This window comes from Paracoccus sp. (in: a-proteobacteria) (genome assembly GCF_046289755.1).
Classification (GTDB): Bacteria; Pseudomonadota; Alphaproteobacteria; order Rhodobacterales; family Rhodobacteraceae; genus Paracoccus.
Genome location: NZ_JBKBVD010000004.1, coordinates 1 through 99,048, shown reverse-complemented (window position 1 = coordinate 99,048; position 99,048 = coordinate 1). Strand labels below are relative to the sequence as shown.

General features: G+C 66.0%; 93 protein-coding genes, 1 tRNA gene and 1 other RNA gene. 60 read left to right on the top strand and 35 right to left on the bottom strand.

Annotation, left to right across the window (positions count from 1 at the left end; translation table 11 throughout):
- Positions 1-241 (bottom strand): hypothetical protein (locus ACK41U_RS02535; RefSeq protein ID WP_409675472.1); only part of this gene is annotated, 241 nt, incomplete at its 3' end.
- A gap of 210 nt (positions 242-451) precedes the next feature.
- Here ACK41U_RS02535 and infC point away from each other — a divergent pair.
- The 4 genes from infC (at position 452) to ACK41U_RS02515 (ending at position 4,653) form a co-directional block, all read left to right on the top strand.
- Complete coding sequence (gene infC, locus ACK41U_RS02530) at positions 452-991, top strand: translation initiation factor IF-3 (RefSeq protein ID WP_409675540.1); 540 nt, start codon at positions 452-454, stop codon at positions 989-991.
- 78 nt (positions 992-1,069) lie between these two features.
- Positions 1,070-1,558, top strand: coding sequence for a dUTP diphosphatase (dut, locus tag ACK41U_RS02525; RefSeq protein ID WP_409675469.1), 489 nt, complete (start codon positions 1,070-1,072; stop codon positions 1,556-1,558).
- Entirely contained in the window at positions 1,558-2,601 is a 1,044-nt protein-coding gene (locus ACK41U_RS02520; RefSeq protein ID WP_409675467.1) for a HesA/MoeB/ThiF family protein, read from the top strand. The genes dut and ACK41U_RS02520 overlap by 1 nt, the downstream gene beginning before the upstream one ends.
- 27 nt (positions 2,602-2,628) lie before the next feature.
- Entirely contained in the window at positions 2,629-4,653 is a 2,025-nt protein-coding gene (locus ACK41U_RS02515; protein ID WP_409675464.1) for a M3 family metallopeptidase, read from the top strand.
- Positions 4,654-4,782: 129 nt separating this feature from the next.
- On the opposite strand, the gene ACK41U_RS02510 is transcribed toward ACK41U_RS02515, so the two are convergent.
- Positions 4,783-5,406 (bottom strand): SH3 domain-containing protein, encoded by a 624-nt coding sequence (locus ACK41U_RS02510; RefSeq protein WP_409675461.1) that lies wholly within the window; start codon positions 5,404-5,406, stop codon positions 4,783-4,785.
- A 146-nt stretch (positions 5,407-5,552) separates the two neighbouring features.
- On the opposite strand from ACK41U_RS02510, the gene ACK41U_RS02505 reads away from it, so the two are divergent.
- The 3 genes from ACK41U_RS02505 to ACK41U_RS02495 all read left to right on the top strand — a co-directional run bounded on the left by ACK41U_RS02505 (position 5,553) and on the right by ACK41U_RS02495 (position 8,284).
- Positions 5,553-6,557, top strand: coding sequence for a 2-hydroxyacid dehydrogenase (locus ACK41U_RS02505; protein WP_409675458.1), 1,005 nt, complete (start codon positions 5,553-5,555; stop codon positions 6,555-6,557).
- 7 nt (positions 6,558-6,564) lie between these two features.
- On the top strand, positions 6,565-7,704 hold the full coding sequence (locus ACK41U_RS02500; protein WP_409675455.1) for an MFS transporter: 1,140 nt from the start codon (positions 6,565-6,567) through the stop codon (positions 7,702-7,704).
- 244 nt (positions 7,705-7,948) lie between these two features.
- Positions 7,949-8,284, top strand: coding sequence for an SH3 domain-containing protein (locus tag ACK41U_RS02495; RefSeq protein ID WP_409675452.1), 336 nt, complete (start codon positions 7,949-7,951; stop codon positions 8,282-8,284).
- A 12-nt stretch (positions 8,285-8,296) separates the two neighbouring features.
- Here the strand turns inward: ACK41U_RS02495 and panB are convergent, their stop codons facing one another.
- Both panB and panC read right to left on the bottom strand, forming a co-directional pair.
- Positions 8,297-9,106 (bottom strand): 3-methyl-2-oxobutanoate hydroxymethyltransferase, encoded by an 810-nt coding sequence (gene panB, locus ACK41U_RS02490; RefSeq protein ID WP_409675449.1) that lies wholly within the window; start codon positions 9,104-9,106, stop codon positions 8,297-8,299.
- A gap of 44 nt (positions 9,107-9,150) precedes the next feature.
- Entirely contained in the window at positions 9,151-9,996 is an 846-nt protein-coding gene (gene panC / locus ACK41U_RS02485; protein WP_409675446.1) for a pantoate--beta-alanine ligase, read from the bottom strand.
- Positions 9,997-10,170: 174 nt separating this feature from the next.
- Here panC and ACK41U_RS02480 point away from each other — a divergent pair, with 174 nt between their 5' ends.
- On the top strand, positions 10,171-12,672 hold the full coding sequence (locus tag ACK41U_RS02480) for an FAD-dependent oxidoreductase (protein ID WP_409675442.1): 2,502 nt from the start codon (positions 10,171-10,173) through the stop codon (positions 12,670-12,672).
- A 141-nt stretch (positions 12,673-12,813) separates the two neighbouring features.
- On the opposite strand, the gene ACK41U_RS02475 is transcribed toward ACK41U_RS02480, so the two are convergent.
- Positions 12,814-12,888: transfer RNA gene (locus ACK41U_RS02475), tRNA-Gly, on the bottom strand.
- Between the two features lie 168 nt (positions 12,889-13,056).
- Here ACK41U_RS02475 and ACK41U_RS02470 point away from each other — a divergent pair.
- Positions 13,057-14,094 carry a DUF5671 domain-containing protein gene (locus ACK41U_RS02470; RefSeq protein ID WP_409675439.1) on the top strand — a complete coding sequence of 346 codons (1,038 nt, stop codon included), beginning with the start codon at positions 13,057-13,059 and terminating at the stop codon, positions 14,092-14,094.
- Here the strand turns inward: ACK41U_RS02470 and ACK41U_RS02465 are convergent.
- Positions 14,091-14,459, bottom strand: coding sequence for a DUF4260 family protein (locus tag ACK41U_RS02465; RefSeq protein WP_409675436.1), 369 nt, complete (start codon positions 14,457-14,459; stop codon positions 14,091-14,093). The genes ACK41U_RS02470 and ACK41U_RS02465 overlap by 4 nt on opposite strands.
- Complete coding sequence (gene uvrA / locus ACK41U_RS02460; protein ID WP_409675433.1) at positions 14,456-17,317, bottom strand: excinuclease ABC subunit UvrA; 2,862 nt, start codon at positions 17,315-17,317, stop codon at positions 14,456-14,458. The genes ACK41U_RS02465 and uvrA overlap by 4 nt, the downstream gene beginning before the upstream one ends.
- A 199-nt stretch (positions 17,318-17,516) precedes the next feature.
- On the opposite strand from uvrA, the gene ACK41U_RS02455 reads away from it, so the two are divergent.
- The 24 genes from ACK41U_RS02455 (at position 17,517) to ACK41U_RS02340 (ending at position 42,642) form a co-directional block, all read left to right on the top strand.
- A complete protein-coding gene (locus ACK41U_RS02455; RefSeq protein ID WP_409675430.1) occupies positions 17,517-20,951 on the top strand; it encodes a pyruvate carboxylase in 3,435 nt (1,144 codons plus the stop codon).
- Between the two features lie 280 nt (positions 20,952-21,231).
- Complete coding sequence (locus ACK41U_RS02450; RefSeq protein WP_409675537.1) at positions 21,232-21,549, top strand: NADH-quinone oxidoreductase subunit A; 318 nt, start codon at positions 21,232-21,234, stop codon at positions 21,547-21,549.
- Positions 21,540-22,073: a NuoB/complex I 20 kDa subunit family protein gene (locus tag ACK41U_RS02445; protein WP_409675427.1), complete on the top strand. Its 534-nt coding sequence runs from the start codon at positions 21,540-21,542 to the stop codon at positions 22,071-22,073. Before ACK41U_RS02450 ends, ACK41U_RS02445 begins: the two co-directional genes overlap by 10 nt.
- Positions 22,074-22,075: 2 nt before the next feature.
- Positions 22,076-22,696: an NADH-quinone oxidoreductase subunit C gene (locus tag ACK41U_RS02440; RefSeq protein WP_409675425.1), complete on the top strand. Its 621-nt coding sequence runs from the start codon at positions 22,076-22,078 to the stop codon at positions 22,694-22,696.
- Positions 22,693-23,934, top strand: coding sequence for an NADH-quinone oxidoreductase subunit D (locus tag ACK41U_RS02435; protein WP_409675422.1), 1,242 nt, complete (start codon positions 22,693-22,695; stop codon positions 23,932-23,934). Before ACK41U_RS02440 ends, ACK41U_RS02435 begins: the two co-directional genes overlap by 4 nt.
- The gene (nuoE, locus tag ACK41U_RS02430; RefSeq protein WP_409675419.1) at positions 23,934-24,851 is read left to right on the top strand and encodes an NADH-quinone oxidoreductase subunit NuoE; all 918 of its coding nucleotides are present in this window, start codon (positions 23,934-23,936) and stop codon (positions 24,849-24,851) included. The genes ACK41U_RS02435 and nuoE overlap by 1 nt, the downstream gene beginning before the upstream one ends.
- Positions 24,852-24,879: 28 nt before the next feature.
- Positions 24,880-25,521, top strand: coding sequence for a hypothetical protein (locus ACK41U_RS02425; RefSeq protein WP_409675416.1), 642 nt, complete (start codon positions 24,880-24,882; stop codon positions 25,519-25,521).
- On the top strand, positions 25,508-25,717 hold the full coding sequence (locus ACK41U_RS02420) for a DUF5337 domain-containing protein (RefSeq protein ID WP_409675413.1): 210 nt from the start codon (positions 25,508-25,510) through the stop codon (positions 25,715-25,717). Before ACK41U_RS02425 ends, ACK41U_RS02420 begins: the two co-directional genes overlap by 14 nt.
- Positions 25,718-25,741: 24 nt before the next feature.
- Positions 25,742-27,037 (top strand): NADH-quinone oxidoreductase subunit NuoF, encoded by a 1,296-nt coding sequence (gene nuoF / locus ACK41U_RS02415; RefSeq protein WP_409675410.1) that lies wholly within the window; start codon positions 25,742-25,744, stop codon positions 27,035-27,037.
- A 101-nt stretch (positions 27,038-27,138) separates the two neighbouring features.
- The gene (locus ACK41U_RS02410) at positions 27,139-27,534 is read left to right on the top strand and encodes a DUF5333 domain-containing protein (RefSeq protein WP_409675407.1); all 396 of its coding nucleotides are present in this window, start codon (positions 27,139-27,141) and stop codon (positions 27,532-27,534) included.
- Positions 27,535-27,544: 10 nt separating this feature from the next.
- Positions 27,545-29,566, top strand: coding sequence for an NADH-quinone oxidoreductase subunit NuoG (gene nuoG, locus ACK41U_RS02405; RefSeq protein WP_409675404.1), 2,022 nt, complete (start codon positions 27,545-27,547; stop codon positions 29,564-29,566).
- 5 nt (positions 29,567-29,571) lie between these two features.
- Complete coding sequence (locus tag ACK41U_RS02400) at positions 29,572-30,360, top strand: hypothetical protein (protein WP_409675401.1); 789 nt, start codon at positions 29,572-29,574, stop codon at positions 30,358-30,360.
- An 18-nt stretch (positions 30,361-30,378) separates the two neighbouring features.
- Positions 30,379-31,410, top strand: a complete 1,032-nt coding sequence (nuoH, locus tag ACK41U_RS02395; protein ID WP_409675398.1) for an NADH-quinone oxidoreductase subunit NuoH — start codon at positions 30,379-30,381, stop codon at positions 31,408-31,410.
- A gap of 73 nt (positions 31,411-31,483) precedes the next feature.
- Positions 31,484-31,975, top strand: a complete 492-nt coding sequence (gene nuoI / locus ACK41U_RS02390) for an NADH-quinone oxidoreductase subunit NuoI (RefSeq protein WP_409675395.1) — start codon at positions 31,484-31,486, stop codon at positions 31,973-31,975.
- Positions 31,972-32,385: a carboxymuconolactone decarboxylase family protein gene (locus ACK41U_RS02385; RefSeq protein ID WP_409675392.1), complete on the top strand. Its 414-nt coding sequence runs from the start codon at positions 31,972-31,974 to the stop codon at positions 32,383-32,385. Before nuoI ends, ACK41U_RS02385 begins: the two co-directional genes overlap by 4 nt.
- The gene (locus ACK41U_RS02380) at positions 32,382-32,984 is read left to right on the top strand and encodes an NADH-quinone oxidoreductase subunit J (RefSeq protein WP_409675389.1); all 603 of its coding nucleotides are present in this window, start codon (positions 32,382-32,384) and stop codon (positions 32,982-32,984) included. The genes ACK41U_RS02385 and ACK41U_RS02380 overlap by 4 nt, the downstream gene beginning before the upstream one ends.
- 58 nt (positions 32,985-33,042) lie before the next feature.
- Positions 33,043-33,348, top strand: a complete 306-nt coding sequence (nuoK, locus tag ACK41U_RS02375; RefSeq protein ID WP_304616267.1) for an NADH-quinone oxidoreductase subunit NuoK — start codon at positions 33,043-33,045, stop codon at positions 33,346-33,348.
- Positions 33,349-33,354: 6 nt separating this feature from the next.
- On the top strand, positions 33,355-35,463 hold the full coding sequence (nuoL, locus tag ACK41U_RS02370) for an NADH-quinone oxidoreductase subunit L (RefSeq protein WP_409675386.1): 2,109 nt from the start codon (positions 33,355-33,357) through the stop codon (positions 35,461-35,463).
- Between the two features lies 1 nt (position 35,464).
- Positions 35,465-37,021: an NADH-quinone oxidoreductase subunit M gene (locus ACK41U_RS02365; RefSeq protein ID WP_409675383.1), complete on the top strand. Its 1,557-nt coding sequence runs from the start codon at positions 35,465-35,467 to the stop codon at positions 37,019-37,021.
- Between the two features lie 10 nt (positions 37,022-37,031).
- On the top strand, positions 37,032-38,492 hold the full coding sequence (gene nuoN, locus ACK41U_RS02360; protein ID WP_409675380.1) for an NADH-quinone oxidoreductase subunit NuoN: 1,461 nt from the start codon (positions 37,032-37,034) through the stop codon (positions 38,490-38,492).
- Positions 38,485-39,255 carry a biotin--[acetyl-CoA-carboxylase] ligase gene (locus tag ACK41U_RS02355; RefSeq protein ID WP_409675377.1) on the top strand — a complete coding sequence of 257 codons (771 nt, stop codon included), beginning with the start codon at positions 38,485-38,487 and terminating at the stop codon, positions 39,253-39,255. The genes nuoN and ACK41U_RS02355 overlap by 8 nt, the downstream gene beginning before the upstream one ends.
- A gap of 4 nt (positions 39,256-39,259) precedes the next feature.
- Positions 39,260-40,039 carry a type III pantothenate kinase gene (locus ACK41U_RS02350; RefSeq protein WP_409675374.1) on the top strand — a complete coding sequence of 260 codons (780 nt, stop codon included), beginning with the start codon at positions 39,260-39,262 and terminating at the stop codon, positions 40,037-40,039.
- Positions 40,032-41,708, top strand: coding sequence for a ribonuclease J (locus tag ACK41U_RS02345; RefSeq protein ID WP_409675371.1), 1,677 nt, complete (start codon positions 40,032-40,034; stop codon positions 41,706-41,708). The genes ACK41U_RS02350 and ACK41U_RS02345 overlap by 8 nt, the downstream gene beginning before the upstream one ends.
- Positions 41,709-41,928: 220 nt before the next feature.
- Complete coding sequence (locus tag ACK41U_RS02340) at positions 41,929-42,642, top strand: tRNA (guanine(46)-N(7))-methyltransferase TrmB (protein WP_409675368.1); 714 nt, start codon at positions 41,929-41,931, stop codon at positions 42,640-42,642.
- Between the two features lie 33 nt (positions 42,643-42,675).
- Here ACK41U_RS02340 and glmS read toward each other — a convergent pair whose 3' ends face one another.
- Both glmS and glmU read right to left on the bottom strand, forming a co-directional pair.
- Entirely contained in the window at positions 42,676-44,493 is a 1,818-nt protein-coding gene (gene glmS / locus ACK41U_RS02335; RefSeq protein WP_409675365.1) for a glutamine--fructose-6-phosphate transaminase (isomerizing), read from the bottom strand.
- Entirely contained in the window at positions 44,493-45,836 is a 1,344-nt protein-coding gene (glmU, locus tag ACK41U_RS02330) for a bifunctional UDP-N-acetylglucosamine diphosphorylase/glucosamine-1-phosphate N-acetyltransferase GlmU (protein ID WP_409675362.1), read from the bottom strand. Before glmU ends, glmS begins: the two co-directional genes overlap by 1 nt.
- 124 nt (positions 45,837-45,960) lie before the next feature.
- On the opposite strand from glmU, the gene ACK41U_RS02325 reads away from it, so the two are divergent.
- Positions 45,961-46,635 (top strand): HAD-IA family hydrolase, encoded by a 675-nt coding sequence (locus ACK41U_RS02325; RefSeq protein WP_409675359.1) that lies wholly within the window; start codon positions 45,961-45,963, stop codon positions 46,633-46,635.
- A 94-nt stretch (positions 46,636-46,729) separates the two neighbouring features.
- Here ACK41U_RS02325 and bfr read toward each other — a convergent pair whose 3' ends face one another.
- Both bfr and ACK41U_RS02315 read right to left on the bottom strand, forming a co-directional pair.
- Positions 46,730-47,215 carry a bacterioferritin gene (gene bfr, locus ACK41U_RS02320; RefSeq protein ID WP_409675356.1) on the bottom strand — a complete coding sequence of 162 codons (486 nt, stop codon included), beginning with the start codon at positions 47,213-47,215 and terminating at the stop codon, positions 46,730-46,732.
- On the bottom strand, positions 47,163-47,456 hold the full coding sequence (locus ACK41U_RS02315; protein ID WP_409675353.1) for a bacterioferritin-associated ferredoxin: 294 nt from the start codon (positions 47,454-47,456) through the stop codon (positions 47,163-47,165). The genes bfr and ACK41U_RS02315 overlap by 53 nt, the downstream gene beginning before the upstream one ends.
- 117 nt (positions 47,457-47,573) lie before the next feature.
- Here ACK41U_RS02315 and queA point away from each other — a divergent pair, with 117 nt between their 5' ends.
- The 3 genes from queA (at position 47,574) to lpdA (ending at position 51,450) form a co-directional block, all read left to right on the top strand.
- Positions 47,574-48,620 carry a tRNA preQ1(34) S-adenosylmethionine ribosyltransferase-isomerase QueA gene (gene queA, locus ACK41U_RS02310; RefSeq protein ID WP_409675350.1) on the top strand — a complete coding sequence of 349 codons (1,047 nt, stop codon included), beginning with the start codon at positions 47,574-47,576 and terminating at the stop codon, positions 48,618-48,620.
- 89 nt (positions 48,621-48,709) lie between these two features.
- Positions 48,710-49,966 (top strand): MFS transporter, encoded by a 1,257-nt coding sequence (locus ACK41U_RS02305; protein ID WP_409675347.1) that lies wholly within the window; start codon positions 48,710-48,712, stop codon positions 49,964-49,966.
- 92 nt (positions 49,967-50,058) lie between these two features.
- On the top strand, positions 50,059-51,450 hold the full coding sequence (lpdA, locus tag ACK41U_RS02300; RefSeq protein ID WP_409675344.1) for a dihydrolipoyl dehydrogenase: 1,392 nt from the start codon (positions 50,059-50,061) through the stop codon (positions 51,448-51,450).
- 102 nt (positions 51,451-51,552) lie between these two features.
- On the opposite strand, the gene ACK41U_RS02295 is transcribed toward lpdA, so the two are convergent.
- Entirely contained in the window at positions 51,553-53,970 is a 2,418-nt protein-coding gene (locus ACK41U_RS02295) for a penicillin acylase family protein (RefSeq protein ID WP_409675342.1), read from the bottom strand.
- 156 nt (positions 53,971-54,126) lie between these two features.
- On the opposite strand from ACK41U_RS02295, the gene ACK41U_RS02290 reads away from it, so the two are divergent.
- Entirely contained in the window at positions 54,127-54,993 is an 867-nt protein-coding gene (locus ACK41U_RS02290; RefSeq protein WP_409675339.1) for an NAD(P)-dependent oxidoreductase, read from the top strand.
- Here the strand turns inward: ACK41U_RS02290 and ACK41U_RS02285 are convergent.
- The 6 genes from ACK41U_RS02285 to ssrA all read right to left on the bottom strand — a co-directional run bounded on the left by ACK41U_RS02285 (position 54,990) and on the right by ssrA (position 58,792).
- A complete protein-coding gene (locus ACK41U_RS02285; protein ID WP_409675336.1) occupies positions 54,990-55,223 on the bottom strand; it encodes a ribbon-helix-helix domain-containing protein in 234 nt (77 codons plus the stop codon). The genes ACK41U_RS02290 and ACK41U_RS02285 overlap by 4 nt on opposite strands.
- The gene (locus ACK41U_RS02280; RefSeq protein WP_409675333.1) at positions 55,216-55,392 is read right to left on the bottom strand and encodes a DUF4169 family protein; all 177 of its coding nucleotides are present in this window, start codon (positions 55,390-55,392) and stop codon (positions 55,216-55,218) included. The genes ACK41U_RS02285 and ACK41U_RS02280 overlap by 8 nt, the downstream gene beginning before the upstream one ends.
- A gap of 76 nt (positions 55,393-55,468) precedes the next feature.
- The gene (fumC, locus tag ACK41U_RS02275) at positions 55,469-56,863 is read right to left on the bottom strand and encodes a class II fumarate hydratase (RefSeq protein ID WP_409675330.1); all 1,395 of its coding nucleotides are present in this window, start codon (positions 56,861-56,863) and stop codon (positions 55,469-55,471) included.
- Positions 56,864-56,955: 92 nt separating this feature from the next.
- Positions 56,956-57,837, bottom strand: a complete 882-nt coding sequence (locus tag ACK41U_RS02270; RefSeq protein WP_409675327.1) for a dihydrodipicolinate synthase family protein — start codon at positions 57,835-57,837, stop codon at positions 56,956-56,958.
- Positions 57,838-57,854: 17 nt separating this feature from the next.
- On the bottom strand, positions 57,855-58,337 hold the full coding sequence (locus tag ACK41U_RS02265; protein WP_409675324.1) for an SspB family protein: 483 nt from the start codon (positions 58,335-58,337) through the stop codon (positions 57,855-57,857).
- 98 nt (positions 58,338-58,435) lie between these two features.
- Positions 58,436-58,792, bottom strand: a transfer-messenger RNA (tmRNA) gene (gene ssrA, locus ACK41U_RS02260).
- Between the two features lie 73 nt (positions 58,793-58,865).
- Here ssrA and ACK41U_RS02255 point away from each other — a divergent pair.
- The 3 genes from ACK41U_RS02255 to ACK41U_RS02245 all read left to right on the top strand — a co-directional run bounded on the left by ACK41U_RS02255 (position 58,866) and on the right by ACK41U_RS02245 (position 60,285).
- A complete protein-coding gene (locus ACK41U_RS02255; RefSeq protein ID WP_409675321.1) occupies positions 58,866-59,117 on the top strand; it encodes a PepSY domain-containing protein in 252 nt (83 codons plus the stop codon).
- 77 nt (positions 59,118-59,194) lie between these two features.
- A complete protein-coding gene (locus tag ACK41U_RS02250; RefSeq protein WP_409675318.1) occupies positions 59,195-59,608 on the top strand; it encodes a VOC family protein in 414 nt (137 codons plus the stop codon).
- Positions 59,605-60,285 (top strand): fumarylacetoacetate hydrolase family protein, encoded by a 681-nt coding sequence (locus tag ACK41U_RS02245; protein ID WP_409675315.1) that lies wholly within the window; start codon positions 59,605-59,607, stop codon positions 60,283-60,285. The genes ACK41U_RS02250 and ACK41U_RS02245 overlap by 4 nt, the downstream gene beginning before the upstream one ends.
- Before the next feature lie 39 nt (positions 60,286-60,324).
- Here the strand turns inward: ACK41U_RS02245 and ACK41U_RS02240 are convergent, their stop codons facing one another.
- The 4 genes from ACK41U_RS02240 to ectA are packed head-to-tail and all read right to left on the bottom strand — an operon-like array spanning position 60,325 to position 64,056.
- Entirely contained in the window at positions 60,325-61,764 is a 1,440-nt protein-coding gene (locus tag ACK41U_RS02240) for an aspartate kinase (protein WP_409675312.1), read from the bottom strand.
- 3 nt (positions 61,765-61,767) lie between these two features.
- Positions 61,768-62,160 (bottom strand): ectoine synthase, encoded by a 393-nt coding sequence (locus tag ACK41U_RS02235; RefSeq protein WP_409675309.1) that lies wholly within the window; start codon positions 62,158-62,160, stop codon positions 61,768-61,770.
- A 4-nt stretch (positions 62,161-62,164) separates the two neighbouring features.
- Positions 62,165-63,460, bottom strand: a complete 1,296-nt coding sequence (gene ectB, locus ACK41U_RS02230; protein WP_409675306.1) for a diaminobutyrate--2-oxoglutarate transaminase — start codon at positions 63,458-63,460, stop codon at positions 62,165-62,167.
- Between the two features lie 56 nt (positions 63,461-63,516).
- On the bottom strand, positions 63,517-64,056 hold the full coding sequence (gene ectA, locus ACK41U_RS02225; protein WP_409675303.1) for a diaminobutyrate acetyltransferase: 540 nt from the start codon (positions 64,054-64,056) through the stop codon (positions 63,517-63,519).
- Between the two features lie 221 nt (positions 64,057-64,277).
- Between ectA and ACK41U_RS02220 the strand changes: the two genes are divergently transcribed.
- Entirely contained in the window at positions 64,278-64,781 is a 504-nt protein-coding gene (locus ACK41U_RS02220) for a MarR family winged helix-turn-helix transcriptional regulator (protein WP_409675300.1), read from the top strand.
- A gap of 46 nt (positions 64,782-64,827) precedes the next feature.
- Here the strand turns inward: ACK41U_RS02220 and gndA are convergent, their stop codons facing one another.
- From gndA to ACK41U_RS02205, 3 genes are all read right to left on the bottom strand, one after another.
- On the bottom strand, positions 64,828-66,228 hold the full coding sequence (gene gndA / locus ACK41U_RS02215; protein WP_409675297.1) for an NADP-dependent phosphogluconate dehydrogenase: 1,401 nt from the start codon (positions 66,226-66,228) through the stop codon (positions 64,828-64,830).
- A gap of 123 nt (positions 66,229-66,351) precedes the next feature.
- Positions 66,352-66,798 (bottom strand): PaaI family thioesterase, encoded by a 447-nt coding sequence (locus tag ACK41U_RS02210; RefSeq protein WP_409675294.1) that lies wholly within the window; start codon positions 66,796-66,798, stop codon positions 66,352-66,354.
- A gap of 245 nt (positions 66,799-67,043) precedes the next feature.
- Entirely contained in the window at positions 67,044-67,808 is a 765-nt protein-coding gene (locus ACK41U_RS02205; protein ID WP_409675291.1) for a helix-turn-helix transcriptional regulator, read from the bottom strand.
- Between the two features lie 186 nt (positions 67,809-67,994).
- On the opposite strand from ACK41U_RS02205, the gene ACK41U_RS02200 reads away from it, so the two are divergent.
- Positions 67,995-68,594 carry a (d)CMP kinase gene (locus ACK41U_RS02200; protein WP_409675288.1) on the top strand — a complete coding sequence of 200 codons (600 nt, stop codon included), beginning with the start codon at positions 67,995-67,997 and terminating at the stop codon, positions 68,592-68,594.
- 107 nt (positions 68,595-68,701) lie between these two features.
- Here the strand turns inward: ACK41U_RS02200 and ade are convergent, their stop codons facing one another.
- Positions 68,702-70,399 (bottom strand): adenine deaminase, encoded by a 1,698-nt coding sequence (gene ade / locus ACK41U_RS02195; RefSeq protein WP_409675285.1) that lies wholly within the window; start codon positions 70,397-70,399, stop codon positions 68,702-68,704.
- Positions 70,400-70,628: 229 nt separating this feature from the next.
- On the opposite strand from ade, the gene ACK41U_RS02190 reads away from it, so the two are divergent.
- The 5 genes from ACK41U_RS02190 to ACK41U_RS02170 all read left to right on the top strand — a co-directional run bounded on the left by ACK41U_RS02190 (position 70,629) and on the right by ACK41U_RS02170 (position 75,300).
- Positions 70,629-71,462: a MurR/RpiR family transcriptional regulator gene (locus tag ACK41U_RS02190; protein WP_409675282.1), complete on the top strand. Its 834-nt coding sequence runs from the start codon at positions 70,629-70,631 to the stop codon at positions 71,460-71,462.
- Positions 71,463-71,658: 196 nt separating this feature from the next.
- Positions 71,659-72,693, top strand: a complete 1,035-nt coding sequence (locus ACK41U_RS02185; RefSeq protein WP_409675279.1) for a TRAP transporter substrate-binding protein — start codon at positions 71,659-71,661, stop codon at positions 72,691-72,693.
- 24 nt (positions 72,694-72,717) lie between these two features.
- Entirely contained in the window at positions 72,718-73,272 is a 555-nt protein-coding gene (locus tag ACK41U_RS02180; protein ID WP_409675276.1) for a TRAP transporter small permease subunit, read from the top strand.
- A gap of 4 nt (positions 73,273-73,276) precedes the next feature.
- Entirely contained in the window at positions 73,277-74,578 is a 1,302-nt protein-coding gene (locus ACK41U_RS02175) for a TRAP transporter large permease (protein WP_409675274.1), read from the top strand.
- Between the two features lie 38 nt (positions 74,579-74,616).
- Positions 74,617-75,300, top strand: coding sequence for an aspartate/glutamate racemase family protein (locus tag ACK41U_RS02170; protein ID WP_409675271.1), 684 nt, complete (start codon positions 74,617-74,619; stop codon positions 75,298-75,300).
- Between the two features lie 34 nt (positions 75,301-75,334).
- On the opposite strand, the gene ACK41U_RS02165 is transcribed toward ACK41U_RS02170, so the two are convergent.
- Positions 75,335-77,464 carry a hypothetical protein gene (locus ACK41U_RS02165; RefSeq protein WP_409675268.1) on the bottom strand — a complete coding sequence of 710 codons (2,130 nt, stop codon included), beginning with the start codon at positions 77,462-77,464 and terminating at the stop codon, positions 75,335-75,337.
- A 485-nt stretch (positions 77,465-77,949) separates the two neighbouring features.
- Between ACK41U_RS02165 and ACK41U_RS02160 the strand changes: the two genes are divergently transcribed.
- Positions 77,950-78,906 (top strand): CAP domain-containing protein, encoded by a 957-nt coding sequence (locus tag ACK41U_RS02160; RefSeq protein ID WP_409675265.1) that lies wholly within the window; start codon positions 77,950-77,952, stop codon positions 78,904-78,906.
- A 782-nt stretch (positions 78,907-79,688) separates the two neighbouring features.
- Here ACK41U_RS02160 and ACK41U_RS02155 read toward each other — a convergent pair.
- Positions 79,689-81,026, bottom strand: a complete 1,338-nt coding sequence (locus ACK41U_RS02155; RefSeq protein WP_409675262.1) for an IS5 family transposase — start codon at positions 81,024-81,026, stop codon at positions 79,689-79,691.
- 481 nt (positions 81,027-81,507) lie between these two features.
- Here ACK41U_RS02155 and ACK41U_RS02150 point away from each other — a divergent pair, with 481 nt between their 5' ends.
- The 11 genes from ACK41U_RS02150 (at position 81,508) to ACK41U_RS02100 (ending at position 90,606) form a co-directional block, all read left to right on the top strand.
- Positions 81,508-81,885 carry an ArsR/SmtB family transcription factor gene (locus ACK41U_RS02150; RefSeq protein ID WP_409675259.1) on the top strand — a complete coding sequence of 126 codons (378 nt, stop codon included), beginning with the start codon at positions 81,508-81,510 and terminating at the stop codon, positions 81,883-81,885.
- Entirely contained in the window at positions 81,882-82,535 is a 654-nt protein-coding gene (gene arsD / locus ACK41U_RS02145) for an arsenite efflux transporter metallochaperone ArsD (RefSeq protein WP_409675256.1), read from the top strand. Before ACK41U_RS02150 ends, arsD begins: the two co-directional genes overlap by 4 nt.
- Before the next feature lie 93 nt (positions 82,536-82,628).
- The gene (arsA, locus tag ACK41U_RS02140; protein ID WP_409675252.1) at positions 82,629-84,380 is read left to right on the top strand and encodes an arsenical pump-driving ATPase; all 1,752 of its coding nucleotides are present in this window, start codon (positions 82,629-82,631) and stop codon (positions 84,378-84,380) included.
- A 22-nt stretch (positions 84,381-84,402) separates the two neighbouring features.
- Positions 84,403-85,479, top strand: coding sequence for an ACR3 family arsenite efflux transporter (arsB, locus tag ACK41U_RS02135; protein ID WP_409675249.1), 1,077 nt, complete (start codon positions 84,403-84,405; stop codon positions 85,477-85,479).
- Complete coding sequence (locus ACK41U_RS02130) at positions 85,479-86,342, top strand: universal stress protein (RefSeq protein ID WP_409675247.1); 864 nt, start codon at positions 85,479-85,481, stop codon at positions 86,340-86,342. The genes arsB and ACK41U_RS02130 overlap by 1 nt, the downstream gene beginning before the upstream one ends.
- Before the next feature lie 4 nt (positions 86,343-86,346).
- Entirely contained in the window at positions 86,347-87,192 is an 846-nt protein-coding gene (locus ACK41U_RS02125) for a VOC family protein (RefSeq protein WP_409675245.1), read from the top strand.
- An 11-nt stretch (positions 87,193-87,203) separates the two neighbouring features.
- Entirely contained in the window at positions 87,204-87,608 is a 405-nt protein-coding gene (locus tag ACK41U_RS02120; RefSeq protein WP_409675242.1) for an OsmC family protein, read from the top strand.
- A gap of 2 nt (positions 87,609-87,610) precedes the next feature.
- On the top strand, positions 87,611-88,504 hold the full coding sequence (locus ACK41U_RS02115) for a cation diffusion facilitator family transporter (protein ID WP_409675239.1): 894 nt from the start codon (positions 87,611-87,613) through the stop codon (positions 88,502-88,504).
- Between the two features lie 93 nt (positions 88,505-88,597).
- Positions 88,598-89,299, top strand: coding sequence for a VIT family protein (locus tag ACK41U_RS02110; protein WP_409675236.1), 702 nt, complete (start codon positions 88,598-88,600; stop codon positions 89,297-89,299).
- A gap of 65 nt (positions 89,300-89,364) precedes the next feature.
- Positions 89,365-89,700 (top strand): hypothetical protein, encoded by a 336-nt coding sequence (locus ACK41U_RS02105; protein WP_409675233.1) that lies wholly within the window; start codon positions 89,365-89,367, stop codon positions 89,698-89,700.
- Between the two features lie 75 nt (positions 89,701-89,775).
- A complete protein-coding gene (locus ACK41U_RS02100; protein ID WP_409675230.1) occupies positions 89,776-90,606 on the top strand; it encodes a class II glutamine amidotransferase in 831 nt (276 codons plus the stop codon).
- A 450-nt stretch (positions 90,607-91,056) separates the two neighbouring features.
- Here the strand turns inward: ACK41U_RS02100 and ACK41U_RS02095 are convergent, their stop codons facing one another.
- From ACK41U_RS02095 to ACK41U_RS02065, 7 genes are all read right to left on the bottom strand, one after another.
- Positions 91,057-91,731, bottom strand: a complete 675-nt coding sequence (locus ACK41U_RS02095) for a YcbK family protein (RefSeq protein ID WP_409675227.1) — start codon at positions 91,729-91,731, stop codon at positions 91,057-91,059.
- Positions 91,732-91,803: 72 nt separating this feature from the next.
- On the bottom strand, positions 91,804-92,091 hold the full coding sequence (locus tag ACK41U_RS02090) for a DUF6127 family protein (protein WP_409675224.1): 288 nt from the start codon (positions 92,089-92,091) through the stop codon (positions 91,804-91,806).
- 19 nt (positions 92,092-92,110) lie between these two features.
- Positions 92,111-93,187: a DUF2793 domain-containing protein gene (locus tag ACK41U_RS02085; RefSeq protein ID WP_409675221.1), complete on the bottom strand. Its 1,077-nt coding sequence runs from the start codon at positions 93,185-93,187 to the stop codon at positions 92,111-92,113.
- A gap of 9 nt (positions 93,188-93,196) precedes the next feature.
- On the bottom strand, positions 93,197-97,162 hold the full coding sequence (locus ACK41U_RS02080; RefSeq protein WP_409675217.1) for a glycoside hydrolase/phage tail family protein: 3,966 nt from the start codon (positions 97,160-97,162) through the stop codon (positions 93,197-93,199).
- A 9-nt stretch (positions 97,163-97,171) separates the two neighbouring features.
- Positions 97,172-97,606, bottom strand: a complete 435-nt coding sequence (locus ACK41U_RS02075) for a peptidase (protein ID WP_409675214.1) — start codon at positions 97,604-97,606, stop codon at positions 97,172-97,174.
- An 8-nt stretch (positions 97,607-97,614) separates the two neighbouring features.
- Entirely contained in the window at positions 97,615-98,499 is an 885-nt protein-coding gene (locus tag ACK41U_RS02070; RefSeq protein ID WP_409675211.1) for a DUF2163 domain-containing protein, read from the bottom strand.
- A partial coding sequence (locus tag ACK41U_RS02065) for a TIGR02217 family protein (RefSeq protein WP_409675208.1) occupies positions 98,496-99,048 on the bottom strand: 553 nt, incomplete at its 5' end. The genes ACK41U_RS02065 and ACK41U_RS02070, both read right to left, overlap by 4 nt.

Genomic DNA, 99,048 nt, shown 5'->3' with positions numbered 1-99,048 from the left:
CTGCGGCTGCCGTGTCACCGGTGGCCGCGTCCCCGGCTGCGTCTGCCGCGTCGGCGGTGGTTCCGGCGGTCTCGCCGGCCACGCGCGCCGCCTCACCCGTGGGCGTGTCGGGCAGATCGGCGTTTTCCGCGGCGATCTCCATTTCAGGCTGAGGCGGCGTCACGGCGCGCTGCTGTTGCCAGTACCACCCCCCAGCCCCAGCCAGCACGAGAATCACCAGAATTGGCACTAGCCTTTGCATTGGTCGCCCTTTTTGTCGTTCAGACAGCTATGCGGCCATCTATGGCACAGGGCCTGAGGCCAGAAAAGCGCCACGCAGAGTGAGCAGGGGCAGGGTGCGGGCCTCTGCCACGCGTTTTAGGCGCCGCAAGGCATCAAATTCGGTTGAATTGGACCCGTCCGGGCCTTATTTTCGTTCCACTCAGGATTTGGCAATATAAGGAGCGCCGCCATAGCCCGCCGACCGCATAATGCACCGCCCCAACGTGACACCGGACCCCGCACCAACGAACGCATCCGAGTGTCCGAAATCCGCCTGATCGGCGCCGACGGAGAGAATGTCGGTGTCGTGCCGCCCTCGGTCGGGCTGCAGCTGGCGCAAGAGGCCGGGCTGGACCTGGTGGAAATCTCGCCGAACGCGACCCCTCCGGTCTGCAAGGTCATGGACCTCGGCAAGTACAAATACGAAATGCAGAAGCGCGAGGCCGAAGCGCGCAAGAAGCAGAAGGTGATCGAGGTCAAGGAAATCAAGTTCCGCCCCGGCACCGACACGCATGACTATGACGTCAAGATGCGCAGCGTGATCAAGTTTCTGGAAGGCGGCGACAAGGTCAAGGTGACCCTTCGTTTCCGTGGCCGCGAGATGGCACACCAGGATCTGGGGCTTGAGCTGCTGAACCGCGTCCGCGACGATGTGGGTGAGCTGGGCAAGGTCGAATCCATGCCCAAGCTGGAAGGCCGCCAGATGGTGATGATGATTGCCCCGCGTTAAGGGCAGTCTGACCGTTTGAGGACGACAGGGCCGCGCAGGCATCGCCGCGCGGCCTTTGCATGTGAAAAGGGAAGACCGATGCAAGATGCGCCTTTTGCCGCGCCGCTGATCCGGGTGCTGCGGCTGCCCGGCTTTGATACCGCGCTGCCCTTGCCCTCTTATGCCACAGTGGGGGCGGCGGGGGCTGACCTTTGCGCCAACCTGCCGCCTGAAAGCCGGGCCGAGGGTCTGGTGCTGGCACCCGGCGCGCGCGCGCTGGTGCCCACGGGGCTGGCGCTGGAGATCCCGGTGGGCTGGGAGGTGCAGATCCGCGCCCGGTCCGGTCTGGCGCTGAAGCACGGGATTGCGCTGCCGAATGCGCCGGGCACGATCGACAGCGACTATCGCGGCCCTCTGGGGGTGATCCTGATCAATCTGGGGCAGGCGCCCTTTGCCATCGGCCATGGCGACCGGATTGCGCAGATGGTGGTGGCGCCCGCCCCGCAGGCCCGCTTTGCGCTGGCTGACGCCCTGACTGACAGCGCGCGCGGGCAGGGGGGCTTTGGCTCGACCGGCGTGGCGGTCTGATGCTGGCGCTGTGGCTGATCGCGCTGTGGCTGGTGTTCTGCCGCCTTACGCGGCTGCCACGGCACATCGCAGGCGGCGTGCTGGGCGGGTTCTGGCTGGCGCTGGTGGCGCTGTTGGCTGTGGCGCCGGGCAGCAGGCTGGCGCAGGTCATGGGCGGCTCGGCCCTTGGCTGGCTGGTGCTGGGCGGGGCGGTCGGGCTGGTCGTTGCCTATCGCCGCCTGCTGCGCGTGCTGCGCCAGCGGGCGGTGCCCGACGAGGTGGCGCCGGTCGTCCCGGATGACCTGTCCGACGCCGAGCTGGACCGCTATGCCCGCCATATCGTGCTGCCCGAAATCGGCGGCGCGGGCCAGATGCGCCTGCGCGGCGCCCGCGTGCTGGTCGTGGGGGCCGGGGGGCTGGGCGCGCCGGTCTGTCTGTATCTCGCCGCCGCCGGGGTCGGCCATATCACGCTGGCCGATGACGACACGGTCAGCCTGTCGAACCTGCAGCGCCAGGTGATCTTTCGCGACGATCTGCGGGGCGAGCCCAAGGCCTATGCCGCAGCGCAGGCGATGCTGGCGCTGAACCCGCATCTGGACGTGACACCTCTGACCCGCCGCATCACCGGGGCGGATGGCGCCCTGATCGCCCAGCATGATCTGGTCATCGACGGCACCGACAGTTTCGCCACCCGCGCCGGGGTCAACCGCGCCTGCGTGGCGGCCGGCGTGCCGCTGCTGTCCGGCGCGATGGGCCGGTGGGAGGGGCAGGTGACGCTCTATGATCCGGCGCGGGGCGGTCCCTGCATGGCCTGCCTGTTCCCGCAGGCGCCCGCACGCGACGCCCCCTGCGCCGAGGCGGGCGTGGTCGGCGCGCTGCCCGGCGTGATCGGCAGCCTGATGGCGCTGGAGGCGATCAAGCATCTGACCGGCGCCGGGCAGGGGTTGCGCGGGCGGCTGGTGCTGTTCGACGGGCTGTCGCTGGACAGCCGCGTGATCACGACCGCGCGCGCGCCGGATTGCCCCGTCTGTGGGGGGCTGGCGGCGGGCGCATCCCCGGCCTAACCTGCGCCAACCGCGAAGGAGACGCAGATGACCGCCGAACTGACCCGCTGGACCGGCCCCGAGGGGTTGCCGCGCTTCGACCTGATCCGCGACGAGGATTTCGCCCCCGCCTTTGAACGTGAACTGGCCCGCGCCTCTGCCGCGATCGAGGCGATTGCCGCCAACCCCGCCGCGCCCGACTTCGCCAACACCGTCGCCGCGATGGAACTGGCGGATGAGGGGCTGAACCGGCTGCTGTCGGTCTTCTACACGCTGGCCGGGGTCGATTCGAACCCGGCGCGGCAGGCGCTGCAACGCGATTTCGCGCCGAAGCTGGCCGATTACGGCAGCCGCGTCAGCATGGACCCGCGCCTGCATGCCCGCGTCACCGTGGTGGCCGGGGGCGCCGATGCCCTGCCGCCCGAGGATGCCCGCCTGACCCATCTGATGCTGCGCGACCTGAACCGCGCCGGTGCCGGGCTGTCAGGCGAGGCCCGCGACCGCATGACGGCGATCCGTTCGCGCATGGCGGTGCTGACCACGCAATTCTCGCAGAACGTGCTGGCGGATGAGCGGGACTATGTGCTGGCGATCCCGGATGAGGGGCTGGCCGGACTGCCGGGCTGGCTGCGCGGCGCGATGCGCGCGGCAGCGGCGGAACGCGATATGCCGGGGCAGGTGGTGACGCTGAACCGTTCGCTGATCGTGCCGTTCCTGGAATATGCGACCGACCGGGCGCTGCGCGAGACGGCATTCCGGGCTTGGGCGGCACGCGGCTCGGGCAGGGGTGCGGGGGGCGAGGACACCGACAACCTGCCGCTGGTGACCGAGATCCTGTCGCTGCGCCATGAACGTGCGCAGCTGCTGGGCTATGCCGATTTCGCTGCGTGGAAGCTGGAAACCCAGATGGCGGGCAATGCGGACCGGGTCGAGGCGCTGCTGCGCGAGGTCTGGACCCATGCCCGCGCCCGCGCCGGGGCGGATGAGGCGCGGCTGACCGCGATGCTGCGCGACGACGGCGGCAATGGCGCGCTGGAGGCCTGGGACTGGCGCCACTATGCCGAGCGCCTGCGCCGGGCCGAGCATGATTTCGATGCCGATGCGGTCAAGCCCTATCTGACGCTGGAGGCGATGCTGGGCGCGGTCTTTGACGTGGCGGGTCGCCTGTTCGGGCTGGAATTTCAGCCGGTCGCGGCCCCCCTGTGGGCGCCCGATGTGCGCGCGTGGCGGGTCACGCGCGACGGGCGGCTGATGGCGGTGTTTCTGGGCGATTTCTTTGCCCGTCCCGCCAAACGCTCGGGGGCGTGGTGTTCGGCCCTGCAGATGCAGCACAGGATCGGCGCGGGGCAGCGGGCGATCGTGGTGAATGTGTGCAACTTTACCCCGCCCGAGGTGCCGGGCGCGCCGGCCTTTCTGTCATGGGACGATGCGCGGACGCTGTTTCACGAATTCGGCCATGCGACGCATCACATCCTGTCGGATGTGACATGGCCCTCGATCTCGGGAACTTCGGTGGCGCAGGATTTCGTGGAACTGCCCAGCCAGCTTTACGAGCATTGGCTGGAACAGCCCGCCGTGCTGGACGCGCATGCCCGCCACCATGAGACGGGCGAGGCCCTGCCCGCCGGTCTGCGCGACCGGATGCTGGCCGCAGGCGCTGCGGGCGCGGGGTTCTCGACGGTTGAATATCTGGAAAGCGCGCTGGTCGATCTGGCCTTTCACCGTGGCGCGCCGACCGCAGATCCGATGGCGCGGCAGGCCGAGGTTCTGGCCGGGCTGGACGCTCCCACAACCATCCCGATGCGCCACGCGACGCCGCATTTCGCCCATGTCTTTGCGGGCGACAGCTATGCGGCGGGCTATTACAGCTACATGTGGTCCGAGGTGATGGACGCCGATGCCTTCGCGGCCTTCGAGGAGACGGGTGACGCCTTTGATCCCGCCACGGCGCGGCGGCTGGAAGAGACGATCCTGTCGCGCGGCGGCGCGGCCCCGGCCGATGAGCTTTGGCTGGCGTTCCGGGGGCGGATGCCGGGTGTGGAGCCGTTGCTGAAGGGGCGCGGGCTGGTGTGACCGGCTGAGGGCGTGACGGGCTGAGGGCGTGACGGGCTGAGGGCGGGGAGGGGGCGCTGCCCCCGTCGCGCGCTGCGCGACTCCCCCGGGATATTTTGGTGAAGAAGAGGCTGTGGGGCAGGGTGGGGGTCAGTCGCGGGTTTCGCCCGGATCGACGCCCCAGATGCTGGGTTTGGGCACCCAGCCGCGCTGGCCGCCGCCCGAGACGCGGCACCAGTCGGGGTTGCATTCGCCCAGTCTGAGGATCGCACCCGCCTCGGCGCGGGCCACGACATCGGCATTCCCGGTCGGGCGGGTGCGCAGTTCCAGCATGTCCTGGGTGACCAGCGCGGTGCGGACGCCGGACAGCAGCGCGTAATGGACCCAGCCGCCGGCGCCGTCGCGGTCTTCGACCCGGCGCCAGTGGCCGAATTCGGCGGTGACGCGCAGGGGCATGCCCGCATGGCGGAACACCCAGTCGATGCGATGCGACAGGCTGGGGCCGCGGCGGGCGTTGCCCTCATTGCCCTTGAGGCTGACATAGCGGGGCAGGGGCAGGTTGGTGACCGGGCCGCGCAGGGCCTCGGGGGCGGGGGACTGCACGCGCAGGGGGGCCGTGATGGCGGCGGGGCCCGGGGAAGGGCTGAGCGGGGCGGCGATGGGGCTGGCCGCCCCGTCCCGTGGCAGGGCTGTCAGCAGCGCCAGCACCAGGCAAGCCCCGATGGTGTGCCACGGGCGCGTCCCGCCGCCCGTTCTGTCGTCATGTCGCGTCATCTGTCTTCCGATCCTGCCCGCCCCGCCGGTCATGGCGGCGAAGTCTTCTGGGGTCTTGTGTCCGCCCCGCGTCGCGGGCAGTTTGCCAAATGCGGGCGCGCATGGAAAGTGCGGCGCCGACACGGTTGCGAGAAAATGAGGTGATCATGCCGATCCGCGCGCCATTGCACTCTGGTCCGTTGCGCGTTGCCGTGACGCGCCGCCTGCCCGCGGCGATCGAGCGGCGGATGGGGGATCTGTTCGACGCTGTTCTGCGCGAGGATGACCACAAGCTGACCCGCGACGAGCTGGTGGCGCTGATGCGCGATTGCGATGTGCTGGTGCCGACCGTGACCGACCGCATCGACGCCGGGATGCTGGCCGAGGCGGGCGGGCGGCTGCGGATGATCGCCAATTACGGCGCCGGCATGGATCATCTGGATGTCGAGGCGGCGCGCAGGCTGGGTATCGTCGCCACCAACACGCCCGGCGTGGCGACCGAGGATACCGCCGATATGGCGCTGGCGCTGATTCTGGCGGTGACGCGGCGCATCCCCGAGGGGCTGGCCGAAATGCAGGCGGGCAACTGGAACGGCTGGGCGCCGACCGCGCTGTTGGGGGGGCGGCTGCGCGGGCGGCAGCTGGGGATTCTGGGCATGGGCCGGATCGGGCGGGCGGTGGCGCGGCGGGCCAATGTCTTTGGCATGCAGGTGCATTATCACAACCGCCGCCGTCTGCGCCCCGAGACCGAGGCGGCGCTGCAGGCGACCTGGTGGGACAGTCTGGACCGGATGCTGGGGCATGCCGATATTGTCAGTGTGAACGTGCCGCATACGCCCTCGACCTATCATCTGCTGAACGCGCGGCGGCTGCGGCTGATGAAGCCCTCGGCGGTGGTGGTGAACACCTCGCGCGGGGAGGTGATCGACGAGAATGCGCTGACGCGGATGCTGCGGGCCGGAGAGATTGCGGGCGCCGGGCTGGACGTGTTCGAGCGCGGCCACGAGATCAACCCGCGCCTGCGCGCGCTGCCCAATGTCGTGCTGCTGCCGCATATGGGCAGCGCCACGGTCGAGGGGCGGATCGAGATGGGCGAGAAGGTTCTGGTCAATATCCGCAGCCTTGCGGACGGCCAGACGCCGCCCGATCTTGTCCTGCCCTCGATGATATAGGTGCGCGATGTGGCCTGACCGGATCGCCGTCTCGGCGCTGTTCTTTATCAATGGGTTGCTGGTCGGAAGCTGGGCGCCCAAGATCCCCGCGCTGATGGCGCGGCTGGAGATTTCCGAGGGCGTCGCGGGGCTGCTGGTGCTGATGCTGGGGGCGGGCTCGCTGTGTGTGATGCCGGTGTTCGGGGCGATGGTGGCGCGGCGCGGATCGGCGCGTGCGACGCGGGTTGCGGCCTGGGCGCTGGCCACGACGCTGATCTGGATCTCGGTGGCGCCTGAGGTGCTGACGGTGGCGGTCGCCGTCTTTGTCTTTGGCGGGCTGCTTGGCGGCATGGATGTGGCGATGAACGCCAATGCGGTCGCGGTCGAGCGGGGGCGGGGCCGTGCGATCATGTCCAGTTGCCACGGGTTCTGGAGCCTTGGCGCCTTTGCGGGCGCGGGTGCGGGCGGTCTGATGATCCAGAATTTTGGCGAGGTTTTTCATGCGCTTGTCGTGTCCGGCACCTTCGGTCTGGTGCTGCTTTGGGCGCGGGGGCGGTTGCTGGAGGACGGGCCTGCGCCGGGGGCGGAGCCGCCGCCTGTGCGGTTGCCGCGCACGGCCTTGCCCTATCTGATCGGGCTGATGGCACTGACCGCGATGATCCCCGAGGGCGCGATCCTCGATTGGGCGGCGGTCTATCTGCAGCGCGAGCTGGGCGCCTCATTGGCGGTGGCGGGCTGGGGGTTCGCGGCCTGTGCCGGGACGATGGCGGTGATGCGGTTTCTGGGCGACGCCTTGCGCAAGCGGCTGGGGGCGGTGCGGACGCTGCGCCTCAGCACGGTTCTGGCCATGGCGGGGCTGGCGCTGGCGGGGCTGGCAGAGGCGCCGGGGCCAGCAATTGCTGGCTTTGCGCTGGCGGGCGTGGGGATCGCGAACATGGTGCCGATCGCCTTTTCGGCGGCCGGGAACGTGCCGGGGCTGGCGGCGGGGATGGGGCTGTCGGTGGTCACGATGATGGGCTATTCGGGCATTCTGGTGGCGCCCGGCGCCATCGGCTGGGTGGCCGAGCAGGTGAGTTTCACCACCATCTATCTGGCGCTGGCGCTGCTGCTGGTCGTGCCGCTGGCGCTGTCGCCTCTGGCGCGGAGTGCCGATTTCAAATCTGTCTGAGGGGCGCGCAACGGGGCCGTGCGTTGCGCGGGCGGTGTCGCGCAACGGCTGCGCCGCGCGGGGCGGTTAAACGCCAGCAAACGCTGGGCGGAGGGCCTCACCCTGCGTGCACCGGGGCGGCACAGGGCGGGCACAGGCTGTACACAGGTTGCGGGCCCCGGCTTTACGCCTCGTTAAGAGTTCGGGAATCGGGCAGGTCCGTGGTAACGTCTTCGTGTTCACGAGTCGGATCATGGAGCCTTCGATGCGGATGATATGTGTGGCTGCGGGGGTCGTGGCGGCGATGGTGCCTGCGGCCAGTCTGGGCCAGTTGGCGGTGCCTTTTGACACCCATTGCCCTGCGGATGCGCAGGCCGCCTGTTTCGGCGCGGCCGAGGTCATGGGCCTGAACCCGCAAGGCGACGGGTTTCTGGCCGTCAGGACCGGGCCGGGGTCGGATTATCCCAAGATCGGAGAGGTCCGGAACGGTGACCGCGTGGGCACCTATGGCCGCCGGGGTGACTGGTATGCAATCAGCTTTGGGCCGGGCAACCAGCTGGGCTGGGCGCATGGCAACTGGCTGGGCAATCACATCCCCTGAGCCTGTGGCGCATCAGCGATAAACCTGCCCCTCGCCGGGAAAGCTGCGGTCGCGGACGGCGGTGGCGTAGTCCGCGATGGCCTGTTCGGCGCGGGGGCCAAGATCGCCGAATTTGCGCACGAAGCGGGGCACGCGGCCCGACAGGCCCAGCATGTCGTCCAGCACGAGGATCTGGCCGTCGCAGAGCGCGCTGGCGCCGATGCCGATGGTGGGGATCGACACCGCCTCGGTGAGGCGGGCGGCGAGGGGCTCCATCACGCCCTCGATCACGACGGAAAAGGCGCCTGCCCCGGCCACGGCCTGCGCGTCGGCGATATGGGCGGGCCATGTGTCCTCGTCGCGGCCCTGGGTCTTGAAGCCGCCCATGGTATTGGTGGACTGGGGCGTCAGGCCGATATGGGCCATGACCGGAATGCCGCGGTCGGCCAGAAAGCGGATCGTGGGGGCGATGCGGGCGCCGCCCTCCAGCTTGACGGCACCGGCGCCGGTTTCACCCATGACGCGGGCGGCGTTGCGGAACGCCTGTTCGGGGGATTCCTCGTAGCTGCCAAAGGGCATGTCGATCACGACCATGGCGCGGGTCGATCCGCGCATGACGGCCTGACCGTGCAGGATCATCATCTCCAGCGTGACGCCGATGGTCGAGGGCAGGCCGTGGACCACCATGCCGAGGCTGTCGCCGACAAGGATCACATCGGCATGGGCATCGACCAGCGACGCCATCGGCGCGGTATAGGCGGTCAGTGCCACGATGGGCACGGCGCCTTTGCGACCGGCGATCTGCGGGGCGGTGATGCGGCGGACGGGGGCTTGCGCGGACATGGGGCCGACCTTTCAGGGAGGGGCGCTTTCAGGGGTGGGCGCGTTCAGGGATGGGCGGTGCGCTGGTCGATCAGCAGCACGTCGCCAAAGCGGACCGCCAGCAGGATCACCACCGGCCGGTCAAGGGTGTGGACGCGCGACAGATCGTCCGCGTCGCGGATGTCGATGCTGCGGATCTGGGCGCGCGGCTGGGTGCGCAGGGTGGCGCGGATCTGGCGGCGCAGGGCGGGCAGGGTCGCGCCCTGCGCCACCAGCGCCTGCGCCTGATCCAGCGCGCGGGCCAGCACCGGCGCGGCGGCGCGGTCGGCGGGCGTCAGGCGCTGGTTGCGCGAGGACATGGCCAGCCCGTCAGCCTCGCGCATGGTCGGCACCGGCAGGATCTGCACGGGGATGTCGAGATCGCTGACCATGCGGCGGATCAGGGTCAGCTGCTGATAGTCTTTCTCGCCGAAGGCTGCGGCCTGTGGCTGGGTGATGTTGAACAGCTTGGTGACCACGGTGGCGACGCCGCGGAAATGGCCGGGGCGTATCCGGCCCATGAGCATGCGGCCCAGCCCGGCCACCTCGACATGGGTCTGGGCGCCGGGGCGGTAGATGTCGCTGACCTGCGGCAGAAACACGGCGTCGCAGCCTGCCGAGGACAGCTTGGCCAGATCGCCCGTCTCGTCGCGGGGATAGCGGTCCAGATCCTCGGACGGGCCGAACTGGGTCGGGTTGACGAAGATCGAGGTGACGACATGCCCGCCGCCCTGCGCGTCCAGCCAGTCGCGGGCGCGGGCCACAAGCGACAGGTGGCCCGGATGCAGCGCGCCCATGGTCGGCACCAGCGCGACCCGGCCCACGGTCTTGCGCCAGTCGCGCATCTGATGCGTGCTGCGGCAGATCTGCATGCGATGTCCCTTATGCCCCCCTCGGCGTGGCGCGCAACCTAGCCTCAGGGTCGGGCCGGGGCAAGGGCGGGGCGCGATGTCGTTTTTCGCCCGCAGAGGTCGGCGGCCTTGGGCGCGGTGTCGCGGGGATGGGGCATCACGGGGGGAACGGACAGGCGCCAGAGGAGACACGGGATGAAGTCGCATGTGAAGGTTCTGGTGGTCGGTGGCGGCGCGGTGGGCTGCGGCATCGCGCTGCATCTGGCCCGCGCGGGCTGGGACACCCTGCTGGTCGAGCGGGACGAGCTGACCGCCGGGTCCACATGGCATGCGGCGGGGCTGCTGCCCCTGTTCAACATGGGCTATGCGACCAGCCATATCCACGACTATTCGGTGAAGCTGTATGCCGGGCTGGAGGCCGAGACCGGGCTGAATGCCGGGTTCACCCGTTGCGGCAATCTGCGGATGGCGCAAACCGACGCGCGGATGGATGAATACCGGCTGTACTCGGCCACCGCCGAGACGGTGGGGATCGAGCATTGCTTTCTGACCCCGCGCGAGATCGCCGAGCGCTGGCCGCTGGTGCGGAGCGAGGATCTGAAGGGCGCGCTGTTTCACCCGACCGACGGCTATATCAACCCCGCCGATGTGACGCAGGCCATGGCCAAGGGCGCGCGGATGGCGGGCTGTGCCATCGAGCGCAGGATACAGGTGAACGCCTATCGCTGGACCGGCGCCGAATGGGTGGTGACGGTCGAGCGGATGGTCGAGAAGGGCGGCAATCTGGTGCCCTCGGGCGAGGTGTTCGACATTCATGCCGAGCATGTGGTGACCGCCACCGGCAACCATGCGCAGCGCACCGCGCGGCTGCTGGGGATCAGGATCCCCGCGATCCCGGTCGAGCATCAGTTCATCGTGACCGAGCCGGACCCGGCGCTGATGGCATGGCGGGCCGGGGGCAACCCGGAACATCCGGTGCTGCGCGATGCGGATGCCAAATGGTATGTGCGCGAAGAGCGCGGCGGCTGGATTCTGGGGCCGTATGAAAAGGGTGCGCCTGCGCGGTTTGAATATGGGGTGCCCGACAGTTTCCGCGCCGATCTGTTCCCGCTGGATCTGGAGCGGATCGAAGAGGAATACATGGCGATGATCCACCGGATTCCGACATCCGAGACGGTGGGGCTGAAGGACGATTTCAACGGGCCGATCTGTTACACGCCGGATGGCAACCCTCTGGTCGGCCCGGCGCCGGGGCTGCGGAATATGTGGCTGGCCGAGGGGTTCAGCTTTGGCATCACCGCCGCAGGTGGCGTCGGGCATTATCTGGCGCAGATGATGGTGGGCGGCGAGGCCGAGATCGACATGGCGTCGCTGGACCCGCGCCGGTTTGGCGGCTGGATGACGACCGAATATGCCTGCCGCAAGAATGAAGAGGCCTATGACCACGTTTTCATCCTGCATCACCCGGATGAAGAGCGCCCGGCCTGTCGTCCGCTGCGCACTGCCCCGGCCTATGACCGGCAAAAGGCGCGGGGGGCGCAGTTCGGGCAGGTGAATGGCTGGGAGCGGCCCAATTATTTCGGCCCGCTGGATGCGCCGGACAGCTTTGACCATGACGCCCGCAGCTTCCGGCGCGGGGCGTGGTGGGACTATGCGAAGGCCGAGGCCGAGGCGGTGCGCAGCACGGCCGGGCTGGTCGATGCCTCGGCCTTTGCCAAGCATGTCGTGAAAGGGCCGGGCGCGACGGCGTTTCTGGACTGGCTGACGACCAACAAGCTGCCGAAGGTGGGGCGGATCAACCTGACCTATGCGCTGACCGAGGCGGGCACGGTGCGGACCGAATACACCATCGTGCGGCTGGCCGAGGCGGAATATTACCTCGTCTCGGCCGGGGCATGGACCGATTACGACCGCGACAATCTGCTGAAGGCGGCCGAGGATTTCATGGCGGGCGGCGGCGGGTTCGTGGCGGTGCAGGATGTCACCACGCAATGGGGCGTTTTCGCGCTGGCCGGGCCGAATGCGCGGGCGATCCTGGCCGAGGTGGTGCGCGATGCCGATCCGGAGACGGTGCTGGGCAACAAGCGGTTTCCGTGGCTGTCGATGCGGCAGATCGAGCTGGGCATGTGCCCGGTCATGGCGATCCGGGTCGCCTATACCGGCGAGCTGGGCTGGGAGCTGCATCACCCGGTCGAGATGCAGAACTATCTGTTCGATCTGCTGGAGAAGGCCGGGGCCGGGCATGGCATGCGGCTGGTCGGCGCGCGGGCGCAGAACTGGCTGCGGCAGGAGAAATCCTATCGTGCCTTTGGCACGGAACTGGGCCGCGATGCCTCGCCGCTGGAGGCCGGGCTGGACCGGTTTGTCGATCCGGGCAAGGCGTTTCGCGGCAAGGCGGCGATGGCGGCTTTGGGCATTCGCAGCCAATGCGTGACGCTGCTGATCGACGGGCCTGCGGATGCCGATCCCTGGGGGCGTGAGGCGCTGTTCCATGAGGGGGAAAAGGTCGGGCGGCTGACCTCGGGCGGGTATTCGGTGGCCTTCGGGCGGCAGATCGGCATGGGCTATGTGCGGCCCGGTCTGGCGGTGCCGGGGATGCGGTTGAAGCTGCGGATGCTGGGCGCGCTGTATGATGCCGAGGTGAGCGAAGACAGCCCGCATGATCCGCAGAATGCGCGGATCCGGGTGGATGGCTGAGGGGGCTGGCGTCGCAGGGGGGGCTTTGCGCCCCCCGTCGCGTGCCGCGACTCCCCCCGCAGGATATTTTTGTGAAGAAGATGGGGCAGGGGCTGGTCGGAAATGGCAAAGGCCGGACCTTGCGGTCCGGCCTTTTGATTTTGGAGCGGGCGAAGAGATTCGAACTCTCGACCCTAACCTTGGCAAGGTTATGCTCTACCCCTGAGCTACGCCCGCGCTCCGTCCCGGAGGTGGTCTGGTCCGTGGACCGTGCCGCCTTCGGTGAGCGGTGATTTACGGAAGCGGGCCGGGGGGTGCAAGGGCAAAAATGCGGAGGATGCGAAATTTTTTGCGGCTTGATCCGGGCGCGGGGCGTGGCACTGTGGGGGCCGCGAAGGGGGCATGATGCAGGCACGCGACGAGTTGGGCGCATTTCTGCGCGATGGGCTGGCGGCGGGGCATACGCCCGAGGCGCTGGGCGCTGCGCTGCGCGCGGCGGGCTGGCCGGAGGCGCGGATCGCCGTGGGGCTGGCGCTGTGGCAGCAGGCGCCGGGGCTGCCGCCGGTGCCGGTGCCGCCTGCGGCGCTGTCGCCGCGCGATGCGCTGGTCCACGGGCTGGGATTTGCGGCGCTGGCGATGCTGTCCTGGCATGTGGTGCAGATCGGGTTTCTGCTGGCCGATCAGGTGACCGAGGATGTCGGGCAGGGTGCGGGCTGGGCCGGGTCGGCGCGCTGGCCGGTGGCGATGCTGGTCGTGATGCTGCCGGTTTTTGTATTGCTGCATCTGCGCGGCGCGCCGCCCTCGTTGTTGCGGCGCTGGCTGGCGGCGCTGTCGGGGTTTCTGGCTGGGCTGGCGCTGCTGGGCAGTCTGGCGGCGACGGTGCATGCGCTGCTGTCGGGTGATCTGACGCTGCGATTCGCGCTGAAGGCGGGGGTGGTGGCGGTGACGGCGGCGCTGGTCTTTGCGACCTATCGGGCGGAATTGTCGGCGGCGCGGTCGGCAGCGCGGTCGGGGCGCGCGGGGGCTGTGGGGCTGGCCGGGCTGGGGGTGCTGGCGCTGCTGGGCGGGCTGTGGCTGACGGGCGGGCCGGGGCAGGGCCGCGCCGAGCAGCGCGATGCCGCGCGGATGGCGGATCTGGAGGCGCTGGCGGCGCAGGCGCGCTGTCTGGCGCTGGAGGGGCGGGCGGTGCCGCCCATCGGGGTGTCGGAGCGCTGCCCCGAGGTGGTGCGGGCGGCGGATCCCTGGACCGGGGCGGAGTATCTGGTCGAGGGGATCGGGGGTGACCGGCTGCGGCTCTGTGCGGTGATGGAGAGTGATTCTGTCTGGCGCGATGAGGTGGCCGGGCCGGGCTGTGTGCTGGTCGATCTGTCGGATCTGCGTGCCGGGGCTGGCGGCAATGGGCCGGGGCTGGTGCCGCCGGATGGGGGGATTCTGGCGGATTAGCGGTTGCGTCCGATGCGGCCCAGATGGGTGTCGTGAAAGCCGCTGGGGTGTTTGAGACCGTAGCCGAGCGCGCGGTCGGCGCCGACATGGGTCAGCCAAACGGCGCCTGCCGCGATCAGGCCGGGGGTGCCGGTCAGAAGCCCGAGCAGCGCCAGCAGCAGGCCGCCCGCATAGAGATGGGCGGCGTTGTAGAGCGCGGCGCCCATGCGGGGACCGGCCAGATAGCCAAGCGCCGACAGGTCGGGGGCCAGCAGCGCCAGCGGCCAGAGCCAGAGCGGCCAGCCCGATTGCGTCAGCCCCGCCAGCGGCAGGGCGGCCAGGGCGATCAGCGCACCCTCGGCCCGTTGCCAGGCGATCACGGTCATTCGGCGGCGCGGATGGCGTGTTGCTTCAGAAGCGGGCCGAGATAGTGGCCGGTATGGCTGGCCTGCACCTCCGCGACGGTTTCGGGGGTGCCGGTGGCGACGATCACGCCGCCGCCATCGCCACCCTCGGGGCCGATGTCGATGATCCAGTCGGCGGTCTTGATGACGTCGAGATTATGTTCGATCACCACCACGGTATTGCCCTGATCGACCAGCGAATGCAGGACTTCCAGCAGTTTGCGCACGTCTTCGAAATGCAGGCCGGTCGTGGGCTCGTCGAGGATATAGAGGGTGCGGCCGGTGGCGCGGCGCGACAGTTCCTTGGACAGCTTGACCCGCTGTGCCTCGCCGCCTGACAGGGTCGTGGCCTGCTGGCCGACCTTGATATAGCCCAGACCCACCTGCATCAGCGCGTCCATCTTCTCGCGGATCGAGGGGACGGCGGTGAAGAAGGTTTGCGCGTCTTCTACTGTCATATCAAGAACATCGGCGATGGATTTGCCCTTGAACTGCACCTCCAGCGTTTCGCGGTTATAGCGCTTGCCCTTGCAGGTTTCGCATTCGACATAGACGTCGGGCAGGAAGTGCATCTCGATCTTGATGACGCCGTCGCCCTGGCACGCCTCGCAGCGGCCGCCCTTGACGTTGAAGCTGAAGCGGCCCGGCTTGTAGCCGCGCGCCTTGGATTCGGGCAGGCCCGCGAACCAGTCGCGGATGGGGGTGAAGGCGCCGGTATAGGTGGCGGGGTTCGAGCGCGGCGTGCGTCCGATGGGGCGCTGGTCGATGTCGATGACCTTGTCGAGATGTTCGAGGCCCTTGATCCCCTCGCACGGCGCCGGGGTCTGGCGGGCGCCGTTGAGGCGCAGCGATGCGGTCTTGAACAGGGTCTCGATGGTCAGGGTGGATTTGCCGCCGCCCGAGACGCCGGTGACGCAGACGAATTTGCCAAGCGGAAAGTCGGCCGAGACGTTTTTCAGGTTGTTGCCGGTGGCGCCCTTGACGGTGATCTTCTTGCCGTTGCCCTTGCGGCGGGTGCCGGGCACCGGGATCGCGCGGGCGCCCGACAGGTATTGGCCGGTCAGGCTGGCGGGGTCGGCGGCGATCTGGTCGGGGGTGCCGTGGCTGACCACGGTGCCGCCATGCACGCCCGCGCCGGGGCCCATGTCAAAGACGTAATCGGCATGGCGGATCGCGTCTTCGTCATGTTCGACGACCAGCACGGAATTGCCCTGATCGCGCAGATTGACCAGCGTGGTCAGCAGGCGGTCATTGTCGCGCTGGTGCAGCCCGATGGACGGTTCGTCCAGCACGTAAAGCACGCCGGTCAGGCCGGACCCGATCTGGGAGGCGAGACGGATGCGCTGGCTTTCGCCGCCCGACAGGGTGCCTGCGGCGCGCGACAGGGTGAGGTAATCGAGGCCGACATTGACAAGGAAACCAAGGCGTTCGCGGATTTCCTTGAGAATCGCGGCGGCGATTTCGTTTTTCTGTTTCGACAGGTGGTTCGGCGCATCCTCGACCCAGGCCAGCGCCTGACGGATCGACAGTTCGACCACCTGACCGACATGGGTGCCCGCGATTTTCACCGCCAGCGCCTCGGGTTTCAGGCGATAGCCGGCGCAGGCGCCGCAGGGGCGGTTGTTCTGATAGCGCTCGAATTCCTCGCGGACCCAGTTGCTGTCGGTCTCGCGCAGGCGGCGCTCCATATTCGGGATGACGCCCTCGAAGCTGCGGGTGACCTCGTAGACGCGGCCCGCATCGTCAAAGCGGAACTTGATTTCCTCGCCCTGCGAGCCGCGGATGAACAGGTCGCGCACGGATTGGGGCAGGTCTTTCCACGGGGTTTTCTTGTCGAAACCGTAATGCTTGGCCAGCGCGTTGATGGTCTGGGTCAGATAGGCGGATTTCGAGCGTGCCCAAGGCGCGATGGCGCCCTTGTCCACCGACAAAGACGGGTCGGGCACGACGAGGCGATCGTCAAAGAACAGTTCCACCCCAAGGCCGTCGCAGACCGGGCAGGCGCCGAAGGGGGCGTTGAACGAGAACAGGCGTGGTTCGATTTCGGGGATGGTGAAGCCACTGACCGGGCAGGCAAATTTCTCGGAAAAGGTCAGGCGTTCGGGTTCCGCGTCGCCTTCTGTCGCCAGTTCCAGATGGGCGATGCCATCGGCCAGATCCAGCGCGGTGCGCAAGCTGTCGGCCAGACGGGTTTCCAGCCCCTCGCGCACGACGATGCGGTCCACGACCACGTCGATATTGTGGCGGAATTTCTTGTCCAGCACCGGCGGCTCGTCCAGATCGTGGAAGGTGCCGTTGACCTTGACGCGCTGAAAGCCCTGCTTGCGCAGCTCCATGAATTCCTTGCGGTATTCGCCTTTGCGGTCGCGCACGATGGGGGCCAGAAGATAGGCGCGCGTGCCCTCGGGCAGGGCCATGGTGCGGTCGACCATGTCCTGGACCTGCTGCGCCTCGATCGGCTGGCCGGTGGCGGGGGAATAGGGCGTGCCGGCGCGCGCAAACAGCAGGCGCAGATAGTCGTAGATCTCGGTCACGGTGCCGACGGTTGAACGCGGGTTCTTCGATGTCGTCTTTTGCTCGATGCTGATGGCGGGCGACAGGCCCGAGATGTGATCGACATCGGGCTTGCCCATCATGTCGAGGAACTGGCGCGCATAGGCCGACAGGCTTTCGACATAGCGCCGCTGCCCCTCGGCATAGATCGTGTCGAAGGCCAGCGAGGATTTGCCGCTGCCCGACAGGCCGGTGATGACCACCAGCTTGTCGCGCGGGATGTCCATGTCCACGCCCTTGAGATTATGTTCGCGCGCGCCGCGCACTTCGATGAACTTCTGTTCCATGGCGTGTCCCCGTGTCCAGTGGCATCAGATAGGCACGCGGGGCGGAAAAGCAAGTTCCAAATGCGAACGAAGGGGGAACGGGCGGCGGCCCTGCGACTTTCGCAGCGATTGCCTGCTTAGGGGCAGTGGTTAACGCTATCACTTGCGCCGCATTGCAGCATTGCTAAGGTATGCCCGGTTGATGACAAGGGGGACGGGGATGTTCAAAAAGATTCTGATTGCCAACCGGGGCGAGATTGCGATTCGCGTGATGCGGGCGGCGAACGAGCTGGGCAAGAAGACCGTCGCGGTCTATGCCGAGGAAGACAAGCTGGGTCTGCACCGCTTCAAGGCCGACGAGGCTTACCGGATCGGCGAGGGTCTGGGGCCGGTCGCGGCCTATCTGTCCATCCCCGAGATCATCCGTGTGGCGAAACTGTCGGGCGCCGATGCGATCCATCCGGGCTATGGTCTGCTGTCCGAGAACCCCGATTTCGTCGATGCGTGCTTTGAGGCCGGGATCACCTTTATCGGCCCACGCGCCGACACGATGCGTGCGCTTGGCGACAAGGCCAGTGCCCGGCGTGTGGCGATCGAGGCCGGTGTGCCGGTCATCCCCGCGACCGAAGTGCTGGGCGAGGATTTCGACGCGATCAAGCGTGAGGCCGCCGAGGTCGGCTATCCGCTGATGCTGAAGGCCAGCTGGGGCGGCGGCGGGCGCGGCATGCGCCCGATCAACAACCCCGAAGAGCTGATCGAGAAGGTCCGCGAGGGGCGCCGCGAGGCCGAGGCGGCATTCGGCAATGGCGAAGGTTATCTGGAAAAGATGATCCTGCGCGCGCGCCATGTCGAGGTGCAGCTGCTGGGCGACACGCATGGCGGCCTCTATCATCTGTACGAGCGTGACTGCACCGTGCAGCGCCGCAACCAGAAGGTCGTGGAACGCGCCCCTGCGCCCTATCTGACCGAGGAACAGCGCGCCGAGGTCTGCGGGCTGGCCTTGGAGATCGGGCGGGCGGTCGGCTATCAGAACGCGGGCACCGTCGAGTTCCTGATGGATATGGACGATGACAAGTTCTATTTCATCGAGGTGAACCCCCGCGTTCAGGTTGAGCATACCGTGACCGAAGAGGTCACCGGCATCGACATCGTGCAGGCGCAGATCCGCATTGCCGAGGGTGAGACTCTGGCCGATGCCACCGGGCACGCGGCGCAGGAGCAGATCACCCTGTCGGGCCATGCGCTGCAATGCCGGGTCACGACGGAAGATCCGCAGAACAACTTTATTCCCGATTACGGGCGCATCACGGCCTATCGCAGCGCGACGGGCATGGGCATCCGGCTGGATGGCGGCACCGCCTATTCGGGCGGGGTGATCACGCGCTATTACGATTCGCTGTTGGTCAAGGTGACGGCCTGGGCACAGACGCCCGATCAGGCGATCCGCCGGATGGACCGGGCCTTGCGCGAATTCCGGGTGCGGGGCGTCAGCACGAATATTGATTTCGTCATCAACCTGCTGAAACATCCGGTGTTTCTGGATGACACCTATACGACCAAGTTCATCGACACGACCGATGATCTGTTCGACTTCAAGAAGCGCAAGGACCGGGCGACCAAGATCCTGACCTATCTGGCCGATATTTCGGTGAACGGGCACCCAGAGACCGCGGGACGTGTGCTGCCGCCCGCGCAGGCGCGCCCGCCGCTGGCGCCCGAGGCCAAGGCCGCGCCTGCGCCGGGCACAAGGCAGATGCTGGAAAGCCAGGGCGCGCAGGCGGTGGCCGACTGGATGGCGGCGCAAAAGCAGTTGCTGATTACCGACACCACCATGCGCGACGGGCACCAGAGCCTGCTGGCGACGCGGATGCGGTCGATCGACATGATCCATGTGGCGCCCAGCTATGCCGCCAACCTGCCGCAGCTGTTCAGCGTCGAATGCTGGGGCGGTGCGACCTTTGATGTGGCGTATCGCTTCCTGCAGGAATGCCCGTGGCAGCGGCTGCGCGACATTCGCGCGCGGATGCCGAACCTGATGACGCAGATGCTGCTGCGCGCCAGCAACGGGGTCGGTTACACCAACTATCCCGACAATGTGGTGCAGTTCTTTGTGAAACAGGCGGCCGAGACGGGCGTGGATGTGTTCCGCGTCTTTGACAGCCTCAACTGGGTCGAGAATATGCGCGTCGCCATGGATGCGGTGATCGAGTCGGGCAAGATCTGCGAAGGCACGGTCTGTTATACCGGCAATATGCTGGACCCGGACCGGGCCAAGTATGACCTGAAATACTATGTGCAGACCGCGCAGGAGCTGAAGGCGGCGGGGGCGCATGTGCTGGGCCTCAAGGATATGGCCGGGCTGCTGAAACCGGCGGCGGCGCGCATCCTGATCAAGGCGCTGAAGGAAGAGGTGGGCCTGCCCATTCATTTCCACACCCATGACACCAGCGGCATGGGCGGGGCGACGATTCTGGCCGCCGCCGAGGCGGGCGTCGATGCGGTCGATTGTGCCATGGACGCGCTGTCGGGCAACACCAGCCAGCCCACGATGGGCAGCGTGGTCGAGGCGCTGGCCCAGACCGACCGCGACACCGGGCTGGACATCGCCGCCATCCGCCAGATCAGCAATTACTGGGAACGCGTGCGCGAGAATTACGCGGCGTTTGAATCGGGCCTGCAATCGCCCGCCTCCGAGGTCTATCTGCACGAGATGCCGGGCGGGCAGTTCACCAACCTCAAATCGCAGGCGCGGTCGATGGGGCTGGAGGATCGCTGGCACGAGGTGGCGCAGGCCTATGCCGATGTGAACCGCATGTTCGGGGATATCGTCAAGGTCACGCCGTCCTCCAAGGTGGTGGGGGACATGGCGCTGATGATGGTGGCGCAGAACCTGACGCCCGAACAGGTCATGGACCCCTCGGTCGAGGTCAGCTTTCCCGACAGCGTGCTGGACATGATGCGCGGCAATCTGGGGCAACCTCCGGGGGGCTGGCCGCAGGCGATCCAGAAAAAGGTGCTGAAAGGCGAGGCGCCGATCACCGACCGCCCCGGCGCCCATCTGGAGCCGGTCGATCTGGAACAGGTCCGCGCGAAGCTGTCGGCGGAGCTGGACGACAAGGTGATCGACGACGAGGATCTGAACGGCTACCTGATGTATCCCAAGGTCTTCACCGACTATATGGCGCGGCACGAGACCTATGGCCCGGTGCGCACCCTGCCGACCCGCAGCTTTTTCTACGGGATGGAGCCGGGGCAGGAGATCAGCGTCGAGATCGACCCCGGCAAGACGCTGGAAATCCGGCTGCTGACCATGGGCGAGACCGACGAAAAGGGCGAGATGAAGGTCTTTTTCGAGCTGAACGGCCAGCCGCGCAGCATCCGGGTGCCCAACCGCAAGGCAGGCGGCGGGGCTGCGGCCCGGCCCAAGGCCGATCCGGCGAATGCGGGCCATGTCGGGGCGCCGATGCCGGGGGTCGTGGCCTCGGTCGCGGTGACGGCGGGGCAGGCGGTCAAGCAGGGTGACATGCTGCTGACCATCGAGGCGATGAAGATGGAGACCGGGCTGCATGCCGACCGCGACGGCACCGTCAAGGCGGTCCATGTCACGCCGGGCACCCAGATCGACGCCAAGGATCTGCTGGTCGAGATCGAATAAGCGGCCCCTTGCAGAGTCAGCCGGGGGCCTGCCTTTGCGCGGGCCCCTTTGCATGAGCACGGTGGGCGCGGCGTTGCGGCGGGCTGCGTCGCCTGCGGGCAACTGGTACATTTCGACGCGGAATCCGCTGCCCGCGCCCGTTGACCCCGCCGCCTGCCGGGTCTAAACGGCAGACAGCCAACCCGTCGCGGGGCAGCCATGATCCTCGCGACCGACAAGGGGATCAAAGCCCGTGGACACTCTTTTGCAGGACTATCTGCCGGTTCTCGTTTTTGCGGGGATGGCTGCTGCACTCGCGCTGATACTGCTGTTGTCGGCCATCGTGATCGCGGTGCGCAACCCGGACCCGGAAAAGGTCAGCGCCTATGAATGCGGGTTCAACGCCTTTGACGACTCGCGCATGAAATTCGACGTGCGGTTCTATCTGGTCGCCATCCTGTTCATCATCTTCGATCTGGAAGTGGCGTTCCTGTTCCCCTGGGGCGTCAGCCTGCAGCATATCAGCGACACGGCGTTCTGGTCGATGATGGTGTTTCTGGGCGTGCTGACCGTGGGCTTTGCCTATGAGTGGAAGAAGGGGGCCTTGGAATGGGCGTGATGGCTGGGGCGAATACCGCCGGACCCGACCGCGAGGTCGCCACACAGGCGCTGAACCGCGAATTGCAGGACAAGGGCTTCCTGCTGACCACGACCGAGGACATCATCAACTGGGCGCGCAACGGGTCGCTGCACTGGATGACCTTCGGTCTGGCCTGCTGCGCGGTCGAGATGATGCACACCTCGATGCCGCGCTATGATCTGGAACGTTTCGGCACCGCGCCGCGCGCATCCCCGCGCCAGTCGGATCTGATGATCGTCGCGGGCACGCTGACCAACAAGATGGCGCCCGCCTTGCGCAAGGTCTATGACCAGATGCCCGAGCCGCGTTATGTCATCAGCATGGGCAGCTGTGCCAATGGCGGCGGCTATTACCATTACAGCTATTCGGTGGTGCGCGGCTGCGACCGCATCGTGCCGGTGGACATCTATGTTCCCGGCTGCCCGCCGACCGCCGAGGCGCTGCTCTATGGTATCCTGCAACTTCAGCGCCGCATCCGGCGCACCGGCACGTTGGTGAGGTGAGCATGGCCGTCTATCCCGATCTCGACGCGCTGGAGCAACTGGGCGACCATATCCGCCATCGCCGTCCCAATGAGGTGGTCGATGCAGGCGTCGCCCATGGCGAGCTGACCGTGACCGCCACGGCGGCGGGCATTCTGGACCTGATCGACTTTCTGCGCGGCGACAGCACCTGCCGGTTCTCGACGCTGGTGGACATTACGGCGGTCGATTACCCGGCCCGCCCGCAGCGCTTTGATGTCGTCTGGCATTTCCTGTCGATGTATCAGAACCAGCGCATCCGGGTGAAGGTCGCCATCCGCGAGGATGAGATGCTGCCGACGCTGACCAATATCTATCCCAGCGCCAACTGGTTCGAGCGCGAGGTGTTCGACATGTTCGGCATCCTGTTCACCGGCCATCCCGACATGCGCCGCATCCTGACCGATTACGGCTTTACCGGCCATCCGCTGCGCAAGGATTTCCCGACCACCGGCTATGTCGAGGTCCGCTATGACGAGGCCGAAAAGCGCGTCGTCTACGAGCCGGTGAAGCTGGTGCAGGAATACCGGCAGTTCGATTTCCTCTCGCCCTGGGAGGGCGCGCAATACGTGCTGCCGGGCGATGAGAAGGGGGCCAAGACATGATGGACGGCGACATCCGCAAGAACCAGTATGATGACGGCACCTCGGACGTTCTGACCGACGAGCAGCGCATCCGCAATTTCAACGTCAACTTCGGCCCCCAGCACCCTGCCGCGCATGGCGTGCTGCGTCTGGTGCTGGAGCTGGACGGCGAGATCGTGGAACGCGCCGATCCGCATATCGGGCTGCTGCATCGCGGCACCGAAAAGCTGATGGAAAGCCGCACCTATCTGCAGAACCTGCCCTATTTCGACCGGCTGGATTACGTCAGCCCGATGAATCAGGAACATGCCTGGTGTCTGGCGATCGAGCGGCTGACCGGCACCGCCGTGCCGCGCCGCGCCAGTCTGATCCGGGTGCTGTATTGCGAGATCGGGCGCATTCTGAACCACCTGCTGGGCCTGACCACCGGGGCGCTGGATGTGGGCGCGCTGACGCCGCCGCTGTGGGGGTTCGAGGCGCGCGAGGATCTGATGATCTTTTACGAACGCGCCTGCGGGGCGCGGCTGCATGCGGCCTATTTCCGGCCCGGCGGCGTGCATCAGGATCTGCCGCCCGACCTGCTGGACGACATCGAGGCATGGTGCGACAGGTTCCCCAATGTGCTGAACGATCTGGACACGCTGCTGACCGAGAACCGCATCTTCAAGCAGCGGCTGGTCGGCATCGGCGTGGTCAGCGAACAGGATGCGCTGGACTGGGGTTTCTCGGGCGTGATGGTGCGCGGATCGGGCATGGCCTGGGATCTGCGGCGCAGCCAGCCCTATGAATGCTATGACGAATTCGACTTCAAGATCCCGGTCGGCACCAATGGCGACTGCTATGACCGCTTCCTGTGCCGGATGCAGGAGATGCGCGAGTCGATCTCGATCATGCAGCAGGCGATCACCAAGCTGCGGGCCGAGGGGCCGGGCGATGTGATGTCGCGCGGCAAGATCACGCCGCCCAAGCGCGCCGACATGAAGCGCGACATGGAAAGCCTGATCCATCACTTCAAGCTGTATACCGAGGGCTTCAAGGTCCCCGCGGGCGAGGTTTACGCCGCCGTCGAGGCGCCCAAGGGCGAATTCGGCGTCTATCTGGTCAGCGACGGCACCAACAAACCCTATCGCGCCAAGCTGCGCGCGCCGGGCTTTCTGCATCTGCAGGCGATGGACTGGATGGCGCGGGGTCACATGCTGGCCGATGTGCCCGCCCTCATCGCCACCCAGGACATTGTTTTCGGAGAGGTTGACCGCTGATGCTGCGCCGCCTGCACCCCGTCCAGCCGGACAGCTTTGAATTCACCCCCGCGAACCTTGACTGGGCGCGGGCCCAGATGACCAAATACCCGGAAGGCCGCCAGCAATCGGCGATCATCCCGATCCTGTGGCGCGCGCAGGAACAAGAGGGCTGGCTGTCGCGGCCTGCCATCGAATATTGCGCCACCCTGCTGGGCATGGCCTATATCCGGGCGCTGGAAGTTGCGACATTCTACTTTATGTTCCAGCTGCAACCCGTTGGCAGAGTGGCCAATATCCAGATCTGTGGCACCACCACCTGCATGATCTGCGGCGCCGAGGCGCTGATCGAAGTCTGCAAGCGCAAGATCGCCGCGACCCCGCATACCGTTTCCGCTGACGGCAAGTTCAGTTGGGAAGAGGTCGAATGTCTGGGCGCCTGCGCCAATGCGCCGATGGCCCAGATCGGCAAGGATTATTACGAGGATCTGACGCCGGAACGCCTTGAGGCGCTGATTGACCGCATGTCGGCGGGCGAGGTGCCTCTGCCCGGCTCGCAGGCCGGGCGGTTCGCCTCCGAGCCTGCGGCGGGGCTGAGCAGCCTGACCGGGATTGACCGGGCGGAAAGCGCCAATGCCAGCGTCACGCTGGCCCGCGATCTGGGTGAGACGCTGAAGCGGATCGACGGGACCGAGGTGCCGATCCTGACCAAATGGCTGGACCGCGCCCGTCCCGAAGCGGCGGCGGATGACCAGCAGGGCGAGAACACGATCGACGAGGCCGACCCCAGGCCGTCCGAGGGTGTCCCCGCCGACAAGACCGGCGCGACCGTGCAGGAGGCGCAGGCGGCCTCGGCGGCGCGCCCGGAATCGGCGCGCGAGCCGGAAGGCGTGCGGGATGATGAGGCGGCCGGGAAAGACCCGAAGAACGGGGCCTGAGCGACAGGCCCGCGGACAGGAGCACAGAATGGACGGCGCCACACGCAGCACATGCCACCTGACCGGGGCCATCGCGGGGCTGCTGGTTTTCCTGTCGCTGGGGCTGTTCGGTCAGTCGGGCCTGATCGCGGCGCTGGTTCTGGGCGTGATTGCGGGCGCGGTGCTGAGCGAGGTTCTGGTCTGGCTGATCTGTGAGGGTGTGACGGCGATGGATGGATCGCAATTGCTGGCCGAAACGGCGGTGCCTGCGGCGGGCCTTGGGGTGGACCGGGCCGAGCTGGTGGCGCCGGTGGCGGCGCAGCCCCGGTTCGCTGCGTTGGTGGCGGATGCGGGCATGGCGCCTTCGGGCGATGCGCAGGTGGCGCATGGCCGGGCCGCCCCGGCCGAGCCCGAGGGCGGCATCTATGGCCGCCGGGCTGTGGCCGGGCCGCCTGCCGAGGATCTGACCCGGATCACCGGGATCGGGCCCAAGGTGGCGGCGTCGCTGCATGCGGCGGGGGTGACGCGCTTTGCGCAGATCGCCGGCTGGGACGAGGCCGCGATCGAGGCCATGGCGGCGCAGATCGGGCGCGGTGCCGGGCTGATCCGGCGCGACGACTGGGTGGGGCAGGCGCGTGCGCTGGCCGCCGAAGTTGAAGCTGGAACGGGGGGCGGCGATGGCGCAGCCTGACCGTGACGCGCGGCAGATGCGGCTGGTGGCCATCGTGATCGCGGTGACCATGCTGGGATGGCTGGGGCTTCAGGCGCTTGGCCGTGAATATGACCTGGCGGCGCGGTGGGCCTATCTGGCCGACCTTGCCGCCATCGGCGCTTTTGTCTGGTCGCTGCTGGTGACCTGGCGTATCTGGCGGCGCAGGAATGCGTGACGCCGGGAGTAAAGGATCTAACGGATGCTGAAAGATCAGGACCGCATTTTCACCAACCTCTACGGGATGGGCGACCGCAGTCTGCGGGGCGCTCAGTCACGCGGCCATTGGGACGGCACTGCCGGGATCCTTGGCCGGGGCCGGGACAAGATCATCGAGCAGATGAAGGCCTCGGGCCTGCGCGGGCGCGGCGGGGCGGGCTTTCCGACGGGTCTGAAATGGTCCTTCATGCCCAAGGAATCGGATGGGCGCCCGTCTTATCTGGTGATCAATGCCGATGAATCCGAGCCTGCGACCTGCAAGGACCGCGAGATCATGCGCCATGATCCGCACACCCTGATCGAGGGCGCGCTGATCGCCAGCTTCGCGATGAACGCGCATGTCAGCTATATCTATCTGCGCGGCGAATATATCCGCGAGCGCGAGGCGCTGCAGGCCGCGATCGACGAATGCTATGATGCGGGCCTGCTGGGGCGGAACGCCTGCGGCTCGGGCTGGGATTTCGATCTGTATCTGCATCACGGCGCCGGGGCCTATATCTGCGGCGAGGAAACCGCGCTGCTGGAAAGCCTTGAGGGCAAGAAGGGCATGCCGCGCATGAAGCCGCCGTTCCCGGCGGGCGCGGGCCTCTATGGTTGCCCGACCACGGTGAACAATGTCGAATCCATCGCCGTCGTGCCCACGATCCTGCGGCGCGGCCCGGAATGGTTCGCGGGCTTTGGCCGCCCCAACAATGCGGGCGTCAAGCTGTTCGGGCTGACCGGCCATGTGAACACGCCCTGCGTGGTCGAAGAGGCCATGTCGATCCCGATGAAAGAGCTGATCGACAAGCATGGCGGCGGCATCCGCGGCGGCTGGAAGAACCTCAAGGCGATCATTCCGGGCGGTGCCTCGTGCCCGGTGCTGACGGCGGAACAGTGCGAAACCGCGATCATGGATTACGACGGGATGCGGGATGCGAAGTCCAGTTTCGGGACCGCCTGCATGATCGTGATGGATCAGGACACCGATGTCATCAAGGCCGTGTGGCGGCTGTCAGCCTTCTTCAAGCATGAAAGCTGCGGCCAGTGCACGCCCTGCCGCGAGGGCACCGGCTGGATGATGCGGGTGATGTCGCGGCTGGTCTCGGGCGAGGCCGAGGTCGAGGAAATCGACATGCTGCTGGACGTGACCAAGCAGGTCGAGGGCCACACGATCTGCGCGCTTGGCGATGCGGCGGCCTGGCCGATCCAGGGTCTGATCCGCAATTTCCGCGGCGAGATCGAGGACCGGCTGAAGGCGAAGAAGACCGGGCGCATGGGCGCGCTGGCGGCGGAATGATCGCAAGGGCGGCATATCACGCGGCGCGCACGCGCTCGTGTCGGGCGAAAGCGCGGCCCGGTGGTTATGTGTGGACACATCACCACCGGAAGGACCATGCCATGTTTCGCCCCTTGATTGCCGTCGCCCTGCTGGCCGCCACCCCTGCCGCCGCGCAGGCACCGCTGGCCCAGAACGCCTATGTCACCGACCGCCTGATGCAGGCCCGCGTCGCCGATCTGGTGCGCCGCGGCTGCCCCTCGATCGACGCGCGGATGGTGCGGGCCTTCCGCGAGGCGCGCGCGCTGAAACGCTATGCGCTGGATCAGGGCTATAGCGAGGCGCAGATCGACGCGTTTCTGGACAGCCGCGAGGACCGGCAGCGCATCTACGCGCAGGCCGACCGCTATATGGTCGAACGGGGTGTCGTGAACGGGCAGCCCGACACATTTTGCCGCCTCGGGCGGGACGAAATCGCACGGCAGACGGTCGCAGGATCGTTGCTGAGTGCCAGATAAGGATGGAATCATGGCCGGTTTGCGGACAATCAAGATCGACGGCAGGGACATCGAGGTCGATCCCAACCTGACCCTCATTCAGGCCTGCGAGCAGGCCGGGATCGAGATTCCGCGATTCTGCTATCACGAGCGGCTGTCCATCGCCGGCAATTGCCGCATGTGTCTGGTCGAGGTCGTGGGCGGCCCGCCCAAGCCCGCCGCCAGCTGTGCGATGCAGGTCAAGGATCTGCGGCCCGGCCCCGAGGGCGCGCCGTCGGAGATCCGCACCAACAGCCCGATGGTCAAGAAGGCCCGCGAGGGCGTGATGGAGTTCCTGCTGATCAACCACCCGCTGGATTGCCCGATCTGCGATCAGGGCGGCGAGTGTGACCTGCAGGATCAGGCGATGGCGTATGGCGTCGATTTCAGCCGCTATCGCGAGCCCAAGCGCGCATCCGAGGAACTGAACCTCGGCCCGCTGGTCGAGACCCACATGACGCGCTGCATCAGCTGCACCCGCTGCGTGCGCTTTACCAGCGAGGTCGCGGGCATCACCCAGATGGGTCAGACGGGCCGGGGCGAGGACAGCGAGATCACCAGCTATCTCAATGAGACGCTGGCCTCGAACCTGCAGGGCAATATCATTGATCTGTGCCCGGTCGGCGCGCTGGTCAGCAAGCCCTATGCCTTTACCGCCCGCCCGTGGGAGCTGACCAAGACCGAAAGCATCGACGTGATGGACGCGCTTGGCAGCAGCATCCGCGTTGACACCAAGGGCCGCGAAGTCATGCGCATCCTGCCGCGCAACCATGACGGCGTGAACGAGGAATGGATCAGCGACAAGACCCGCTTTGTCTGGGACGGGCTGCGCCGCCAGCGGCTGGACCGCCCCTATATCCGCGAAAACGGCAAGCTGCGCCCGGCGACCTGGCCCGAGGCGCTGGCCGCTGCGGCGACGGCAATGAAGGGGCGCAAGGTCGCCGGACTGGTGGGCGATCTGGCCCCGGTCGAGGCGGCGTTCAGCCTGAAGGCGCTGATCGAGGGGCTTGGCGGGGCGGTCGAATGCCGCACCGATGGCGCGAAACTGCCCGCAGGCAACCGCTCGGGCTATGTCGGCACCGCGCGGATCGAGGATATTGATACGGCCGAGATGATCCAGCTGATCGGCACCAATCCGCGCGACGAGGCGCCGGTGCTGAACGCGCGCCTGCGCCGCGCATGGGCGCGTGGCGCGCAGATCGGGCTGGTCGGTGAGCCGGTCGATCTGACCTATGACTACCACCATGTCGGCAATGACCGCGCGGCGCTGGAAAGCCTGTCCTCGCGCGAGATCAGCGACGAGACGCGCGAGAAACCGTCGCTGGTGATCGTGGGGCAGGGGGCGCTGCGCGAGGCCGATGGCGCCGCCGTGCTGGCCCATGCGATGACACTGGCCGAGAACAGCAATTCGGGCCTGCTGATCCTGCACACCGCGGCGGGTCGCGTGGGTGCGATGGATGTGGGTGCGGTGACGCAGGGCGGGATGGCCGCGGCGCTGGACGGCGCGCAGGTCGTCTTTAACCTTGGCGCCGATGAGGTCGAGATCGCCGCCGGGCCGGTGGTGATCTATCAGGGCAGCCATGGCGACCGGGGCGCGCATCGCGCCGACATCATCCTGCCCGCCGCCTGCTATACCGAGGAAAGCGGCCTGTTCGTGAACACCGAAGGGCGGCCTCAGCTGGCCCTGCGCGCGAATTTCGCGCCGGGCGAGGCGAAAGAGAACTGGGCGATTCTGCGTGCCCTGTCGGCGGAACTGGGCCAGACCCTGCCCTGGGACAGTATGGCGCAGCTGCGCCGCAAGCTGGTCGAGGCGGTGCCGCATCTGGGCCGCGTCGATCTGGTGCCGGAAAACGACTGGCAGCCCGTTGCTGTGGCAGAACTGGGACGGGCCAGCTTTGTCTACCCGCTGCGTGACTTCTATCTGACCAATCCGATTGCGCGATGCTCGCCCTTGATGGGAGAGTTGTCGCGTATGGCGGCGGCGCGCGGCGCCCCCGCATTAGCCGCGGAGTGACGATGATGCAGTGCCGGACCCGTTTGCCCTTTGCCCCCGCCGCCCTGATCGCCGGCGCGCTGATCCTTGCCGGTTGCGGCGGGACGGCCGTGACATCGCATCAGGACGGCGAGGGCCGCCCACGCGCCAAGCCCGCCGAGGTGACCGCGATGCTGACGGCCTCGGGGCGCGGCGGCGGCGATGTGGGCGGGCTGACGCGGGCCCGCATCTCGACCAAATCCGGCGAGATCCTGATTCTGGAGCCCGATGGCAGCGTCACCACCATGTCGCTGGACAGCGACGCGGGGCGCGATGCCTTCATGGTCTCGCAGGCCGATCTGGAGGCGCTGAACGCCAATCTGGATCTGGATTTCGGCGGCATGGTCGCGCCCAACCTGCCGCGCGAAAAGACCGCGCAGGAAAAGGCGCTGGAAGAGTTTGCGGCGCGTGCCCAGCCGGCGCTGCCCGCCGCACGCGAGGGTGTGACCGCCCAGCCCGATGATTTCATTGCCTTTCGCATCGACACGCTGAATGCCGGTCGTGGCGACGATCTGATCGAGGTGACGGCGAATTTGCGTCGGGGGGTGGACGCCGATATTGCCTTTGCGTATGCCACCTGCGCATTGGCCGGTTGGGCAGACGAGAACGGCGTCGCTTACGGGCGCCATATCCGCACCCTTCAGGCCACCCGCAACGGCAAGCTGCTGGTGGGTTCGGCCTTTACGGTCTCGAACGACCGTCCGCTTGGGCTGCGGGTGATGGAAACAAAAGACACCTTGCGCGAATGCGAGGCACGCGGCATTCCCGCGGCGTAGGAACAGGGACAGGCGATCATGGCTGAATTCTGGACATCTTCGTGGGGCATCGCGCTGATCCTGCTGGCGCAGGGCCTTGCGGTCATCGCCTTCGTGATGCTGTCGCTGATCTATATGGTCTATGGCGACCGCAAGATCTGGGCCGCCGTGCAGATGCGGCGCGGCCCGAACGTGGTCGGCCCCTGGGGGTTGTTGCAGACCTTTGCCGATGCGCTGAAATTCGTGGTCAAGGAACTGGTCGTGCCTGCGGGCGCCGACCGTTTCGTGTTCTTCCTGGCGCCGTTCCTGTCGATGACGCTGGCGCTGTTCGCCTTTGTTGCGATTCCCTTTGCGCCCGGCTGGGTCATGGCCGACCTGAACGTCGCCATCCTGTTCATCTTTGCGGTCTCGTCGCTGGAAGTCTATGGCGTGATCATGGGCGGCTGGGCCTCGAACTCGAAATACCCGTTCCTTGGGTCGCTGCGGTCCGCCGCGCAGATGATCAGCTATGAGGTCAGCCTTGGTCTGATCATCATCGGCATCATCATCTCGGCCGGCTCGATGAACCTGACCGCCATTGTCGAGGCGCAGCGCGGGGCGGGCATCCTGTCGTGGTTCTGGCTGGCGCATCTGCCGATGCTGGCGCTGTTCTTCATCTCGGCGCTGGCGGAAACCAACCGGCCGCCCTTCGATCTGCCCGAAGCAGAGTCGGAACTGGTCGCGGGCTTCATGTCGGAATATTCCTCGACCGCCTATCTGCTGTTCATGGCGGGCGAATACATCGCCATGTGGCTGATGTGCGCGCTGATCAGCCTGCTGTTCTTCGGTGGCTGGCTGTCGCCGATCCCCGGCCTGCCGGATGGCGCGGTCTGGATGTTCCTGAAAATGGTCTTCTGGTTCTTCATGTTCGCCATGGTGAAGGCGATCGTCCCGCGCTATCGCTATGACCAGCTGATGCGCGTCGGCTGGAAGGTGTTCCTCCCGCTGTCGCTGGCCTGGGTGGTTCTGATCGCCTTCCTGGCGCGCTATGAGGTCGCAGGCGGTTTCTGGGCCCGTTGGGCGGGGATGTGATCGCCATGACGCAAGATGCCAGGGTTAATGCGCGGCGCCTGCCTGCCGCACCCAAGCAAGGGGAGCAGTTCTGATGGCTTTCGACATCGCCCGCGCCACCAAGTATTTCCTGCTGGTGGATTTCTTCAAAGGCTTCGGGGTCGGGATGAAGTATTTCTTCGCCCCCAAGGCCACACTGAACTATCCGCATGAAAAAGGTCCGCTGTCGGCCCGTTTCCGGGGCGAACATGCGCTGCGCCGCTATCCCAATGGCGAGGAACGCTGTATCGCCTGCAAGCTGTGCGAGGCGATCTGTCCCGCGCAGGCGATCACCATCGACGCCGAACCGCGCGAGGATGGCTCGCGCCGCACCACGCGCTATGACATCGACATGACCAAATGCATCTATTGCGGTTTCTGTCAGGAGGCCTGCCCGGTAGATGCCATCGTCGAGGGGCCGAATTTCGAGTTCGCCACCGAAACGCGCGAGGAACTGTATTACGACAAGCAGAAACTGCTGGACAACGGCGCCCGCTGGGAAGCCCAGATTGCCCGCAATCTTGCCATGGATGCGCCCTACAGATGACAGATCCATTCACCAAGATGTTCCAGCAGATGATGGCTCAGGGTCAGGAGATGGCGCGGACCTTCAACCCCGCGCTTGAGCATTTCGACCTGAAGGCGGTCGAAAAGATGTTCCCGACCATGCCCTCGGACATGCTGGAGATGTGGTTTGGCCGCACCTTCAACCGCGACGGGCTGGACGCCAAGACCCGGCTGCTGGTGACCATCGCCGCCATGACCGTGCAGGGCGCGCTGGCCGAGCCGCAGCTGCGCCTGACCATCCGCCACGCGATGCAGGCCGGTGCCAAGCCGCGCGAGATCGCCGAGGTCATCTATCAGATGGGGATGTTCGGGGGCCTGCCCGCGATGCAGAAGGCGCTGGAGATCGCGCAGGGCGTGTTCAAGGAAACCGAGGAAAGCGACACAGAATGATTACCTTCGCCTTCTATCTGTTCGCCATCAGTGTCTGCCTGTCAGGCATCATGGTCGTCATGGCGCGTCATCCGGTGCATTCGGTCCTGTGGCTGATCCTGGCCTTCATCTCGGCGGCGGGGCTGTTCATTCTGCTGGGCGCCGAATTCGTCGCCATGCTGCTGATCATCGTCTATGTCGGCGCGGTGGCGGTGCTGTTCCTGTTCGTGGTGATGATGCTGGACGTGGATTTCGGCAGCCTGCGCAGCGAGCTGGTGCGCTATGTCCCCGTCGGCGGGCTGATTGCGCTGGTGCTGCTGGCGCAGCTGGCGGTGGCTTTCGGCAACTGGGAATCCTCGGATCAGTCGCTGGCCATGCGCGCGGTGCCGGTCGAGCCGGGCGTGCAGAACACCAGCGGCATCGGCATGGTGCTGTATGACCGCTATATCCTGCCGTTTCAGGTCTCGGGGCTGATCCTGCTGGTGGCGATGATCGGTGCGATCACGCTGACCATGCGCCATCGCCGCGACATCAAGCGTCAGGACGTGATTGCCCAGATGCACCGCGACCCGGCCAAGGCCATGCAACTGCGCGACGTGAAGCCGGGGCAGGGGCTTTAAGCCTCCGCACCGGCCCATAGGAATTTGAACGGGTAAAGAGCCCGGAGGGACAGAACAGATGATCGGATTGTCACATTACCTGATCGTGGGGGCGGTGCTGTTCGTCACCGGGATCTTTGGTATCTTCGTGAACCGCAAGAACGTCATCGTGATCCTGATGTCGATCGAGCTGATGCTGCTGGCGGTCAACATCAACTTTGTCGCCTTCTCGGCTCATCTGGGCGATCTGACCGGTCAGATATTCACCCTGTTCGTGCTGACCGTCGCCGCCGCCGAGGCCGCGATCGGGCTGGCCATCCTGGTGGTGTTCTTCCGTAACCGCGGCTCGATCGCGGTGGAAGATGTCAACGTGATGAAGGGGTAACGAGCCATGGTGCAATTCATTCTTTTCGCGCCCCTTCTGGCGGCGCTGGTTGCCGGTTTCGGCTGGCGCCTGATCGGCGAGCGTGGGGCGCAGGTGCTGACCACCGCCGTTCTGTTTGCCGCCGCCGCCGCAAGCTGGTTCGTGTTCCTGAGTTTTGACGGCCAGTTGCGCCAGATCCCGGTCATGGACTGGATCGTCTCGGGCGACTTCACCAGCCAATGGGCGATCCGGCTGGACCGGCTGACGGCGATCATGCTGATCGTGGTCACCTCGGTCTCGGCGCTCGTGCATCTGTACAGCTTCGGCTACATGGCGCATGACGAGAACTTCACCGATGACGAGCCCTATCGGGCGCGGTTCTTCGCCTATCTGTCGTTCTTCACCTTCTCGATGCTGATGCTGGTGACGGCCGACAACCTGCTGCAGATGTTCTTTGGCTGGGAGGGCGTGGGCGTCGCCTCGTATCTGCTGATCGGGTTCTACTTCAAGAAACAGTCGGCGGGTGCGGCCGCGATGAAGGCGTTCATCGTCAACCGGGTCGGCGACTTTGGTTTCCTGCTGGGGATCTTTGGTCTGTGGTGGATGACCGGCACGATCCAGTTCGACGAGCTGTTCGCGCAGGTGCCGATGCTGGCCCAGACCCAGATGACCTTCCTGTGGACCGAGTGGAATGCCGCCAATGTGCTGGCCGTGCTGCTGTTCATCGGCGCCATGGGCAAATCGGCGCAGTTGTTCCTGCACACCTGGCTGCCCGACGCGATGGAAGGCCCGACGCCCGTGTCGGCGCTGATCCACGCGGCCACGATGGTCACGGCGGGGGTGTTCCTTGTCTGCCGGATGTCGCCGCTCTATGAATTCGCGCCCGAAGCCAAGATGTTCATCGTGATCATCGGCGCCACCACCGCGTTCTTTGCCGCGACCGTGGGTCTGGTGCAGAACGACATCAAGCGCGTGATCGCCTATTCGACCTGTTCGCAGCTGGGCTATATGTTCGTGGCGGCGGGTGTGGGCGTCTATTCGGTCGCCATGTTCCACCTGTTCACCCATGCCTTTTTCAAGGCGATGCTGTTTCTGGGCGCCGGTTCGGTGATCCATGCGATGCATCACGAGCAGGACATGCGGAATTACGGCGGTCTGCGCAAAAAGATCCCGCTGACCTTCTGGGCGATGATGATCGGCACGCTGGCCATCACCGGGGTGGGCATCCCGCTGACCCATATCGGTTTCGCCGGTTTCCTGTCCAAGGATGCGGTGATCGAAAGCGCCTTTGTCGGCAGCAAATACGCCTTCTGGATGCTGGTGATCGCGGCGCTGATGACCAGCTTCTACAGCTGGCGGCTGATGTTCATGACCTTCTTCGGCAAGCCGCGCGGCGATCATCATGCGCATGATCACGCCCATGAAAGCCCGCGCGTGATGACCATTCCGCTGGTCGTGCTGGCGGTCGGGTCGATCTTTGCCGGGATGATCTGGTACAACAGCTTCTTCGAGGAAGACGGCGTGCAGCGGTTCTTTGGCCTGCCGGTGGCCGAGGCCGAACATGCCGCATCCGAGGGCGCCGAGACGCATGCGACCGACGCCCCTGCGGGCGAGGTTGTGGCGGCCGATGCTGGCCATGCTGCGGGCGACGCGGCGGGCGGCATCCGCACCGAGGGTGTCACCGTCGGGCAGGGCGCGATCTATATGCACCCGGACAACCATGTCATGCATGACGCGCATTACGTCCCGGCCTGGGTCAAGGTGTCGCCCTTTGTCGCGATGCTGATCGGTCTGGCGCTGGCCTGGCTGATGTATATCCGCCACCCCGAGGCGCCTGCGAAACTGGCCGCCCAGCAGCGGGGGCTGTATCAGTTCCTGCTGAACAAGTGGTATTTCGACGAGCTTTACGACTTTGTCTTTGTCCGCCCGGCGCGCTGGATTGGTGCCAAGCTGTGGACGCGCGGTGACGGAGCCGTTATCGACGGCGCCATCAACGGGCTGGCGATGGGAATCATCCCGCGGCTGACCCGCTTCGCCGGACGGGTGCAGTCGGGCTATGTGTTCCACTATGCCTTTGCCATGGTGCTGGGGATTGTGGGCTTGCTGATCTGGGTGATGATGCGGGGCGCGCACTGACATGACGAACCTTCTTTCGATCATCACCTTCCTGCCCATCGTGGCGGCGGGCATTCTGGCCCTGTTCCTGCGCGGCGACGACGCCGCCTCGCAGAAGAACGCCAAATGGCTGGCGCTGATCGCGACCGGCGCGACCTTCCTGATCTCGCTGTTCCTGCTGACCGGGTTCGACCCCGGCAATACCGGGTTCCAGTTCGTCGAGGATCACGCCTGGATCATGGGCCTGCGCTACAAGATGGGCGTGGACGGCATCTCGATCCTGTTCGTGATGCTGACCACCTTCCTGATGCCGCTGACCATCCTGTCCTGCTGGGACGTGAAGGTGCGGGTCAAGGAATACATGATCGCGTTTCTGGTGCTGGAGGGGCTGATGATCGGCGTCTTCACGGCGCTGGATCTGATCCTGTTCTATCTGTTCTTCGAGGCCGGTCTGATCCCGATGTTCCTGATCATCGGCATCTGGGGCGGGGCGAACCGGATTTACGCCTCGTTCAAGTTCTTCCTCTATACGTTCGTCGGCTCGGTGCTGATGCTGGTGGCGATGATCGCCATGGCGCGGGTGGCGGGCACGACCGATATCGTGGAACTGCTGGCCTTCGACTTTCCGTCCGACACGACGCGCGTGCTGGGCATGACCGTCATCGGCGGCATGCAGACGCTGCTGTTCCTGGCCTTCTTTGCCAGCTTCGCGGTCAAGATGCCGATGTGGCCGGTTCATACCTGGCTGCCGGATGCCCACGTTCAGGCGCCGACGGCAGGTTCGGTCGTGCTGGCCGCCGTGCTGCTGAAGATGGGCGGATATGGCTTCCTGCGGTTCAGCCTGCCGATGTTCCCGGTCGCCTCGGACCTGTTGCAGCCGATGGTGTTGTGGCTGTCGGCGATTGCCGTGGTCTATACCTCGCTGGTGGCGCTGGCGCAGTCGGACATGAAAAAGCTGATCGCCTATTCGTCGGTCGCCCATATGGGTTACGTCACGATGGGGATCTTTGCCGCGAACCAGCAGGGGCTGGACGGCGCGATCTTTCAGATGATCTCGCACGGGTTCATCTCGGGCGCGCTGTTCCTGTGTGTGGGGGTCATCTATGACCGCATGCACACGCGGGAAATCGACGCCTATGGCGGGCTGGTGAACCGGATGCCGGTCTATGCGCTGGTGTTCATGTTCTTCACCATGGCCAATGTCGGCTTGCCGGGCACCTCGGGCTTTGTGGGCGAGTTCCTGACCCTGCTGGGCGTGTTCCATGCCAACACCTGGGTGGCCTTTGTCGCCGCGACCGGGGTGATCCTGTCGGCGGGCTATGCGCTGTGGCTGTATCGCCGCGTCACCATGGGCGCACTGATCAAGGAAAGCCTGAAGACCATCACCGACATGACGGCGCGCGAAAAGTGGATCTTTGCACCGCTGATCGCGATGACCCTGCTGCTGGGCGTCTATCCGCGCCTTGTCACCGACATCACCGGCCCCTCGGTCGAGGCTTTGCTGGTGAATTTCAACGACGCGCTGCCGTCCGAGGCCGCCGCAAGCGACGATCTGGCGCAAGCCAGCGTCAGCCATTGAGGACCGCACGATGACCGGAACCGATCTCTCCACCATCCTGCCCGAGCTTTGGCTGGCGATCTTCGCGCTGAGCGCGCTGATGGCGGGCGCCTGGTTCGGCAAGGACCAGATCGCGCGCCCGATCCTGTGGGCCAGTGTGCTGGCGCTGCTGGTGGCGGGCTTTTACACGGGCTTTGCCGACCGGCCGCAGCAGATGTCGTTCTTTGGCATGTTCGCGGATGACGCCTTCGCCCGCTTTGCCAAGGTGACGGTGCTTTTGTCCGCCGCCGCCGTGCTGGCAATGAGCGCCGACTATATGGAGCGGCAGAACCTGCTGCGCTTTGAATATCCGATCCTGATCGTGCTGGCCTCGCTTGGCATGATGCTGATGGTCTCGGCGGGTGATCTGCTGACCCTCTATATGGGGTTGGAGCTGCAGTCGCTGGCGCTGTATGTCGTGGCCTCGATCCGGCGCGACAGTGCCAAATCCTCGGAAGCCGGTCTGAAATATTTCGTGCTGGGCGCGCTGAGTTCCGGCCTGCTGCTGTACGGTGCCTCGCTGGTTTACGGCTTTTCGGGCACGACCAGCTTTGAGGGGATCGTGCAGGTCGTGAGCGCGGGTCAGCTGTCGATGGGGCTGCTGTTTGGTCTGGTCTTCCTGCTGGTCGGTCTGGCGTTCAAGGTGTCGGCGGTGCCGTTCCATATGTGGACGCCCGACGTTTACGAAGGCTCGCCCACGCCGGTCACCGCCTTCTTTGCCACCGCGCCCAAGGTCGCGGCCATGGCGCTGCTGGCGCGGCTGCTGTTTGACGCCTTTGGCAATGTGACCGCCGACTGGACGCAGATCGTTGCCGCGCTGGCGGTGATGTCGATGTTTCTGGGCTCCATCGCGGGCATCGGGCAGCGCAATATCAAGCGGCTGATGGCCTATTCCTCGATCGCGCATATGGGCTTTGCGCTGGTCGGGCTGGCGGCGGGCACGGCTTTGGGCGTGCAGGCGATGCTGCTGTACATGGCGATCTATGCGGTGATGAATGTCGGCGCCTTCGCCTTTATCATGTCGCTGGAGCGCGATGGCCGCCCGGTCACCGATCTGGACAGCCTGAACCGCTTTTCCCAGACCGATCCGCTGAAAAGCTTCGCCGTGCTGTTTCTGATGTTCAGCCTGGCGGGCGTGCCGCCTTTCCTGGGCTTTTTCGCGAAATACGGCGTGCTGACGGCGGCGGTCGATGCGAATATGGCGTGGCTGGCGGTGGCGGGGGTCTTGGCCTCGGTCATCGGGGCGTTCTATTACCTGCGCATCGTCTATTACATGTTCTTTGGCGCCGAGACCGATCCGGTGACCAGCCGCATGGGCGCGCTGCAATATGCGGCGCTGATCGTGCCGGCGGCGGCTTTGCTGCTGGGCGCCGTGACCATGCTGGGCATTGACGATGCGGCGGCCACTGCGGCGCAGTCGCTGGTCGGAACCGCGCTGGCACCGGGTGAGTAACACCGCCCCGCTGGCATGGCCCGAGGGCGTGGCGCGCCACGTCCTCGACCGCGTGGACAGCACCAATGCCGAGGCGCTGCGCATGGCGCCGCATCTGTCGGGGCCGACATGGATCATGGCGCGTCAGCAGCAGGCGGGGCGGGGCCGCCGTGGCCGCGCATGGACCGATCCGCCGGGCAATTTCGCGGCCTCGCTGCTGCTGCGCCCGGAGGGAACAGCGTCGGATGCGGCGCTGCTGTCTTTTGTGGCGGCGCTGGCGGTGCATGACGCGCTGCATGCGCTGTGCGGCCCGCAGCTGCCGCTGGCGCTGAAATGGCCCAATGACGTGCTGCTGAATGGCGGCAAACTGTCGGGCATCCTGCTGGAAAGCACCGGCGGGTCAGGGCAGGTGGCGGCGCTGGCCGTGGGCATCGGCATCAATCTGACCACGGCGCCCGATCCCGGCGCGGTCGAGCCGCAGGCCCTGCGCCCGGTCAGCCTGCTGGCCGAGACCGGGCTGGTCGTGACTCAGGACGAGATGCTGGAGGCGCTGGCCGCGGGCTTTGATCACTGGTGGCGCCAGATGCGCAGCTATGGCTTCGCGCCCATCCGCACCGCATGGCTGGCGCGCGCGGCAAAACTGGGTGAGACGATCACCGCCCGGACCGGAACTGCCGGGATCACCGGCCGTTTCGACGGCATCGACGACAGCGGCGCGCTGATCCTGACCACCCCGCGCGGGCGTCAGGCGATCCCCGCCGCTGACATCCATTTCGGCGGATAAGACCATGCTTCTGTGCATTGATACCGGCAATACAAACACCGTCTTTTCGGTCTGGGACGGCACCCGCTTTCGCGCGCATTGGCGCATCTCGACCGATCACCGGCGGACGGCGGACGAGTATTTCGTCTGGCTGTCGACGCTGATGGCGCTGCAAAAGCTGGATCTGTCGATCACCGAATGCATCATCAGCGCCACGGCGCCGCGCGTGGTGTTCAACCTGCGGGTGCTGTGCAACCGCTATTTCGACACGCGCCCGCTGGTGGTGGGCAAGCCGGAAACCGCATTGCCGGTGGAACCCCGCGTCGATCCGGGCGCTGTGGTGGGGCCGGACCGTCTGGCCAATGCCGTGGGTGCCTTTGACCGGCATGGCGGCGATGTGGTGGTGGTGGATTTCGGCACCGCGACGAATTTCGATCTGGTGGACCATGACGGCGCCTATATCGGCGGCATCATCGCCCCCGGCGTCAATCTGAGCCTTGAGGCGCTGCACATGGCGGCGGCGAAACTGCCCCATGTCGATGTCACGCGCCCCGACAAGGTGATCGGCACGAATACCGTGGCCTGCATCCAGTCGGGGATTTTCTGGGGATATATCGGCCTGATCGAAGGGCTGATCGGACGGATACGGGCAGAACGCGACAGGCCCGTGAAAGTTGTCGCAACCGGGGGGCTGGCGCCCCTTTTCGATCAGGGCTTTGACCTGTTCCAGTCGATCGAGGACGATCTGACCGTGCATGGCCTGCGCCTGATCCATGATTACAACAAGGAGTTGGGAAATGGCTGAACGCCTTATCTATCTGCCGCTTGGCGGCGCGGGCGAAATCGGCATGAACGCCTATGTCTATGGCTATGGGCGGCCGGGAAAAGAAAGACTGATCCTCGTGGATCTGGGGGTGACCTTCGGCGATATGGAGGCCAGCCCGGGCATTGATCTGATCATGCCCGACATCACATGGCTGCAGGAAAACCGCGACCGGCTGGAGGCGATCTTCGTCACCCATGGCCACGAGGATCATATCGGCGCCATCGCCCATCTCTGGGGGCGGCTGGACGTGCCGATCTATGCGCGCAAATTCACCGGCCGCCTCGTGCGGCTGAAAATGGAAGAGATGGGCCTGCCCGCTGAGGCCGTGAACATCATCGGGCCGCGCCCCGAGGTCACACAGCTCGGGCCGTTCAATGTGCAATATGTGCCGATCAGCCACTCGATCCCGGAAAGCTCGGCGCTGATCATCGACACACCGGCGGGCCGCATCGTGCATACGGGCGATTTCAAGCTGGATATGACGCCGGTGCTGGGCGACACCTTCGACCCGATGGTCTGGCAGGAAATCGGCGCCGAGGGCGATGGCGTCAAGGTGCTGGCCTGCGACAGCACCAATATCTTCTCGACCCATCCGGGCCGGTCCGAGGCGCTGCTGGCGACCCCGATCCTGGAATTCGTGATGGCGCAGAAGAATCTGGTGGTGGCCACGACATTCGCCAGCAACATCGCGCGGCTGAAGACGCTGGCGGATGCGGCGCGCGCCTCGGGGCGCAAGGTCTGCCTGCTGGGCCGGGCGATGCGGCGCATGGTGGCGGTGGGCACCGAGACCGGCGTGCTGACCGACTTCCCCGAAACCATCGGCCCGGACGACGCCGCCCGCCTGCCGCGCGGCGAGGTGATGCTGATCGTGACCGGCAGCCAGGGCGAACGCCGGGCGGCCAGCGCGCAGCTGTCGCGCGGCCGCTATCTGGGAATGTCGCTGAAAGAGGGCGACAGCTTCCTGTTCAGCTCGACCACCATTCCGGGCAACGAGCGCTCGGTGGGGCGGATTCAGAATGCCTTCAGTGAACTGGGCGTCGATGTGTTTGATGCCCATGACGGGTTCTTCCACGTCTCGGGCCATGCCAACCGCCCCGATATCGAGGCGATGCACGACATGCTGAAGCCGCAGATCGTCATCCCGATGCATGGGGAACACATGCATCTGCGCGAACATGTGATGCTGGCCCGCGCCAAGGGCATGGCAGCCGAGATCGCGGTCAACGGCACCATGCTGGAACTGACGGGCGCGCGCCCCCGCGTGGTGGATCAGGTCGAAACCGGCAAGCTGTATCTGGACGGCACGGTGCTGATCGGCGCGATGGACGGGGTCGTGCGCGACCGCATCCGCATGGCGCTGAACGGGCATGCGATGGTCAGCGTCATCGTCGACGAGGATGACAACGCCCTGCCGGATGCCTGGGTCGAGCTGATGGGGCTGACCGGACGCACCCGCGGCGGCGAGGATCTGGGGCGCCATATCGAGGGCGAGATCTCGGAATTCCTTGAACGCGCGGATGCCCGCACGGTGCGCGACGACGGCAAGATGGACGAGGCGATCCGCAAGATCACCCGGCAGGTGTCGATGGAGGAAATCGGCAAGAAGCCCGAAGTCACCGTCATCATCAGCCGGCTGATGGCGGACTGACCCGAACCCGCGCATCTGCGTCCCGCGACGCCCCGGGGGGCCCCGCCCCCCGGATGTGGCACTCACCCTCACCGGCCCCCGGTTTTGCCTTGGTGCAAATATCCCGCAGGGGGTCCGGGGGACGCGAAGTCCCCCGGCGGTCGCGGGACGCAACTCCGCCCGCAACTCTACGCTCGGCCGGGGCTTGCATTTGCCCGCCGCTTGCGCCACTCCCCGCGCCATGAGCGACACATCCAGACCCGGCTTTGATCCGACCCCGCCCCGCCGCAACTTTTATGGTCGGCGGCATGGCAAGACGCTGCGCCCCAGCCAGAAGGGCTATCTGTCCGAGGATCTGGGCGATCTGCGCCCCCGTGGCATCACCCATGACGAAAACCCCGACCGCACCCCGATCGACCCGCAGGCGATCTTTGGCGATCACCGCGATCTGTGGCTGGAGGTGGGCTTTGGCGGTGGTGAGCATATGGTCCATATGGCCGCCACCTACCCGCAGATCGGCGTCATCGGCTGCGAGCCCTATATCAACGGCGTGGCGATGCTGCTGGGCAAGATCCGGGCGGCGGGTGTCTCCAATGTCAGCGTCCATCCGGGCGATGCCCGCGATCTGATGGATGTGCTGCCCGATGCCTGCATCGCGCGCGCCTTCCTGATGTATCCCGACCCCTGGCCCAAGGCGCGCCACCACCGCCGCCGCTTTGTCACGCCCGAGCATCTGCTGCCGCTGGCCCGCGTCATGCGGCCCGGCGGGATCTTTCGCGTGGCCAGCGACATCCCCGACTATATCCGCCAGACGCGGGAAGAGGTGCCGCCCGCGGGCTTCGAGCTGATCGCCGATACCGATCAGCACTGGGAGGACTGGATCAGCACCCGATACGAGCAAAAGGCCCTGCGCGAGGGGCGTCCGCCCCATTACGTCACCTTTCGCCGCCTGTAACGAAAAGGCCCGCCGGATCGGCGGGCCTTTTGGTCACTCGACCGTCACCGATTTCGCCAGATTGCGGGGCTGATCAACATCGGTGCCCTTGGCGACGGCGGTGTGATAGGCCAGATACTGCATCGGCACCGCATAGAGGATCGGCTGGAACAGCCCGCCACCCTGCGGCAGGGTCAGGGTCGCCGTCACGCCCTCGCCCGCCGCCGCAATCCCGTCCGCATCCGAGATCAGCAGAATCTGGCCATGGCGGGCCATCACCTCCTGCATGTTGGAAATCGTCTTGTCGAACAGCGCGTCATGCGGCGCCAGCACCACCACCGGCACATCGCCGTCAATCAGCGCGATGGGGCCGTGCTTCAGCTCGCCCGAGGCATAGCCCTCGGCATGGATATAGCTGAGTTCCTTCAGCTTCAACGCCCCTTCCAGCGCCACCGGATAAAGCGCGCCGCGCCCCAGATACAGAACGTCGCGCGCCTGAGCCAGCCATTCGGCATGGCCGCGGCAGTCTTCGGACAGCGCCAGCGTCTGTGCCAGAAGGGCAGGCACGCGGCGCAGATCGTCCAGATGCGCAGCCAGCGTGGCATCGTCGATCCGGCCCCGCTGATGGGCGGCGTGCAGCGCCAGCACGCCCAGCACGGCCAGTTGGCAGGTGAAGGCCTTGGAGGAGGCGACGCTGACCTCGATCCCGGCGCGGGTGGGCAGGGCGATGTCGCTGTCGCGGGCAATGGCCGAGGTGCCGACATTCACCAGCCCGACGGTGCGCGCCACCCGGCCCCGCGCGTAATGCAGGGCGGCCAGCGTGTCGGCGGTCTCGCCCGACTGGCTGACGGCGACGAACAGGCTGGAGGGCGACAAAGGCGGCTCGCGATAGCGGAATTCCGAGGCCACGTCGATGTCGCAGGGCAGGCCCGCCAGCTGCTCGAACCAGTATTTGGCGACATGGCCCGCCAGATGGGCGGTGCCGCAGCCGACCAGCGCGATGCGGTCGATGGCGGTGAAATCCAGCCCCTCGGGCAGCACGATGCGACAGCCCTGAATATAGTGCGACAGCACATCGGCGATGACCACCGGCTGTTCGGCGATTTCCTTGGCCATGAAATGGCGGTGGCCGCCCTTGTCGATGGCGGTGGCGCCCACGTCGATGCGGGCGGTCGCGCGATGGGTCTGCTGGCCCAGGGCGTCCCAGATCTGCACCCCCGCGCGGGTCAGCAGGGCGTGGTCGCCATCCTCCAGATAGGTGATGCGGTCGGTAAAGGGCGCCAACGCCACCGCGTCGGAGCCAAGGAACATCTCGCCCGTGCCATGGCCGATGGCCAGCGGGCTGCCACGGCGCGCCGCGATCAGCAGATCGCCCTCGCCCTGGAACAGAAAGGCCAGCGCAAAGGCGCCGTGCAGGCGGGCCAGCGTGGCGCGGGCGGCCTCCAGCGGCGTCAGGCCCTGATCCAGATGATGGGCGCACCACAGGGCGACGGTTTCGGTATCGGTCTGCGATTGCGGCTGGATGCCCAGCTGGGCCAGCCCGGCGCGCAGCTCGCGGTAATTCTCGATAATGCCGTTATGGACCACCGCCACGCGGCCCGATTGATGCGGATGGGCATTGGCCTCGGTGGCCGCGCCATGGGTGGCCCACCGGGTATGGCCGATCCCCGCATGGCCCTGCAGCGGTTCGTGGACCAGCCGGTCCGACAGGTTGACCAGCTTGCCCACCGCGCGCCTGCGCGCGAGCCGCCCCGAGGCGTCGACCGTCGCCACGCCCGCGCTGTCATAGCCGCGATATTCCAGCCGCCGCAGCGCGTCGACCAGTTGCGGCGAGACCTCGTGATCGCCCAGAATGCCGATAATGCCGCACATCAGCGCGTCTCCTTGCGGTGGCGCAGCGCGGCCATCAGGCGCCGGGCGAGGCCGGGTTTCGTGGCCTGCCGCGCCCGCCCGATGGCCAGCGCACCGTCAGGCACATCCTCGGTGATGACGCTGCCCGATCCGGTCATCGCCTCGGCGCCCACGGTGACCGGCGCGACCAGCATCGTGTCGCTGCCGATAAAGGCGCGGGCGCCGATGGTGGTGCGGTGCTTCATCACGCCGTCATAGTTGCAGGTGATCGTGCCTGCGCCGATATTCGTATGCTCGCCCACATGGGCGTCGCCCAGATAGGTCAGGTGGCCGACCTTGACGCCCTCATCCAGCACGGCGTTCTTGATCTCGACGAAATTGCCGACATGGACATCGCCGCCCAGTTCGGCGCCGGGGCGCAACCGGGCAAAGGGGCCCACCGTGGCACCGGCGCTGACATGGCAGCCCTCAAGATGGCAGAAGGGCAGGATCTCGGCGCCGGATTCGACGGTGACGCCGGGGCCGAAGACGACGTTGGGGCCAATGATGGCGTCGCGGCCCAGCACCGTGTCCAGCGCGAACCAGGTGCTGCCGGGATCGGTCAGGGTCACGCCGTCCTCCAGCGCGCGGGCGCGGGCGGTGGTTTGAAACAGGCTTTCGGCGCGGGCCAGTTCGGCGCGGGTGTTGATGCCAAGCGTTTCCTCTTCGTCGCAGGTCACCACCTCGGCGCGGCGGCCCTGGGCGCGGGCCAGCGCGGGCAGGTCGGTCAGGTAATATTCGCCCGCCGCATTGTCATTGGTCAGCCGGCCGATCAGCTGGCGCAACAGCCCCGCATCCAGCGCCATCACCCCGGAATTGCACAGCGCGATGTCGCGGGTGGCGGCATCGGCATCCTTGTATTCGACGATGCGTTCCAGCCCGCGCGAGGTGACGACCAGACGGCCATAGCGGCCCGGCTCCTCGGCCTCGAAGCCCAGCACGACCAGATCGGCGGGGTGGCTGGCCAGCGCCGCCAGCGTCTCTTCGCCGATAAAGGGCGTGTCGCCGTAGAGCACGATCACCCGGCCCTCGAAGCCCTCAAGCGCGGGCAGGGCCTGACGGACGGCATGGCCGGTGCCAAGCTGTTCGGCCTGCAGCACGCAGGTCGCGTCGGGGTCCAGTTTCGCCACCGCCTTTTCCACCGCGCCCGCGCCGTGGCCGGTCACGACGATGACCTGTTCGGGACCCAGGCTGCGGGCGGCGGCAATCGCGTGGCCCACCAGCGGCACGCCGCCCAGGCGGTGCAGCACCTTGGGCAGATCCGACTGCATCCTGCTGCCCTGACCGGCTGCCAGAATCACCACTGCCACTGCGTTTTCCGACATGCCGCCCTCATCGCCTGTTTGCTTTTGTTGAGAGGCGTTCTAATCGGGGCAGGGCGCGCTGGCTAGGGCTTGCTAGGCTTGGCGCATTCACCTTTGTTTTCGAATTCTTTCCAAAGGGGCGCATATGGCCGGAACGGTGGTCTTTGATCTGGACGGGACGCTGGCGGATACGTCGGGCGATCTGGTGGCGGCGGCGAATGCCTGTTTCCGGGGGCGGGGGCTGGGCGATCTGCTGGACCCGGTCGCGGATGCGCTGACAGCCTTTCATGGCGGGCGGGCGATGCTGCGGGCGGGATATGCGCGCATCGGCCCCGATGTGCTGTTGCCGCCGGGCGCCGAGGACGAAGATTTCGCGCGGTTCATCGGTCACTACGGCGATGCGATTGCGGTGCATACGCGGCTCTATCCCGGTGTCGAGGCGGCGCTTGACCGGCTGGACGAGGCGGGCCACCGGCTGGCAGTCTGCACCAACAAGCCCGCAGCGCTGGCCGAGGTGCTGCTGCGTGAACTGGGCGTGAGAGAGCGATTTGCCGCGATGATCGGGGCCGATACGCTGCCGGTGCGAAAGCCCGATCCACGCCCCTATCGCGCCGCTGTCGAGGGGGCAGGCGGTGAGGTCGGGCGATCTTTTCTGGTGGGCGATACCGAGACCGACCGCAAGACCGCCGCGGCCGCCGGGGTGCGGGTGGCGCTGGTGTCGTTCGGACCGGAGGGCGAGGCAATCAGCCGGCTGGCGCCCGAGGCGTTGCTGGGGCATTTCGATGAATTGCCCGCGCTGGCGCGCGACTGGCTGGCGTAAGGGGGGCGCTGCCCCCATCGCGCGACGCGCGATTCCCCCGGGATATTTGGGTGAAGAAGAAGGGGCGGGGCCCTGGTGCCGCGCCCCGCTGTTGTCATTCCGCCTCGTTGGCGGGTTTGGCGTTCAGATGGCCGTAGTTCTGGGCGCCGATCGAATCGTAGAGGCCGATCTGGGTTTCGAGGAAGTCGATATGACCCTCTTCGTCGCCGATCAGTTCCTCGAACAGGTTCTTGCTGACGTAATCGCCGACGCTGTCGCAATGGTCGCGCGCCTCGATATAGAGGGTGCGGGCGTCGTGTTCACCCGCAAGATCCGCCTCCAGCGTTTCGCGCAGGGTCTGGCCGATGCGGAGCGGGTCGAGCTTTTGCAGGTTCGGGTGGCCTTCGAGGAAGAGGATCCGCTGGATCAGCTTGTCGGCGTGGTTCATCTCTTCGATGGATTCGGCGCGCGATTTGGCGGCGATGCGACCGAAGCCCCAGTCTTCCTGCAGGCGGTAGTGCAGCCAGTACTGGCTGACTGCGGTCAGCTCAGAGCGCAGTGCGGCGTTGAGATAGTCGATGACCTTGGCGTCGCCCTTCATTGGTGGCGTCCTTCTTGTTGTCTGTTCCGGCCCGCAAAATCGGCGGTGCGACGCCCACCCTATCGCATGCGCGCATGGTGTCCAGAAACAGCGGCATGCAGCCACCGCAATCGGCCCGCTTGCCCAGAGCGTGATAGATCTTGCCCGGGGTGATGATCGTCTGCGGATCCGACGCGCGCATCCAGTCGATGGCGGCGTGGATGTCGTGATCCGAGATCCGGGTGCAATGGCAGACGATCATGGCGGGCTCCTGTCCGGCGGAAGTTGACTGAAAAAGGGGGTTATGTAAAGTCCGAGTTTTTTGCATGGGTATCACGGCTGCTTGACGGGATCACGGCTGCGTCGCAGAAGCAGCGCCATGAAGCTGTCCGATTTCGACTTTGAGTTGCCCGAGGATCTGATCGCGCTGCGCCCGGCGCAGCCGCGCAGTTCGGCGCGTCTGCTGCATGCCGAAGCGGGTGCGGTGGCCGATCGCATCGTCAGCGATCTGCCTGCGGTGCTGCGCCCCGGCGATCTGCTGGTGCTGAACGACACCCGCGTGATCCCCGCCCGGCTGACCGGCACGCGGAGCCGCCAGACGCCGCAGGGCGAGGCGGTGGCGCGGATCGAGGTGACCCTGCTGGAGCCTGCCGCGCAGGGCTGGCAGGCGCTGGCCAAGCCCTTGCGCAAGCTGCGCGTGGGCGAGGTGATCCGGTTCGGCGATGCGCTGTCCGCCGAGGTGGCCGGGATCGGTGAGGGCGGGTTGCGGCTGGTCTTTGACGCCACGGGCGATGCGTTTGACGCCGCGCTGCAACAGGTGGGGGCGATGCCGCTGCCGCCCTATATCGCCTCGCTCCGGGCGCCCGACGATCAGGACCGGCAGGATTATCAGACGGTCTGGGCCGCGCGGCAGGGCGCCGTCGCCGCGCCCACGGCCAGCCTGCATTTCGACGAACCGCTGCTGGACGCGCTGCGCGCGCGGGGCGTTCAGTTCACGCATGTCACCCTGCATGTCGGCGCGGGCACGTTTCTGCCGGTCAAGGTCGAGGATGTCACCACCCACCGCATGCATGCCGAATGGGGCGAGGTGACGGCAGAGGCCGCGGATGCGATCACCCGCGCCAAGGCCGAGGGGCGTCGGGTGATTCCGGTCGGCACCACCGCGCTGCGCCTGATCGAATCGGCGGCGACGGGGCCGGGCCAGGTTGCGCCCTTTGAAGGGACGACCGACATCTTTATCTATCCCGGCTTTCACTTCCGCGTGACGGACGGGCTGATGACGAATTTCCATCTGCCGCGATCCACCCTGATGATGCTGGTCTCGGCGCTGATGGGGCCGGAAAAGATCAGGGATATCTATGGACATGCGGTCCATGAGCGGTATCGTTTCTTCAGTTATGGCGATGCGTCGCTGCTGATCCCCTGAGGTCGCATCCGTGCTGGCATCGGTGCGTGCGGGCCTCTAGGGCAGGGGGGCTGACCCTTCCCTGAAACCTGAACGAAACGAGTGCCCGGATGATCTCGGTATTGCGCACGACATGGCCGCTGTTGCTGGGCATCCTGCTGCTGATGGTCGGCAACGGCATGCAGGGCACGCTGCTGGGCATCCGCGGCGGCATCGAGGGGATTCCGACCTTTCAGATGTCGATCGTCATGTCGGCCTATTTCGGCGGCTTTCTGGCGGGCAGCCTGCTGGTGCCGGATCTGATCAAGAATGTCGGCCATGTGCGGGTGTTCGCGGCGCTGGGGTCGCTGATCTCGGCGGCGCTGGTGCTGTTCGCGGTCGAGCCGCACTGGATCAGCTGGGCGGTGCTGCGGCTGCTGATCGGGTTCTGTTTCTGCGGCGTCTATGTGACGGCGGAAAGCTGGCTGAATGCGGGCTCGACGAACGAGACGCGGGGCCAGTCGCTGTCGGCCTATATGATCGTGCAGCTGCTGGGGATCGTGATCGCGCAGGCGCTGCTGAATGTCAGCAGCCCGGCGGGCTATCTGCTGTTCATCATCCCCTCGGTTCTGGTGTCGCTGGCGTTTACGCCGATTCTGCTGTCGGCCCAGCCCGCGCCGCAGTTCGAGACGATCAAGCGGATGTCGTTTGGCAGGCTGTATCGCGCCTCGCCGCTTGGCTGTGTGGGGATTTTCCTGATGGGGGGCGTGTTTGCGGCGCTGTCGGGAATGTCGTCGGTCTGGGGCGCGCTGATCGGGCTGTCGGTGGCGCAGATCAGCCTGTTCGTGGCGGCGATCTATGCCGGCGGACTGGTGCTGCAATATCCGATCGGCTGGATTTCCGACCGCTATGACCGCCGCAAGCTGGTGCTGTTCCTGTCGGCCATCGGCGGGCTGTGCGGGCTGGTCGTGATCGCGGCGCAGCCCGGCACGGTGGGGCTGGTGATTGCCGGGGCGATCATGGGCGGCGTGGCGAACCCGATCTATGCGCTGCTGCTGGCCTATACCAACGATTATCTGGATCAGTCCGACATGGCCTCGGCCTCGGCGGGGCTGCTGTTCATCTATGGCATCGGCAGCATGGGCGGGCCGATGATCACCGGCTGGCTGATGGGGGTCATCGGGCCGGATGGCTATTGGGTCTATATGGGCGTGCTGCTGATGCTGCTGACCGGCTATGCGGGCTGGCGGGCGACACAGCGCCGGGCGCTGACGCCCGACGAGCAGGGCAGCTTTGCCGTGATCACCCCAAGCGCCACGCCGCTGGCGGTCGAGACGGTGCTGGACGATGCGCAGTCCGAGCCGGGGGCGCCGCCCGCCTCGCGGTAGGGGCCTCATCCCGGTCGATCGGTCCCCTGCGCTTGCCGCCTTGCTGGAAATGGTTTAACGCTGAACTATCTTTCAGTCAGGCGGGGGACGCAATGGCCCAGACTTTCGACATGGTGGTGATCGGTGCCGGACCGGGCGGCTATGTGGCCGCGATCCGGGGCGCGCAGCTGGGCCTGAAGGTGGCCTGTATCGAGCGCGAGAAACTGGGCGGCATCTGCCTGAACTGGGGCTGTATCCCCACCAAGGCGCTGTTGCGCAGCGCCGAGGTCTATCACCTGATGCACCGCGCCAAGGATTTCGGCCTGAAGGCCGAGAATATCAGCTATGATCTGGATGCGGTCGTCAAACGCTCGCGCGGGGTGTCCAAGCAGATGGAAGGCGGGATCGGCCATCTGTTCAAGAAAAACAAGGTCACGGTCTTCATGGGTGAGGCCAAGCTGGACGGCCCCGGCAAGATCACCGTCAAGACCGCGACGGGTCAGGAAGAGCTGACCGCCAAGTCCATCGTGCTGGCCACGGGTGCGCGCGCCCGCGAGCTGCCGGGGCTGGAGCCGGACGGCAAGCTGGTCTGGAACTACCGCCACGCGCTGGTGCCGCCGCATATGCCCAAAAAGCTGCTGGTCATCGGATCGGGCGCCATCGGCATCGAATTCGCCAGCTTCTTCAACACTCTGGGCGCTGATACCACGGTGGTTGAGGTGATGGACCGGATCCTGCCGGTCGAGGATGCCGAGATTGCGGCCTTTGCCAAAAAGCAGTTCGTCAAGCAGGGTATGAAAATTCTGGAAAAGGCCACGGTCACGAAACTGGACCGCAAGGGTGCCACCGTGACCGCCCATATCCAGAGCGGCGGCAAGACCGAGGCGATGGAGTTCGACACGGTCATCTCGGCCGTGGGGATCGTCGGCAATACCGAAGGGCTGGGGCTGGAGGAGGCCGGGATCAAGGTCGACCGCACCCATGTCGTGACTGATGAATATTGCCGCACCGGCGTCGAGGGGGTCTATGCCATCGGCGATCTGGCCGGTGCGCCCTGGCTGGCGCACAAGGCCAGCCATGAGGGCGTCATGGTGGCCGAGCTGATCGCGGGGCAGCATCCGCATGCGGTCGCGCCGGGCAGCATTGCCGGTTGCACCTATTGCCATCCCCAGATCGCCAGTGTCGGCTTGACCGAGGCCCGCGCGAAAGAGGCCGGGCTGGACATCAAGGTCGGGCGCTTCCCCTTCATGGGCAATGGCAAGGCCGTGGCCCTGGGTGAGCCCGAGGGGATGATCAAGACGATCTTTGACGCGAAAACCGGCGAATTGCTCGGCGCGCATATGGTCGGCGCCGAGGTGACCGAGCTGATTCAGGGCTATGTGATCGGGCGACAGCTGGAGACGACCGAGGCCGAGCTGATGCAGACTGTCTTTCCGCATCCGACCCTGTCCGAGATGATGCACGAATCGGTTCTGGCGGCTTATGGGCGCGCGATCCATATCTGATTGTGCCTGATTGCGGGCGTTGCACGGGGGGCTTTGCGCCCCCCGTCGCATGTCATGCGACTCCCCCCGCAGGATATTTCCGGACCGCTGCAGGCGGCAGGGTCAGTTCAGGGGGATGAGGGTTGTCGTTCCGACCGAGGCCGCGCGGGCCAGTGCCGGGTCGAGCGACATGCCGATATATTCGCCGCGCCGCCACAGCCCGGCCAGATCGTCGTAATGGCGCGACAGCGGGTGGCCGGACTGGCCGGTCGAGATGATGAAGACCGAGCTGTCGGGATCGGCCAGATCGTAGACGCCGCGGAAGCCCGCCCCGCCCGAGGCCTGAAACGGCGCCGTGCCCTGACCGAAGAGGCCGCTGCGCGCCACGGTGAATTCGCCGCCCGAGATCGACTGGGTGATATTGGTGATCCAGCCCAGTGCCGGCAGGCGCCCGAGACCCGGATGGAGGTGGCGCGCCTGATGCAGATCGCCCCAGCGCCAGCTGGCCACATCGGGGCCGAAGCGGTCGGTCAGATCGAGGATCGCGCGGTCCAGCGCCTGACGGGCAATGGTGGTGCAGTCTTCGGTTGCCGCGCTTTGCACGATGTCGCACCAGCGCCCTGCGCCGCCGCGATTGCGGAACACCGAGTCGATGAACGCCGGGTGCAGCTGCGTGATGTCATCGGCCAGCGGGCCCAGCTCGTCCCGGATCAGGCGGTCCTGAAGCGCGGCCATCCATGCGGTGTAGAGCATCGGCTCGGGCAGGTGTTCGTTCATCGCGCCGTCCCATTCGGCCAGCAGGGCCAGCGCGTCCTGTCGCTGACGTTCGGCGGTGCCGGGGGCTGCGGGATCTCCGGTGAACCACAGGTTGGCGCCCACCAGCGGCAACAGGGCGCGGGCCGCCGGGCTGACGGTGTCAAGCTGGGCGGCGATGAAGCTGTCGCGCGAATGGACCTCGCGGTCGTCCAGCAGCCGGATCAGACGGCTGCGGCGCAGGCCGTCGCGGCCCGGCTCTTCTGTCGCCAGCGCCACGCCGCTGTCGGGGGAGGCCGGGCTGTTCGCAAGCGTGGTCACGCCCTGCCATTCGGCCTGCCTCTGCCATCCCGGTGCGGGCAGTGCCCCGCCGGAGGGATGGTCGCCACCACGCTGGGGCAGCGCGCCCGCGATGCTGGTGCTGACCGCGCCCTCGGCGGCCAGCAGGACCGTCAGCGCCGGCGCCACGACGCCGTGCAGGGCGCGCGCAGCCGCGTCCTGATCCGGGGCGCGCATCAGCCCCATCAGCGCCGACATTGTCGTGTCGCGCGGCGACAGGCCGGTCCAGCGCAGCGCCGCGACATGGCCGATGGGGGTCACGTCGCGCAGCCCCGGCTCCAGCCCCGGCACGACGGGGCCATTGCGGCTGTCGCGCAGGGTGATGGTCTGGTCAGTGCCGTCCAGCACCCGGATCACCTCGCGCCGCGTGTCGAAATTCAGCCAGCCGTCGGGACCGAGATAGCGGTCAGGATTGCCGGGCTGGACCTCTTCGATGACAATGTCGGCGTCGTCGATTGCGGCAGGGGTCAGCGCCCAGGCCAGATGCGGATTGCGGCCCGACAGCACCAGCGGCAGGCCGGGGATGGTGGCGCCGACCACGCCGCCGCTGACCAGTTCCAGCCGTGCGAGGTAATAGAGCGAGGGCGCCGTCAGCTTGCCATGCAGGTCGTTGGCCAGCAGCGTGCTGTCGCCGGTGGTGCGCCGGGGGGCGGCGGCGAAGCTGTTGGCGCCAAGACCAAGGCCGGGGCGCAGATAGGACAGCGGATCGCGGATGGCATCGCTGTCCAGATGGCGTTCGGGATTGCCAAAGCGCGCCTCGGGGAACAGGTCGGCATAGCGGGGCAGGTTGGCCGGGATGCCCGCGCGCCGGACCAGCTCGGGGCCATGTTCGGGCCATGCCAGCGACAGGCGCGCGCGCAGGATCTCGTCCTGGGCGGCGGTGGTGGTGCTGGCGGCCAGCAGTTTCAGGATCGCCAGCGAATCGGCGGGCTGCCAGTACGAGATTTCATCGGGGAACAGGAAGAATTCCGGCGCGCCCCGGCCCCTGGCGCCGGAATTCACGATGCCGATCCACTGGTTCACCCCCGCCGCATAGGCCGCCAGCGCCGCGCGGGTGGCCTCGTCCTGTACCTCTAGCGAGGCGCGGGCGTGGCGGTATAGCCCCAGCCTGCGCGCCAGATCATCGGCGGGAAGGGCGCGCGGTCCCTGCACCTCGGCCAGCCGCCCCTGCGCCGCACGCCGCAGCAGCGTCATCTGGAACAGCCGGTCCTGCGCATGGGCAAGGCCCAGGGCAAAGAACACATCCGCATCGCTGGCGCCGAAAATATGGGGGACGTTCTCGGTCGAGCGGACGATCTCGACCGGGGCCGAGATGCCCTCGACCCGGTAGGTGGCGTTGTAATCGGGCAGCGAGCGGACGGCGAAATACCAGGTCAGCACCCCGGCCAGAACCGCCAGCACGATCAGGCCAACGGTCAGCCGCAGCAGCCAGCGAAACATGGTCAGCATGTGGGGCAGATCCTTGGGCTGGTTGGCGGTATGACAGGCGGTAAGGGGGGATTGACCCCGGCGCGCATCGGATGATGCTTAGGCTCCATAAGCCAGCCCGGCGGCCAGTTCAACGCGCGGGGCGCGATTGGCAAATCACGGCAAAAAGGGTGCGACATGGCGAAGACGGCATTTCTGGGGCTGGGGGTGATGGGCTTTCCGATGGCGGGGCATCTGGCGGCGGCAGGCCATGAGGTGGTGGTCTATAACCGCAGCCCGGCCAAGGCCGAAGCCTGGGTTGAAAAGCATGGCGGCCACGCGGCGCCGACCCCGCGCGAGGCGGCGGCAGGCGCGGATTTCGTGATGGCCTGCGTGGGCAATGACGACGACCTGCGGTCTGTCTGTCTGGGCGATGACGGCGCATTCGCGGGCATGGGGCCGGGCGCGGTCTTTGTGGATCACACCACGGTTTCGGCGCGGGTCACGCGCGAACTGGCGGCGGCGGCACAGGCGGGGGGCATCGGCTATGTCGATGCGCCGGTCTCGGGCGGGCAGGCGGGGGCCGAGGGCGGCATCCTGTCGGTGATGTGCGGCGGGGCGCCTGCCGATTATGACCGCGCGGCGCCGGTGATCGACGCCTATGCCCGGATCTGTCGCCGCATGGGCGATGTGGGCGCGGGCCAGATGGCCAAGATGTGCAACCAGATCGCCATTGCCGGGCTGGTGCAGGGCCTGTCCGAATCGCTGGAGTTCGCCGAACGCGCCGGGCTGGACACGGCGCTGCTGGTCGAGGTGATCAGCCAGGGCGCCGCCGGCAGCTGGCAGATGGCCAACCGCCACAAGACCATGGCAGAGGGGCATTTCGAGCATGGTTTTGCCGTGGACTGGATGCGCAAGGATCTGGCGATCTGCCTTGCCACCGCCGAGGAGATCGGCGCCCCGCTGCCGGTCACCGCGCTGGTGGATCAGTTCTACAAGGAGGTGCAGGGCATGGGCGGGGGCCGCTGGGACACCTCGTCGCTGATCGCGCGGCTGCGGCGCTAGGCTTTTTGCGCGCGGTCCAGCACGAACAGGCGCAGCGCCGTGGCCAGCCCCACATCGGGGGGGCGGGCGTGGTCGATCAGCCCGATCAGCGCCGTGCGGGTAACGCCCTGCGCCTGCGCCTCGGCGGCCAGCGCGCGCCAGAACGCATCCTCAAGCGAAACCGAGGTGGCGTGGCCGTCCAGCATGACCGACCGCTTTCGCGGCGTCGCCATCGGCGGCAGCTCAATCATCACGACGATGCGCGTCATGGGCGCGGGCGGCACGGTCGGCCTCGGCCTTGCGGGCCTCGCGCAGAGGGCGGGCCTCGCCGTGGCGGGCGGCATTCGCATCGCCTGCCGCGCGCTTTTCGTCGCGGGCGCGCTGCTTGCGGATCTGGCGCAGGTTGATCGGCTTGGTCATGGCGGGCCTTTGGGGATACGCGAACGGGGCGCGCCAAGCATAGCGCGCCCCGCAGGGATCAGGTCAAGAGGGTGGCTCAGCCCCTGGGGCTGATCATGTCCTCGGGGCGGACGACGCGGTCAAAGGTCTCGCCATCGACAAAGCCAAGCGCGATCGCCTCTTCGCGCAGGGTGGTGCCGTTCTTGTGGGCGGTCTTGGCGACCTTGGTGGCGTTGTCATAGCCGATGGTCGGTGCCAGCGCCGTCACCAGCATCAGCGATTCCTTCATCAGCTTGTCGATCCGCGCGACATTGGCCTGCGTGCCCACCACCATGTTGTCGGTAAAGCTGCTGGCCGCATCGCCCAGAAGCTGCATGGATTGCAGAACATTGTAGGACATCATCGGGTTATAGACGTTCAGCTCGAAATGGCCTTGACTTCCGGCAAAGCCCACGGCGGCGTCGTTGCCCATCACATGCGCACAAACCATGGTCAGCGCCTCGGCCTGCGTCGGGTTGACCTTGCCCGGCATGATCGAGCTGCCCGGCTCGTTTTCCGGCAGGATCAACTCGCCCAGACCCGAGCGGGGGCCAGAGCCCAGCAGCCGCATGTCATTGGCGATCTTGAACAGCGAGCCCGCAACCGTCTTCAGCGCGCCCGAGAACATGACCATCGCGTCATGTGCGGCCAGCGCCTCGAACTTGTTCGGCGCGGTGACAAAGGGCAGATCGGTGATCGCCGCAATCTCGGCGGCAATCGCCGTGTCCCAGCCCTTGCGGGTGTTCAGCCCGGTGCCGACGGCGGTGCCACCCTGCGCCAGCTCGTAGATGTCGGGCAGGCAGGCGCGCACCCGTTCGATCCCCTTGCGGACCTGATGGGCATAGCCGCCGAATTCCTGCCCCAAAGTCAGCGGCGTGGCATCCTGCGTATGGGTGCGGCCGATCTTGATGATGTCCCTGAACTCGGCCGATTTCGCCTCCAGCGCGGCGGCCAGCTTGTCCAGACCCGGCAGCAGCACGTCGCGGGCCAGCATGGCGATGGCGATATGCATCGCGGTCGGGAAGGTGTCGTTCGAGGACTGGCCCATATTGCAGTGATCATTGGGATGGACGGGGGACTTGCTGCCCATCTCGCCGCCCATGATCTCGATCGCGCGGTTGCTGACGACCTCATTGGCGTTCATGTTCGACTGCGTGCCCGAGCCGGTCTGCCAGACGACCAACGGGAAGTTGTCGTCGAAGCGGCCCTGAAACACCTCGGTCGCGGCCTGTTCCATCGCGTCCGCCAGATCGCCCGGCAGATCGCCCGTGGCGCGGTTCACGCGGGCGGCGGCCAGCTTGATGGCCCCCAGGGCGCGGATGATCGGGACGGGCTGGCGTTCCCAGCCGATGGGGAAATTGATGATCGAACGCTGCGTCTGCGCGCCCCAGTATTTCGAGGCATCAACCTCCAGCGGGCCAAAGCTGTCGGTTTCGGTGCGGGTCTTGGTCATCGGGTCGCTCCCTCACGGTTTCGGGAGGGGTTTAGCGGCTGGCGGGCCGGGACGCAATTCGTATGCGATGGCATGCCGTCGCTAACATGGCCTCAGTCGTCCAGCGCGCGGATCGCTGTGCGCAGCAGGGGCAGGGCGTCATCGGGCAGGGGCAGGATCGGGCGCGGCGGCTGCGCCTCGGTCAGGTCCATCAGGCGGGCGGCGGCATGAACGACGCGCAGGCTGCCATAGCGGCGGAACAGGTCCCAGATCGGCTGAAACCGTTGTTCGGTCGCGGCAGTGCCGCGCGCGTCGCCCGCGCTGGCGGCACAAGAGAGGGTCAGCGTGCTGTCGGGCCACAGACCCGCCGCAACGCTGAACCACGTATCGGCCCGGTCCAGCAGCGCCCGCGTGCAGCCCCAGTCGCCGCTATAGCCGATCACGAAACCCTCGGGCAGGATCGGGCGCAGGGCGGCGATTTCGGCGGCGATGTCGCCCGAGGCGGGCAGCGGCATCTTGACCGCCGCCACATTGGGCAGCGCCGCGATCCGGGCCAGCAGCGCCGGGGCAAAGGTGACATGCGTGGTCGAGGGGTTGTTGTAGATGCACAAGGGCAGGTCGCTGGCCCCGGCAACCGTCTGGTAATGGGCGAACAGCTCATCCCCGGTCAGCGGCGTATAGCTGACCGGCGCCAGCAGCAGGCCCTGCGCGCCCGCATCCGCCGCATGCCGGGCCAGCGCGACGCAATCGTCACTGCGCAGCGCGCCGATGCCCACGATCACCGGCACCCGCCCGCCCACGGCATCCAGCGCAATCTCCAGCGCGCGCTTGCGCTGATCGGGGGTCAGATAGGCATAGCCGCCGGTGCTGCCCAGCAAGCCGATCGAATCGACCTGCGCACGGGTCAGCCGGGCCAGAATGCGGCGCAGATCGGCCTCGATCACCTCGCCCGTTGGCGTGGTGGGGGTGATGGGAAAGGCCGACAATCCGCGCATGACGTGCCTGTGCGTGCCTATTTGCGCCAGCGGTCCAGCCTCACGACCTCTCCGCCACCACCGGGGGGCGTGTCGTCGCCATCGCCGTCCCCGGCGTCCAGCTCATAGGCGGCGTCTTCGTCTTCATCCTCGTCGTCATCGCCGTCCTGCGTCTCGAATCGCAGGCCGAATTCGACCGACGGGTCAACGAAGGTGCGCAGCGCGCCAAAGGGGATGCGCATCGGCTCGGGCGAGTTGCCGAAATTCAGCGTGATGGTAAAGCCGTCCTTGTCCACCGTCAGATTGTCGAACCAGTGCTGGATGACGATGGTCATTTCCTCGGGATAGCGTTGACGCAGCCAGTCGGCCATGTCGACGCCGGGATCCTGCGTGTCGAAGGTGATAAAGAAGTGGTGCTCGCCCGGCAGACCCTCGGTCGCGATCTTGCGCAAGACCTCGGCGATCAGCCCCTGCATCGCGCGATGCATCATCCCGCCATAATCTATCCCGGATCGCGCCATGTCATTACCCTATCTGCCTTGGTGGCCAAGCATAGGCATATGGCGGGGGATGAAAAGGGGGGCGCACGGGTTTCGGGCGCTGTTTCAAGAGGGGGGAAGGTGCAGGATTCTGTTGCCAGGCTCCTGCGGGCCCCGCCTTACGCTGCTAGGCGCAAGGGCTTAGTTTTCGATCTCTCGAACTGCTTACGCAGCCAGAGCGACCGGAGCACGGTTGTCATTGGCAACTGTACGTTTTGCACCGATAACGGTAGTAGCTCACCGAGACAAAGCATAACCCCTTTAGACGTTCGTCGATCCTGTTTCGACCCCATTCGCCCCCAATGAAGGGTGTGTTGGTGGAGTCGCCGGGTACCGCCCCCGGGTCCGATCCGCGTATTACGAGCGCGTTTATGTCCATAGTCCGGATTGCTCCGGACAGGCCCAATATAGGGCCGGTGCCGGACTGCCGCAAGGGGCTGCGCGCCGCTGGAACCGTTGACCCGCTGTCAGGGTTGCCCTTGCCGAACGACCGCAATGAAGGAGACGACCATGCGATTGATGTTGCCCCTTGCCGCGATGCTGATGGCCCCTACCGCGCTTTTGGCGCAGGATCGCCCGCCTGCGGATGCCATGCCGCTGTCGCAGATCCTGTCCACGCTGGAACAGGATGTCGGTGCCGATCTGGCCTTTATCGACGAGGTGGATTGGGACGATGACGGTTATTACGAGGTCGAGTATTACACGGCTGATGGCCGCGAGGTGAAAGTGCGTCTGGACCCGACGACCGGTCAGCCACGCTGATGTCCTCGCTATAGGGATGCACACTGTGCAGTGGCGCCCCGCGCGCCGCTGCGCTATTCCCGGAACAGGAGGACGCCATGCGATCACTGTTCCATCTTGCCATTCATGTCACCGACCTCGATGCCGCACGCGCCTTTTATGGCAACGTGCTGGGCTGCGCCGAGGGACGCTCGGCCCCGACATGGGTGGATTTCGACTTTTTCGGGCACCAGCTGTCGCTGCATCTGGGCCAGCCCTTTCCCACCGACCGCACCGGCCATGTCGGCGCGCATCGCGTGCTGATGCCCCATTTCGGCGCTGTCCTGCCGCTGGAGGACTGGCTGGCGCTGGCCGACCGGTTGTCTGCGCATGGCGTCAGCTTCGACATCCCGCCGGTGATCCGTTTCGAGGGCGAGCCGGGCGAGCAGCGGACCATGTTCTTTGCGGACCCCTGCGGCAATCCCATCGAGATCAAAGGCTTTCGCGACTGGCAAGGAGTATTTGCGCAATGAGCGATCTGGTCATTCCTGCCCCCGCCCGGCCTGTGGTTCCGGTTGCAGGCGGCGGGCTGTTCCCCGTGCGCCGTATCTTTTGCGTGGGCCGCAATTACGCCGACCATGCGCGCGAGATGGGCCACGCGCCCGCCGATCCGTTCTTTTTCACCAAGCCCGCCGATGCGCTGCTGACCGGGAACGCGGACATGCCCTATCCGCCCGCCACGGATGATCTGCATTTCGAGGCAGAGCTGGTCGTGGCCCTCTCCGGCGGAGGCCGCGATATTGCGCCCGAGGATGCGCCGGGGCTGATCTGGGGCCATGCGGCGGGGATCGACTTTACCCGCCGCGACCTGCAATCTGCGGCCAAGGACACGGGGCGCCCCTGGGACATGGCCAAGGGGTTTGACCATTCGGCGGCCTGCGGGGCGCTGCATCCGGTCCGCGAAACCGGGCCGATGGCCACGGGTGCGATCACGCTGACGCTGGACGGCGAGACGCGGCAGCAGGGCGATCTGTCGCAGATGATCCTGCCGGTACCGCAGATCATTGCGCATCTGTCGCGGCTGGTGGCACTGGCGCCGGGGGATCTGATCTATACCGGCACGCCCGCAGGGGTCGCGGCCTGCCGCCCCGGTCAGACGCTGCGGGTCGAGATCGCGGGCCTTGGCCCGCTGGTGACGCGCATCGTGTGAAAAAATGCCGGTCCCCGACAGGCGGGAACCGGCTGCACCTTATGCTGCGGCGCGGACGGATGCGGTGGCAGACGCCGCGTCGCCCTCGACCAGCGCCCCATGCAGCGCCTTGATGGCACCGGCCATGGCATCGCGTTCGACGATGAACTGCACATCGACCTGACGCGGGCCCTGACTGGCGCCGATCGCCGACAGCCCGTGATCGGCCAGCGCGTTCAGCCCGCGGCTGAGAACCGCCAGCCCGTCCAGATCGCGGCCCACCGCCGCCACCATCGCCACCGCGCGCGAGGTCACGCTGGCCGAGGGGTACCGCCCGACCAGATCATTCTCGACCCGGCGCAGCACTTTCTTGCTGGCATCGACGTAATGCGTGATCGTGTTGGCGTTCGAGACCTTGGACACGATGCGCACATTGTGCCGCGTCAGCGTGTCGATGATCGCCGCGTCATAGCCTTTGACGCCGACCATATCCTGCTCGAACAGCTCCAGCGCATAGAGATCGAGGCCGGTGACGATCTCGACCGCCGCCCGGTCGGGCGCGCAATCGTCGATCAGCGTGCCCGGATCATGCGGCTCGAAGGCGTTGGTGACGCGCAGGGGCACGCCCGACTGGCGCAGGGTCTTGGCGGCCTTGGGGTGGATCGCCTCCATCCCCAGGTTCGACAGCTGGTCGGCCACGTCGTAATTCGTGCGCCCCAGCTTGCGCACCGCACCGGCGCCCACCAGCCTGGGATCGGCAGAGCTGAGGTGAAATTCCTTGTGGATGATCGCCTCATGCGCGCCGGTCAGCGCCGCCAGCCGCGAGAATGTCACCTCGGAATAGCCGCGGTCGAATTCGCGCATCAGCCCTTCGCGGCATTGCGCATAGCCGGTCACGATGGGCATCTCGGTCTGCGGATCGACGCCGGACATGGCGCCGGTGATGCGGTCGTCCAGGCTGACCTCTTCGGTGTCGCGCCAGCCCGACAGATCGACAAAGCGCGCCTGCACGCCCGCACGTTGCAGCATCAGGGTTGTGACAAAGGCCGAATGCGCCTCGCCCAGACCCGACAGCAATTCGCGCGTGTTCAGCATATGCTCGGACATGCGGAAATGGCCGTAGGAACACAGGCGCTGCAGGTCGATCAGGCAGTTGCGCGCGCCCTCCAGCCGGTCGCGCACAAAGGCATCGGCGCTGTCCAGATCGCCGCGATGGTCCAGCACTTCGGCATGGGCGGCGGTCATGGCGGCGTGCGCGCGGTCCAGCGCGGTCAGCCAGCCGTGATCGCCCTCGCCCCCGGCAAAGGCGGCATAGACGCCAGGCTCGCCGGTCTTCTTGTGCTCCAGCAGCAGATTGGTGATGCCGCCAAAGGCCGAGACGACAAAGACCCGGCCATAGGGTGCTTGGCGGTCGCGGATCAGCAGGCTGTCGCGCAATTCGTGGATGCGCGACATCGTGGTGCCGCCGATCTTTTCAACGGTATGGGTCGCGTCTGCCATGGCTCAGGCCGTCTCGGTTGCGGGGGCGTAGCTGCCGTCTTCGCGGTGCACCTCGGTGCCGGTGACCGGCGGGTTGAAGCAGCAGGCCATGACCAGCGTGTCCTCGGCGCGCAGCACATGCTTGTCGTGCTGGTCCAGCGCATACATCACGCCGGGCACGATCGCATGCGTCTCGCCGGTCGCCAGATCGGTGATCGAGCCCTTTCCCGACATGCAATAGACGCTTTCGAAATGGTGCTTGTAGTGGAACTGGTGCTCTGATCCCGCATTCAGCGTGGTGATGTGGAACGAGAACCCCATCCCGTCATCGGCCAGAAGCATCCGCACCGAGGTCCATTGCTGGTCCGACACGGCGCGGTCGGTGGTTTTCAGGTCGTGGAAATTACGCACAATCATAATGTTACTCCGCTGCAATCTTGGTGGTGGCCAGAACGTCACGGGCGGCATCCAGCAGGATGTCAAAGCCCTTGCCGAACAGATCCACAGGTGTCGTCAGGGGCGCAAGAACCTTGACCACCTGATCCTCATTGCCCGAGGTCTCGATGATCAGGCCCTTCTGGAAGGCCCGCGCGCAGATCGCGCCCGCCAGATCGCCCGAGCCCACATCGACGCCGCGCATCAGCCCACGACCCTTCAGATAGGCGCCGGGGATCAGCGCGGCCAGTTCCGACAGGCGCTTTTCGATCAGCGCGGCCTTGTCGGCCAGCTCGGTCTCGAACGCCTTGTCGGCCCAGAATTTTTCGACCGCGACGCGGGCGGTGACAAACGCATGGGTGTTGCCCCGGAAGGTGCCGTTATGCTCGGCCGGGCCGAACACGTCATGCTGCGGGCGCACCAGCACCAGCGCCATGGGCAGACCAAAGCCCGAGATCGACTTGGCCATCGGCACCAGATCGGGCATCACGCCCATCTCTTCGAACGAGAAGAAGCGCCCGGTCCGGCCACAGCCCGCCTGAATGTCGTCGATGATCAGCAGCGCGCCATGGTCCCTGGCAATCGCCGCCACGCGGCGCACGAAATCGCCCGAGGCTGCGTTCAGCCCGCCCTCGCCCTGCACGGTTTCCAGCATGATCGCGGCGGGCGCGTCGATGCCGCCGGACTTGTCCGACAGCATCTGCTCCAGCAGCGCGGCGCTGTCCACGCCCGCGGCATAGCCCTCATAGGGCAGGCGGGTGACGCCCTGCGTGTCGATGCCCGCGCCGCCCCGGTGATAGCCGTTGCCGGTCGCGGCCAGCGCGCCCATGGTCACGCCGTGAAAGCCATTGGTAAAGGCGATGATATTCGTGCGGCCGGTGACCTTGCGGGCCATCTTCATCGCGGCCTCGACCGCATTGGCGCCGGTCGGGCCGGTGAACATCACCCGGTGGTCCATGCCGCGCGGGGTCAGGATGTGACGCTCGAACGCGTCCAGAAAGCGCGCCTTGGCGTCGGTGTGCAGATCAAGGCCATGCGCGATGCCGTCGTTCGAGATATGCTCGATCAGCGCGGCCTTCATATCGGGGTCATTGTGGCCGTAGTTCAGCGAGGAACATCCGGCCAGAAAGTCGATATGGGCGTCGCCGTCGGCATCGTGCATGACCGATCCGCTTGCGCGGGTAAAGATTGCCGGAATGCTGCGGCAATACGAACGTGCAGCGCTTTCGCGGCGGGTGAAGATGTCGGTGTCGTCGATGGTCTTTGCCATATCCTTGGGCATGATCTGTCCTTTCGCAGCCGGTGGCCGCGTGTCTGTTGCGTTGATGTCCGGTTGTCTCAGGCGGCGCGCAGGCGCGCGGCACGGCGGGGCAGGGGGATCGTGACCATATGTTCGGTCGCGTGGCGCCCGCCAAAGTGATCGGCCCGCGTAAAGTGCGGCCTGGCCTTGATCTCGCCGCCCAGATGGCGCGCGAGGCTGCGGAAGAGGGCCCAGGACGCCTCATTGTCGCGCGTGATGGTGGTTTTCAGGTGCCGTGCCTCTCTGCACGCCTCTCGGCGCACCAGATCCAGCAGCATCCGCCGCCCCAGCCCCAGCCCCCGCGCCTTGGAGCTGACGGCGACCTGCCAGATGAACAGCGCGTCTTCGTTCGGGATCATGTGACCGGAAATCCAGCCGACAATCTCGCCGTCGCGTTCCGCCAGCACACAGGTATCGCTGAAATGCTCGGCCTGGACGAGGTTGCAGTAAAGCGAATTCTCATCCAGCGGCTTGCAGCTTTTGATCAGCGCCCAGATTCCGGGGCCGTCGGTCGGCTCGGGTTTGCGAAGTGTCAGCTGGCGGGCGGGGGGCGCGGTCAGCGGGAGGTCTCTGGGCATAGGGTCCGATTCCTGTTTTGCTTAGGTTGGCTAAATAAACAGACTGTGTTCTGATTTCAACCCTCTTGTCCGGGCAGCAGTTTCCTTGATTTTTTGTTAAATTTTGAGGAAGATGGTTTGCCGGAGGCTGCTCAGGGCAGGATATAATTTAGCTCTACGAAGAAAGTGGGTTTTGTGACGCCGCGATTGATCCCCGGCGCAAAGCGATGGTAAATGACGGGATGACCGATCCTGTACCCGTTGCCCGAACTGACGCCGCCCTGATTGCCATCCGGCGGATTCTGCGCGCGACCGAACAATATGAGCGTGAGCTGGCGCAGGCGGTCGGGCTGACCCCGGCCAAGCTGCGCGTGCTGCAGCTGCTGGCGGGCGAGGCGGGGCGGCAGGCGACGCCGACGCGGCTGGCCAGCCGGATGGGCGTCAGTCAGGCCACGGTGACGGCGCTGGTCGATCAGCTTGAACGGCGCGGTTTCACCATCCGCGAAAGGTCCAGCACCGACCGGCGGCAGCTGCTGGTGATCCTGACCGATGCCGGGGCCGAGGCGCTGGTCAGTGCGCCCGACGCGTTGCAGCAGCATTTTGTCCGGGGCTTTCAGGCCCTGCAGGACTGGGAGCAGGCGATGCTGGTCGCCTCGCTTGAGCGGGCAGCGGCGATGCTGAACGCAGCGGGCATCGACGCCTCGCCGGTGCTGACATTGGGCGAGATCGGGCGCGGCCGCGCCTGATCCCCGAGTGCCTGATCCCTGAGTGCCTGATCCCCGAGTGGCGTCGTCAGCCGCCCTGACCCCATGGGCCATGCGGCGCGTCCTGCCCGTCCAGCCGCTGAAACCCATGCGCACCGAAATAGTCGCGCTGCGCCTGAATGAGGTTGGCGGTGCCGCGCGCGCTGCGCATCATGTCGAACCAGATCAGACCCTGCGCCAGCGCGGGCAGCCCATGGCCTGCGGCAATCCCCGCCGACACCACCTGACGCAGATGCGGCAGGGCGGTTTCGACCAGATCCGCAAAGAACGGCGCCATGACCAGATTGCGCGCCGGGTCCTGGGCCAACGCGTCGGCCATGTCGTTCAGCATGGCCGAGCGGATGATGCAGCCCGCCCGCCAGACCCGCGCGATCTGCGGCAGATCCAGCGTCCAGCCAAAGCGCGCCGAGGCCGCGTCGATCATCGCGAAACCCTGCGCATAGCACAGGATCTTGCCCGCGATCAGCGCCTGTTCCAGCGCGGCACTGTCCAGCGTCACGGGTTGGGGGGCGGCCCCAAAGCGCGCCTCGCCCGCCCGCCGCTCTTCCAGCCGGGCCGAGACGTTGCGCGCCATCACCGCCGCCTCGATCACCGGGATGGGGGCGGCCAGATGCTGCGCCTCGATCGCGGTCCAGCGCCCGGTGCCCTTCTGGCCCGCCTGATCCAGAATCACATCGGGCATCGGCTGGCCGGTCAGCGGATCGCGCGCGGCGGTCACGGCCGCCGAAATCTCGATCAGATAGGATTGCAGCACGCCCCGGTTCCAGCCCGCAAACACCTCTGAAATCGCGCCGGCCTCCTGCCCCATCCCGTCGCGCATCAACCCGTAGACCTCGGCGATCATCTGCATGTCGGCATATTCGATGCCGTTATGGACCATCTTGACGAAATGGCCCGCCCCCGCATCGCCCATGCGCGCCGCGCAGGGGGTGCCGTCATCGGCGCGCGCGGCAATCGCCTCCATGACCGGGGCGATGCGCGCCCAGTCTGCGGCGGTGCCGCCGCCCATGATCGCGGGGCCGTGGCGCGCGCCCTCTTCGCCGCCCGAGACGCCCATGCCCAGAAAGCGGAACGGCAGGCCTGCGGCGCTGCGGCGGTTGGTGTCGCGGAAATCGGCATTGCCCGCGTCGATGACCAGATCATCGGCGTCCAGCAGGGGCGCCAGCGCGTCAAGCTGGTCATCCACCGCCGCGCCCGCCGGGACCATCAGGATGATGGCGCGGGGCCGTGCGATGGCGGCGACCAGATCGGCAAGGCTTTCGGTCGGGATGATGCGATCGGCCAGCGTGCCCGCCCCGGCGTGAAAGCCGCGCGTCACCGTTGTCGTGCGGTTCCAGACGGCGATGGGGCACGCCTTTTCGGCAATGTTCAGCGCCAGCGCCGCGCCCATCGTGCCCAATCCGATCAACCCGATCTGTGCCTGTGCCATGCGCTTCCTCTTGCCTCGTGACTATTGCCCGGACCGTTTACGCCAGCGCCGTGGTGCTGTCACGACCCCGACTGATCCATGGCCCGGCTGATCCACGGCCCGGCTGACCCATGGCCCGGCGGATCAACGGCTCGCCTGATCAGGCACGCGGATCAGGGTTTGCAGCCCGGTGGCGACATGCCGGCGCGACCGGGCGGTCACGCCCCAGACATCAAGCTGGCAGATCGTCAATGTGCGCCCCGGTTTGACGACGCGGCCCTGCGCCTCCAGCCAGTCGCCCTGCGCAGGGTTCAGCAGGTTCAGCTTGAACTCCGTCGTCAGCACGTTGAAGCCGGGCGGAAACAGGGAAAAGGCCGCATAGCCGCCCGCGCTGTCGGCGATGGCTGCGGTGCCGCCCGCATGGAAATAGCCGTGCTGCTGCGTCAGCTCGGGCCGGAAGGGCAGGCGCAGCGTGACCATACCGGGTTCGGCGGCCATCAGTTCGGCGCCCAGATGCGCCATCAGCCCCTGCGCGGAAAAGCTGGCGGCCAGGCGGGCATAGGTGTCGGGGTCCAGTGGCAGTCCGGTCATGCGGCCCTCGTGGTGAACCTGTCCATGCCAGTTTCCCGATCTGCGGCGCAAAGGAAAGGAGAATGCGGAACGCGAAACTGCCGGCAGCAAGCGCATGCCGGCAGTCCCCCGGACCAATGGTCCGACCGCCCCTCGGCCCGGCAACACGACGGCATCGGAGCGGGTTCCTGGCACTTTCGTGCCACCTCTCACGGAACAGTTCAGGTGTGGCGGATCAGTCCCGTGCAGGAAAAGTCCGGGAACCCTTACCCAAAGGGGTTTTCCTTGCCGTCCTGCGGAAACAGTTCATGCGCGAGATGGGCCTTGAGGATGGCCTGCGAGGTGGTCTGCACGCCGAGTGCCTCGCGCGCGAGCCGCATGTGCTTTTCGACCGTCGCGGGTGTGACGCCGATGATCGTGGCGATCTCGCCCACCGTCTTGCCCGCCGAGCGCCATTCCAGCACCTCGCGCTGACGGCTGGTCAGGCGGGGCTGCGCGGTGCAGAGCGGCATGGTTGCAAGGCGCATATGCATGACCCAACAGAGCGTCCGGACCTCGCGCCCGGATTTGTGCCACAGTTCGGCCACGTCCTGATGGGTCGCACCCAGCCACGGGTTCACCACCACCACGCCGATGCTGCGCAGCACCTTGTCGCGCAGGCTGAGAAACTGCGCCGCCTCCAGCCCGATCTCCCGGATGGCCTGCACCTCGCGCGGCTGATTGTCCGGGTCCGGGCAGAGCAGTTGGAACAGTGCCTCGGACGAGATGTCGCCGCTGTGCCCGCTGACCCATTGCGCCCAGATCGGCGGCTCGCCGCCGCGCGCGATGCGGACATGTTCGACCAGTTCCGGGGGCACGTTGGAGATGACCATCGTGTGATCACGGGTCAACGAGCTGGGCAGATCCAGCATGAAGCGCGCGGCGTAAAGGGCATTGGCAAAGCCGAATGCGGTCGTTGCGTCAAAAAAGGCGGCGCGGATCTGATCGACGTTCTTGGCGTCCAGCAGGCGTTCCAGAAAATGTGTCAGCATCAAAACTCGTGGGGTGATAAAAATAAACTGTAACCATTGGTAAACGCACTGCTCGCATTGCCAAGCGCAATCTGCCGAACCGTCCCGTCGCGGCGCAAAACTGCGGATCGCGATGCTGGACCTTATGGTGCAGGATATGCGAAGGATTGCGGATGTGATCTTGTTCGAGTGAAGAACGCTGCTGCCATGCCATTCACCATTGCCATCGACGGACCTGCGGCTTCGGGCAAGGGAACGATTGCCCGCGCGATTGCAGGGTATTTCGGCTTTCCGCATCTGGATACAGGGCTTTTGTATCGTGCGACCGGCGCAAAGGGGGGCGACCCGGTGCTGGCGGCCCGTGGGCTGACGCCCGAGGATCTGGCGCGCGGCGATCTGCGCAGCGCCGAGGCCGGGCAGGCCGCCAGCCGCGTCGCGGCCATCCCCGAGGTGCGGGCCGAACTGGTCGAATATCAACGACGCTTTGCCGCACAGGAGCCGGGCGCCGTGCTGGACGGGCGCGACATCGGCACGGTGATCTGTCCCGATGCCGTGCTGAAGCTGTATGTCGTCGCCTCGGATGAGGTGCGCGCGGCGCGGCGGGCCGCCGAACTGGGCGCCGATGCGGCCGAGATGCTGGCGCAATTGCGCGACCGGGACAGGCGCGACAGTGAACGTGCGGCTGCGCCGCTGCGGCCTGCGCCTGATGCCGTGGTTCTGGACACGAGCGCATTGAGCATGGAGGACGCGGTGGCGCAGGCGATTGCCGCGGTCGAGCGGGTCCGTGTGGGTTCAGCCACCGGGTGAGGGGCAGGGAGGGGGCTGCCGCCCCCTCTTGGCCTGCGGCCAATTCACCCCTGCGGATATTTTCATGAAGAAGAATTTTCAGGGGCAGGCTGTCAGGGGGCAGGCGGTTAGGGGGCGATGATTTCGAACCGGGTCACGTCGACCATGCCGCGATCGGTGATTTTCAGCGCCGGGATCACCGGCAGCGCCAGAAAGGCCAGCTGCAGGAAGGGTTCCTCCAGCGTGGTGCCGAGGGTGCGGGCGGCGGCGCGCAGGTCTGACAGGTCATCGCGGACGGTCTCGAAGGGCCGGAGGCTCATCAACCCCGCCACCGGCAGGGCGAGTTCGGCGAGGATTTCGCCGTTGCGGGCGACGACGAAGCCGCCCTCGATCTGCGACAGGCGGTTGGCGGCCAGCGCCATGTCGTCGTAGTCCATGCCCACGACGGCGATATTGTGGTGGTCGTGGCAGACGGTCGAGGCGATGGCGCCCGATGTCAGGCCAAAGCCGCGCACGAAGCCGGTGGCGATATTGCCGTTCTTGCCGTGTCGTTCGATGACCGCGATGCGGGTCAGGTCGCGGGCAGGGTCGGGGCGCTTGTCGCCATCGGCGGGCGGGATGTCGATGGTCAGATGTTCGGTGATGATCTTGCCTTCGAGGATCCCGATCACAGGGGTTTCGCGGCGGTTGCCCGAGCAGCGGAAATCACGCGCGCTGAGCTTTGGCGCACGGACGGAAGCGCGGCCCGGCGCAGGGATCTGGGGGCGTGCGGCAAAGGCCGCATCATCCGCGAGGCGGCCTCCGGTCAGGACCAGCTGCGCGTGACAGCCCTCGAGGCTGTCCAGCGCCACGATGTCGGCGCGCAGCCCCGGTGCGATCAGCCCGCGATCCCTCAGCCCGAAGGCCTCGGCCGCCGACAGCGAGGCGGCGCGATAGGCGGCCAGTGGCGGGGTGCCAAGCGCGATCAGACGGCGGATCATATAGTCCAGATGGCCGTGTTCGGCGATGTCCAGCGGGTTGCGGTCGTCGGTGCACAGGCACAGATAGGGGCTGGTCGCCTCGGTCAGGATCGGCTGCAGGGCGTCCAGGTCCTTGCTGACCGAGCCTTCGCGGATCAGCACCCGCATGCCGCGGCGCAGTTTTTCCAGTGCCTCGTCCGCCGTGGTCGCCTCGTGTTCGGTGCGGATGCCGGCGGCGATATAGGCGTTCAGGTCGCGGCCCGACAGTTGCGGGCAATGGCCGTCGATATGGCCGCCCGCAAACAGGCGCAGCTTGGCCATGGCGGCGGGGTCGCGGTGGATCACGCCGGGATAGTTCATGAACTCGGCCAGTCCGATGGCCGAGGGGTGGCCCATGACCGTTTGCAGATCGGTGGCTTCGATTCGCGCCCCCGAGGTTTCCATCTCGGTCGAGGGCACGCAGGAGGACAGCTGCACCCGCAGATCCATCAGCAGATGTTCAGAGGCCTGCTGAAAATAGCGGATTCCGTCCAGCCCGATGACATTCGCGATTTCGTGCGGGTCGCAGATGGCCGTGGTGATGCCGCGCGGCGTCACGCAGCGGTCGAATTCGAAGGGCGTGACGAGGCTGCTTTCGACATGCAGATGCGTGTCGATGAAGCCCGGCACCAGCGTCAGCCCGGTCACGTCGAGGATGCGGGCGCCCTCGTATGCGGCGCCGATGCCCACGATCCGGTCGCCGCAGATGGCCACGTCGCCGGGGATCATGGTGCCGGTGATCAGATCGAACACCCGCCCGCCGCGCAGGATCAGATCAGCGGGCGCGTCTCCCCGCGCCTGTGCGATGCGGCGTTCCAGATCGTCCATGCGGTTCTCCTGTCTCATCGGACCACAGAAACCCGATTGGCGGCGCGGCGTCCAGAGCGGCGCGCCGAAACGAGGCCGGTTGTGGCTGGTCCCGGCGCGGGGACGCGTTCGTTCAGGCCGCAGGCTGGACAGGGCAGGCCGTTTCGACGCCGGGCTTCGTGATGATTGGTGATGACCCTGCGCCCGCGATATGCGAATGTCGTGAAAACGATGTTTCACGGATGGCGCCATGGAGCGTAGAAAATCGCTGCTGTCACGGGTCAGGGCCTCGCTGAACGATCTGCACCCGGCCGAGCGCAAACTGGCCTTGTTGCTGTGCGATTTTCCCGGCGAGCTGGCCAGCTATTCGGCGCGCGAACTGGCGGCGCTGGCGGGGGTGTCGAACGCCACGGTCACACGTTTTGTCCGGCGGCTGGGATATGACAGCTATGAGGAAGCCCGCCGCCATGCCCGCGCCGAAAGCGAGACCGGATCCCGGCTTTACCTGTCGCCTGCGCCCGATCAGAGCATCTCGGCCCCGCAGCATGTCGAACAGAGCGTTCTGAACATTCAGCGCACGATGGCCGTCATTGACCCGGCGGCGGTCGATGAGGTCGCGCGTTCGATCGTGGGCGCCCGCAAGGTCTGGGTGATCGGCTTCCGCGCCAGCCACCCCTTTGCCAGCTATCTTCAGTGGCAGCTGACCCAGATCACGGAATCCATTGTGGCGATTCCCAATGCGGGGCAGACATTGGGCGAGCATCTGGTCGATGTGCGGCCCGAGGATTGCGTCATCTTCTTTGGCCTGCGCAGGCGCGTTGCCATGACCGAGCAGATCCTGACCGAGGTGGAGGCCCGCGGCGCCCCGGTCCTGTTCGTGACCGATGAGGGGGCGCCCGTGCGGACCAGCGCTGCCTGGCATTTCCGCTGCCAGACCGGGGCTGCGGGACCGCTATTCGATCATTCCGCCGTGATGGTGCTGTGCCACCTGATCGCAAGCCGCGCGATCGAGATGGCGCAGGCGGACGGCCGCGACCGGCTACGCCGCATCGAAATGCTGAACGACGCCCTGTCAGAGCTGTGACCTGCTGAAGATTGCGGCGGCCTGCCGCAATCGAGGGCGATTGCCGCCCCGGACTGCGCATCGCGCATCGTGAAACGATATTTTTATGGACCTGCGATCCATGGAAATATATTTTCACATTAACCGGCAGCGTCAGATGGTGACCCATGCCCGGACAGATAAGCGCCACATTCACCCCTTCAGGAAGGACCACACCATGATCCGCACATTTCTCGGCTGCACCACCGCCGCGCTGATGATCGCCTCCGCCGTTCAGGCCGACCCGTTTTCGCTGCGCATCCTTGGACAACCCGTTGGCTCGGGGCTGATCCAGCAGGAAAAGGAACAGCCCTTCTTCGAGACGCTGGCCGACAGCACCGGCCTTGAGGTCAGCGTCGAATATCTGCCGGTCGATGTGGCCGGAATTCCCGACACCGACGGGTTGCGCGTTCTGCGCTCGGGGCTGTTCGACATCGTGTCGATCCGCGGCCCGCAGGTCAGCCGCGACGAGCCGACGGTGCTGGGCCTCGATCTGGTCGGGCTGAACTCGTCCTTCGAGGCCGGACGCGCGCATACCGACGCCTTTCTGGCGACCGTCGATGCGCGGATGCAGGAAAATTTCAACGCCAGGCTGATCGGCGTCTGGCCCGCCGGGCCGCAGGTGATTTTCTGCAAGCCCGAGGTGACCGGATTGTCCGACCTGCGCGGCCTCAAGGTGCGTGTGGGCGACCAGTCGGCGGCGAATTTCGTGGCCGGTCTGGGCGCCACCGGCGTGCCGATGCCCTTTGGTGAGACGCAACCGGCGCTGAGCCGTGGCGTGGTGGATTGCGCCATCACCGGCCCGTCCTCGGCCAATTCCGGCGGCTGGCCCGAGGCCACCACGACGGTTCTGCCGATCGCCCTGCAACTGGCGATCAATGGCTATGCGATCAATCTGGACAAGTGGAATGCCCTGACGCCCGAGCAGCAACAGACGCTGGAGTCGGCGGTAACGGATCATGTCGATGCGATCTGGGCCTTTTCGGAAGAGCTGTATGACGACGCGATGCGCTGCAATACCGGGGAAAGCCCCTGCGAGCGGGGCACATCCTATAACCTGACCGTCGCGCCGGTGACCGAGGCCGATCTGGATCTGGTCAAGAACGCGCTGACGGAAACCTCGCTGCCGGTCTGGGCGCAGCAATGCAACGCCGTGAACCCGACCTGCGAGGCCGACTGGCGCGCAAGCATCGGCACGCAACTGGGCCTCTGATCGCAACAGAAAGCGGGAACAGTCATGAAACGTTTCTCACGCATCAGTGCCACGGCGTTCGGCGCGATGATGCTGTTGCTGTCAGCCGTCATCGCGGTTGAAACCGTGGTGCGAAAGCTGTTCTCGGTTTCGCTTGGCGGGGTCGATGAAATCTCGGGCTATGCGATTGCCATCGGCGCACCGCTGGCCTTCACCGTGGCGCTGGTCGAGCAGTCGCATATCCGCATCAACCTGCTGCACATGAAGATGCCGCCGCAGGTGCAGGCGGTGCTGAACCTGATCGCGGCGCTGTTGCTGGCGGCGCTGGCGGTGTTTCTGCTGGTCTTCACCTTCCGCACGGTGGGCGAGACGCGGCTTTATGGGTCCATCGCGCAGACCCCCTGGGCCACCCCGCTCGTTTGGCCGCAAACCGTCTGGCTGATCGCGATGTCGGTCTTTGCAGCGGCCTCGGTCTGGATGGCGATGAGGGCGCTGTGGCTGGGTGTCCGCGGCGACTGGCACGGGCTGAACCGCGGGTTCGCGCCGGATTCGGTCGAGGATGAGTTGCGGGCGGAACTTGACGATCTGGAACGGAGATAGACCGATGATGAGCATAACGACGATTGCCGTGGGCTTTGCCATCATGCTGGCGCTGATGTTTCTCAGCATGCCCGTCGCGGTGTCCATTCTGGCGGTGGGCGGTGTGGGCGGCTATCTGGCCTATGGCATGCCGCTGGTCGAGACCATGGGCGGCGTGGTCTGGGGCACGCTGAACACGTCCTATATGACGGCGATCCCGCTGTTCATGCTGCTGGGCGAATTGCTGCTGCGCGGCGGGGTCGCCGACAAGATGTATGATGCGCTGGCCGTCTGGCTGGGGCGTCTGCCGGGCGGGCTGCTGCACACCAATATCGGCACCTGCGCGCTGTTCTCGGCCACCTCGGGGTCATCGGTGGCGACGGCGGCCACGGTCGGCACCATTGCGCTGCCCGCGCTGAAAGAGCGTAACTATCCGGTGCGGCCCGCGCTTGGCACCATCGCGGCGGGCGGCACCCTTGGCATCATGATCCCGCCAAGCGTCAACCTGCTGGTCTATGGCTCGCTGGCCAATGTCTCGGTGGGTCAGCTGTTCGTTGCCGGCCTGATCCCCGGCCTCGCGCTGACGGCGCTGTTCTCGCTCTATGTGACGGTGGCTTACGGTCGCGCCGGGGATCACGATGCCGGCGCGGACATCCCGATGGAGGTCAAGCTGCGGCTTCTCAGGCACCTCATTCCGCCGCTGGTCATCTTCGGTATCGTGATGGGTTCGATCTATGCCGGGATTGCGACGCCCACCGAATCGGCCGCTCTGGGCGTGATGGCGGCCCTGTTCTTTGTCTGGAAGGGCGGGCAACTGAGCCGGGACATGCTGGAAAACTGTTTCATCCAGTCGGCGCGCACGACCGGGATGGTGGTTCTGGTGCTGGTCTGCGCGCTGTTGCTGAACGTGACGCTGTCGATGACGGGCGGGACGCAGGCGGTCACGCGATGGGTGTCGTCGCTGGGGCTGAACCAGTTCACACTGCTGCTGCTGCTGATCGTCTTCTATGTCATCCTCGGCATGTTCATGGATGCCATGTCGATGCTGGTGCTGACCGTGCCGATCGCGGTGCCGATGGTGGCGGTGCTGGGGGTCGATCCGCTGTGGTTCGGCATCTTCGTCGTGGTCATGTGCGAGATCGCGTTGATCACACCACCGATGGGGATGAACCTGTTTGTGGTGCAGGGCGTGCGCAAGGGCGGCGGCAGCTTTTCCGACGTGATCTGGGGCACTTTCCCCTTCGTGCTGATCATGATCGCCTTTGCCATCCTGCTGATCCTGTTGCCCGACATCGCCCTGTGGCTGCCGCGGAGCATGTCGGGATGAGGCCCGCCCGCATATCAAAGGGGGCCGCAGGCGAACGCTTGCGGCTTCTTGTCATCAACCCGAACAGCAACCCCGCGATCACGGCGCAGATCCGCGATCTGGCTGACCGCGTTCTGGGGGAGGGGGCCGAGGCGGAGGTGACAGGTCTGCCCGCCGCACCGTTTGCCATCCAGTCGCCCGCCGACCGCGCCATCGCGGAACCGCTGGCCATCGCCCGGATCGAGGCGGGCGTGGCACAGGGCTTTGACGCGGCGGTCCTGGCCTGTTTTGACGACATGGCCATTTCCGCACGGGGCCGCCTGCCGATCCCGATCATCGACGCGGTCGATGCCAGCCTGACCCTCGCGCGCACCTGCGCGCGCCGCTTTGCCATCGTCACAACCTTTGACGCGGCGGTCCCGCGCATACGCACCCTGATTTCGCGCCATGGGCTGGGCCGCGTCTGCACCGTCCGCGCGGCGGGCATCGGCGTCAGCGCGACCGCACAGCTGGCGCCCCGGACGCTGGCGCGGCTGCGCGACGCGGTCGGTGCCGCGATCCGTGACGACGGGGCAGAGGCCGTCATTCTGGGATCCGGCGCGCTGGCGGGCCGCGCCCCGGTGCTGGCCAGAGGTTTCAATGTCCCGGTTTTCGACAGTATCGAAGCGGCGATTCGCCTCGCGGCGATAAGCGCCTCGATTTCACGGCAGTGCCGCAGCAGCCTGTCGGGTCTGCCGGTCTGAAAAGCTGTTGCGCCTTGGGGGGTGCAGTGGCCGGCTAATGGAATCGCGCCGTGGTTTCATTGCCCGGGCCGGGTCGCTCATCGCGATCTGCGAAGGATACAGCAGATCCGGAACTGAGCATGGACGACGCAAGTTTTAACAACACCGTTCCGTCCTGAATGTCCTCGGGCTCCAGCAAGGCGACACGGCCAAAGCTCCACTCGGACCGGGTGTTGAACAAAGAGACTTTTGCGACCGAAATTCCGGGAATGATTTTTGCTATTCTCTCGGCAAGCATCTTGACGCAATTGGTGCTGCCCTGATCGAGGATGATATTATCGCTGAAATCGACACCAGCCGCTATGCCGTCGACGATGGTCACATCGCAGCGCATGGATGGCGGAACCGGGTCCAGGGCGAAATGATCAACGTTCCATTTGTTCCCCAGAAAGGAGATCTGATTTTTCTTTGATATAAGTTTTCGTTTCCGTCCATGAACAAAATAGGCGGCGCCACCCAAAGATGACAGGAAATCTTCTGCCTGCTGTATATCATTACGCTTGAATCGCCTGGGACCGGGAATGACCGATATGCCATGCGCTGTCAGCAATGCGCTGATCGTGGCTTTGTGGCGGGTCCGGCAAAGCGCTCGGGCTACCTCACCATTTATCACGTTCGGAATATAAATCTTTCGCCCGGATCGCGATGCAAAGAACCCCTTCTTGTGCGGTTCGATGTCAAAGCCGTGCGCAATGAAGGCATCCGTCCATGAGGAAATCCCATCTGCCGAGAGGTATGCAATTCGTATATCAGGCGCAGCCTCTTTTCCGACTTCGGCCAGCTGTGCCCGCAAGAACGCAGACGGCGAATCGAATGCAGGACCGTACATCGGATACATCACACCGCCATATTCGGCACGCGAGTTGACTTCGCAGAGCGAGACGTTGTGTCCATCATCCCCTTTGGACAAATCCCTGATCAGCAGATCGACACCGCAATATCGTTCCAGCTTGAATGCTCTGGCCGCGTTTTCCGCGAAAGCCAGAACGCCGGGATCAAGCATTTGCGTCACGACGATGCTGTCTCCGCCCGACGACAGGTTCGCATTCCCGCGCAGCAGCACAAGCTCGTCAGCCAATGGGACCGACTGAAGGGTCAATCGCTGAGTTTTCAGAAACCTTTGTGCAACCTCATCAATCACAATCGGGGCATTGCGAAGCCGAGGGTTTTCCTGCCGCAGATCGTTCTTTTTCGTGACCAGCGCCTCGACCGAGGATTTGCCGTCGCCGACAATATTTGCCGGAACGCGCATCATGGCCACCTCGGCTCGGCCGGCAAAGACAAGAACTCTGAGATCGACAGAGGCGATGAACTCTTCGATCAGGATTGACGCATGCGGCTGAACCGCTTTTGCCACATGCCATCCCTGAATGATATCGTCGTAGCTGCGCAGATCGACACTGATTCCTTCGCCATGACTGCCGATACTGGGCTTGATGACAGCGCTGTCCCATGATGACCTGCAAAAGCGTCTGATCGCTTCACCGGGTGTATTGGCGCGATAGGTTTGCGGTGTGACAATGGCTTTCCCCTGGCACAGTATTTTTGTCAGCTCCTTGTCATCTGAAACATGGGTTGCGGACATTCCGATATGACTGGATCGGGTCGCCAGGCTTGCAACGTTGGTCTCTGACCTGGCTGAACTGAAGATGTGAACGACGGGAAAGACGCCTTCGCTGGAAAAAAGTGCGCAATCCAGTTTTTTTGCGGAATTCGCCAGGCTAAATCCTGCACCTGCTGTGTTCTGAAACGTGTTTTCCGTCTTCAAGACCGGTAGAAGATATTCCATGGCCGATGAAAGTTTATTATAGATTTCGTTCTCTGATTTAGCTCGGGCAGGTGGTTCCAATGGGCCTGTGCTGAAACAGGCCGTTGCCCGATCCCCGCTGTGATCCGTCTCATTTGTTTCTGCAAAGCCATGAATTCCGGTCGCGCAGGGCAGGTCGAAAAAGGCGGCTACGGCCTCGTCGATGGCTCTCGCGTCACCAGACAGCGTGACCCCCTTCTGATCGGGTGCGTTGCCAAAAAAGCTCGCCCTAATCTGCAAGGCAACGGCGATCTCGTGCCAGTGTGTTGCAAAAATAGTCTGATCAAAATCGCCCGTCGCCAGAAAACTGCGTCGCATAGCCGCTCCTCTCCGCTGCAGGTTTTCCTACTTGTTCATGGCTGATGTGTGCAATGGTATGATAACAGAGCCGCGTATATTTACCCGCAAGCGCACCGCGCGCCACACAGGCGATGCGCATTCTTTGCTGCCACCGCCTTTGCAGGATATAATGTATATATAAATAAACCGGCGTGCTTCCGGTCAGAGCGTTTCCTTGAGAACCATGACCGCAGGGGCGAGCGGCCTGTTCGCGCGCCATCCTTTCCGGAGGGATGGATCATCTTGGTGCGGCTACCGAATGCGCGACGGCTTGCGGCGCAAGGCCCGTATCGAAGCGGCTTACAGCGGGCAGGTCGTGGCGGCCGGGTCGGCAGAAACATCACATATACGTGCCTTTGGTGCACCATATAAAACCTACAGTTGTACGTACTTGATGTAACGATCCTGCCGTCCCTATACTCGGAATGCGGTTTTTGCCGCGCAGAGGAAGGACAGGACGCTCGATGCCCACAGAGATCGCCGACCCACTCGAACTGCACGTCGTTGACCTGATCAACGCAGAAAGGGAACAGGCCGGCCTCCAGCCTGTTCACGTCGAGGTTCACCTGAACAGTTCGGCCCAAAGCCACTCGGACTGGATGGCGGACGAACAGGAGCTGTCGCACAGCGGTGAAGACGGCAGCACGCCAAGCGAACGCGCCGAGGATGCGGAATTTCCGATGGACGGCGCCAGTTGGAAGCTGACGGAAAACGTCGCCTTCCGGGGCATCAACGGCACCGCGACCGAGCGCGACATGGAGGAAATCCACAGCGCGTTGATGAACAGCACCTCGCACCGGGAGAATATTCTGGACCCTGATGTCGATTATGTCGGCGTCGGCCTGTCCTTTGGCAGGATGGAGGCGGATGGCGGGGCGCAGGACGTCGTTTTCCTGACGCAGAATTTTGCCCAGACATCCCAGCCCGTGCTTGTTCAGGAAGAGGTCGATGGCCAGACCGTTCTGACGACCTATATCGACGGCGAGCCGGTTCCCGGATCATCGCGCCCCGTGCCTGACGAGGAAGACGACACGAAGGATCCTGACGACGAGGACGAGGACGAGGACGACGAGACCGAAGAGGATCCCCAGAACCCGCAGAACGGCTCTGGCGGGGGCTGTTTCGTCGCGACCGCGGCCTATGGCGACCGGCTGCACCCCGATGTCGTGATGCTGCGCCGCTTCCGGGATCAGGTGCTGGTCCGCTATCCGGCCGGTCGCGCTTTTATCCGCGTCTACTGGATCGTCGGCCCCAGGCTGGCCAAAGTCGTTCACCCGGACCGCACCACGGGCCGCCTCTCGCGGCTGGCGCTGCGCCCGTGCATTTCGGTGGCTCAGGCCGTTCTTGATCGCCGTCATGCGCAGGCAAGCGGGGCTGTCCTGCTTGCTCAGGCATGGCGTTCGCCTGTCGTCATGCCCTAGCCGCAACCGCTTGGATCTGAAGGATCGCACCCGGGACCGGATGAGGCATCGGGTCGGTCTTTCAGGCCGGGTTGAGCGGCGACACGCACCACTGTCCAAAAGGACAGATTTACCAGCGCGCCCGGTTGAGCGAAAAGCGATGCAACAACCGGGCGGGGCTGTGTTGTTGGTTTGTGAGTGAAGCCGCCCGGTTGCAGTGTCCGATGCCAAGGCCTGACAGTGTGATCCGTCCGAAGCGATGGAAAGCGCCGCAATGGACAAAGTTTGTCCGCGCGCGCCGCGATCACGCACGCCATCCGAAATCCGGCAAAGCGATTTCAGGCTCGGTTCTCGCAGTTGAGGCGGATTTCAGCGAGCAAGGAGGGGGCACAGAACCAGCGGATCCATTTCACGACCCCCGCCCTGACGTTTGCAGGGTCGTGCGACCGTGCGGTGATAGAGGGTTTGAAGGCCGGGCCCGACGCGCCTTGCTCGACCAGTCTCATCGAAGCGGAAATGATTGTTGCATTCAGGCGGGATACGATATTTTCGCCGGATGATTTCCACCATGTTCGCCAGCCACAGCTGCCGGTTCTGACCCGGTTGGCGCTCCATGAGGGCCATGGCCTATCGGGCGTCCTGTCTTTTGCAGTGTGAAAGCGGTCCGCGACAGGCAGCCTGAGCAGCTTTGCCTCTTTTCTGGTCCCATTTTCGGAATGCAAACAGTTCGCGCATGCTCCGTATGGTGCGCAGTCAGGGCGGTGCGGTGGCGCACGTTTCTTCGTTCACCCTGAACAAATCGCTCAAGCTGCTATGACGATCTGAGGTCGCCGACCCGGCGCGTAGATTACGATCCAGATGACGGCGATCATCCGGGCAAGCCAAGCCCTGAGGTGGGCCAGGATCTTTCGGATGTTGTGTCCGCAGGCGCAGAGCACGGCGAAGAGGGCGTCTCCGATGGTGCCTTTCAGGGGGCACCGTGACAGGCGGCCGTCGGTTTTCATATGGCCGATCTCGGCCTCGGTGGCGCTGCGGCGGCGCAGGTCTGCGATCAGCTTCGGTGTGAGACCGCGGCGGGTGCCGCTGATCAGCACGCGCGTTCTTGTTTCGCCGTGGCCGCGGTATCCGCGGTCGACGACGGCCAGATCGGGGCGCTGGTCGGTCAGGATCGTCACCTGTTCCAGCGCCGGGCGGAGGGTATGGCCATCGTAGGGATTGCCTGGAAAGCTGCGCATGCCGACCACGAAGCCTTCGTCCAGCGTGGTGGCGACGCTGACCTTGCAACCGAACTCATATCGGACCCTCGCCTTGCCTTTCGAGATGCAGTCGACCTCGGGTTCATGCAGGGCGTAGACCTTGTCGGCCCCCTTGGGTGCCTGGTGCAGCAGTTGCGACACCAGGGCGAGCTTGGCGATGATCCGGTCCCGCAGGCCGCCCTCGGGGATGTCCTGCAGGTGGCGCCGCAAGTCGCGCATGACCGGGCCGGTGTAGCCCTTCAGCTTTTTCAGTGCCTTGCGCATGCGCTTGAACTGCCTGGCATGGGCGTAGCGGCCGACCTGCAGCGCCAGCCGAGGCGCAAGCCGGGCATAGGATTGGCGCAACTCCACCCCGGCCTCCTGCGCCAGGGCGACCAGCTGATCCCGCGCGCGCTCGTAGAGCCGGGCGTCCGTCGGAGGGGCAATGGCCTTCTCCATCACGGTGGTATCGACCGCCACCCGCTTCATGCTGTCGTCGTCGATGGCACCGGACCTCTGCCCGGCCCGGATGGTCTGGGTCAGCAGCCATTCGACCCCCTGCTCGCCAATCCGCCCGCGCCAGCGGGTCAGCGAGGAGGGGTCAATCGGCAGCTTGTGCTGGAAAAAGGTCTCGCCGGTGAGGTGCTGATAATAGGGGTTCTCCACCCAACGCGCGACCACCGCCTCATCCGACAGCCGGTAGGCGTGCTGGAGATAGAGCAGCCCCGCCACCAGCCGCGGTTCCGTCGCGGGCCGCCCCTTGCCGGACGGAAAGAACCCCGCCCATTCGCGCTCGAACGCGTCCCAGTCGATCAAAGCCGCCAGCTTCACCAACTCGTGCCGCGGGTCGATCATGTCGACCAGACGCGGACGCAGCAGGTCATCCTGTTCGGGAGGGCGCTTCATGGCAGAACCGCAATTGCAGGGTTTCCGCAGAAATTATACAAAACCCTGCAGGCCATGGCGAGCAAGACCGCAGCGTTTCAGCGCAAAATCAATGACATCGGCATTGTTCAGGGCGAACTACTTAGTATGCCCCACCATTTCGGACGTGCTTCATGGCCTTGCCCGTTCTGGCATTTCAGCAGGCCATTTGGCTGACGGCCCAGTAAAACAAGGGCTTTCAGCAAAAACATCAACATAGGGGATAGTTGGCGGAGAGAATGGGCCTGATATCCAACCTTCTCCACTTCTAAGTCATTGTTTCTATTATGTTTCAATCTGGCGCCGTCGTTTTCGGAAGCCCGACGACCCACGCCGTCAGCGGCTTCGAGCCTACCCGACGTCGCATCAGTCGCACTATTGATCGGCGATTGACGATAGGCTATTGTATCGTGGATCGCCGATCCATATGTATCGGATATAGCCGATACAAGGAAGCTCTGACATGTTGGATCGAAACACCGTGGCGCCGTCGTCTACGAGCGAGGCGGATCAGATCGCTGCGATCGCCAAGGCGCTCGCGCATCCGGCCCGGGTCAGGATCGTCACCTTTTTGCTCTCGAAGCCTGGCTGCATCGGCGGGGATATCGTGGATCAAGTCGGACTGGCCCAATCTACGGTCTCTGAACACCTGCGGGTCCTTAAGGATGCAGGGCTCGTGACCGGCACCATCGACTATCCCCGCATCTGTTACGCGCTCGACCCGGCGGCGCTCGCCCCGATCCGCGATCTGATCGAAGCCATTGCCGCACGCCCGGCCGAAGGCGAGGCGCCCTGCTGTTTCACCCCGCAAGGATGCGTTTCCAAGGAGATGTGCAAATGACCACCATCACAGTCTACGACCCCGCCATGTGCTGCTCGACCGGCATCTGCGGCACCGATGTTGACCAGAAACTCGTCGATCTGGCCGCCGATCTGGACTGGCTTAAAGCGCAGGGTGTCAGCGTTCAGCGTTTCGGGCTGAGCCGCGAACCGGCCGAGTTCGCCGCCAACGACACGATCCGCCAGATTATGCAGGACAGCGAAGGCGACGATCTGCCGGTCTTCATGATCAACGGCGCGCTAAAGGCCAAGGCGCACTATCCGAGCCGCGCGGAACTGGCCGACTGGACGGGCATCAACGCACCGAAGCTCGAGATCACCGAGCAGGTGCGCGAGCTGATCGCGCTCGGGGCGGCAATCGGAGCGAGCTGCGAGCCCTGCCTGAAGTATCACACGGAAAAGGCGCGGGAAGTCGGGCTGAGCGAGGCGCAGATGCGCGAGGCCATCGCCGTGGGGCGCATGGTGAAGGAAGCCTCGGCAAAAAACATTCATACCTTGGCCGAAAAGCTGATCCCCGAGCCTGAAGTCGAGATCGAGAAGGCGTCAACCTGCTGCGGTCCGGCCAAGGCGGCACCCGCTGCGGCGACGGGCTGCTGCGGCGGCAGTTCCAAGGCCGAACCGGCCATGGAAAAGGCTGCAAGCTGCTGCTGACGCGGCGCCAGCACCTAACCTGAAGCAATTTACGCAGGCTTTGCCCGTGCGACAGATGACGACCGCTCGTTCGGGGCGGCGAAAGGAGAAGTCATGTTCAACGATCTGCCCAAATTCGTCTTCCTCACCGGCAAGGGCGGCGTGGGCAAGACCTCGCTGGCCTGCGCCACGGCGGTCGGCCTAGCCGATGCGGGCAAGCGGGTCCTGTTGGTCTCGACCGATCCGGCCTCGAATGTCGGGCAGGTGTTCGGGATCGAGATCGGCAACCATGTCACCCAGGTTGCCACCGTGCCCGGGCTCGACGCGCTGGAAATCGACCCCGAGGCAGCAGCGGCCGAGTATCGCGACCGCATCGTCGGGCCGATGCGCGGGGTGCTGCCGGAAAAAGCGTTGAAGGGCATCGAGGAGCAGCTTTCGGGCGCCTGCACCACTGAGATTGCCGCCTTCGACGAGTTCACAGCGCTTCTGACCGACGATGCCGTGACCAGTGCCTACGATCACATCATCTTCGACACGGCGCCCACCGGCCACACGATCCGGATGCTGAAACTGCCCGGCGCCTGGAGCGGGTTTCTGGAAACCGGGGGCGATGCGTCCTGTCTCGGTCCCCTTGCTGGGCTGGAGAAGCAACGCGCGCGCTATGCGGCGGCCGTGGACAGCCTGTCCGATGCGGCCCGCACGCGGCTGATCCTCGTCGCACGTCCCCGCGTCAGCTCGCTGGCCGAGGCCGCGCGCACCAGTGGGGAGCTGGCGCATATCGGAATCGGCAACCAGCATCTGGCGATTAACGGGCTGATGCCGGACGAGGACATGGGCGATGCGCTCGCCGCCAGCCTGATCGCGCGCGACCAAGCGGCGCTGGATGGCATGGACACGCACCTGGCAGCCCTGCCGCAAAGCCGCTTCGCGCTACGGCCCGAGAACCTTGTAGGTCTCGACGCGCTGCGCCGGATGAATGCACCGGTCGAACTCGGAAAGGCCGCGCCGCGCGTCACCGACACCGATCTCCCGCCGCTCTCAGCGTTGGTCGACGGAATCGAAGCCGGGGGCCGCGGCCTCGTGATGACCATGGGCAAGGGCGGCGTCGGCAAGACCACCATCGCTGCCGCCGTGGCCGTCGAACTCGCCGCGCGCGGGCATGAGGTGCTGCTGACCACCACCGACCCCGCCGCGCATCTGACCGAGACGCTGGCCGGAGACGTGCCGCACCTGACCGTCAGCCGCATCGACCCCGCCCTCGAGACGCAGACCTACCGCGACCACATCCTGGCGTCCAAGGGCGCGAGCCTCGATGCACAGGGCCGCGCGATGCTGGAAGAGGACCTGCGCTCGCCGTGCACCGAGGAAATCGCCGTGTTTCAGGCGTTCTCACGGGTGATCCGCGAGGCGGGGCGCAAGTTCGTGGTGATGGATACCGCGCCAACCGGCCACACGCTGTTGCTGCTGGATGCGACAGGATCCTACCACCGTGATGTGCTGCGGCACGCGGGCGAGCAGGCCAGCCACATGACGACGCCGATGATGCGGCTGCAGAACCCGGAGATGACCAAGATCCTGATCGTGACCCTGCCCGAGACGACGCCGGTTCTGGAAGCCGCCCGGCTTCAGGAGGATCTGAAACGCGCCGGGATCACGCCCTACGGCTGGGTCATCAACGCAAGTCTCGCCGCCACGGCGACCACGCATCCGGTCCTTGCGGCCCGCGCGGCCACGGAAGCGCCTGAGATCGCCAAAGTGCGCGGTGGGCTTGCCGCACTTCATGCCGTGGTGCCGATGCTGCCCGAAGACCCGGTCGGCGCGGACCGCCTGCGCGCGCTGGTCGGCCGCACACCCGCCATAGCCTGAACCCGAGAGGACGACTTCCCAAATGTCTGCATTTGAACGCTATCTTTCGATCTGGGTCGCACTGGCGATCATCGCCGGTCTTGCCCTCGGTCAGATCGCTCCGGGGCTGGTAAACTTCCTTGCGTCGCTGGAATACGGCTCGGTCAACTTCGTCGTCGCCGCGCTGATCTGGGCGATGGTCTATCCGATGATGGTGGCGGTGGATTTCCGGGCGCTTGCGCGCGTCCATGAACGGCCGAAGGGCCTGATCATCACGCTTGCGGTGAACTGGCTGATCAAGCCCTTCACCATGGCAGCACTCGGCGTGCTGTTTTTCGACTGGATCTTCGCCCCCTTCATCGAGCCCGGCACATCGGGCCAGTATATCGCGGGTCTGATCCTGCTGGGTGCCGCGCCCTGTACAGCGATGGTTTTTGTCTGGTCGCAACTGACCAAGGGCGATCCAAATTATACGCTGGCGCAGGTGTCGCTGAACGACGCGATCATGGTCTTCGCCTATGCTCCGATCGTGGCCTTGCTGCTGGGCGTCACCGACATCACGGTGCCCTGGGCGACGCTGATCCTGTCGGTCGGCCTCTACATCGTGATCCCGCTGGCGGCTGGCATCGTGACGCGGATGCTGATGACGCGCGGCGTCGCGAATCCGGCTGCTGCCGAGGCCGCCGTCGGCGCGTTCACAGCCAAGGTGAAGCCGTTCTCGGTTGTGGGCCTGCTGGCGACGGTCGTTCTGCTGTTCGGCTTTCAGGGCGCGGTGATCCTGTCGCAGCCACTGGTCATCGTGATGATCGCGATCCCACTGCTGATCCAGTCATACGGCATCTTCGCCATTGCCTACTGGGCCGCGAAAGCATGGCGCGTACCCCATAACGTCGCGGCCCCCTGCGCGATGATCGGGACGTCGAATTTCTTTGAACTCGCCGTGGCGGTGGCCATCGGCCTGTTCGGCCTCAACTCCATCGCCGCCCTTGTCACAGTGGTGGGCGTGCTGGTCGAAGTGCCGGTGATGCTGTCGCTGGTCTGGTTTGCCAACCGCACCCGACACTGGTTCCCGGCCGAGGAAACCCCCATCCGCACGCCCAGAACAAAGGAGCAAAACTGATGTTTCGCACAGCTCTGATTTCTCTCGATTACTCCGCCGCCCAAGGCCCTCTGCTCGACTGCCTGGCGGACTTGCGCGAGATGGGCATCGCCCGTGTGATCCTGACCCATGTCGTGAAAGTCGGCTACGGCCAGGGGACTTCCTACGGGAACAAGGATGCGCTGGAGGATTGGCTGCGGGATCGGGCCGCGCCGATGCGCGAGGCAGGACTCGATGTCGATGTCGACATACGCGCCGCAGGTGAAGTGGCGAAGGACATCCTCTCCGCAGCCAGTGAGCATGGCGCCGACCTGATCGTGATCGGATCGCGCGGGCAGAACATGATCCGCGGCCTGTTCCTCGGCTCTGTCGCGCGCGAGGTGATCCGGCTCAGCACCCTCCCGGTGCGGTTGGAATGGATCGAGGCCACGGGCACGGATGGCGATGCGGCCTGCGAGCGCACCTGTCATGCCGGATTGCGGCGGCTTCTGCTGGCTACGGATTTCTCGCCACAAGCCCATGCCGCCGAAGCCGTGGCGGCCAGGCTCGCCCCTCATGCGGGCGTCGTCGAACTGGTCCATGTCGTCAGTTCTGACGAGCAGGCCCGCTATGCGCGCTGGCCGGTGATGGCGCGTGCCGCACTCGACGACATCGCCCATGAGGTCGCAGCCGCCGGTGGCAAGTCCGAGGTCCAGTTGGCGACGGGCAAACCGTCCGAGGAAATCGCCCGCGCAGCCGCCGCTCGCGATGCCGATCTCATCGTCGTCGGCAAACACGGTCAGGGCTGGGTGGACAGCATCACCATCGGCTCCACCGCGGCCAGTCTCTGCGAAATCGCGCGCCGTCCTGTGCTGATGGTGCCGCTCCAGAACAAAAAGGTCTGATCCCATGCGTATCCTGTTTCTCTGCGTCGCCAATTCCGCCCGCAGCCAGATGGCCGAAGGGCTGGCCCGCGCGTTGCTGCCTGCGTCCGTCGAGGTCGCCAGCGCGGGGTCTGCCCCCGGGCACGTGAACCCGCTGGCTGTCGAGGCACTGTCCGAGGCAAGGATCGACATTTCGGGTCACCGGTCAAAGCCGCTCGAGGAGGTGTCGCCCGAAACGGCAGACCTGATCGTCACGCTCTGCGCCGAAGAGGTCTGCCCCTTCGTCCCCGGCCCGGTCAGGCGGCTGCACTGGCCCATCACCGACCCCTCGGCAGCAGGCGACATCGCTGCGTTTCGCACCGCACGCGATCAGATCAAGGCGAGGATCGAGGTTCTGGCGGGACTGATCGATTTGCCTGAAGGACCGACCGGGACCGAGTTTCACGCTAGCCTTCGCGTGCGCGATCTCGGTGCCAGCACACGGTTCTACGCTTGGCTCCTGAACACCTGGCCCAAGGAATGGACTCACCGCTATGCGACGTTCATCCGTCCCGACCTGAACCTCAACTTCGTGATCATGGTCGCCGACGGCAAGGATCTCCATCACGATACGCTCTATCACCTCGGGATCGCGCTGCCCGACCGCGCGGCGGTGATCGACGCCTATCACCGCGCTGTCGCCGTGGGCGGGCATGTCGAAAAGCCTCCGCGGACGACCTGGAAGGGCACGCCGCTGCACGAGCTGTGGCTGACCGACCCGGACGGCACGCTGATCGAAGTCTACGCCCGCCTGACGGCAGAGGAACTGGCGGCCATGCCCGAAGGTCAGGCGCCGGAATTCCTGGTTCCCGGCACCGAGACTTCGGCCTGAAAGGACGGATCATGCTGGAATACCACGTCTCTGCCCTCCGCATCGACAGTCACGGCTCCGAGGCCACCACGAAGGAGGCGCGGATCGTCCTTGATACCGACATGGCGGGCCGAGCCGATGCATTCAATCCGGCCGAGATGTTGCTGGCCAGCCTTGCCGCCTGCATTCTGAAAAGCGCTGAACGGGTCACCCCGGTGCTGATCTTCGATCTGCGCGGCATCGAGGTCAGCCTGCATGGCATACGGCAGGACAGCCCGCCAAAGATGGTCCGCATCACCTACGACATCGTCGTGGACACCGACGAATCCGATGCGCGGCTCGACCTGCTGCACCGCAACCTTCAGAAATATGGCACGATCTTCAACACATTGGCGGGTGCGACGGAGCTTTCCGGCACGATCCGGCGGAAAGGCTGACATTGGCCCACGATCACACGCATACCCCACCAACCGACCTTGGCCCGGCGTTCCGCTGGGCGGTGGGGCTGAACACGGCCTATGTCATCGTCGAAGCAACGTTCGGGTTCCTGACAGGCTCGCTCGCGCTTTTGGCGGATGCTGCGCACAATCTGACCGACGTGGCGGGTCTGCTGATCGCCTGGGGGGCGGCGGTGCTGGCCAAGCGTGTGGGCAGCGCCACCTACACGTTCGGCTATGGCCGTGCGACGATCCTCGCCGCGATGCTGAACGCGGTTGCGATCCTGATCGGAGTCGTCGTGGTGGTGTGGGAGGCCGCGCACAGGTTCCAGACCGTGGTAGAGGTGCCGGGGCTGACGATCCTGCTGGTCGCGATGGTGGGGATCGGGGTGAACACAGGATCGGCGCTGTTGTTCATCAAGTCGCAAAAGGACGATCTGAACGCCAAGGGAGCCTATCTGCACATGGCCGCCGATGCGGCCGTCTCATGCGCGGTCGTCATTGCCGCGGCCGGAATCATGCTTACCGGCTGGCACTGGCTGGACCCGGCGGTCGCCATAGCGGTTAGCTTGCTGATCGCCTGGACGGCGTGGGGCCTGATGCGCGCATCGCTCCGACTGGGGCTGGACGGAGTGCCGGAGGGCATTGATCGGCAAGCGGTGGCCGACTGGATCGGCGACCTGCCAGGCGTCAGCAATGTCCACGATCTGCACATCTGGGCCCTGTCGACAACGCGCACGGCTCTGGCGGCGCATGTGGTCTGGCAGGGCGCCGACGCCGACGCTTTCATCGAACAGGTCACGGACGAGTTGGAGCATGACTTCGGCATCGGCCACGTGACGCTGCAGTTGGAAAGGGCGCTCTGCGAACGGGCGGCCGTGTGCCTGGCGACATGACCCCTCAAGCAATTCAATCGGGGAGCGATCCGCTCCGGAATCGCAAAGGAATAGAGGCATGAGCCCGTCATATTCTGACCGAAGGTTGCAGCGATGCGCACGGTAACCCTTCACCCCGAAGTCCATCTTGTTTCGCGTATCGGGTGGTTGCGGGCAGCCGTGCTGGGCGCCAACGACGGAATCGTATCCACGGCGAGCCTGATCGTCGGGGTCGCGGCGGCGTCTGCCGCAACGTCGGAAGTGCTGGTTGCGGGGATCGCCGGGCTGGTCGCGGGCGCCATGTCGATGGCGGCAGGCGAGTATGTCTCGGTCAGTTCCCAATCCGATACCGAGACCGCCGACCTGGAAAGAGAGCGCTCGGAACTGGCTGGTCAGCCCGAAGCGGAACTTGACGAACTGACCCAGATATATGTTGCGCGTGGGGTCGAGCCGGAGCTTGCCCGGCAGGTTTCAGCCCAGATGATGGTACACGACGCGCTCGGCGCGCACCTGCGCGATGAGCTGGGTATTTCCGAAGTGACGACGGCGCGGCCGGTTCAAGCGGCGCTGACATCGGCGCTCACCTTTGCCATTGGCGCCGCAATGCCGCTGACGATGGTCCTGGTCTCGCCCGCCGATCTGTTGGTCTGGACGGTCACCATCGCCTCGCTGCTGTTTCTTGCCTTGCTTGGGGCTGTTGGTGCGTCTGCCGGAGGCGCGCCGGTCTGGCGCGCAACCCTGCGCGTAACGTTTTGGGGTGCACTCGCGATGGCGCTGACCGCAGGTATAGGGGCGCTTGTCGGCACCGTCCTCTGACTCGGATCGCCGACCATATTTCAACATGCGGCTTCGTTTCGGGCTGCTTTCATCAGGAGACTTCCATGCACAAGACCGTGCTTCACCTTTTTCATGCCGATACAGCTGCATTGCAGACCGTTCCAGCCTTGGCTGAACGTATCCGCAGCAATCCAGAGGCCGTGCTCGAGGTTTATGTGTTCGGCCCGGCCGAGCGGATGCTGGCCGACCCGGAACAGGCCGACTTCAATATCCAGATCGACGCGCTGGTGGCGGCCGGTGTGCAGGTGACGACCTGCATTGGCATCGCGCAGCAGATCGGCGCAGAAGCCGCATTTCGCGCCCGCAAACTAGCGCTTGAATCGGCGGCGGCGGCGTTTCCACGCTTTGCCGCCGAGGGCGCGACGGTCATCAGCTTCTGATGTCTGTCGCGGATTTCGATCAGCGTACGGACAACGCCAGCTTTATCTGCCGACCTACCCGCGAAGCTGCGCGGAATGTGTGAGCTTCTCGGACTTTCTAGCAATCTGCCTGCCACGCTGAGCATTTCGCTCGAGCGGTTGGCGGAGCATGGCGCACCGCCGACCTCGATCCGGGACGGTTGGGGAGTCGCTTACTATGACGACGCTGATGTCCGACTGATCAAGGATGCTGGGGCGGCAAATGACAGCGACTGGCTACAGTTTGTAAACCAGCTCGATCTGCGCAGCCCCATCGTGCTGGCGCATATCCGCAAGGCCACGATGGGTGCGCCATCCTATCGCAACGCGCAGCCATTCGTGCGCGAGTTAGCGGGGCGGGCGCACAGCTTCGCGCATAACGGCTGGCTTCCCGCAATATTCGAGAAAAGTACCTTTGAGTCGTCCCGCTTTGCCCCGGTGGGAGAGACGGATTCAGAACAGGCATTCTGCGCCCTGCTCGAACGTCTGAGTTCGATCTGGGTCAAAAAGGGCGAGATTCCTCCACTTGATGAGCGGCTCGATATCGTCGCGTCCTTCGCGATAGCTCTGCGCCGTCTCGGTCCAGCCAATTTTCTGTATTCGGACGGTGACGTTCTCTTTGCTCACGGCGACCGACGCAAATCGCCGGTCACGGGAAAGGTGGCGGCGCCAGGCCTAGTATATTTGCTTCACGAATGTCCGCCGAAGGGCGCAACGATCACCGGCAACGGCCTGTCCGTGACAGCGGCCGATCAGGCGGTGGCCCTCGTTGCCAGCGTTCCCCTGAGCGCAGAGCCTTGGCAGGAAATGACCGAAGGCGAGGTCATCATCTTTCGGGCAGGGCGGGTCGTAGGCAAGCGTGTCGCCGCACAGCCTGATGGCCAATGACAGGCCAAATCGCCTGACCCGGACAACGGCTAGAAACATCGACTACACACACGCTCTCACTTGGTCCCGAAGCACGGCGTAGTCGCTCAGCATCTCGGCAAGGGCGGATTCGCTCGGCAACGCTTTCAGTTCTTCTGCGGCCCGCGCCTGGAACCCACTGCTGTACTCCACGATGGGCGGACACGCCCCTGGCCCTTTGCTGTCAGAACCGACCGTCACGCAGCCGCTCAGCAAGCTAGTCCCGATCGCGAGGACGGCGAGCCGCAGCCTCTCGCGTTGGACATCATTGGCCTTCTCCGTGGTTTCAAGGCGTTCGGCGAGGCGGCCCGCGCGCTCGCCGGACCGCCGAAGCGAAAGCAGGAATAGGAGCACGGCGAGAGCGATGGCGCCGTAGCGCAGCGCCGCCCCGCATCCAGGGGCTCGCGACGATCCCGCCGAGCAAGGTGGCGATCATCGCCGCCCCCGGCGCCAGTCATCGAGGCGGGCGTAGACCGTGACTGCGATGCCGCCGAGCGCGACGGCGATGAACACCCAGCGGAGCGTATCGAAATACGGCACGAGCGGCAGGATGGCGGACTGGGTCTTGGCCAGGACGCTCTGCACCACCTCGACGCCTGCCGCGCCCAGCGTCGCGACACCCGCCACACCGCCTGCCTTCATGGTGCGGCTGTCGGCCAGCACTTCGCGCGCGGGCGGCGTCTCGGCTGCAAATGCGGTTTGCCGGACCGGGAACCGCTCGCCCCACTGACGCGCGGGGCCGAGGTCGACATGGATGAACCCCGACCGCGGATAGAAGCCGAAGCCGAGGAACCCGACTTCGCGGGCCGCCGCCTCGAACGCCGCCGGGTCGTGGTTCGCCATGGCGATGTCGAAGGCGGCGCCGTCGAGGTGCTTCGACCGCGTGGCACCGCCGACGGCGCGGTTGTGCTCGGGGCTGCGATAGGCCGAGCGGACGATCAGCGGCTTGCCGAGCCGGTCGCGCAGCGCCTGCAGCTTGTCGACGGCGGGTTGGTTGACCAGCAGCTTGCCGGTGCTCCGGCAGGCGATTTCGGCGGGCGAGAAGTTCGGCCAGCGCCAGGTGCTCTCCGGGACGTCGCGCCAATGATTGTGGAATGTCGTGGTCATGGGGTCCTCCAAAACGAAAAACCCGCCTTGAGGGCGGGTGCGGTTGGGCTGATGAATGGTGATGGGGCGCGGCTACGGGCCGCCGCCGAAGATCTTCAGCTTGCTGGCGATGCCCGCGAGCAGCGCCAGCATGACGCCGGTGGTGATCATGCGGACGGCCGTCTGCATGGCGGTGCGGCGCACCAGCCGGATGCAGTCCACCAGGGAACGCAGATCGCGGATGTCGAGCGCGGCCTCGTCGCCGTCGAGACCCACATCGGCGAGCGCGCGTTTCGCGCCTTCCTCGGCCGCCCGCGTCAGGATCGCCGCGAACTCGGCGTCGGGCATACGGACGTAGCCCTCGGATCGGGGTGGGTTCATCGGTTCCTCCTCCCGCCGCTCAGCCGATCTTGCAGCCCCAGAAGGAGGTGTGGTCGGCCGCGAAGTAGCCGTCCGCGACCCGGAAATACCCCTGCAGCTCGACGGTATCGCCTGCGGAGAGCGGCACCATGGTCTGGAGCCAGATCGCGGTGGCGAGCGAGACGTGGGTCGCGGAGATTTCGCCGAGGGAGCCGCGGATTTCCGTCGTGCCGTTCAGGACCAGCCGCCCGCGCATGCGGGCCGTGGCGCTGGCGTTGATCTTGTAGAGCAGCGTCGCGCCCAAAAGGTAGGTGCCGTCGACCGGGGCGACGAAATGGTTGTTCGCGGCGTCGAACGCGCCCTGGTCGTTGTAGTCGGTGTTGTTGAGGCCGATCTTCGTCCAGGCCCCAATGCCAACATAGTTGTCATAGTTGGTGTAGGCCTTGAACCGCGGCAGCCGGGGCTGATCGACGATGCCGTTGGCGTTGTCGACGCTGAGCCCGTCGAAGAAGGTGCTGCCGTCGGCGGAGACCGCGAGCCGGAAGCGGTCGGAGCCGAACAGCCCCACCAGCGCCTTGGTCACGAAGCCGGTCTGCAGCGTCAGGCCGAGATCGTCGCCCGCAGCCTCCTTGTTCATGGTGTAGAAGAGATCACCGGTCCCGCCCTCGGCCACAGTTTTGGCGGTCCAGAGTGCCTTGTTCAGCTTGGCCGAGAAAGGGTTCGACGCGTCGGCTGTCGTGCCGAGTCCCAGCAGCGCAAGGTTCTGCAGCGTCGCGGGCGTGGTGCCGACCCAGCCCGCGCCATCATGGACCAGCAGCATACCCTCGTCCTCGACCCATGCCCGCCAGCCGGTTCGTGGCGGCAGGCGCAGCCATGCGCCGTCGGTCCAGAGCGCGACATTCAGGTCCCACCCCGCCCAGTCGCCGGTCGCACCGGAGCCGACGATGTAACGATCGCCATCGGCCGGGCTCGCCGGGGGTGCTGTCAGGTCCCGGTCGAGAACGGAGAGCTGGACGAGCCCGTCGAGGATCCGCAGCGCCTCGTTGTGGGTGACATGCTTCTGGGCCTGCGCCGCCAGGATGTAGGGCAGCAGGAGATGGGTCGTGGCGTCGGACATGGGATGGCCTCAGAACGTGAGGGTGACGGTTTTCGGCGCGCCCCGCCCGACGAGGGCGGAGAGCTGGAAGATGCGGATGTCGAGCGTGTCGCCAGGGGCGAGCGGCGCGCCCCAATCGGCGGTCTGCTGGGCGGCGGTGTAGACGGCGCTGGTGGTGGCCGTGCTCAGGACGCGCTTCACCGTGGAGCCGTCGATGATCTCGACCTCGTAGGCTTCGATCTCCTCGGCCAGCGGCACCTCGAGCCCGCCCCAGCTGTCGGCCGCCAGCGCACGAGACCGGCGTGTCCAGCGGATCGTCAGTTCGCCGGGCGTGCGCGGCGTGCGCCACGGCTGCTCGACATGGGCGACAGAGAAGGGTCGCAGTCCGACGCCTTCGGGCGTGAAGGATTGCGCGACATAGGTCTCGTCGCTGACCGGGCGGCTCGCGGGGCCGATGCGCCAGTTCCACGGGATGCCGAGATCGGCCTCGGCGATGGGCAGGGACACCAGCGCGGTATCCAGCACCACGACCCGTGCCCCTGCCGGAGCCGGATTGCCCATGACGCCCTCGGTCCCGCGCTGGCCCCGCAGCAAGCGGGTCAGCCGATACCGTCCGGGCGCCAGCAGTTCGGCCGCGCCCGCCTGCACGATCTCCCAGACCCCCGGCGCGGTTTCCACCGCCAGTGCGTTGGCGCCGCCGAACAGGGCCAGGTCCGTGACGCTTTCCAGCGTCCCGGTCAGCAGATCGACCACTAGCGCATTACCGAGGTCGAAGCGCGAGGTGGGGCCCGCGTAGAGGTCCGAGACCAGCGCCCCGATCCGGGCGCGACTGCCGAACGTGGTCAGCAGTTCGAAGCCATCGGTCGAGGGGCTGCGGAACACCGCCATCTCGCCGGGCCAGGGAACCGCGTGCGCCGCAATGAGGGGCCGATGCGCGGGCTGGTCCTCGGTCAGCTGCGGCAGGTCCATCAGCACCGCGTCCGGCGCGCCGAACACCACGGCCCGCGTCAGCGACGCTGCGCGCGGATCGCCGGGCGGAAGATCGTAGGTCGCGCGGTCCTGGCGGACCGCCTCGATGCCGCGCGCCTCGGCGTCGGCGATGGAGACGAGCCGCAGATCGACCATCCGCCCGTCATGCTCCAGTCGGATCGCATCGGCCGGATCGAGCGCCAGCCGCGAGGGCGGCAGACGGAACGCCGCGGTCTCGCGCCCCACCCACGCCTCCATCAGGGCGCGGCGGCAGCGGCGCTCGGCCTCCTCGGGCGGCACCGCCATCGGGAAGGACTCGGACGCGATCCGCGTCGTGTCCACGGTGATGCGCCGCGCCTCGACAAGGGCCGCGTCGTAATCCTCGTCGGCACGGGCGACCTGCCACTTCAGCGCCTGCGGCAGTTCGGTCTCCTGGCCGCGCGTCAGCTCCAGCAGGTCGCCCTCGCGGGCGGCCACCAGATCGTCGGGCGCGAAGGTGGCCACGGATGCCCGGCCGCGCATGATGAAGCGGATCACGCCCTCGGTCTCCACCGCATCGAAGCCGAAGTGCCGCGACAGCGTGGTGATCGAGGCGCGCGGGCTTTCCAGCCCCGTGATGGCGTAGCCTTCGACGGCGCCCCAGAGGCCGGTGACGTCGATGCCATCCTCGGGCAGCCCTGCGCGCAGGCAGAGGTGCCGCACGAGGGCCGCCAGCGACACCGCGCCCAGCCGCCCGGTCAGCCAGTGGCCGAGCCGCCAGTTCGCGCCGTCTGTCCAGACATCGGTCAGCGCCGGAAAGAATGGATACGGCCGTGCGTCCCAGGTCCAGGCGGCGCATTCCGGCACATGCACCATCCGGCCGCCGTAGACCGAGGACAGCGGGTTGTTCGCGGCCTCGCCCCACCAGAGATAGGTCGCCTCGAGATAGGCGCGCTGGATGGCGTCATCGCGCCAGCCCCGCGAGAAATGCGGCGTGAAGCTCTCCGATGACTTGGGATCGAAGAAGACGTTGGGCTGGTTGGTGCCACGGTCAATGGCCGGGCAGCCGAGCTCGGTGAACCAGATCGGTTTCGACTCCGGCCCCCATGCCGTCGGTGTCGCGCTCTCGACTCCGCCCGGGCGGTCGTAATGCGTGTTCGACCACCAGGCGCGCAGATCCTTGTAGCGGAAGACCCACGGCTTTGCCGCGGCGCCATCGCTGATTGCGGTCCGGACCTGCGCGGTGCGGTCGGCGGCGCTGGCGTAGAACCAGTCGAAGCCTTCGCCGCCCGCGATGTTCGCCTGCAGATAGGCCCGGTCGTAGATCGCGGGCCAGCCCTCGGTCGCATCCGCGTGTTCGAAGCCGTCGCGCCAGTCCGACAGCGGCATGTAGTTGTCGATCCCGATGAAATCGATCTCCGGGTCGGCCCAGAGCGGATCGAGATGGAAGAACACATCGCCCGAGCCGTCGCCCGGCTGGTGCCCGAAATACTCGCTCCAGTCGGCCGCATAGCCGATCTTCGTACCCGCCCCGAGGATCGAGCGCACATCGGCGAGCAGATCCCGATACGCCTGCACGGCGGGATAAGTGCTGGCGCCTGAGCGGACGGTCGTCAGCCCCGGCATCTCGGTGCCGATCAGGAAGGCATCGACCCCGCCCGCCGCGGCACAGAGATGGGCGTAGTGCAGTACCATGCGGCGAAGGCCCCAGTCGCCAGGCGTGCCCGTCCACGAAACCGACTGACCCGAGACGCTGAAGCTGGCGGGTGTTGCCGCGCCAAACAGCGCGGCGACCTGGCTTGCGGCCGTGGCGGTCTTGTCCACGGTCCCGGCGAACCGCGCGGCAGGCGAACAGGTGATCCGCCCCCGCCAGGGGAATACAGGCTGGCCCGTCTCCGCGGCGTCGTCGGAATACGGGTTCGGCAGCGTGTTGCCAGGCGGCACGTCCATAAGGATGAACGGGTAGAATGTCACCCGCAGCCCGCGGGCCTTCATCTCCTGGATCGCCTGCACCACGGCGAAGTCGGACGGCGTGCCGCCATAGACCGGGCGGTCCTGATCGTCCCGGCTGACGAGGAAGGCGCTGGCGCGGCTGACGCCATTGACCGACCAGCTGGCGGGCGTGGTCGATTTGGCCGATACCTCGACGCCCGGCCGCACCTTGCAGGACCCCGCGCGCAGATCGTCGCCGAACCAGGCGACGACGAGGCTGACGCTCTCGACCGCCGGGGCCATCGCCTGCAGCCGGCCCAGCGCCTCCACCATGTCGGTGGAATCGGCCAGCGCGTTCAGGTTCTCGGGCACCGTCGCGCCACCATCGGTCTTGCGGATCGCCTGCGTGGCGTAGGTGAACTCGCCCGAGGCCGGGATCATGGTGACGGCGCGGGTCAGCCCCTCGGCGGTGTCGGGATCGGCGAGCAGCCGGAACACCTCGAAGGAGAGCTGCGGCAGCCGGTTGCCGTAGGTCGAGAGCGCCAGCTCCTCGAAGACGACATAGGCGGTTCCGCGATAGGCTGGCGTGTTCGCCGCCCCCATCTTTGCCGCGATGAAGGGATCGGCCGCCTGCGCCTCGTCGCCCGGATACCAGCGCCAGGTGACGCCGGAGAGGTCCATCGGCTTGCCGTCGGCCCAGATGCGGCCGATGCCGGTGATCGGCCCCTCGCAGAGAGCGACGGCGAAGCTGACGTAGTACAGGTACTCCGTGGTCTTGACCTTGCCGCCTCCGCCGCCCTTGCCGCCGCCTTGGGTGGTGGTCTTGGTCTCCTCGCGGAAATCGGTCGCCCAGATGATGTTGCCGCCCATCCGCATGCGCCCATAGAGCCGCGGGATCACCGCGCCTTCGGTGGCCGAGGTGATGCGCAAGGTGTCGAGCCGCGCGCCCTCGATGCGCTGCGTGGGCGCCAGCGACGAGATGATCCAGCTGTCGACGACCGATCCGATGCTGGAGCCGATGAAGCCGCCGATCGTCGCGGCGCCGACGCCGAGGATCGCGCCGCCGATGCTGCCGCCAATGGCGGCGCCGGCGGCGCCGAGAACGAGGGTTGCCATGTCGGGGTCTCAGCGTTGGGGGAAGAGAAAGGCGAAGGCGATGCGCCGCCGCCAGGATGGGGTGAGCGGTTCCTCGATCACGCCGAGCCGCTCATAGGCGTGGAGGAAGTTGTCGGGCGCGGTCAGGATCCCGACATGTTTGGCATTGGCGCGCGGCTTCATGCGGAACAGGACCAGCGCGCCGAGACCTGCTGCCGCGGGTTCCACCTCGATCATCATGGCGCGCGCACCCTCGGCCAGTACCTCGCGCGGCCCGGTCTCGCCCCAGTCCCGGCTGTAGGGCGGGATCGGGAACGGCTCGGGGCCGACGACCTCGCGCCAGATGCCCCGGGCCAGCCCGAGGCAGTCGCAGCCGACGCCCCGCAGGCTCGCCTGGTCGTGATACGGCGTGCCGAGCCAGGAGCGCGCGATGGCGATGACGCGCGCGGGGTGGGCTGATGCCATAGGTTGCGTCACAGCACGCCTCCCTCGTGGCCGCCATCCTTGGTGGCGTAGCGGAGGACCGCATCCTGGCCGGGAATGTGCGGGAATCCCCGGAAGTTGACGGTGTTTGCGAACTTCGCCCCGCAGGTCTCCATCCGCTTGTCGCAGCCCGCGCGTATGGTGAAGCCGTCGCCCTCGGCGATCGCCCGCACCGGCGCCTCGAGCAGGGTCAGCACCGCGATTCCGTCCGTGACGTCATGGCCCAACACCTCGGTGCGCCGTCCTGCGTTTGCGCCGCTGGTCCATGCGAGCGTGCCGAAGGTGAACCAGCCGGAGGTGAATGCGCCCAGCCCCGAGGCGGTGAAGGCCCTGTCGCGCAGCAGGTCGATGACGGCACCCGCGCCCTTGTAGGTCGGATCCTCCAGATCGACGCCGCAGCGCGCATCGCCGAGAGCTGCGTCGCAGGTTGCCTGGAAGGTCCGCCCCACTGTCTGGCCCAACACATGCGCGAGCGAGCGCACCTCGGCAACGAAAGCGAGGCGCCCGCGCCGGATCTGACCGATGGCGCCCCGGCGCATCAGCACGCGCTGGCCCGTGTCGGTCCAGTTCACCCGCCAGACCTCGACCTCGGCGTTGTCCCATCGGCCGTCGAGAATGTCGGTCTCGGTGATCCGATCCGAGGTCAGCACACCCTCGGCATCCTGTGCATCCACCGACAGGTCCGACCCCGAGCGGACTTCAGAGGCCGTGAGTCCGCTCTCCGGCTCGAAGTTCGTCCCGTCGAAGGTGAGCGTCCGATTATGGTCGGTGAAGCCGAAGGTGACGCCATCGGCGCGCGTGATCCGCCAGCACCACGCGAGCGTGGTCGTGCCCTCGTCGAGATGGGCCTGCAAGGCAGGAGCGAAGGTCTTCATCGGCGCAGTTCCAGAAGCGGAATGGAGGTGATCGAGCCGAGCCGCTCGAGGTCGAGCGTCACGTCGAGCACGTCGGTGTCGAAACGGACCGGCACGTCGAACTCGAAGCCAGCCGTGATCGCGAGGCCGGATCCCGGCGCGGCGCTGAAGGTGACCACGCCGGTCGCGGTGTCGACGGACCAGCCGGAGAGCTGCTCGATCCCGCCGAGCGCGATCCGCACGGTTCCGGTCACTGGTTTGGCAATGGCGCGCGTCCAGGATTGCGCGCCGGATGCGTAGTGCTTGACCAGCTGGAAGGCGGTCGTCCTGCCGTCGCCGGTGCCGATTGCCTGGTCGTTGGGCGATGGCGTGCCCGAGGGCAGGCAAGACTTGTGATCGCCCCAGTCCTTGAAGCGGAAGCTGTGGAGCCGGCCGTTGCGCGCCTCGAAGAACGGCCTGCCGCCGGTTTCGTGGACAGCGGGTTCAGCTAGCATAGCGCGGGTCTCGAACTCCATGGGGCTGAGATAGCCCAGTTTCGAATGCCGTCTACGCGGGTTGTAGAAGCGCTCG

Coding starts and splice junctions, on each gene's coding strand:
- ACK41U_RS02270 (WP_409675327.1), bottom strand. CDS start 57,837: ATGCGCGGATTGTCGGCCTTTCCCATCACCCCCACCACGCCAACGGGC.
- ACK41U_RS02085 (WP_409675221.1), bottom strand. CDS start 93,187: ATGTCCGACGCCACGACCCATCTCCTGCTGCCCTACATCCTGGCGGCG.
- ade (WP_409675285.1), bottom strand. CDS start 70,399: ATGGACGATCTGGAACGCCGCATCGCACAGGCGCGGGGAGACGCGCCC.
- ACK41U_RS02515 (WP_409675464.1), top strand. CDS start 2,629: ATGACCGCCGAACTGACCCGCTGGACCGGCCCCGAGGGGTTGCCGCGC.
- gndA (WP_409675297.1), bottom strand. CDS start 66,228: ATGGCACAGGCACAGATCGGGTTGATCGGATTGGGCACGATGGGCGCG.
- ACK41U_RS02440 (WP_409675425.1), top strand. CDS start 22,076: ATGGCCGTCTATCCCGATCTCGACGCGCTGGAGCAACTGGGCGACCAT.
- ACK41U_RS02095 (WP_409675227.1), bottom strand. CDS start 91,731: ATGACCACGACATTCCACAATCATTGGCGCGACGTCCCGGAGAGCACC.
- ACK41U_RS02075 (WP_409675214.1), bottom strand. CDS start 97,606: ATGGCATCAGCCCACCCCGCGCGCGTCATCGCCATCGCGCGCTCCTGG.
- ACK41U_RS02290 (WP_409675339.1), top strand. CDS start 54,127: ATGGCGAAGACGGCATTTCTGGGGCTGGGGGTGATGGGCTTTCCGATG.
- ACK41U_RS02210 (WP_409675294.1), bottom strand. CDS start 66,798: ATGACCGGACTGCCACTGGACCCCGACACCTATGCCCGCCTGGCCGCC.
- ACK41U_RS02070 (WP_409675211.1), bottom strand. CDS start 98,499: ATGAAGACCTTCGCTCCTGCCTTGCAGGCCCATCTCGACGAGGGCACG.
- ACK41U_RS02365 (WP_409675383.1), top strand. CDS start 35,465: ATGACGAACCTTCTTTCGATCATCACCTTCCTGCCCATCGTGGCGGCG.
- ACK41U_RS02205 (WP_409675291.1), bottom strand. CDS start 67,808: ATGCTGACACATTTTCTGGAACGCCTGCTGGACGCCAAGAACGTCGAT.
- ACK41U_RS02150 (WP_409675259.1), top strand. CDS start 81,508: ATGTTGGATCGAAACACCGTGGCGCCGTCGTCTACGAGCGAGGCGGAT.
- nuoI (WP_409675395.1), top strand. CDS start 31,484: ATGGCTTTCGACATCGCCCGCGCCACCAAGTATTTCCTGCTGGTGGAT.
- ACK41U_RS02425 (WP_409675416.1), top strand. CDS start 24,880: ATGGACGGCGCCACACGCAGCACATGCCACCTGACCGGGGCCATCGCG.
- ectB (WP_409675306.1), bottom strand. CDS start 63,460: ATGCCCAAGGATATGGCAAAGACCATCGACGACACCGACATCTTCACC.
- ACK41U_RS02255 (WP_409675321.1), top strand. CDS start 58,866: ATGCGATTGATGTTGCCCCTTGCCGCGATGCTGATGGCCCCTACCGCG.
- ACK41U_RS02185 (WP_409675279.1), top strand. CDS start 71,659: ATGATCCGCACATTTCTCGGCTGCACCACCGCCGCGCTGATGATCGCC.
- nuoN (WP_409675380.1), top strand. CDS start 37,032: ATGACCGGAACCGATCTCTCCACCATCCTGCCCGAGCTTTGGCTGGCG.
- ACK41U_RS02435 (WP_409675422.1), top strand. CDS start 22,693: ATGATGGACGGCGACATCCGCAAGAACCAGTATGATGACGGCACCTCG.
- arsA (WP_409675252.1), top strand. CDS start 82,629: ATGTTCAACGATCTGCCCAAATTCGTCTTCCTCACCGGCAAGGGCGGC.
- panC (WP_409675446.1), bottom strand. CDS start 9,996: ATGCAGATCTGCCGCAGCACGCATCAGATGCGCGACTGGCGCAAGACC.
- ACK41U_RS02160 (WP_409675265.1), top strand. CDS start 77,950: ATGCCCACAGAGATCGCCGACCCACTCGAACTGCACGTCGTTGACCTG.
- ACK41U_RS02500 (WP_409675455.1), top strand. CDS start 6,565: ATGTGGCCTGACCGGATCGCCGTCTCGGCGCTGTTCTTTATCAATGGG.
- ACK41U_RS02285 (WP_409675336.1), bottom strand. CDS start 55,223: ATGATTGAGCTGCCGCCGATGGCGACGCCGCGAAAGCGGTCGGTCATG.
- ACK41U_RS02280 (WP_409675333.1), bottom strand. CDS start 55,392: ATGACCAAGCCGATCAACCTGCGCCAGATCCGCAAGCAGCGCGCCCGC.
- ACK41U_RS02155 (WP_409675262.1), bottom strand. CDS start 81,026: ATGAAGCGCCCTCCCGAACAGGATGACCTGCTGCGTCCGCGTCTGGTC.
- arsB (WP_409675249.1), top strand. CDS start 84,403: ATGTCTGCATTTGAACGCTATCTTTCGATCTGGGTCGCACTGGCGATC.
- ACK41U_RS02470 (WP_409675439.1), top strand. CDS start 13,057: ATGCAGGCACGCGACGAGTTGGGCGCATTTCTGCGCGATGGGCTGGCG.
- ACK41U_RS02520 (WP_409675467.1), top strand. CDS start 1,558: ATGCTGGCGCTGTGGCTGATCGCGCTGTGGCTGGTGTTCTGCCGCCTT.
- ACK41U_RS02450 (WP_409675537.1), top strand. CDS start 21,232: ATGGCTGCTGCACTCGCGCTGATACTGCTGTTGTCGGCCATCGTGATC.
- ACK41U_RS02505 (WP_409675458.1), top strand. CDS start 5,553: ATGCCGATCCGCGCGCCATTGCACTCTGGTCCGTTGCGCGTTGCCGTG.
- ACK41U_RS02455 (WP_409675430.1), top strand. CDS start 17,517: ATGTTCAAAAAGATTCTGATTGCCAACCGGGGCGAGATTGCGATTCGC.
- ACK41U_RS02125 (WP_409675245.1), top strand. CDS start 86,347: ATGCGTATCCTGTTTCTCTGCGTCGCCAATTCCGCCCGCAGCCAGATG.
- ACK41U_RS02295 (WP_409675342.1), bottom strand. CDS start 53,970: ATGCTGACCATGTTTCGCTGGCTGCTGCGGCTGACCGTTGGCCTGATC.
- nuoL (WP_409675386.1), top strand. CDS start 33,355: ATGGTGCAATTCATTCTTTTCGCGCCCCTTCTGGCGGCGCTGGTTGCC.
- ACK41U_RS02120 (WP_409675242.1), top strand. CDS start 87,204: ATGCTGGAATACCACGTCTCTGCCCTCCGCATCGACAGTCACGGCTCC.
- ACK41U_RS02420 (WP_409675413.1), top strand. CDS start 25,508: ATGGCGCAGCCTGACCGTGACGCGCGGCAGATGCGGCTGGTGGCCATC.
- ACK41U_RS02480 (WP_409675442.1), top strand. CDS start 10,171: ATGAAGTCGCATGTGAAGGTTCTGGTGGTCGGTGGCGGCGCGGTGGGC.
- lpdA (WP_409675344.1), top strand. CDS start 50,059: ATGGCCCAGACTTTCGACATGGTGGTGATCGGTGCCGGACCGGGCGGC.
- ACK41U_RS02175 (WP_409675274.1), top strand. CDS start 73,277: ATGATGAGCATAACGACGATTGCCGTGGGCTTTGCCATCATGCTGGCG.
- ectA (WP_409675303.1), bottom strand. CDS start 64,056: ATGCCCAGAGACCTCCCGCTGACCGCGCCCCCCGCCCGCCAGCTGACA.
- ACK41U_RS02100 (WP_409675230.1), top strand. CDS start 89,776: ATGTGTGAGCTTCTCGGACTTTCTAGCAATCTGCCTGCCACGCTGAGC.
- ACK41U_RS02345 (WP_409675371.1), top strand. CDS start 40,032: ATGGCTGAACGCCTTATCTATCTGCCGCTTGGCGGCGCGGGCGAAATC.
- ACK41U_RS02165 (WP_409675268.1), bottom strand. CDS start 77,464: ATGCGACGCAGTTTTCTGGCGACGGGCGATTTTGATCAGACTATTTTT.
- nuoE (WP_409675419.1), top strand. CDS start 23,934: ATGCTGCGCCGCCTGCACCCCGTCCAGCCGGACAGCTTTGAATTCACC.
- ACK41U_RS02105 (WP_409675233.1), top strand. CDS start 89,365: ATGCACAAGACCGTGCTTCACCTTTTTCATGCCGATACAGCTGCATTG.
- ACK41U_RS02385 (WP_409675392.1), top strand. CDS start 31,972: ATGACAGATCCATTCACCAAGATGTTCCAGCAGATGATGGCTCAGGGT.
- glmS (WP_409675365.1), bottom strand. CDS start 44,493: ATGTGCGGCATTATCGGCATTCTGGGCGATCACGAGGTCTCGCCGCAA.
- ACK41U_RS02325 (WP_409675359.1), top strand. CDS start 45,961: ATGGCCGGAACGGTGGTCTTTGATCTGGACGGGACGCTGGCGGATACG.
- fumC (WP_409675330.1), bottom strand. CDS start 56,863: ATGACCAAGACCCGCACCGAAACCGACAGCTTTGGCCCGCTGGAGGTT.
- nuoG (WP_409675404.1), top strand. CDS start 27,545: ATGGCCGGTTTGCGGACAATCAAGATCGACGGCAGGGACATCGAGGTC.
- ACK41U_RS02130 (WP_409675247.1), top strand. CDS start 85,479: ATGTTTCGCACAGCTCTGATTTCTCTCGATTACTCCGCCGCCCAAGGC.
- ACK41U_RS02445 (WP_409675427.1), top strand. CDS start 21,540: ATGGGCGTGATGGCTGGGGCGAATACCGCCGGACCCGACCGCGAGGTC.
- ACK41U_RS02180 (WP_409675276.1), top strand. CDS start 72,718: ATGAAACGTTTCTCACGCATCAGTGCCACGGCGTTCGGCGCGATGATG.
- nuoK (WP_304616267.1), top strand. CDS start 33,043: ATGATCGGATTGTCACATTACCTGATCGTGGGGGCGGTGCTGTTCGTC.
- glmU (WP_409675362.1), bottom strand. CDS start 45,836: ATGTCGGAAAACGCAGTGGCAGTGGTGATTCTGGCAGCCGGTCAGGGC.
- ACK41U_RS02495 (WP_409675452.1), top strand. CDS start 7,949: ATGCGGATGATATGTGTGGCTGCGGGGGTCGTGGCGGCGATGGTGCCT.
- ACK41U_RS02250 (WP_409675318.1), top strand. CDS start 59,195: ATGCGATCACTGTTCCATCTTGCCATTCATGTCACCGACCTCGATGCC.
- dut (WP_409675469.1), top strand. CDS start 1,070: ATGCAAGATGCGCCTTTTGCCGCGCCGCTGATCCGGGTGCTGCGGCTG.
- ACK41U_RS02400 (WP_409675401.1), top strand. CDS start 29,572: ATGCAGTGCCGGACCCGTTTGCCCTTTGCCCCCGCCGCCCTGATCGCC.
- uvrA (WP_409675433.1), bottom strand. CDS start 17,317: ATGGAACAGAAGTTCATCGAAGTGCGCGGCGCGCGCGAACATAATCTC.
- panB (WP_409675449.1), bottom strand. CDS start 9,106: ATGTCCGCGCAAGCCCCCGTCCGCCGCATCACCGCCCCGCAGATCGCC.
- ACK41U_RS02315 (WP_409675353.1), bottom strand. CDS start 47,456: ATGATCGTCTGCCATTGCACCCGGATCTCGGATCACGACATCCACGCC.
- ACK41U_RS02200 (WP_409675288.1), top strand. CDS start 67,995: ATGCCATTCACCATTGCCATCGACGGACCTGCGGCTTCGGGCAAGGGA.
- ACK41U_RS02080 (WP_409675217.1), bottom strand. CDS start 97,162: ATGGCAACCCTCGTTCTCGGCGCCGCCGGCGCCGCCATTGGCGGCAGC.
- ACK41U_RS02235 (WP_409675309.1), bottom strand. CDS start 62,160: ATGATTGTGCGTAATTTCCACGACCTGAAAACCACCGACCGCGCCGTG.
- ACK41U_RS02090 (WP_409675224.1), bottom strand. CDS start 92,091: ATGAACCCACCCCGATCCGAGGGCTACGTCCGTATGCCCGACGCCGAG.
- ACK41U_RS02465 (WP_409675436.1), bottom strand. CDS start 14,459: ATGACCGTGATCGCCTGGCAACGGGCCGAGGGTGCGCTGATCGCCCTG.
- ACK41U_RS02240 (WP_409675312.1), bottom strand. CDS start 61,764: ATGGCAGACGCGACCCATACCGTTGAAAAGATCGGCGGCACCACGATG.
- ACK41U_RS02340 (WP_409675368.1), top strand. CDS start 41,929: ATGAGCGACACATCCAGACCCGGCTTTGATCCGACCCCGCCCCGCCGC.
- arsD (WP_409675256.1), top strand. CDS start 81,882: ATGACCACCATCACAGTCTACGACCCCGCCATGTGCTGCTCGACCGGC.
- ACK41U_RS02380 (WP_409675389.1), top strand. CDS start 32,382: ATGATTACCTTCGCCTTCTATCTGTTCGCCATCAGTGTCTGCCTGTCA.
- ACK41U_RS02410 (WP_409675407.1), top strand. CDS start 27,139: ATGTTTCGCCCCTTGATTGCCGTCGCCCTGCTGGCCGCCACCCCTGCC.
- nuoF (WP_409675410.1), top strand. CDS start 25,742: ATGCTGAAAGATCAGGACCGCATTTTCACCAACCTCTACGGGATGGGC.
- ACK41U_RS02510 (WP_409675461.1), bottom strand. CDS start 5,406: ATGACGCGACATGACGACAGAACGGGCGGCGGGACGCGCCCGTGGCAC.
- ACK41U_RS02245 (WP_409675315.1), top strand. CDS start 59,605: ATGAGCGATCTGGTCATTCCTGCCCCCGCCCGGCCTGTGGTTCCGGTT.
- bfr (WP_409675356.1), bottom strand. CDS start 47,215: ATGAAGGGCGACGCCAAGGTCATCGACTATCTCAACGCCGCACTGCGC.
- queA (WP_409675350.1), top strand. CDS start 47,574: ATGAAGCTGTCCGATTTCGACTTTGAGTTGCCCGAGGATCTGATCGCG.
- ACK41U_RS02110 (WP_409675236.1), top strand. CDS start 88,598: ATGCGCACGGTAACCCTTCACCCCGAAGTCCATCTTGTTTCGCGTATC.
- ACK41U_RS02265 (WP_409675324.1), bottom strand. CDS start 58,337: ATGGCGCGATCCGGGATAGATTATGGCGGGATGATGCATCGCGCGATG.
- ACK41U_RS02190 (WP_409675282.1), top strand. CDS start 70,629: ATGGAGCGTAGAAAATCGCTGCTGTCACGGGTCAGGGCCTCGCTGAAC.
- ACK41U_RS02220 (WP_409675300.1), top strand. CDS start 64,278: ATGACCGATCCTGTACCCGTTGCCCGAACTGACGCCGCCCTGATTGCC.
- ACK41U_RS02350 (WP_409675374.1), top strand. CDS start 39,260: ATGCTTCTGTGCATTGATACCGGCAATACAAACACCGTCTTTTCGGTC.
- nuoH (WP_409675398.1), top strand. CDS start 30,379: ATGGCTGAATTCTGGACATCTTCGTGGGGCATCGCGCTGATCCTGCTG.
- ACK41U_RS02305 (WP_409675347.1), top strand. CDS start 48,710: ATGATCTCGGTATTGCGCACGACATGGCCGCTGTTGCTGGGCATCCTG.